This window comes from Oceanobacillus kimchii X50 (genome assembly GCF_000340475.1).
Classification (GTDB): Bacteria; Bacillota; Bacilli; order Bacillales; family Amphibacillaceae; genus Oceanobacillus; species Oceanobacillus kimchii.
In genome coordinates, this window is sequence record NZ_CM001792.1 from 1011096 (window position 1) to 1126438 (window position 115343).

Genomic DNA, 115343 nt, shown 5'->3' on the forward strand with positions numbered 1-115343 from the left:
GACAGGTTAATGAAGAGAGGGGATGGAAATAATGAATGGATTATGAATAGAACCGAAAAGAATGTAAAGCAATTATCTGGAGCGTCCTTTCAAATACATATTAATACTGAAAAACTAACTACGGAAGAAACAGCTTCGGAGGTTATAAAATTAATGACGTAAATAGTACAACGTACATTAATAACTCATAATTGTAAACCCAAGCAGGAAGAATAGCTAAAGTAGTTACCATAAGATAATGATTAATAAATTAGCTTTACCTGGAAAACTCCTATTCTGTTCAAGGGTCTTTAGGTCATGACCTTGTGGTACTAACATTCATTAGAGCTAAAGAAAACCTTCATTAAATGAAGGTTCAGTCTCTATTTCCTTCCACGTTTTTTCTCCCAAGCGAAGCTTCCACCTGTGACATCTCGTACATCGTGAATGACTACAAATGCTTTTTCATCAACGGAGTAAATAAGTCTTTTTAATTTCATTAATTGATATTTGCTAATAATAATATAAGACATGTCTGCATCTTGTTTCATATAACCACCATAACCTTTAAATACGGTTGCGCTGGTGTCTAAATTAGTTATTACCACGTCTGTGATTTCAGTGGCATGAGTGGAGATTACACTAACTGCTTTTCTGGGATCCAGCCCTTCTATAACAAGATCTGTAGCTTTCTTACCTATAAACAATAAGATGATAGTGTACATCGTATTTAATGTTCCAATAAAAAATAAACCAGCTAAAACTACGGCTGCATCTAAAACAAAATTTGTTCTTGTTAGATCCCAGCCTAAATTATGGTGGAACATTCGTGCAATAACGCTTGTACCACCCATTGAACTACCAGTACGAAAAATCAATCCTGCGCCTATTCCACTAAAGAAACCTGCAAATATAGCAGATACAAGAGGATCCGCCAGTGGTTCTATGTTATTTTCTGTAATGAACAGAAATAAAGAAATCAGTGTTGCTGTAATCGCAGTTAGAATTATATTTCTTTTTGGCAACACAGTGAATCCGACAGTTAAGATAATTGCTGCTAATATAAAGTTAACGATACCAGTAGACCATCCAAATACGTAATGGAGGAGAATAGACATACCTGTAAGTCCACCATCAGCAAAATTGTTTGGAATGATTAACATATTAACAGCTAGTGCATAAAAAAGTGCTCCAATTATAATAAAAATAAAGTCTTTCAAGAAATGTTTCATTATGTAAGCTCCTTCCTATTAGAAGCATTTCTAAACTAAATTTTTCCCTAATTATAAAAATTAAAACTGAGATAAGTGTGATATTATTAATTTTAAATTATTTATTTTCAGAAAGAAGTTGTTATTTTGAAACGTTTATCAAGAAAAAAGTCTCTCGTTCTTATCACTTTATTTATATTAGCTATTCTTGTTGATATTTATTATGAAACAAACGTGTTCAAAGTTTCTAAAGTACATTTCAAATCCAATAAAATAACTAATGATTCCAGTATTAAATTGGTTCAAATTAGCGATCTTCATGCAAAAGTATTTGGTGATAATAACCAGAAGTTAATACAAACAATAAAAAATCAGCAACCAGACATTGTTGTGATTACTGGGGATATCATAGATAGAAAGACTAATAGTTTGCAAGACGTATTTCATTTAATAGAAGAAATAATCGCTTTTCAACAGCAAGTTTATTTTGTATCTGGTAATCATGAATGGGGAAATAACTTAAGGAATGAACTGTTATTAGGACTCGAACAACGAGGAGTACAGATTTTAAATAATAATTCAGTAGAAATTATGATAAAAGAAATAAATTTGAATCTTGTTGGTATCGATGATGTATCTACAAATCACGAGGATATGAAAAAGGCATTTACAAATGTTAAAAACCTAGAATATACAGTCTTGTTGTCTCATTCTCCAGCTGTGACCGATAAATATCGTGATATAGATGCTGATTTAATTTTGAGCGGTCATACTCATGGAGGACAAGTAAGGTTTCCATTGATTGGTCCAATAATAGCTCCTGATGAAGGGGTATTTCCCAAAAAGACAAAAGGTGTATACCAACTGAAAGAGAATCAATCTTTATATATCGACAGTGGTTTAGGTACAAGTTTGGTACCAGTTCGATTTTTAAATCAAAGTCAGCTAAGTGTGATTGAAATTACAAATTAACACGTTTACTATGAGTTGAAATGAAATTTAATAATTGAAACATTGATTCTAAGATAATCGTACAATAGTTATATATTAAAAAGGGAGAGAATCAATTGAGAGAATGGTGGAAAACAAAGAATGCTAAAACGAGAAAGCAAAGAAAAAATAAAGAGGATTATACCAAAAAAGATCTTGTGTTAGATATACTGTTTTGGATTCCTGAAATTATCGTCTTGCCTATTCGCTTAATTATTTGGTTAGTAAGAGGTATTTTTAAATGGATTGATGTAATATAAGAGGTTAGGATGAAATCTATGTTTGTAGCTTTAGTGATATTAATTAGCATTGTAATTTTAAGTATTGCAATTAATAAGTTTCTTGTGAAGCAGTTTCAGATAGACATTCCTGAATCGAAAGAAAGGTATGTTAATCGGTTGCATAAAACAGTGGAAAAAGTATTTCATGCGGGTACGTTAATTGCGATACCACTTACATTTACTCAGTTCCCTCAATATACTGTATTCGTTTTTATTATTCCAGCGATGCAGCAGTTATTTCGCTTTTTAATGGAGTTTTTATTCAACTATGAAAATAAACGGTTTATTTTAAGTGTGAATACTAGTTGGCTATTATTGATAGGTGCAATTGTCTATGATTTCTACACATAAAATAATAGGAATTATTAGAGACAATAAAGTTTCAATTTATAACATGCAACAGAAGAAAAATGTTGGCCACAAAGGACTAACAATTTCTTCTGTTTTTTATTTAGTTAGATATCTTTTGTTTTTTAGAATTTATACATTGCTTACTACAGTGATAGCCTCTATAAAGGACAATACACGAACTTAAACGTGTAGAGAAGCTGGTTAACTTTATCATTTTTAGTTAATTTTAAAATTTTAAAAAACTTATTGATTATACGTACAAATTATATTAATATAATTGATAAGCGTAAATTTATACGTATAAGTTAATTTGAAAGCGTTTTATTTAAACAGATAATCAAAAAATAAGCAAAGGAGAGGATTGGTTGAATATTTATTGAAAACGCTATCAATACAATTAAAAAATTAGGGGGTTTTTGTATGAAAAAGTATGTTTATTTAAGTTTTTTAGTATTGCTTTCGTTAATGCTAGTTGGCTGTAATAATGATGAAAATGTAATTGAATTTTGGACACCGTTAACTGGAGATGATGGTGCCTATATGAATCAATTAGTTGATGATTTTAATGAACAATCAGATCAAGAAATCGAAATTAAACATGTGATTACCTCTGATATGTATACCAAATTATATACGGTAATGAATTCAGGTAGTGGGATTCCTGATCTTACTTTAATTCATGCTGATCGTGTACCAAGTTTTGTCAAGCAAGATTTACTTAAGCCAATGACAGGAGTTATGGAAGCACAATCAAACATAAATCAAGAAAATTACTTAGCAGAAGCTTGGACAGCAGGTGAGATTGATGGTACGCAATATACAATTCCGCTTGATATTCATGGAAGTGCAATGTATTACAACCAGGATTTATTAGAGAAATATGGTGTCGAAAATTGGTTAGATGATGATGTAGTGACTTTTGATGAGATGTTATCGCTTGAGGGGCAATTAGAAGAGGGAGATTATCTTGTTAATGATGCTCTAATGGGTTGGGTGATATTGGCTCAAATTCAAAATTTAGATGGAGATATTCAAGAGAATGGAGAACCAGCCGTAAATACTCCCGTTATGAAAGAAGCAATAGAGCGAGTAAAGGAAATTACAGATGCAGGATTAATGACTCCATATGGTGAAGATGGATATCTAATGTTTCAATCTGGGAATGTACTATTCTCAACAGATGGTACTTGGAGTTCCACAGGTCATGCGCAAGTAGAAGGACTGAATTTTGGTGTAACTAATATCTACGCACCATCACCAGATAATTTTCATAATAGAGCCTCTGCTCATCTTTTTTCCATGTTGAATAAAGAAGAAAGATCGGAAGAGAAAGAGGCAGTAATCGCAGACTTTTTGGAATATATTCGTAGTCATTCAATTGAGTGGGCGGAAGCAGGACAAATTGTTGCTAGTACAGAAGTAGTAGAGTCACCTGAGTATGATGAATATATGCAGTCATTCTTTACGAAAAATGAAGCAGAAGAAGAATCCTTACACATCTATACGTATGAACATTATCCTTATATTGCTGAAGCCATTGATACGTACATTGCTGATCTCGTACATGGAGAAATGGAAATAGATCAAGGATTAGAAGAAATGCAGAAGTTTGTTGACGACAAAGTGAAAGAAGGAACGTTAGATGTGGAGAATTATGAAGATACAGGAGAAGAGTCAGAAGAATAGAGGATAGGATGGAAAGCATGTGGTGAGGAGGAAAAGAGATGAAAAAGAAATTCAACCTATCACCAATATTCTTTGTCGGCCCTCATATCATTTTGTTCATTGTGTTCATACTTTTGCCGTCCATATATGGTATATATGCTTCGTTTACGAATTGGAATTTAATTGGAGATCCAGTGTGGGTGGGGTTGGATAATTATAAAACTATATTATTTGATTCGGATTCAACCTTTCATTCTCAATTTATGAATGGTATGAAGAACACGCTTATCTTTGTAGCAATCAGTGTTCCATTAATGATTGTTATCCCATTATTAATTGCTGTAGCTTTAGAGAACAAAGGTGTAAAAATGAAGAATTTCTTTCAAACGATTATTTATGTACCAGGTCTTATCTCAATTTCCGCAGCAGCATTAATTTGGTCATTAATATTTAATAAACAATTGGGTGTTGTTAATAATTTATTTGGCTCCGATGAGGTTTGGGCATCTTCTCAACCATACGCATGGATAATTATATTCGTAATTACGGTGTGGGCAGGTGTCGGAGGTAATATGATTATTTATCGAGCATCGATTAATGGGGTGCCAAAGGATTTATATGAATCAGCAGATATTGACGGAGCTGGAGCCATTAGGAAATTTTTTAGCATTACCTTACCATCCATTCGTTTTCCATTGATTTATACGATGGTTATGACAACTGCAGGTGCGTTTAATGTTTTTGCACAACCATTAATGATGACGAACGGTGGTCCCAGGCAAGGAACAACAGTACTTATGATGTATATACGAGATTTAGCCTTTAGCCATGGGGAGTCCATAGCTGGTATCGCCTCAGCAATGGCTGTACTGCTTGGTTTAGTCATCCTTGTCATTTCAGCATTCCAATACTACTTGATGAATAGAAATACAGCTTAATAACTAAAAAATGAAGGGAGTAGATGGTATGAAAAACAATATATCAAAGTATTTAGCCTATCTATTTCTGATAGTAGTTAGTGTGATTTGGCTTATTCCACTCATATTTGGTTTTGCAACTTCTTTTCGTTCACAAACTGAAGTGGTTACCGCAGGGTTTCGTATGCTTCCGGTTAATTGGGTAGTGGAAAATTATGCTGCTATCTTTTCGGATACATCATCAGCACCAATTTTACAATGGATAGGAAACTCTGTATTTATAGCAGTTACTCATACTTTATTAGTTGTAATAGTTATTTCAATTACAGGTTATGGTTACTCTAGAATGAATTTTAAAGGCAGAGATGTTTTATTTTTTACCTTATTAGCAATATCTTTCTTCCCGAATGTAGTTAATTTAATTCCTTCTTATAAAATTATTGACACATTAGGATGGGTGAATACACCTTGGGCGATGATAGTTCCAGGATTGGCAGGAATGGGGAATATATTTTTAGTTAGGCAATTTATGAAAAATGTACCGAAAGAGCTGGATGAATCAGCTCGTGTAGATGGTGCTAGTGATTTTCAAATTTACGCTAGAATTATTTTGCCAGCAATAAAGCCAATTTTAATTGTATGTGGACTGTTCTCCTTTGTTGGCTCATGGAATGACTTTTTATGGCCGGTAATTGTGTATACCGATGTTGAAAAAATGCCAGTCACAGCTGGATTACTATTACTGCAAGATATATATGGTAACTATCGAATGATAGGTCAATTGATGGGATCTGCGATATTAGCAATTATACCAACTGTCTTGTTATTCTTTTTCGCTCAAAAGTACTTTGTTCAATCACTTGATTTAAATTCAGGTATAAAAGGATAGGTTCTAGACTGTTAGGAGTTGGCGTCTCATGCGTAGAAAAGCCGAAAGAAGATTATTGTTTGTTGGTGCAACATGGAATTTAATTACATCATTATTAACGATATTTAGCTATAATACTTGGTTCCAAGCACAAGGGAAAGTGGCTTTAGAAGGTGCTGAAGCAGAGTCATTAGTTATGGGGGCGAGTATGTTAGATAACATATCTAAAGTAATTATGACATTTGGACTGTTCGTTTTTGTAGGAGCTATTATTAACTTTTTAATAGCAGTAAAGTTAAAAGATAATACAATCCAAAAAACATTCCTTATCTGGATTGGTGTATGGACAGCTATTCAATTAGCAAGTATGGACATTTTAGGTTTTGTTATATATCTATTAGTCTTTATTATTTATATAGCAAAAAATAAAGCTATAAGACTATCGGCAAATGCAGCTTAAGCTAAAAAATAATAGCAAATAATATTCGACAAAGAGGTGTATTCATGAGTAATAAACTAATCGTAAATACGGATATTACAGAAGGAAAAATAAATAAAAATATATATGGACATTTTGCTGAGCATTTAGGCAGAGGAATTTATGAAGGGCTATGGGTTGGAGAAGATTCTAGCATTCCGAATATAAAAGGGATAAGGAAAGATGTGCTAGATGCTTTGAAAAAATTAAATATTCCGGTTCTTAGGTGGCCTGGTGGATGTTTTGCGGATGAATATCACTGGAAAGACGGAGTCGGACCACGTGAACAAAGGAAAAGAATGGTTAATACGCACTGGGGTGGAGTTGTAGAAAATAATCACTTTGGAACGCATGAGTTTATGTTGTTATGTGACCTATTAGAAACAGAACCTTATATATGTGGAAATGTTGGAAGCGGAAGTGTTCAGGAAATGTCCGAGTGGGTTGAATATATGACGTTTGACGGGGAATCACCAATGGCGAATTGGAGAAAAGAAAATGGGAAGGAAGACCCGTGGAAACTGACATATTTTGGTGTTGGTAATGAAAATTGGGGCTGTGGCGGTAATATGCGTCCAGAATATTATGCTGACTTGTATCGCCGGTATCAAACTTATGTGAGAAATTATGGAGACAATCAAATCTATCGAATTGCTGGTGGAGCAAACGTAGATGATTTTCATTGGACGGAAGTTTTAATGCGTGAAGCTCATCATCTAATGGATGGATTAAGCCTACATTACTATGTGCATCCGGGTGGTTTTGAGAATAAAGGGCAGGCAGTAGATTTTTCTGAAGAAGAATGGGATATTACCATGCAAAAGACGATGTATATGGAAGAATTAATTAGAAAACATGGAACTATTATGGATAAATATGACCCTGAAAAACGTATTGGAATGATTATTGATGAATGGGGTGCCTGGTATGATGTAGAGCCAGGAACAAATCCAGGATTTCTCTATCAACAAAATACCATTCGAGATGCGGTAGTGGCAGGTGTACATTTCAATATTTTTCATGATCATTGTGATCGGGTTCAAATGGCAAATATTGCTCAAATGGTAAATGTTATTCAAGCAATGATCTTAACAGAGGGAGATAAAATGATTTTAACTCCTACTTACCATGTATTTGAACTGTATAAGGTCCATCAAAATGCTGAAAAACTTTCATTAAATGTGAGAACGGATACTATTATTGAAAATGACCAAACCTATCCTACAGTTAGCGCAACAGCATCGAAAGCACAAGATGGAACGATCAATATAAGTTTATGTAATTTAGATAAAGATGCAAGAACTCCGGTTGATATAGATCTACGTGGGATAGAAGTTAAAGAAATAAGTGGTCGCATATTAACTGCAAATGAAATGAATGCGAAAAACACATTTGAACAACCTGAAAATGTTGTTCCAGAAAAATTTACATCTTATAGTCAAGAAGGAAATACTCTACAGGTAGAGCTTCCATCGAAGTCAGTTTTAGTATTAACGATTAAATAAGTATGTTTGGCCGAGCGGATTTATACAATCTTCTTGGCCTTCATGTATTTAATTCTATTATTAAATCGTTAGGAGTGTAAACATTGGATAAAATTACAATGAAGGATTCGTTTTGGAATAATTATTTACAATTAGTAAAGGAAGAAGTTATTCCGTATCAGTGGGAAGCATTAAATGATCGAATACCTAATACAGAACCTAGTAGAGCAATTAAAAATTTCAAAATTGCAGCAGGAGAAGCAGAAGGTAAATTCTATGGGATGGTGTTTCAAGATAGTGATGTTGCAAAGTGGCTAGAAGCTGTAGCCTACAGTTTAGAACATTTTCCCGATCAAAAATTAGAAGAAACTGCTGATGAATTAATTAATCTATTGGAAAAAGCACAACTTGATGATGGATACTTGAACACCTATTATACCGTAGCAGAACCCAATAATCGCTGGACGAATGTTCGAGATAATCATGAACTTTATTGTGCCGGACATTTGATAGAAGCAGCTGTAACTTATTATCGGGTGACAGGAAAAGATAAATTCTTAAATGTAATGTGTAAATATGCGGATTATATTGTAGATACATTTGGGGAAGAAGATAGTAAAATCCATGGTTATCCGGGTCATCAAGAAATAGAACTAGCATTAGTTAAGCTATATGACGTAACAGGAATCGAGAAGTATCTGAATTTGAGTAAATATTTTATTGACGAACGTGGCAGACAACCTCATTACTTTGATATCGAAAAAGAGGCAAGAAATGATAAAAATGCCTTTTTTTATCCAAAAGAATATGAATATCATCAAGCTCATCAACCAGTACGTGGACAGGAAAAGGCAGTAGGCCATTCAGTTAGAGCAATTTATATGTATTCTGCCATGGCAGATCTCGCATTGAAAACAAATGATGAATCATTAATAGAAGCTAGTAAGAGATTATGGAATAATGTTACCAGTCAACAAATGTACATAACAGGTGGAGTTGGTTCAGAGGAGTTTGGTGAATCATTTTCATTTGATTATGACTTACCAAATGACATTTCCTATACGGAAACGTGTGCATCGATTGCATTAGTATTCTGGGCAAAACGGATGTTAGATTTACATGTTAATAGAAAGTACGCTGATGTGATGGAGAAAGCACTGTATAATGGTACAATTAGTGGAATGTCATTGGATGGCAAGAGCTTTTTCTATGTAAATCCTTTGGAAGTTTTTCCGAAAGCAACAGAACGACACAGTCATCATCATGTTAAGCCAGTTAGACAAAAATGGTTTAATTGTGCTTGTTGTCCACCGAATCTAGCAAGATTAATTTCTTCCATTCATCATTATATTTATTCAAAAAGGGAAGATCAGTTATTTATACATTTATACTGTGGGAATGAATCTTCTATAGAAGTAAATAACCAAATCGTTGATATCGAACAAAAAACGGATTATCCGTGGGACGGAAAAGTTTCGGTTTTCATAAATCCTACTTATCAAAGTGAGTTTACTATTGCATTGCGTTTACCAGGATGGTGTGATAACCCCTTTTTAAATGTGAACGGAGAAGAAATGGACATACAATCTATTGAACAGGGTGGCTACGTCTATATCAATCGAACATGGAAAAAAGGAGATAGTATTGAATTACTTTTGCCTATGTCTGTTAAACAAATGAAAGCCCATCCTCTAGTTAGACAAAATATTGGAAAGGTTGCCTTACAACGAGGACCAATTATATATTGTTTAGAAGAGATAGATAATGGGGAAAATCTTCAGCAAATATTTGTAGATACTAATAAAAATTATCTTGATGCTGAATTTGATTCGGAGTTATTAGGCGGGGTAGTAAAATTATTTGGTACGGCGTATCGCTTAGATTCTTCTTTATGGCAAGAGGATTGTTTATATGCGGAATCGAAAATGAACCTCACTCCGATCGAAGTAAAAGCTATTCCATACTATTCATGGTGTAATAGAAAACCAGGAGAAATGTTGGTTTGGATAAATGAGAAGTAATCGGATTTAGTATTAATTAGAGGTCATTGTGGTTCACTCATTACCGGAAAAAGCTTTGTTTTTTTGAAGCGACTCCAAACAGTTATAAAGAAGTGAAATAAACCGTTTTGTGATATGGATGATTTTTTTATATTCCAATTATCAATCGGTTTTTTCATTTCTTTGTTAGAGTATTGATTATGTAATTATTTGTTTTATTATCATTAGAGCAGGATATCTATTAATAATCTAGAAGTATTTAAGTTATTAGTACTTTTGTATAGGAGGAAGGGTTTAAATGGAATATTCAGCCCCAAAACATTTTATATCAGCAGCAACGATTGTCATTAATGAGAATGATGAAATCTTATTAATTAAAGGTCCAATTAGAGGTTGGGAGATGCCTGGTGGTCAAGTTGAAGAAGGGGAATCATTGAAAGCAGCCGCTGTTCGAGAAACGAAAGAAGAATCTGGCGTAGATGTTGAAATAATAAAGTTCTGTGGTGTATTTCAAAATGTTCAACATTCGATTACCAACACTTTATTTCTAGCCAAACCAATAGGAGGGAATCCATCCACTACACTAGAGAGTTTAGAAACAGGCTACTTCTCTATTAAAGAAGCATTAGATATGGTTACTTTACCTAATTTTAAAGAAAGAATTAAATATTGCTTAGATGAAAGAACACATCCTTTTTGCATAGAGTTTTGAATATAAATTATTTTGAAGTCAACCTCTTTTCTTGTGAGGTGTATACAGATATTTCATCAGTGACTTTATTTTTTACAATGATATGGTTGGAGCTTTCTACTGTAGAATAAATTTCAGATCCTTTGGCTTCAGTATTGGAACGTAAATGTCTAACGGGTACAACATCAGGGGGTGTCTGCTCCTTGATTTCACCAATTTTTACAGATTGGGTGTAGTTCTCTGCATCATCAAAATAATAATTAGTATCATGAATTCTGATAATTCCTTGATAGGAGTTACTTTCTGTTGATGTATTGCATGCTCCGAGCAATAATAAAATGAAAAGAAACATTGATCGCTTTTTCATCATCATAACCCCGTTTTTTGTTTAATTATAATTATAGGGAGAACTAAAAATGAATCAAACATTGGTTAAAAAGAAGAATGGAGCAGTAGCTGCGTTTCACTTGTAATAGGTATCATCTGTTTTTTAATCGTATTTGTGAAACCTACTAGAATTGCAAACATAGGCAGTTTAACAGGAGATTATATTACTTTGGCATTAACTGCAGCAGGTATTTATCCTTTCTATGTTTGGTAGATTGAAAAAGTCAGAGAAGAATGTAATTCCAACTATTGCGTTGATACTTTCTGGATCCTTTATTATTTATTGGATGATTTTTATTTTCTTGATTACTGGAATCATTGATTTTGCACCATAAAATGAAAGGTATGAGAATAGTTGAAAATAGCATTGATCGTTATTAATTTAATCATTTGCGGTTTTCTTGTTATTGCTATAACGTTATTTTTTGCTAGCGGAACAATTGCTGAGAATTATACAGATCAAACATTTGTGGCACCTGAATATTTCTTCATTTTGCTTATTTGGTTCCTTAGCGTTGTATTGTTAGGGGTTTATATTTATAAACGTAAGATAGAACATATTTCATATCCAGAAATTATTTTTATTCATCTTATTCCATGGATTTCTTTGTTTGTTGGTTTTTTTATTATCCATTTTGCATCCTTTTAAAAAGAAAACGCAATTATGATATGAGAGGAGTTAGTACTTGATGAATAAACTTGTATCTTATCGAAGGATAATAGTTTGCTTGTTATTAATCGTGTTAATATCCTATGTATTTATTATAAATCTTGATTCAAAACACCAAGTTGAACAGGTAGATGATGCGTATAGTTTTACAGCTCAGGGTTACGTCGTCTCGAAAAGATTAACAAACAAAATATGGATTGCAGATGAACCTACTTCTTTTATCAATAGAGTTACAGGGCATCTTTTTTCCAAACATAATGGGCTTATAATTGTTTCGGAGCATCAAGATGTCAAAGGTAACAACTTGTTTCACAATGTAAAAGTAAATCAAAAAGTGCGTATCTATAGCGATAAGTTAATGGAATCCTTACCTGCGAGAACGAATGCCTATTATGTTGAAGTAATTGAAGAGTAATTTTTACTATTATTACGAAATGTATTCATTCTAAGAAATTCTTCACCAGCGCATTAAATTTCTCGGGATATTCCCAAAACATCATATGTCCACCAAATACTTCTATTTTTGCTGTTGGAGCTAATTGTTTCATATAAGGCTCTGCAACATCGGACCAATGTTCTGCAAGCACAAATAAAGTAGGAATTTCTAAACTAAGCTGTCGTGCTTCTGTACGATAATCAGAAAATAATCCAGAGGCAAACAAGCTAGCAGCTACATATGGAGGAGTTAGTAATGATTGATCAATAATCCAATCTAATTCACTCTCGGTTAGTTTACGCTGAATCATTACATTTTCACTGTAACTTTTAATAAATTCCTTTTGGCCTTTTTCATCTCGTAAACTGGCATGATAAACATGAGCCATATCATCCAATCTTCCTTCGATCCAATCATTTTCATTTACGGATAATGATTTAGGCGGCATATCTATGAGTATGGTAGATTTAATATTATCACTTCCAAACTGTTTGACGTATTCCCATACAGTTAGACAACCAAAAGACCACCCAACTAAATGGATATTCGTTAAACGTAAGCTTTGTAAAACCTTGTGTAAATCCATTCCATGAGTAAGGTAATCATTGCCATGAGCAGTCTTAGTAGATTTTCCATGACTTCTTGGATCGATAACAATCACACGATAATTATTCGAAAAAAAACTAACTTGATGATGAAACACTTCGGATGTAAAAGTGAACCCAGGGATAAAAACAAGCACATTCTCTTTACCACCACTATCACTGACATAGAGTTTTACATTTTCTTCTACCTCTACAAAAAAATCTTCCATCTTTATCTCCTCCAACATTTTTAATTTTCTATTAGTATATTTCAATAAAAACTGAAAAAGACCTTCTGAAAATTAGTTGAATTAGAGATAAATAAGGTTAGTAATGTAAACTATAGTATATATAATTCGATACAGCGAGAAAAGAGGCATATTTATGTTTGATTTTTCATTATTAGATTGGTTTATCGTTCTTATCTGTGCATTATTTGTTGGATTTTCAAAGTCTGGATTACCCAATTTAGTTATTTTAGTTGTAACTTTAATTATGTTTGTATTTCCTGCACGGGAATCAGTAGGTATATTACTTCCTATGTTATTAATTGGAGATTTATTTGCGGTTACATATTATCGTAGAAATGTAGTTTGGAAGTATCTAACGAATTTGATACCTTGGGTGTTAATTGGAATCTTGACAGGCTTCTTTGTACTGCAGTATGTCAATGATGAACAGTTAAAACCAATCATCGGTATTATTGTTTTAATCATGATAGCATTAAATGTGGTTAGAGAGAGGCTGGGTAGTAAATTTAATGAGATGCTACCGACTTCATTGACATTTACAATTTTAATGGGAGTGCTTGGTGGCTTTACTACAATGGTTGGTAATGCAGCTGGTGCTATTATGACGATATACTTGCTTGTAAAAGGGCTTCCAAAGAAAGAATTTGTGGGGACAGGTGCTTGGTTTTTCCTTTCAGTTAATGTGATTAAATTTCCTTTTTATATGTACTTAGGATTAATTACTACCGAATCATTAATATTTAATTTAACAATGGCACCGATTATCGTACTTGGAGCTATAATCGGAGTGAAAGTGTTACCGCTTATACCGCAAAATGTATTTACTATACTTATATTAGTCTTAGCAACGATAGGTGGAATCAATTTACTTATTAATTAGTGCAGATAAAAACAACCGAACTTGCATCCAGTTAATTTAACATTAAACGGAGAAAAGTTCGGTTTTGTTTTTGTTTTAAGTTGGTACTATATTAAAATGCAGCTGTCCAACCGCCATCTGCTGTTACAACTGTTCCGTTAACGAAGCTTGCATCATCAGATGCTAAGAAAAGTGCCACTTGTGCAATCTCTTCTGGTTGTCCAACACGTGGCATAACACCTTGAACTGCTTTTGTACGTCCCATACCGAATTCATTGAATCCTTTTAACGAGGAAGTAATATTAGTAGCAACCCCCCCTGGAGCGATGGCATTACAACGAATGCCGCTGTTTGCATACATATATCCTGTATTTTTGGTTAATCCAATTACAGCATGCTTAGAAGCGCCATATGCAGCACCAGCATGCGCACCATTTAATCCCCCAGTAGAAGCGGTATTTACAATAACACCGCTTTCTTTCTCAAGGAAAATTGGTATAGCTTTACGCATTGCGCGCATAACTCCTTTTGTATTTATATCAAAAATGAGGTCCCAACGGTCATCCTCAATATCACCAACTGCTTCAAAACCATCCATAATTCCGGCATTATTTACTAAAATATCTAATGTACCGTAAGTTTCAACAGCAGTATCAATCATCTTATCAATATCTTCTTTTTGAGCAATATTAACTTTGATTGCAGTTGCAACTCCGTTATTGTTTGTAATTTCTTCAACAACACTTTGAGCGCCTTCTTCATTTAAGTCAGCGACAATTACTTTTGCACCTTCACTAGCATAAAGAGTAGCAATGGCTTTACCCATACCAGACGCTGCACCTGTAACGATAGCTACTTTGTTTTGTAGTTTCATTTCAATCTCCCCCTAAAATTTATTGTACATCTGTTCAATAAAAATTATACTGTAAAATAGAGGTGCTTTCTATTATAATAGAGTATCGTTTTTGGTTAATCGACAGTTCGTCATAAACATGTTCAATAAAAAGGTTGTGAAGAAATTGAAAAAAGATCTTCGTATCATAAAGACAGAAAAAAACATCCGGACGGCATTATTTTCTTTATTAAAATCAAAGTCATTAGAAGATATTACTGTATCTGAACTGTGTCGTAAGGCTAATGTAAATAGAGGAACATTCTATTTGCATTACGGAAATATTCAAGAAGTATTTAAACAAACTTTTGAAGAAATAGTAGAAGATTTAAAAATTTCTTATGATGAACCATATAAACAGACGAACGACAATATTAATCAACTAGATGCAAATATGATAAGAATATTTGATCATGTGAAAAGACATCAAAATTTTTATGAAATAGTATTTAATGAACGTATTCCAATGACGTATTATTATTCCGTTTTTGACCGGATTCGTTTGTTGATGTCTTATTCCATCGAAAAACCGCTGAAAACAATTACTAATATAAATAAGGATTATTTATTAAGCTATCAAACCAACGCAATTCTTGGTTTGTTAATTCAATGGCACCGAAAAAATTATGAAACACCAGTTGATGAATTGAATCAACAACTATTAAAAATTATAAATTTTCCAAGCTAGTTGAGCAGGTTGACAAGTTGAATGTATAAAGAGGGAGAGAATGTTAGATATTTCAATAGTCATTTAATCCTTTTCCTCTTTAAATTGTTAAAATAGTATAGACTTTATTATCAGATTATTGTTATTATAATGAGAATACAAATAGATTGGAGGATGTTGTTTTGAAATCTTTAGAGAAAGTGAGTTCTTTCGCAGGTAACACCTTTGCAATATGGGTGCTATTATTTGGGGTAATCAGTTTCATCTTTCCGAGTGGTTTTTCTTGGATTGCTCCACATATTTCGCTCCTTCTTGGAATCATTATGTTTGGAATGGGGTTGACACTTACGCCAAAAGATTTCAAGGGAGTAATAAAGGCTCCGAAGAGTGTATTGATTGCTGTGATTTTGCAATATACAATTATGCCATTTACAGCATATGGGTTAGCCGTACTTTTTCAACTTCCTCCAGCAATTGCGGTGGGAGTCATTCTAGTAGGATGTTGCCCTGGTGGTACTGCATCGAATGTTATGACATATTTAGCTAAAGGGAATACCGCGTTATCCGTATCCGTGACAACAATATCTACGTTAATTGCACCAATTATGACGCCTGCATTAACGTTGTTATTAGCTAGTGAATGGATGGCAGTTTCATTTACGAGTATGTTTATATCCATTATACAGGTAGTATTACTGCCGATTGTATTGGGTGTCGGGGTACGTATGTTATTCCGTAATCAAGTGGAAAAAAGCGTATCTGTTCTACCACTTGTATCTGTAATTGGAATTGTTGCTGTAGCAAGTGCGGTTGTTGCAATAAATACCGAAGCAATAGCAACATCTGGTCTATTCATTTTTGGAGTTGTTGTCCTACATAATTTGATTGGTTTATGTCTAGGTTTTCTTATTGCTAAACTGTTTAAACTCAATTTTTCCGAACAAAAAGCAATATCGATCGAAGTAGGTATGCAAAATTCTGGTCTCGCGTCAACGCTAGCATTAACAGCATTTGCGGCAACACCAGTAGCGGCGGTACCGAGCGCGATTTTTAGTGTGTGGCATAATATTTCAGGACCTTTATTAGCAACATATTGGTCAAAACGAGGCAGTAAAGATATTTCCATTGGCAATGAAAAAGTGCAAAACCTGGGATGAATAAGTTACGACTGAAAAATATATTCCTAAGGTTTTATGAAACTAATTTTTTATTATATCCTTAATTTTCTATCTCAACACAATGATATTTACAAAAAAATACTGTGTAATAATTTATTCAGTATTAGAAAATCCTAGATAATAATATATTGAAAATAAACCGTCTGAGTAGTATAGTGAAATTAATTGTAAAATATTTATTGTGCTGAGGATGATGAAATTGTCAAAACAATCACGTAAAATTACAATCCTGAATGCAGCATCAGGAATCGTAAGTGACAAAGGGATTTTTAATTTAACATTAGAGGCTGTAGCGAAAGAAGCGGGCATTAGTAAAGGCGGGTTGTTATATCACTTTCCTTCTAAAGAAGCTCTTGTAAAAGGAATGGTGGAACACTTAGCACAAAATTATCAACATAAAATAAGTGATAATGTTGAAAGAGATCCATTGGAAAGAGGAAAATGGACGAGATCTTTCTTAAATGTAACTTTTAATCAAGGATATCCAAATAAAGATATGCATGCAGGTCTATTAGCAGCAAAAGCGGTTAATCCTAAATTGATGGCTCCACTTCATGATGCTTATGAAAAATGGCAAAATAATATTGAAAATGATGGGTTAGATCCAATCGATGCAACGATCATACGACTAGCAGCAGACGGTATTTGGTTAGCTGAACTTTTGGAGCATTATAATATAGATGATGAAAAGAAGAAAGAAGTATATAAAAGGCTCCATGAGTGGATTCAAGACTTATATATAAAAGCTGAAAAGAAAGAAAAAGATAGTAATTAAACTACCTATATTTTTAGGTAGTTTTTTTAATGAAGTATTTTATAAAAATGACAAACTATGTAAAAAAATGAAAAAGGCTGTTGATATAAAACCGTCTGGATGGTATAGTATCACTTGTGATAAATAAACCGTCTGAACGGTATAGTATAAAAGATAAATTATTATAAATTTATAGGAGGTATAAGATGACTAGCAAAGTGATGTTAACCGCTGCTGTTACAGGAGCAGGAGATACTATTCAAAAAAATCATAATGTTCCGGTTACACCCAAGGATATTGCTGAATCTGCGATTGCTTCTGCTAAAGCAGGTGCTACTGTGGCGCATGTTCATGCAAGAGACCCAAAAACAGGTGGAATCAGTCATGATATAGAACATTATCGTGAAATCGTAGATCGAATTCGTGATTCTGAAACAGATGTAGTAATTAATATTACTTCTGGCGGTGGAGGAGATTTCATTCCAAGTTTAGATACACCAGCAGCAGGAGGAAATGGGACAGATATCCAGATTCCATCAGAACGACACGAACCTATTGGAGAATTATTGCCAGAGTTGTGTACGTTGGATTGTGGGTCTACAAACTTTGGTGACATGATCTACATGAGCCCAACTGAATGGCTGCGTGAACAGGCGGTACTTGTGCAAAAGAGTGGAGTAAAACCAGAACTTGAATGTTTCGATACTGGACATGTTCATTTTGCAAATCAATTAATTAAAGAAGGATTAATTGATAATGATCCGATGTTCCAATTTTGTCTCGGAATTCCATGGGGAGCAGATGCTGAATTAGATACGTTGTTGTATATGAAAGGACGTATTCCTGAAAATGCACATTGGTCTGCATTTAGTATTGGACGAAATCAATTACCAATGGTAACTCAGGCTGCCCAACTTGGAGGAAACGTAAGAGTTGGCTTAGAAGATAACATTTATTTAAAAAAAGGTGTATTAGCAACAAATGAAGCTTTAGTAGATCAAGCGGTAAATCAATTACATGCAAATAATATAGAGATAATGACCCCTCAAGAAGCAAGAGAGGCTTATAACTTGAGAGGTAAATAAAGGGGAGATCCAAAATGAAAAAAGTAGCTGTTATTGGTACAGGAGTGATTGGTAATGGATGGATTACTCGTTTTCTTGCAAACGGGTGCGAAGTTGTAGCTTATGATCCTGCCCATGGTGCAAAAGAGAGAACAATGCAAACAATCGAAAATGCTTGGGAATCAGTAGAACAACTAGGGCTAAAAGAAGGTGCATCTAGAGATTCTCTTACATTTGTAGATAGTATAGAAGAAGCTGTCAAAGATGCACATTTAATTCAAGAAAGTGTACCAGAGCGTTATGAATTAAAACACGGTGTACTCAAAGAAATTGATCGTTTTGCACATTCGAATACTATTATTGGATCCAGTACTTCTGGCATTAAGCCAACGGATTTACAAATAGACTTAAATCATCCGGAACGTTTAATAGTAGCTCATCCTTTCAATCCAGTCTACCTACTTCCACTCGTAGAAATTGTTGGCGGTGAAGCTACGACAAAAGAAATTAAGGATAAAGCATTGGCTTATTATGAATCTTTACAAATGAAACCAATGGTCATTGAAAAAGAAATTGAAGGGTTTGTAGCAGATCGTTTAATGGAGGCCCTTTGGCGTGAGGCATTGCACCTGGTGAATGATGGTATTGCGACAACAGAAGAAGTAGATAAAGCAGTTACTTATGGAGCTGGTTTACGTTGGGCGCAAATGGGACCATTTATGACGTTCCATTTAGCTGGTGGAAATGAAGGCATGAGACATATGTTAGAACAATTCGGGCCAGCATTAAAGTTACCTTGGACCAAACTAGAAGCACCAGAATTAACAGATGAATTAAAAGAACGTGTGATTCAAGGTTGTGAAACACATGCTAATGATCGCTCTGTAAAAGAGTTAGAGAGAAGAAGAAATGAATTTTTAGTAAAACTTATTGATCTTGTCGAAGATTATTGGCCATAAGAGGTGAAATGAATAAGATGAATACAACTTTTAGTTTCAAATCAGAAGTAATACAAGAATGGGTAGATTATAACGGTCATATGAATGATGCCGCATATGCTTCTGTTTTCAGTTGTGCCGTGGATTCTTTGATGGAGTTTTTTGGCCTGACTAAAGAAGTCATCGAGAATGAAAAATATACGCTCTTTACATTGGAAACGCATCTTTGCTATTTAAATGAAGCTCATTTAGGTGAAGAACTTCACGTGAATTTGCAATTGTTGGATGTAGATTCCAAACGATTACATGTATTTTTTACGATGAAAAATACAAACGAAGTTGTTATTGCAACAAGTGAGCAAATGCTAATGGGCATGGATCAGGAAATAGGGAAACCAGCACCATTTCTACCTCATGTAAATGACAATATTAATCATGTTTGGAAGAATCATCAATTGAAAGAGAAACCAAAACAAGCTGGAAGAGTAATAGGAATAAAGAAAAAATAATGATTTATTGTAAAAATTTGAAGGAGAGTATACATGAATAAGATTGAAGTAAATCAATTAACGAAGATTTTTGGCTCTCATTCAAAAAAAGGATTACAACTACTTGAAGAGGGCTACACAAAAGATGAAATTCTAAAGAAATCCGGTAATACAGTCGGTGTAAATAATGTATCTTTTGATGTGAAAAGTGGTGAATTCTTCGTGATAATGGGACTTTCCGGTAGTGGTAAATCTACCTTAATTCGGTTAATTAATCGATTAATTGAACCGACTAATGGCTCCGTTAATATTGATGGAGATGACATCACGAAGATGAACAAAGAACAGCTAATCGAGACAAGAAGAAATAAGCTTGGAATGGTATTTCAAAACTTTGGCTTATTTCCCCATCGAACAGTTATCAATAATGTATCTTATGGTCTTGAAATTCAAGGTGTGTCTAAAGAAGATAGAAAGAAGAAAGCGTACAAATCAATTGAAGATGTCGGTTTAAAAGGCTATGAAAATAGCTATCCGAACGAACTGAGTGGTGGGATGCAGCAACGAGTTGGCCTCGCAAGAGCATTAGCTAATGATACTGATATATTACTAATGGATGAGGCTTTTAGCGCACTAGATCCCCTTATTAGAAAAGAAATGCAAGACGAGTTATTAAAACTTCAAAATACATTAAATAAAACTATTCTTTTTATTACACATGATTTAGACGAAGCATTGAAATTAGGTGACCGAATTGCAATTATGAAAGATGGCGAAATTGTCCAAGTCGGCACTTCTGAAGAAATTCTTGAGAATCCTGCAAATGAATACGTGAGTAATTTTGTGAAAGATGTTGATCGTTCAAAAGTCTTGGATGCAGGAACGGTTATGCGAAAACCAGAAGTATTGACTACGTATAAAGACGGTCCACGAATGGCTGTTAGAAAAATGGAAGAAGTAGGTGCCTCCAGTATTTTCGTTGTCGATCGTCAAGATCATTATAAAGGCTTATTAACCATTGACGATGCAATTCGTTCCTATAAAGAAGACATTTCGATGGAAAATGTTTTACAAACAGAAATTTTTCAAACAACTCCAAGTACTCCTTTAAATGATTTAATTGGAATAGCTGCGGATACAAAATACCCAATTGCCGTTGTTGAAGAAGACAAATTAGTAGGAATTGTTTCACGAGTATCCATTCTATCAGGTTTAGTTCTAGGGAAGGAAAACTCGGAGGTGAATGAATAATGGATTATTTCTTTTTACCATTAGAGCAATGGATGAATGAATTCGTTAATGGATGGTTTCTTCCAACGTTTAGTGGTATATTCAACGTCATTAGTGAAGTATTTAACATATTTATTAGTGGAGTTACAGATTTATTATTAATGATACCAGCAGAACTATTTACTATCATTCTAGCATTAATAGCTTGGAAGGTATCTGGTATCGGGTTATCCGTTTTTACCATAATAGGATTTTTATTTATTGGTTCTGTGGATATGTGGGAAGGAGCTATGCAGACACTTGCGATCATTATTGTAGCTACTCTTGTTTCCCTCGTTATAGGTATACCTGTAGGAATATTAAGTGCCATGAATGATGGAGTACAACGAATCGTTCGGCCAATACTAGATTTCATGCAAACTTTACCTAGTTTTGTTTACTTAATTCCTGCAGTTCTATTATTTGGGTTAGGTGGAGTCCCGGCAGTGATGGCAACATTTATTTTTGCCGCACCCCCAGCCGTTCGTATGACTAATTTAGGTATCCGAAGTGTACCAAAAGAGATTATTGAAGCTTCCCGAGCATTTGGCTCAACAAATAAGCAACTTTTATATAAAGTCCAAATTCCATTAGCAATACCAAGTATTATGGCAGGAGTAAATCAAACAATTATGCTTTCCCTGTCAATGGCTGTAGTTGCTTCTATGATTGGGGCACCAGGGTTAGGTGCATCTGTATTAACAGCTATTTCTCAAGTGAATATTGGATTAGGTCTGGTAGCCGGTCTTGGAATCGTTGTCTTAGCAATTGTTCTCGATCGAATTACACAAGGAATTGGTAAAGGAAAATAGTCAAAGAAAGGATTGTTATAACATCATGAAGAAGTTTACTATTGTTTTATCACTATTAACATTAATATTTCTAGCAGCTTGTGGGTCTGGGGATGAAGAATCAACAAATACGAGTGAAAGTAAAGGGACAATTAATTTAGCTGTCACACCATGGACAAGTACAGTTCCACCGACAAAAATTGCACGTATTATTATTGAAGACATGGGTTATGAAGTTAAAGAAACACAGGCAGATGTGAGCTCGACCTTTGTAGGTCTTTCAAGAGGTGATTTAGATGCTTATATGGATTCATGGATGCCTGCACATGAAAATCAAATGGAAAAATATTCAGATTCTATTGAAAAAGTAACTACAAGTTATGATAATGCAAATACTGGTTTAACAATCCCTGCTAGTTTACAGGGAATAAATAAAGTAAGTGACCTAAAAGGAAAAGAAGATCAATTTGGTAATAAGATTTATGGTATCGAAGAGGGCGCAGGAGCAACAGAAATGATGCGCGACTTAATTGAAGAAGCAGATTTAGACGTAGAGTTAGTTCCATCTTCAGAAGGTGGAATGCTAGCTCAAGCACAACGAAAAATATCGAGTGATGAGCCAGTAATATTCTATGGCTGGAGACCACACTCTATGTTCAATAAGTTTGATATCAAAGTACTAGAAGATGACTATGAGGTATTTACACCATCAACTGTAAATGTACTTGCTAATAATGGTTTGAAAGATAAAGCACCAGATGTCTATGCATTTTTAAAGAATTGGAGTATTTCTATTGACGATGTGGAAGAGATGATTACAAAAATTGAAGACGGTGCAGATGAGCGTGAAGTTGCACAAGAATGGATTGATAATAATCAAGATAAAGTAAATAAAATGCTAGAAAATAAATAAAAGATAAATAATCAGACGCTGGGACAATAGGGTTTAATCAAAAGAAAAACCTAAATCAATTTCATAATAAGATATTTTATGTGAAATCCGAATGTTGGCTGTTTTGATTTTCATTACAGACGGACGCTTTCCGCAGGCACGGGTTTTTAGCTAACTTGAAAAGAAAAGCCCTTTTCAAGTGGATCGTGCTGTTCCTGCAGGAGCGCCGTCTTCATTACAATCAAAGTCAAGTTATAGCAATAACAATCCGAACGTTAAATTTAATTATTAATAAAATGCTTTTTTTTTAATTAAACTTAGCAATTATTAAATTAATTCACCTATAATTATGTCCTAGCATCTTTATTTATTTTCTAATAATTGAATATCCTTTTTTGAAAGTGGTTCTTGATTAATTTGGATATATCCTGATTTTATATGAGCCAAATTAATTTTACCATCTATGAAGAGGTTGTCTGGCAATATGGAAGGGATAGGGTAGTTTACATGTTTTCCAGCCATATCGTAAAACAAATATCCTTCATTGTCATCATGTATAACAGAATTTATTTTCATATTTGGCACAAGAAGCAACGTCATTTTTTCTCGCTCATTCCAGAGCATTTTGATAATTAACTTCTTGTTTATTTTTTGTTCTACAAAAGATTTCCATTGCTGCAAGGTTATTTCTTTATTCATATTGTTCCTCCTGATTTATTCGGCATATAACGAGCAATAATACCTCCACTTCAAGACTCTGATGCTAAACCTTTAGTGGATAAGTGGGAGATAAACTGCTTATAAATGTTCGATTCTTTCTGTCAAGGGCCTTTAGCTCATGCCCTTGTGGTATTAACCTGCAGTAAGGAAGCGAAAACCCTACTGCATGGAGTATCATTTTATGCTATAGTAACTATCATTTAAATAGCTTATTATCTCTATTTTGTTCAAACCCAATTCAGATAATCCTTTATGGAGAATGTTTCGATAAGGAATGGAAGCGGTATGTCTCTCCATTTCTGTTATTCCATTACTATTTGTAAATGTAAAGATAGGAGTGAGATCTTCTTCTCCTAAATAGATAATACGATCATACCAGCCTAAGTCTAAATCAGCAAAACCTTGTTTCCTCACTTTATTTAAATCGATATAAATATCTTTCAACTGATTTTCTTGTGCAACCACTTCTAAAAATTGTTCTTCTGTGATTCGATACATACGGCCGGTGGTTGATTGAGTTTACATAAATTTGACCCGTAACTTGAGTACCATATTTCCATCAACTCAACTTCAAATACACAAGAAATATTACTGTTATTGTAACTAAACGATGTCTATTTTTCTATTGAGCATGTGAAGAAACATTAATAATTGGTAAATATTAGCATATTTTTGATGAAGAATTCCGAAAAATCGAGCATATACGATTATTTCGTACCTTATATAAGCATTTAGGTTATTTTTTAAATGATAGAAATATATTTAATATATTTTTCTGAAATATAAGGTAAAAGAGAAATTTCGTAATATGAAAATATTTGATACCATTAAATATGTCAGTTTTGTAGAATCTATTTAGGGGGCAGAAATAATGAAAAAGAATAAGTGGAGTTTGCTGATTATGGTGTCGGCGTTTTTAATAATTCTTGTGGCTTGCGGAACTAGCGAAGAGGATTCAGCATCAGGTGAAGGAGAAGATAATGCTAACGATGAGGCTTCATATGATTTAGAAGATTCTTATACAGTAGTTAGTGATAATTCTTTTGTTCCTTTTGAGTTTGTAGAAGATGGGGAATTAACAGGATTTGATATCGAACTAATTAAAGCTATTGCAGATGAAGCAGGTTTTGAAATTGAAGGTGGAGAAATACAAACAACGAATTTTGATGGAATTATCCCTGGACTTCAAACACAACAATTTGATATTGCTATTGCTGGAATAAGTATTACTGAGGAGCGTAAACAAGTTATTGATTACAGTGAACCTTACTATGAATCTGGTCTGAAAATTGGGGTATCAGCAGATAATGAAGATATTAATAGTATAGAAGATTTAGAAGGTAAAACGGTTGCTACTCGTATGGGTTCTACAAGTGCAGATTTTCTTGAAGAAAATCTTGGAGATGCGACCATTAATCAATTCGAACAACTGGATCAGGTTTACTTAGCGGTCGAAAATGGAAGCGCCGATGCAGTGATGTACGATGCACCAAATGTAGACTATTACATTTCTACAACTGGAGATGGTTTAAAATCAGTTGGGGACTTATATCAAGCTGAAAATTATGGTATTGCCATTGCAAAAGGAAATGAAGACTTAGTTGCTGCCATTAACGATGCGCTAGCAACATTAAAAGAAAATGGTACGTATGATGAAATTTATAATAAGTGGTTTGGTTCAGCAGAATAATTTTAGTCAACATTAAGTTGAGGTATGCTATATAAAATTTAAAAGCTTATAAGGCTTATCACAAGAAGATAAGCCTTATTTTATTTAATGAGGTGAAAGAATGGATGCTATTGGAAGATTGTTAGAATTTGATTGGTTTCGTGTCTTTGAATTTATGCCTGAGCTAGGGAAAGGATTGTATTACACACTTTTAATTTCTATTATTGGTTTACTCATTGGTTTTGTTCTTGGAGCAATATTTGGACTTGGGCGAATCTCTAAAAATAAATTTATATTTGTATTGGCGTCTATCTATGTAGAGGTAGTAAGAGGTACTCCTGTACTTGTACAAGCAATATGGATATTCTTTGCATTACCAATTATTATTCAATATAATTTTGATCCCATTGTAGCTGGGATTATTGTTATCGCAATTAATTCAGGTGCGTATATAGCGGAAGTTGTTCGTGGATCAGTAGAATCAATAGATAAAGGTCAAATCGAAGCGGGGCGTTCACTGGGGCTTACTAAGAATCAAACTATGAGGTATATTATTTGGCCACAGGCTTTTAAACGTATGATTCCTCCACTAGGAAATCAATTTATCATCAGTATCAAAGATACATCACTTTTGTCTGTAATCCTAGTGCCAGAGATAATGTTCCAAGGTAGATTAATAGTTTCCAACCAATTTATTGCGGTAGAAATATATACTGCTGTAGCATTATTCTATCTTGCAATTACATTAACACTATCGTTGATCTTAAGATTAATTGAAAGAAGGTTGAATTACTAATGATAACTGTAAATGATCTACACAAACGATTTGGAAAAAATGAAGTGTTAAAAGGCATAAATTGTGAAGTTAAAGAGACAGAAGTTGTATGTGTCATAGGCCCTAGTGGATCAGGAAAAAGTACTTTTTTACGTTGCTTAAACCTCCTAGAAGATGTTTCGAGCGGTAAAGTGGTTATCGATGGTCATGATTTAACCGATAAAAAAACAGATATTAATACTGTGCGTACAGAAGTTGGAATGGTATTTCAGCAATTTAATTTATTCCCACATAAAACAGTAATACAAAATGTAATGTTAGCCCCACAAAAAGTAAGAAAAATTACAAGTGATGAAGCAAAAAAACGTGGGGAAACATTGTTGGCAAAAGTTGGTCTCTCAGATAAAGCAAATCAATATCCAGCCCAATTATCTGGTGGCCAACAACAACGTGTTGCAATTGCAAGAGCATTAGCAATGGAACCAAAGCTTATGTTATTTGATGAGCCTACTTCAGCCCTTGATCCAGAATTAGTGGGGGAAGTATTAGAAGTGATGAAGCAATTGGCAAAAGAGGGTATGACGATGGTAGTGGTAACTCACGAAATGGGCTTTGCCAAGGAAGTAGCGGATCGAGTATTGTTTATGGACGAAGGGATTATCATGGAGGAAAATATCCCAGATAAGATATTTACCAACCCTAGTTCCGAAAGAACAAAAGAATTTCTAAATAAAGTGTTATAGATAATTGTAAATCTCCACCCTTTTGTAGGTGGGGATATTTTTTTGTTTTATTAAATTTTCCTGCATGTAAAGTGAATAATATTCACTTTGAAACAATGAGGTTAGCCAAAGCATGCCGATAAAAGTTTGATCTAAAATCCAAAGGGGATGAAAATTCAATAAAGTAGTGAATAGACCAGTTCTAAAACCCAAAAAAGCTTAAAAAATTGGAAAAAGTGGTGAATAAATCAGACCGATTTTAAAAAGACTTGAGAAACATTAAGTCAATATAAATGTATAAAGAAAAGAGTCATTTTAATATCTTTCGGTTACAATGTAAACAATCCCAAAAACTCAGAAAGAAGAAACTTAAAATAACCCAATTCAGGAAAAGTAATGAACATTATACATCAGGACTGTAGCATCGGAAGAACAAGCAATTGAAATATGATTAAAAGGGGTTCGAGTAATGCAGTTGTTTAGAGTAAGTGCTAATCATCAAATATCTGCTCAATTTCTTGATAATAGGAGGTTGTCTAAACAAGTATTGGAGATATATCAGATTATTCGAGTTTGTTTAGCTGAATTGCAAATTATTGAAGGTAATACAAAATATCTTCAACATCCTATTGTAAAACATGTATTTAATAACGGTTCGCCTTACTTATCTGATACATGGAGGTATTTACAAGCATGTAATGATGAACATATATTACGTGGAGGTATACGTAATATAGAATTCCGTTCTCAATTATTCAAATTAGGTCAAACTATTGAGGAATATAAAAATTTATACTCGGTTGAACCATTACCTCCATATTTTGTTTATGGAGATAGAAAGGTTTATGGACAAAGGGCGTATGAATTATATCAAACTCTTTTATATGATAAATGGAGTAATGATAAGATAGCTCCTCGATGTGGAATACATAGGTAGGAGGGGCCGAATATAGAAAAATGGATAAACAGATTAAAGTTATGCGAGTGCAGAACAAATTACTATTTCTAAAGAATAAATAAAATGCTCTTTCCCCAATGATTTAAAAAGCGTATACTATCTATATTCGTTTTTTTTGAAAAATTTTGATGTTTGAAAGAAGGTAGTTAGCGTTGAACTATGCATTTAGATGGCTGTTTTTTATTGTTGGTATCATGGTGTTTAGTTTGGGGATTGCATTAACAATTAATATGCAACATCTTGGAATTCACCCTTGGGATGTGCTCAACGTAGCTTTTTTTGATAAATTCGGACTGACAATTGGGTCATGGAATATTATAATTTCCAGTATATTAATTATTATTTCTTTTTGTTTGGATCGAACATACATAAAAGTTGGTACGTTCTTTAACGCTGTCCTGGTAGGAGCTTTTGTAGATTTTTATCATTGGTCTGGTATTCTACCAACCGCAACTCACACTTGGATTGATATTGTATTTATATTGCTTGGAATTGTTATTATGGGCTTTGGTGGTGGAATGTACAATGCTGCAGGAGTTGGATCAGGTCCTAGAGATGGTTTTATGTTATCTTTGTCAGATAAATTAGGTGCTCCAATCGGCAGAGTAAGAATTATTACAGAATGTACTGTTTTAGTAATTGGCTTACTATTTGGAGGGCCAGTATTTATTTTTACATTTATTTTTACGTTTATACAGAGCCCGATATTTCAGTGGACCTATTTAAAGTTAGGAGCACTCGTAGTGAAAATGGATTATAAAAGAAGTAATCGTTTAAAGAGAAACAAACATATATCTTAAGAATTATTACAAAGTAATTGACACATAACAAAACAGTTTACTAAAAAGTCGAACAATAATTGGTTAACGGAATAGAATTTATGTCTCAACCTCTTTAGAATTAATTATTGCTTAACCATTTGCAAGAGTGAATAAAAATATGGCATAATAGTATTGTTGAAAAATGCAACATAAGTAGGTGTGAGAATGATTAAGACAATGTTAATCGCCCCATATTCTGGTATGGCGGAATCTGTAAAACAAATTAAACTACCTGATGATTTCCATGTTGATATTGAAGTCGCTAACTTAGAAGACGCGCTTCAATTGGCTAATAGTGTTGAAGATCAAGGGTATGATTTGATTATTAGCCGTGGTGGTACCGCAGCTATGATTCAAGAAAAAGTTTCAATACCGGTTATTCACATAGATATTAGCGGGTATGATATGCTACGTGTGTTTACTTTGATTCAAGATACTCACCATCGTGTTGCGCTTGTAGGTTTTGAGAATATATGTCGAGGTGCGAAGACCTTGAGTAGTATCTTAGAATATGAGATTGAAATGTTTACGATAAGCCACCGAAATCAAGTTCGTTCCCAATTAGAAGAACTAAAAAGACTTGGTTATAACATCGTTATTGGAGATGTTGTCACCGTAGAAGAAGCTCAAAAATTAGGGATTCGAGGTATTTTAATCACTTCTGGTAAAGAAGCTATTCTTGATGCTTTTGATGAAGGAAGAAGACAATATCAATTATTAAAACGAGCGCATGCTAGAGTATCTCGCTATCATCGGATTCTTCAATCAATTCCACCCAATATTTTCTTGGTAAATAAAGATTGTGAAATAGAATTCTCCAACCTCTCTAGTGAATACGATGAAATAACAAATGAAATTATTGAATACAAGCAGATAAATCAGTTAGTGTTAAAAGTTTTAAAAGAAAAGAAGCCTTATTGGGAATCAATTGAAACTCAGAAATATAACATTGATATGCAAATCTTTCCTATTAAACAAGATGATTCATTAATCGGAATTTATGTACAAGCGCTCAAGAGGATTGAAAATATAAGTTCCGTTGTGATGATTAGTAGAGTAATTCATATTCCTATTATAGGGGATAGTCCTTATTCGGAAACGGTAAGAGAGACGGTTAATCAATTCGCCAAAGCGAATGAGAGTATTCTTATAAGTGGAGAACAAGCAACTGGTAAAATGACTATCGCAAAAGCTATACATTTTACCAAATTTGGACAAGATAATCCGATGCTTGTTGTAGATTGCAGCTCAATCAACCAAGAATGCATACAAAATTTGGTTGAAAAAGTACAAATGATACAACAAGGTACCATTATCTTTAGAAAAATAGATCATCTCCCTCTTCAGGAACAAGAACAATTATGTAATCTTGTTCAAAACACACCAAATAGTTTTCAAATCATTTCATTATCAGAGCAGAATTTAGAATCTATGCTTCAGGATCAGCTTTTTAATTCGGACTTATACCATTTAATTTCTGCACTATCATTCTATACTAAGCCATTAAGAGAACGAAAAGAAGATATAGCTGCATTTATCTCTTATTTCTTATCGGAATTTCATACGCACAGTGGAAATGAGACGCTAGGTATAAGAAAAACGTCAATCGATATGTTAAAAGAGTTTGAATGGAACGGAAATCTAGGAGAATTGAAGAGTAGGGTAAAAGAATTAAGTATAAAAGCAACAGGGTATTATATCAATGAAGATCATATTCATGAGCTATCAGTAAGAAAAGATAAACAAAAAAAGAATGAGTTTATGAATCGAGATAATCTTATTTCAATAAAAGGTACTTTAGAAGAAATAGAACAACAAATTATTCGTAAAGTCTATGAAGAAGAAAATAGAAATCAAACCAAAACAGCAAAACGATTAGGGATTAATCGTACGACACTTTGGAGAAAACTAAATAATACTTAATAATAAAGAGAGGCTACATAGTGGGCTCTCTTTTTGTTGCATTATAAAACAATTTTTCTATATGGAAATGATATTTTAATATTATTTTAAAAAATATGTTGCAAAATAATTCTATTAGTTGTAATATATTTATTGAAAACGCTTTAGATATCAAAAAGATTTGTTTAAAAAATAAACAATCTGTATAATTGAGGGGGAATTGATATGAAAATTAAAGCTACGATTGAACGAATTCCAGGAGGTATGATGGTAGTACCGTTGTTACTTGCTGCAACAATTAATACATTAGCTCCAGATTTACTTCGTATTGGAAATTTCACACAAGCCTTGTTTGTAGATGGAGCAAGTACGTTAATAGCACTATTTCTTTTATTTACCGGTGCACAAATTAATTTACGTAATGTAGGTGTTAGTTTAGGAAAAGGGGCAACACTGCTTGTGACCAAATGGTTTGCAGGTGCAGTCATTGGATTAATTGCATTTATGATGATGGGTGATAATGGGTTATTTCTTGGATTAGCACCTATTGCAATTATTGCGGCCATGACAAATAGTAATGGTGGATTGTATGTGGCACTTGTTGGACAATATGGGGATAAAACAGACCGTGCTGCGTATTCACTTTTAGCATTAAATGATGGTCCTTTTCTAACAATGATTGCATTATCCATTTTTGGAGCAATGGGCTTTGTAGAAGGAATGTTTTCATTTACTTCCTTTATATCAGTATTATTACCTATTGTAGTTGGTATGGTACTTGGTAATTTAGATGAAGATTTAAGAAATTTCTTTAGTACAGGAAGTTCAGTATTAATTCCTTTCTTTGCATTTGCATTAGGTATGGGAATTGATTTCTCAAGTATTATTGAAGGTGGACTAGGTGGAATCATATTAGGATTACTAACCGTATTCTTTACTGGTACAGTTGGATACTTTGTATTTAAAGCAATGAAATGGAATCCAATTGTTGGTGCTGCTGAAGGTTCAACTGCTGGTAATGCAGTAGCGACTCCAGCTGCTATAGCTGCGGCAAGTCCGGCATTTGCAGCAAATGTGGAATTAGCAACGGTTCAAGTGGCGGCAGCAGTAGTAACAACAGCAATTTTACTACCAATTTATATCGGTTTTCTTGTTAAACGTTTAGAGAAAAAAGGTGTAAACGTTCCAGATGACTACGTAGTTCAAGATAATAAGAATTAAAATGGTTAAAATAAAGTGGGTGGTACAACATGGCAAAACAGATTGCAATTATAGCGGATGATTTGACCGGAGCAAATGATAGTGGAGTACAATTGACTGAAAAAGGAATGGATACTTCAGTATTATTTGAAATTCCAGAAGAAATAGAGTTCTTGAGTGAAGGATTAGTAATTGATACCAATTCACGAGCACTTAATAAAGCAGATGCGATCTCAATTACCTCACAAGCTACAAATTTTATAAATAAATTAGGTTATCAGCATGTCTATAAGAAAATGGATTCTACTTTACGTGGTCATATCGGATATGAGTTAAAAGTGATGGAGTTTGAATTAGATGCAGATTTAGTTTTAATTGCACCAGCTTTCCCAAGTATGGGACGTGTCACTAAAAATGGTTATCACTATGTCTATGATGTGTTGATTTCTGAGACTGAAATATCGAAAGATCCAAAACATCCCGTAACAGAATCACATATTCCAACTTTGATAAAAAATCAGATAGGTGAAGAAGTTGGGGTGATCACGAAAAGAGAGTATGAAGACGAAGTTATACTATTAAACAAACTTGACTCCTATCAAAGAGAAAATATAAAAATGGTAGTTTTTGATGCAGAAACAGAAGAAGACTTAAGAACAATTGCTTCTCGAATTGCATCTACTAATCAAAAAGTTGTATGGGCTGGATCTGCTGGTCTAGCAGAAGTTGTTCCAGAAGTACTACACTTGGAAAAAGAAAAACAAGTAACTACCTATACGAATTCGAATATAACAATGACGGTTTGTGGAAGTTTATCACAAATGACACAAAAACAAGTACAGTATGCAATGAAACAAAATGGAGTGATTGCTGTTGAATTAAACCCATTAAAAATGTTTCAGCATGACTGGAATGCATATAAAACAACTTATATAAAGAGATGTTTAGCTGGATTTAAAGATGATAAAGATGTAGTCTTATATGTCCCTTCTAATGAAGGGGTTCGTAAAGATGTCCAAGAAATTGGAAGGGATCTAGGATTATCTAAAAATCAAATTGGAGAAACTATATCCGAGAAAATCGCTGATATAGTATCTACTATAAAAGAAGAATTTCCTAGGATAGATCGGTTTGTTTTAACTGGTGGAGATACAGCAAAAGCAACTGCACAGTATTTAGGTGCAATCGGTATACATTTAATCAAACAACTAGAGCCAGGCATACCGTTAGGATCTTTAATAGGTACTAGTGAAAGTTTAGTTGTTACCAAAGCGGGAGCATTTGGGAAAGAAGATTCTATTTATAAAGCAATGCTCCACCTGAAAGGAGAAATTGTCAATGAGTAAGAAACCAATTATTGGAATAACTATGGGAGATGCAGCAGGGGTAGGACCAGAAATTATCATCAAAAGTTTACGTAATCGCGAGATATATGAACAAGCTCATCCAATCGTAATAGGTGATACAAAGATGCTAGAGCGAGCTGCAAAAATACTGGGTGTAGAAGTATCTTTTGACAAAAAAACTAAAGAAGAAGAACTTACGGATACTACTTTTGGGAAAATTACTTGTATTGATTTAGATATACTTCCAGAAGACTTGGCATATGGAGAAGTTTCCCCTGTATCGGGAAATGCGGCTTTTGAATATTTACGTATGGCAATAGATCTTGCGAATGAAGGAAAAATTCAAGCGATTTGTACAGCTCCTTTAAATAAAGAAGCATTACAAAAAGGGGGCCATATGTACCCTGGGCATACAGAGATTCTTGCTGAATTAACAAATACAGAAGAATTTTCTATGATGCTATCCTCGCCTAAATTAAAGGTTATTCATGTTACGACACATGTTGGTCTTCTTCAAGCGATACAGATGATTAAGCCAGAACGTGTGCATAAAGTAATTCAATTAGCGCATGAAACACTATCAAATTCAGGTATTAAAAACCCTAAAATTGGGGTTTGTGGTATCAATCCACATGCTGGAGAGAATGGATTGTTTGGTAACGGTGAAGAAGAAGAAAAAATAATTCCGGCTATTAAACAGGCAGAAAAAGAAGGAATAAATGTAGAGGGTCCTTTACCTGCGGATACTTTATTTTTCCGAGCGCAACGTGGAGATTTTGATATTGTTGTAGCGATGTATCATGATCAAGGGCATGGCCCGATTAAAGTATTGGGATTGGAAGCTGGGGTAAATATAACCGTAGGATTGCCAATTATTCGTACAAGTGTTGACCATGGAACAGCGTTTGATATTGCTGGAAAAGGGATTGTAGATGAAAGAAGTATGTTAGAAGCACTTCATCAAGCAATAGAGTTAGCGCCAACAAAATAAATAAAAAACCTTAAGGAGAACACATCTGTTTTCCTTAAGGTTTTTTATTTGCTCATATTAATTGACTATGGAAAAGATATAAGAGATTGACTCCTCATTTTGTGTAAAGTTTTGTAACCATAGCCAAGTAAATAACCCTGTTAATAATATAACGATAATGATAATAAAGACAATGTGTGAACCTTTCATCCTAGCACCTCTTCAATCATTATTGTGAAGCTATCACTTTAGATACATCATAATTTTCGAGCTCGATATCCAGTGGTTCGCCCAGTACTAGTTTCGCAAGTTGCTGACCAACAAATGGACCCATTGTTAACCCTGTTCCACCTAACCCATTAGCTAAGTATACACCTTTAATTTGATGTAGTGGACCAACAATTGGGAGGGATCCAGGAGTAAATGGCCTAAATCCAACTCTTGTTTCAATTACAGTGCTATTTTCTAATCCTGGAGCGACATTCAATGCTTTATCTAAGATTTCGTGTACTTTTCCAGCTGTTATCCGATAATCAAAACCGACATTATCTTCATAAGTCGAACCTAAGACAATCCTGTTATCCGGTAAAGAAAGCATATACTGATTTCCGGGCGGCATAATGACTGGCCATTTTGCAGTTTCGATTCCAGGTAACTTTACATGTGTTATTTGAGCTCGTTGAGGAAATACCTGTAAATCAATACCAAAAGGTTTAACAAGTTCTGACATCCAAGCCCCGTTTGCAAGTATCACTTTGTCTGCATGGATTGTATATTGATTATCTACATGCACTCCTTTTATTTGATTACCTTCGATACTTAGACTTGCATCGCCTTGTAAAATATTTACCCCTTTTAATGTTGCTCCTCTTTTCAGTGCCTGAAGTAATTCTTGACCGTTTACTCGAGCAGCTCCGCTTATATAGACAGATTGATAACCTTCTTGAAGAACAGGAACTCGATTTACAGTTTCTATTTCATTTAAAGTAGTAATTTCACCAATTTCAGGAGCCGTTTCTTTTCTTTTTGTTGCTCTTTCTACCATACCTTCTAATTTATTTGCTTCAGTATGTAGACTAATTGCTCCGACCTTTTCATAGCCCGTATTGGTCTCTCCTAAGGATTCTAATTCAGCAATTAAATTCGTATATAGTGCAGCGCCACTTTTTGCTAAATGATACCAAGCTTTATTACGGCGTTGTGAAATCCAAGGGCAAATGATACCTGCAGCAGCAGTAGTAGCCTGTCCCTGATCATTTCGATCGACAAGTGTAACGGAAGCTCCATTTTTAGCGAGATAATAAGCAGTACTTGCTCCTACAATTCCTCCACCAATAACAATTACTTTTTCACTCATTTGTTCGATGAGAAATCAGGTTGTTGATTAATTACATCTTTCAATTTAAATTGTTTATTTCTCACCCGTATCCCTCCAATAGTAATGATTATAATAGAAGTCTATAAACTTTTACAGTATTTAACCACGAAACAGGAAAATCTAAGTAAAATGTAGAATTTATAATATAAGGGAGGGGGAGAAAATGTATCAAAAGATAAATTATTTAAGTTATGCGATTATTGCAGTAGGAATAATAATTATTTTATTTGGGTTATTTACTTCTATCGAAATAGCTACTTTTGAAGATTATTATGAACCAAGTAGCGGCCTGGAAGAGGCTGAAGAAATACCATTTGAATGGTCGCAATTTTATTATTCCTTTATAGAGTCACTAGAAGCTGGTATAGTTACTATCGGTATCGGCTTTATCAGTTTAATACTTAATCAAGGAAATCGGTTACGACGTAAACAAATTAAACAACTTTCTAGTTTTTCGTTATCCGTTAGCAAAAAAGAATTAGTACCATCAGTATATCAACGGGAAGAAACTTGGGATATAAAGGGAGAAGATGAACGAAAAATTGATGAATTATATAAGGATAAAGCGATTTTAGAAATACATCCTACAATGGAAGAGGGATTTGTTGTTGTTACTTTAAAAGATTTTCACGGAGAAGGTAATTCCTACCAAAGAGTAGTATACATAAGTTCGGAGAAAGCGGAAGAGATAAAGCAACCTGCTTTAGTTGAGAAGTATATTAAACAACTGAATAATGCAGGTTAACTTTAACGGGGGATTAAAGATGGAAGATAATCAGAAAAGAAAGAAAGATAACAAGCGATTGTGGTGGATTCTTGTAAGTGTAATAATTATCACAGGGGTAGGATCAAGTATATTTTTCTTTAACTTTTTTGGGATAGGATTAGATGCTCTGAATAATAGCGATACAGCGGGTTCTGTTGAACAAAAGGATTTGTCTGTAGAAGAAGAGGAAAAAATTAATACAGTCCGTTCTACATTAGGAGAATCTCACCAAGAATTAGGAGATTTCGTGTCATCTACACACGAATTTTATAATGATACAACAGGTTACGGCGGTATAAATAACCTTGATTGGGAAGAACAAAGAATTAAATAAATGAGATAGAGAAGTTATTAGGTGATGTTACGGATGAACCTCTAAGAAAAGACTTAAATTCTATAGTAACTTTAAGCAAACAGACAATAGAAGAAGATGTTGAACTTGTACGCTTACTTCATCGATATTTTCATGATTTAGATATCGCATTGAACGACTATACGACTTATGATAGAATTTGGAATGTTACCGAGACGTTAAAATAGCTTACTATTATAGTGAAAACTTTTAACAGTAGGGATAAAGGGCTTGCTTATATTGATAAAGTGAATCTAACCATTCTTATTGTAAGGAGAGGGGTTAGAAATCGATTATTTTCGAAAATATTTGTCCGTTTCACTTCTTTTTTTGGTATGATTTTAATAGAGATTGATAACAAAATTATGGTAATCTTATAAAAGGAATAGTTGATGGAAGGAGAAGTTTTTAGATGGTAAAAACATTAATTTTTGGACATAAAAATCCAGATACAGATACAATCTGCTCAAGCATTGCTTATGCAGACTTAAAAACAAAACGAGGTTATGATGTGACACATGTACGTTTAGGCGAGGTAAACAAAGAAACGCAATTTGCTTTAGATCAATTTAATATAAAAGCGCCTGAACTTATAGAACGAGTAGAAGATGGTGCAGAGGTTATATTAGTGGATCATAATGAATTTCAACAAAGTGTAGATAATATAGAGAATGCTACTATTCGTGAAGTCATAGATCATCATCGTATTTCTAACTTTGAAACAAAGGAACCATTATATTTTCGTGCTGAACCAGTTGGCTGTACTGCAACAATCTTGAATAAAATGTACAAAGAAAATGACATTTCTGTAGATAAGAATATTGCTGGAATATTGCTTTCTGCCATTATATCAGACTCATTATTGTTGAAATCTCCAACTTGCACAGATGAAGACGTACAAGCAGCACATGAACTTGCAGAAATCGCAGGTGTAGATCTAGAAAGTTATGGTCTTGATATGCTAAAAGCCGGTGCTGATTTAAGTGATAAAACAGTAAAAGATCTAATCACAATGGATGCAAAAGAATTTGCAATGGGTAATGCTAAAGTTGAAATAGCGCAGGTAAATGCTGTAGATACAAGTGAAATTTATAAACTTCATGATGAATTAGTTGAAGTAATTACCAGTCGAACAAATGATAATGATTTAGATTTATTCTTGTTTGTTGTCACTGATATTCTCAACAATGATTCAGAAGTGTTAGCTATCGGAAATGGAAAAGATAAAGTGAATTCAGCATTTAACGTGGCGCTGGATTCAAACAATCGTGCTTTATTAAAAGGTGTTGTATCTCGTAAAAAGCAAATTGTTACTGTATTAACGGAACAATTTAAATAATAACGTAAAAAATCTCCTTTATAACAAAGGAGATTTTTTACTTTTTGACATGAAAAAAACCATCGATAAGAATCGATGGTTTTTTAAGCAAACTAATTAGTTTTTAACAACGTTAGCTGCTTGTGGTCCACGGTTACCTTCTTCGATATCGAAAGAAACTGATTGACCTTCTTCTAATGTTTTGAAACCTTCGCCTTGGATTGCTGAGAAATGTACGAATACATCGTCTCCACCTTCAACTTCGATGAAACCGAAGCCTTTTTCTGCGTTAAACCATTTTACTGAACCTGTGTTCATATTGAAAACCTCCATGTGCATAATGCACGATATATTACTATTTAGTTCAAGTTTACAATCAAGACAAAAGCTCTTTACATTGAAACATTCTATCCTGTATTTCTACCGAACTTAAATAAGTAATCTTAGTATAACACACATAATAAAAAAATATCCACCCTTTTAGAAAATTGTCTTCGAATATTTGATTGTAAATGCTAAACACTATGTATATAAGAAAAGGAAGGAGGATGCATTTATGTCAAAAAGACCAATGGGTCCAAAACAACAAAAAAGCCCAGATTTACCAAAAAGTCCGGAACAACCATATGATGAACCATTAAGCGGATCAAAAAAAGAGAAAAATGCAAATCATTCTGGTCAAAAACATAATCCACATCATGGCTTATAAAGATGGGCTTGTATAGATCCCTTATTCTTCATGTGACGAGGATGCTTAGCCAAAAAGTATCCGTAAGTGTTTGATGTTATCCATCCGGAAAAGTAGTAAATAGACTGATTCTAAAGTCAAAGTATGTTGAAGAATCTGGAAAAATAATGATAAGACTGGTTTTAAAACCCTAAAACAGTTATTAGAAAAATGTAAGGTATTTTAATCTTTGTAACGTCCGTTATCCCACAACTAGTCTTATTGTATTTTTTTCAAAGTCTAAAGTGGGATATTTCGGACAATTAGTCAACGTTATAAGAATTACATTAATCTCTCTTAATTGAGTTAGTTTCATGAATCAATTTAATAATATAAGATTCGATTCATTCGTTTTCAATGGAAGATTGAATTTAATTAATCCAATAACTCTCGTTATATTTCGTACTAATTTTTATATAACTTTTTATTTTGTGAGTACCTTGACGCGAAAAAACCTTAACTTTATTCTGTTAATATACTGAATTAGATAGAGAGGTGAATAAAGGTGTGGAAAGAATTTAAAGAGTTTGCTTTTAAAGGAAATATCATAGATTTAGCTGTAGCAGTTGTCATTGGTGGTGCATTTGGAGCGATTGTAACGTCATTTGTGGAAAATATAATTACACCATTAATGGGTATAGTTGTTGGTGGCATTGATTTCACAAGTTTGAAAGTGACAGTTGGAGAAGCAGAACTATTATATGGAAATTTTATTCAATCATTTGTTGATTTCATTATTATTGCTCTTTCTATCTTTTTAGCTATTAAATTCCTCACAAAGTTTAAACGTCAGAAAGAAGAGGAAGTTGAAGAAGTTGTAGAAGAATTAAGTAAGCAAGAAGTGTTACTTGAAGAAATTAGAGACCTGCTTAAAGAACAATCAAATAATAAGTAATTTTAAAGGTTGTCCTATTAAAAAATAGGACAACCTTTTTAAATTCAGTCTATAGTTGGAGATAATATCCATCATGAGAAACAGGAATGTAATTCTGAACTTTGTTAAGATTGTGTTATTGATGGGAGGAATCGAAATGAAAAAAATTATTGAAGTGAATAATTTAACTAAGGTTTATAAAAAACGAAAAACAAAAGAAGTGATTGAAGCGTTAAAGGGAATTGATTTTGATGTCTTCAAAGGTGAAATCCTTGGATTATTGGGTCCAAATGGTGCAGGGAAGACAACGACGATTAAATTAATCTGCGGATTATTACAACCAGATAATGGATTAGTAAAGATAAATGGAATATCAAATAAGCAACATCGACTAGAATCTTTACAACATATTAGTGCTGTTTTAGAAGGGAATCGTAACTTATATTGGCGATTAAGTGTAAGAGAAAATATGGATTATTTCGCCGGTAATCGTGGGAAATCACCTAAAAAGGTAGCGAAAGAAATTGATGATCTGTTAAATATGTTTAGGTTAAAAGATAAAGAAAATGAACTCGTAAATCGTCTATCTCGAGGTATGCAACAAAAACTAGCAATTGCTGTTGCGATGTTAGCTGATACAGAAGTGTTGTTACTTGATGAGCCAACATTAGGTTTAGATGTAGAGACCAGCCTTGAAGTAAGAGGAATTTTAAAGAAGATAATACATGATTACGGAAGAACAATTATCATTAGTTCCCATGATATGGATGTCATTCAAGATATATGTGATCGAACCGTTATTATTAATAAAGGGAAAGTGATTATCAATGACCGAATAGATCACTTAATGGACTTATTTGAGGTAAGATCATATAAAATATCCATTGGTCAACGATTAACTTTAAAACAAATAGAGTTGCTGAATGAGCAATTTCCACTGTGTGAATATAACGAAGATGGCAACCATGCATCTATTACGATTGACTTAGAAAAAAGTGAACACATGTATCAATTATTTGCGATTCTACAATTAGATCAAACTCAAATTGATTCAATTGATAGAAAAGCAATCCGATTTGATGAGGTATTTATGGAAATCATTAAGGGGGAACATGAATATGAAATGGCTTAATTTATTTCGAGTAAATTTGAAAAAAGAATATATTGAATTAAAGCGATATTTACCAAATACAATTGCAATGATTCTAACGTTTTATTTTATTTTTCTAGGATTATTTGGGGTTATTCATTTCTTTGGAAATCCCTCTACACAAGATGCAAATATTCAATTTGTAATTGTCAATTATGTCTTTTGGTATTTATCACTTATGGTCATTCAACAAATTGGATATGATATCGTCAATGAAGGAATGCGGGGAACATTAGAACAATTATCGATGTCACCGATGGGAATATTAAAAATTCTAATCACACGGTTAATTGCTAATAATATTATATATGGATTTATTATTCTCATCTTATTATATGTGTCTATGTTAACAGCTGGTCAGTGGTTAAATGTAGATATTATATCTATTCTACCATTATTTATTTTTACGGTTATTGGAATGATGGGGCTTGGATTAATTATTGGTGGAATTTCCATTATCTTAAAGCAAGTTCAGGCGATTCTACAGGTTCTGCAATTTCTGTTAGCAGCATTAGCATTTATCCCGCTCGTTGCATCACCGATTATGTATTTTTTACCTTTTGTAATTGGTATTGATCTTGTTCGAGAAATTATGATAAATGGAGCAACTTTAATGGAAATTGGATGGATTAATATTACTTTACTTATCATCAATGCATTGGTTTATTTTGGAATAGGAGTATTTGTTTTTCATAGTTGTGAGCGTTTTGCTACGAGAAGAGGGCTGCTTGGTCAATATTAGTTATGGAGATATTCCCAGGAAATCTGCACAAAATAGGTAACTGTCTCTTACCATTGTAAGCAAAATAACATAGGTTATTAGTGAACCTAAAAAAGAAAGGGGCTTATTTTATGCGCAGACATCATGGGAGACATTGTGGTTGTGAGAAAACAGTTGTACATCCTACAAAACACAACTGTGTAAACACATGTTCAGAAAGTGTTGTAAATCACATTCATCCAAGTCATACTACAGTGATGAATCATCACACAGTAAAGAACAAGCATTTTTATCCGAATTCTACTTCATATCAAAATCAAACGAACAATGTTAATGAATATGGTGGTTCTTTTAATGTACCAAACAATGGCCAAGTAGCAGGAGCCATGTCACCAGGATATGGTAATGGTCAAGTAGCTGGGGCAATGAACGGACATTGTAATGGAAATCAAGTTGGCGGAGCAATGCATCCAGGACATCATCACTGGAATAAACCAAATAAATGGTGTTAATCTAAAAGAGGTGGCGTATGCTACCTCTTTTCTTTATAAAAAACATGTTTTACTTAGAATATTAATATTATAAGTACTTATCGATCAGAGAATTTGAATGGTGAAAATCGTCTGAAATGGTTATAAGTAAATACATAGGGAAGTTGGTTAAGTATGAAAATTTTAATGGTAACAGGCTATAAACCAATGGAATTAAATATTTTTAAAGAAGATGACTCTCGAATTCAATTTATAAAAGCTTCTCTGGAAAAGCGAATACGTGAATTTTTAGAAGAGGGTTTAGAATGGGTTATTATTTCTGGGCAAATGGGAGTGGAGTTATGGGCTGCGGATGTTGTTATGGACTTAAAAGAAGAGTATCCTGTTCAACTTGGCGTGTTCCCTCCTTTTGAAAATCAAGATAGTCGCTGGCCAGAAATGTTAAAAGAAAAATTTGAAGAATTGTCGATGACAGCTGATTTTTTTAAACCGATTTATAAAGGCGATTATCAAGGTCCTTATCAATTTCGAACAAAAGATATGTGGTTAATTGATAAAAGTGATGCTTGTCTGTTATTAATGGATGAAGAGTTTCCTGGAAGTACTAAATATTTTTATGAAACATTACAAAAAACAGCTAAAGATTACCCTGTTTTTACAATAACTCCCCAAGATATTGATGATATTGTAGAAGATTTACGTATGCAGGATCCGAATTATTGGGATTAATAATGTACCTGTTATATATACCTAGCATAGGATGATATGAAGGAGGGGTGTTATGTATTATCACTATGTACCATCACAGATGCGTCAGTCATTGCCTATGAGACAAACAAATTCTACAATAACAATTACTGGTACAGGATCGGTGTTGGTTGTACCGAGTATCGCACATGTTCGGTTAGCGGTAGTAACAAGAAATGCTTCATTAGAAGAAGCGCAGCAGCAAAATAATGAATCCATGACCAATGTTATCCGTGCAATAGTTAATGAGGGCATACCTAGAGAATCTATTCAAACAACAAGTTTTTCAGCTCGTCCAATTTATGACTACGTAGATGGAAAGCAAATTTTTGAAACTTTTGAAGTTAGAAATGAAATCACCATAACTTTAGAAGATTTAGATCGATTAGGCGAAATTATTGATTTAGCAATTAATCAAGGAGCAAATGAAGTAGTTTCCGTGACGTTTTCTGTTGACGATCCAGAAAATTTTTATGAAGAAGCATTAACATTAGCTTTACAAAATGCAGAGAGCAAAGCTGAAGTTATGGCACAGGAATTAGGAGTTTCACTTAATCCAATACCCACAAAAATTACTGAAGTTGACTCAGGTGGTAATGGAGTGAAATTATTTGCAGCTTCTACACCAGTGGAACCAGGTACACAACGAATAGAAGCTTCAGTTAAAGTTGACTATCAATTGCAAGGATAGAAACCGAATCTAGTAGCAGTGCCTTCTTTATGGCGAAGTAATTATATACTGTATATAATTGAAGTATGTAGTAATAAGGGGGCAAAATTTGTGGAGTCATTTTTAATTATAATATCCTACATTATTCCATTCGCTATTTTATATTTTGTTATTGTAACAGCAGTAAAACGTGGAATTGACCAATCAGAGGCTGGACGGATAATAATTGAAAACAAGGTACGAAATAAAGAGCAAGAAAAGAAGTGAGAACACATCTATATAACTTTTCATGGTAAAGCATCCCTAACTTTAAGGATGCTTTTTTTATATGTTCACAAATATAGAAAAGTAATAGTGATATAATAAAAATATTGAAAATTCACTGCATATTAGATGATGTAACTATATAGGGAGGAGTGAAAAAAGTGGGATTTGTGATTCGACCTATGAAAAGAAAAGATATTACTAGAGTACGAGATATTGCTAAAAAAAGTTGGCATGATACATATAATGGAATAATTCCAATAGAAATACAAAATAGATTTTTAGAAGGTGCTTACAGTGAAAAAAATATGAAATATAGAATGAAGAGGTCTTATATATATATTGCAGAAAAAGAAGGGGAAGCAGTAGGATTTGCTAATTTCTCACCGATATCACAGGAAGGATATGTGGAATTAGGAGCAATATATTTATACCCATCACAGCAAGGAATAGGAATTGGTTCAGCACTTTTACATTATGGAGTTAATCAATTACATCCTCGAGAAATACAGTTGAATGTTGAGCAAAATAATCTAAAAGCATTGAATTTTTATAAGTCAAAGGGATTTGAAATAATTAAAGATTTTCATGAAAACTTTGATGGTCATCTCTTAAATACTTATCGCATGTCATGGAAACTAGATTAATTAATAGTAGAATAAATTAGAATTGGTAGACATACTGATTCTTTTTTTGTTCTACAACCTAGAAGAAATAGCGGTACTTTTTAATTGGTTAAAATGGCATAGTCAATAGGGGTGATTTTTCTTCATTCGTTTTTAACATTATATTTATATTGAGTTAAACTTCCTTCGTTATGGTTGAAATAGTTAAAAAAGAAGGAGGAATTCTGTGTTTAAAAAAATAAGTTGGATTTCAGTAATAAGTCTATTAATCTTTGCAGGAATTATGGGAGCATCTTTTGGTAATGAAAAAGATGCAACCTCAGCAAAGGGTAAAAATAAAAAAGTAGAGAATGTAATTTACATGATACCAGATGGATTTAGTTCTGATTATGCTTCTAATTACCGTGCGTATAAAGGAGAAGAGGTTGTATGGGATTCTCATTTAAAAGGTCTTTTTACAACACATTCTGCAGATTCGGATGTGACTGATTCAGCAGCTGCTGGAACAGCAATGGCTACTGGTGAGAAAACGAACAATGGTGTCATTGGTAAGGATCCGGATGGGAATAACTTAGAAACTATCTTAGAAAAAACGAAGCAACATCATAAAGCAACTGGATTAGTAGCTACATCTACGATTACACACGCCACTCCAGCTGCATTTGCAACACATGTAGAAGATAGAAATAATGAGACTGAGATTGCACGACAATTAATTGAATCTGAAGTAGATGTTTTACTTGGTGGAGGAATGAGCAATTTTATTGGAGAGGGAGAAGGAGGTAAACAAGAGAACGGTGAGCTTATGCAAAAAGCTCAAGATAAGGGCTATCTTTTAGCTGAAAATAGAGAGGAAATGCTAGAACAAAATATTGATATCAAGAATGATGAAAAATTACTAGGTTTGTTTGCAGAGGAAGCCCTATCTCCAGAACTACATAGAAAAGATACGGAAGAACCAAGCTTAGAGGACATGACTATGCATGCGATTGATCAACTGAATCAAAATAAAAAAGGATTCTTCTTAATGGTAGAAGGTAGTCAAATTGATTGGGCTGGTCATGATAATGATCCTGCCTATGCTATGAGTGAGACAGAAGCGTTTGAAAAAGCGGTTCAAGCTGCAATTGATTTTGCTGAAGAGGATGGAGAGACATTAGTTGTGGTTGCGGCGGATCATGATACAGGAGGAATGACAACTGGCGGATATGACCAGATGGATTTAAATGCAAACATTCTTAATGATGTAACAGCAACCGGAGAATACATGGCTAATCAACTAGATGAAGAGCGTTCTAATGTCCATGAAGTTGTAAATACTTTTACGGGGTTTAAATTAAAGGAAGAAGAAATAGAATTTATTAAAACAGCAGAAGACCCGAAACTTGCTATTAATCATGTCGTTAGTGAACGATCTACTATTGGTTGGACAAGTACTAGTCACACTGCTGCAGATATTCCAATTTATGCGTTTGGTCCAAAATCAGAATCATTCTCTGGAATATTGGATAATACAGATATTCCAAAATTAATAGAAGAGGCTATGAAATTAAAATAATAGTCACTTTCATAACAATGCTGTAAGCAAATCCAATACTGTTCTATTTCATGTTTATTTAAGAGGATCCCTTTCTAGTAGATTTTTGCCTTTTCTTAACTAGTACTAGAAAATCACGCAATGTCACTGTATATTACTATTATTGAATATTTATTCGATTATTTAATTAATCTATTTAGTGATATCCTGATCTATAGTCCGAAATGAGCTCGTTTCGGAAAGCATAGATCAGGATTTTTATTGTTTAATATTGTGATAAAAAACATCTAGACTTGTGGGGGTGCTTTATTCATGCGTATAATATACAACAAGTTATAAGAAGGTGAGTGGTTTGAAGGTGAAGAGTACAATAGAGCAGTTGAAAAATAGAATTGCTGTAGCGAGTAAACGTAAACCAGCTGAACTTGTAATAAAAAATGCAGAAGTTTTAAATGTATTTACTGGAGATTGGAAGAAGACGGATATAGCTATTACAGAAGGCTACATTGCTGGTATTGGTGAATATGAAGGTGAGCAAATCGTTGATGCTACAGGTAAAAAAATCGTACCTGGTCTTATAAATGGTCATGTACATATTGAAAGTACAATGTTGACACCTAGAGAATTTTCAAAAGTGATGTTAAAACATGGTATAACGACGGCAATTACAGATCCTCATGAAATTGCTAATGTCGCAGGGAAAGCTGGTTTGGAATATATGTTGAATGCTTCAGATGCTTTGCCAATGAACATTTTTGTTAATATGCCTTCAAGTGTTCCTGCGACGCAATTTGAACACAATGGTGCGCAACTCGATGCGAAAGATATAACTCCTTATTTTCAAAACTCAAATGTTCTTGGGCTGGCGGAAGTAATGGATTTTCCCTCAGTAGCGAATGCAGAAGAAAAAATGTTAGAAAAGATAGCTAGTACAATTCAACAGGGTGGTATTGTTGATGGTCATGCTGCTGGATTATCTAAAGAAGATTTAAATATTTACATGGCTGCTGGAATTCGAAATGACCATGAATCAGTTTCTGCACAGGAAGGGAAAGATAGACTAGAAGCAGGAATGTATTTGATGATACGGGAAGGAACAGTAGCTAAAGATTTGGAATCTTTATTACCAATTATTAATGAAAAAAACGCAAGACGTTGCGTATTTGTGACCGATGATATGTTACTAGATGATTTAGTAGAGAATGGAGATATCGATCATATTATACGTAAAGCAATTCAATTTGGTTTAGATCCAGTAATGGCTTATCAAATGGCTACATTAAATACATCTGAATGTTTCGGATTAAGAGAACTTGGAGCAGTTGCACCAGGATATATAGCAGACTTTTTAATTTTGAATGATGAAAATCAAGTAGACATTCATCAAGTTTATAAAAACGGTAAGTGTGTAGTAGATGAGGGAGAAATTAATCAGTCTTATTTTTCTGCTTCCCTTACTGATGCAAATACATTACCAAAACCTTGTATTCAGCAATTAAAAACAAGTGATTTTTCCATTCAAATTACACAAGATTATTGTAATACCATAGAAATTGTGCCTAATAAAATTATTACAAATCATATTTGTGAGAAAGTAGATATCAAAGAAGGGAAGTTTGTACCGTCTATAGACAAAGACCAATTGCTGATTGCGGTCGTAGAGAGACATAAGGGACTGAGTTATATTGGGAAAGGAATAGTGAAGGGTTTCCAAATGAAAGAAGGTTCCATAGCGACATCTGTGGCGCATGATTCACATAACTTTGTTGTAGTAGGTACCTCTGAAGATGAAATGCTTACAGCAATAAAAAAAGTGGAACAACTTGATGGTGGTTTAGTAGTAACGAAGCAGAATCAGGTAAAAGCTCACTTAGCACTACCAATTGGGGGATTAATGTCAGATAAAGGTTATTTGGATGTTTACGAAGATGTTTTAAAGTTAAATCATGCAGCAGAGGATATTGGTATACCAGCAACATTTAATCCATTTTTAACGTTATCCTTCTTGACTTTACCAGTAATACCAGCTCTTAAAGTAACAGATCAAGGCTTATTTGACTTTAAGACGTTCTCTCATATTGATATAGAGGTAGAAAAAAAATAGAATTCTAGGTTATAGTGTTCAGCATGTAACTTTATATGGAGGAGGATCCTTTTAGATAGCATTACTAAAAGGATCTCATTTAGAATTTCGTTCTCTTAGGAGTATGTTCTCTCATTGTATAAATATTACTATGTTCAAGTCTTTTCTAATTTTTGAGAATTCCATCGTAAGAATTTATATGTGATAATAGAAATTGAAAAGTGTGATTATTATAAAGTTTTAAGAATGGGGAAGGGAAAATGGATATTCAAATAATACGTATGAACCAAAAATATGCAGTTGAAGCACTTTGTTGGAAATATGAAAAGCCGTATGATTTTTATAATCATGTTCTTACCACAGGTGCAATTGCGGAACTTCTGGGAAATCGATATTATGCGATGATTAATGAAGAAAGGGAGCTAATTGGTTTTTTCTGTTTAGGACGTTCTGCACAGGTTCCGGCTGGAGATCGGTTTGGTGTTTATAATGATGATTGTATTGATCTTGGACTTGGAATGAAACCAGAATATACAGGAAAAGGATATGGAACGATATTTCTAAGCCATATCTTGAATCATGTCTATGATACTTGTCCATTGAAAGATATTCGTCTAACTGTGGCAACGTTTAATCACCGTGCTATTCGTTTGTATGAAAATCATGGTTTTATTAAACAACAAAAATTTTTACATAAAGATACAGATTTTATAACGATGATAAAGTACGTTTCATAATAAGGTATGTTGATGTTGTAAAACAAATCCGAATGGTGCTGTTTTGATTTTCATACTGAAAACTACTTTTTAACAGGAATCTTATTTAAAACTAACTCGAAAAGAAGGAGGCAATTTCTAAAGCGTTTTTCAAAATCAACTTATTTTAATCTACCTTTTGAGAAAATATTCTAATTAAGAAACGAGACTTAATTATATTTTATATGAGATAGTTTGACGATTTGTACGTATAAACATTACAATATAATAATGTTGAATTTAGATAGTAATATCTATCCATGTAAAAATAGAAATAAAAAGGTGAATATAATTATGATAGAAAGTGTAAAAATGCCAACCTATGTAAAAGAACTAGAACAGTATCCAAAAGTAAAACTAGATAAATTGCGACGTATTCATGCAATTCCTAATGCTAGTCAGCTTAATAAAGCAAAATTAGCGGAACGATTAGCAACAGAGATTCCAGATAGATTTGAAGTCACCATTATGTATTTTAATAAGTCTATAATCGATTTATTCAATGAATTCCAACGAAATAATGGTGTAATTTCTGTACATATAAAAACGAAAGAAATGCTATTTTTACAAGTGCTTGGATTAATATTTATTAAAGAAGTAAATGAAGAAGAAATAGCGATTATGCCGAAAGAGTTACTTCAAGTGTATGATAATATGCAATCGAATGAGTTGCAGAAGATAGCTGTCCGTAATACGAAATGGCATAAGTTAACGGAAGGTATGTTATATTATTACGGCGTAATGCAGCAGGAAACCTTGATTGCTCAAATCGAAAAAATAACAAATGAAAAAATTGATCCATTTGAATTTCTTCATGTAATGAAGATTGCTGAAACTATGTATCAATCCTTTGAAATACAAATAGATAAGAAAATATATGTAGATTTCCGTGTGGATGATCCTGATTTTATTTTAGTTGAGCAATCGAAAAGAAAAGAAATACCTTACTATCCATTTACAGAACAAGAACTTTTACAAAGTAGTGAAGATGATTTTATCCCATCGACTCAAGGGTTGAAAAAACTTCGTAAATATATACTACGTAATTTCGATATCAAAGAAATTGATGTTTTAAGTATTCTTGAAAAATTAATTATTATATGTAATATTGATCAAAAACCGACAGCGCCACTTCAATATTTAAATGAAGTATTTCAGTTTAATTCAGAACAACAATTTCATGAATTTATACAACTCGTCATGAATGCAACTAACGAAGTTCGTTTATGGATTTTAAAAGGGCATACATCTACTGAAATCTCACAAATGAATAATTCGAATTTTAAAGAGCTGTCAAAAGGTGATTTTGTACTGCAAAATGAAGATACGAGTCATCCTATAAAAAAAGCAAAAATTGGAAGAAATGATCCTTGTCCTTGTGGAAGTGGTAAGAAATACAAAAAATGTTGTATCTAACATTAATTTAACTAGAATAATGATTATTTTCCTTACTTTATTCTACGAAAATGTCCAGTTGCCTACAAATCTCAACTAATTATGATTTTAATTCAATAATTTATATAACCTGTTAAATTATGAAAAATATCATTTTTAATAAGCCGTAATAAGAAAATCTAGTTACTATCCTTAGTATAAAGGTACATTTTATATACTGTATGGTCACTAGTTTAAGACATCCTCATTTATTTTCATATAGTGAAGTATGAAATCAGAAAGGGGGATGTACAATGGGAAAATATAAGGGACATCATGGTTGTGGGTGTAATAAATGCAAAAACAACAATAATAACGACAACGTAGAAACTATTACAAGTCCAACTCGACAAGTAGTACGTACCACAACAGATCATAGAACAGTTAGAAATATTCATCCAACTAAAATCAAAAATGTTCATCGTACTATTGTTCGTAATGAAAACTATTATCCAGTAAGCGAATCAGATTTTGAAGAGACAGTAGTAGAAAACTATGACTGTGGAAGCGATGTAAATGATTCAAGTAATTGTCGTAGAGTAGGTAGCGAGAGTAATGGCAATGGAAACAGCAATGGTCATGGCCATGGGTGTCACAAGAAAAGAGACGACGATGATAACGACCGTGGTGGTAGAAGACATGATAAATGTTGTGGACGCCGTAAAAACTGGTTTATCTAATGGATGAAAAAGATGGTTAATTGTTTGAGGTGTATGACCCTCAAACAATAATCATCTTTTTACTTTTTAATATTTATATGATTGTCCACCGTCAATAGGGATGACAGCAGCATTGATAAATCCTGCGTGATCAGATAATAAGAAAGCAACCAAATACCCAACTTCTTCAGGTTTTCCAAATCGTTTCATAGGATTTACACTTACAAATTCTTTTCCTGCTTCTTCCCAATTTTCTCCACCTATTTGTTTTAGAGAACCTTCTACCATAGGCGTCAATATCGCACCAGGAGCAATTGCTTTAATACTCACACCATATTCTCCGTACTCAATACCAGAATTTCTGGTTAAACCTACGACACCATGTTTACTAGCTGCATAACCTGATTGGTTTCCTACTCCACGGATACCTCCTACAGAAGCTGTATTTACAATAGAACCACTACCTTGCTCTTTCATGACTTTTAGGACATGCTTCATACCGTAAAAAACACCATTTAAATTAATGTTGACAACTTTTTCAAATTCTTCAGTATCAAAGTCCTCGGTAAGATTTTGTTTTCCTTCTATACCAGCATTATTAAAGAAACCATCTATTTTTCCAAATTGATTAATAGTTTCTTGTACATAGTTTTTTACTTCTTCTTCGTTTGCAACATTAGCTTTTATTAAAGTAATTTTTGCATTAGGTACAATCTTAAGAATTTCTTTCTTTGTTTCTTCTAAGCCTTGTTCATTTAAATCAACTAGGGAAAGAATTGCTCCTTCCTTTGCTACTTGTAGAGCAGTTGCTTTTCCTAGACCTGAGCCACCACCAGTTATAAGTATAACTTTATCTTGAAAACGTTCCATTTTATTCACTCCTTCAATATATTCATTCTTACTATGTTACTAATTATGGAAACTATACTTATTGCAAATCCATTAATTTAGAGGCTACATCAACAGTTTTAGTGATAGTTTTGTATTGGAAAGGAATAATAATAATATATGTCATTATCTAACCAATAAAAAAGCTTTTAAAAGATTATTAGTTAGAGAAAAAGGTATTAATCAGTACATCGTCTATCATGCAAAAGATGGAACTGTTGGTTTAATTAATGATTGAATTTAAATAAATTTACAATTTACTCTGAATAAAATGACAAATAAACCAATTCGAATTTTGAATCGACTTGTAAAATTATTTGTAGTTCATACATAAATTTATTTACATAGTTGGCATATTAGAGCAATTGTTTCGCTTTAATATGTCTTTTTGAATAGAATTTTATGTATCATTATAGCCTTGTCAAACTTGACTTTAAAAATAAAACAACGTATATTATAATTAATTAAATATATTTTAATTAATTATAAATGAAGGGGATAAATTATGAAGAAAACTGCTGGAATCCATCATATTTCTGCCATTGTCGGTCACCCTCAAGAAAATGTAGATTTCTATGCAAGTGTATTAGGATTAAGATTGGTTAAGAAAACGATTAATTTTGATGATCCTGGCACCTATCATCTTTATTTTGGAAATAATATGGGAGAACCAGGAACAATTATTACCTTCTTCCCATGGACAAATGCCTACCAAGGTAGAATAGGTTCTGGTCAAGTAGGTGTTACTAGTTATGCAATTCCTACAGGAACGATGAACTTCTGGGAAGAGCGTCTTGCTAAATTTAACATAACAACAGAGAAAATAACGCGTTTTGGTGATACGTATCTTGCATTTAAAGATATTCATGGCTTGTATTTAGAATTAGTCGAAACAGAGAATGGAAAATCAAATGATTATTCATTTGGTGATATTACACCTGAAATTTCGATAAAAGGATTTGCTGGGGCAATATTACTTTCCTCTCAACCAGGAAAAACAGGAGAGACATTAGTCAATACGTTAGGTTTTGAAAAAGTTGCAGAGGAAGAAGAGTATATTCGATATCGATCTTACGGAAAGATTGGAAATACGATTGATATTAAACAAACTGCTTCTCATAAAGGTCAAATGGGGGTAGGAACAGTTCATCATATAGCTTTTAGGGCAAAAAATAATCAAGACCATTTAGACTGGCAACAGCATGTAGCTAATCACGGATTACCTGTAACAGAAGTTAAAGATCGTAATTATTTTAATGCCATTTATTTTAAAGAGCATGGAGAGATTTTATTTGAGATAGCTACAGATCCGCCTGGATTTGCTTACGATGAATCAGAAAAAACGATGGGTGATACATTAAAATTACCTAGCCAATATGAAGTCTATAGAGGAAGATTAGAGAAAAAACTAATTCCTATTGAGATAAGAGATTTAGATAAATAAATAGAGGTTAAAGTTGAAATAAACTAAGAATAGATAGATAAAATAGCAAGAGACAGAACTAGAAAGTGATAAATTCTAGTTCTGTTTTGCTTTTGTTATAAAACAATACAAAAGCACTTCTAATTGGAAGCTACATTAAAGGTCTTTCCATTACAAGAGGCATTTATTTTATGAAATAGTTATCAATATAGTTGCATGCGATATATTTAATTAGTTGTCTTATAAGCTACCCATATAGTCCAACGATCTTTTTCAGTGATTTCCATATCATTAGGAAGGCGATTTTCTAGCTTTTGAATCCATAATTTTATTTCATCGTCAGTAAGTTCATGTAAAATGGATCTACCTTTTCTTGATTGAATGTCTTTTCGTAATTCTTGAAAGGAAGCATACTGTTTTCGAACTTCCCATAAGTTCATGTATTTTATTTCAGTAAAACCTGCAGTTTTTAATTGGCCTATAGTTTCTGAAATTGTTGGTCTTCTCTGCTTTTCAATTTCTATAAGTTCTGGAAAATCATAATATAAATAACCTCGGAGATGACTCGTAGATCCAGGAATCAGACAATCTTCAATGGTGCGGTCTTGAATAAATATTATTCCTCCATTTCGCAGTATTCGAGCAGCCTCCATAAATGCTGCTTCTGGTTCTGATAAATGATGTAATACCGCACGTTGTAAGTAAAAATCAATTGAACTTGATTTTAGCCCACTGGTATAAGCAGTTCCTTTAAGAAAATGAGTCTGTTTAAGATGATGATAATTATTGGAGGCAGAAGTTAACATTGCATCAGAGAAATCAATTCCGTATATTTCTTTAAATCCTAGGTCAGCTAATACTTTTGTATATAGTCCTCCACCACAACCCATATCTACTGCCACCTTATTTTGTGGGCTTTCGATAAAGGATTGTAATTTCTCTATCCAAGTTAAATCAACGGCTCTATTGCTATAAGAATTGGTATTTTCAAACGAGTGAAAATCAATCATTTTATTACCTCCTTTCCTATATTATATCGATTCATGGTAACAATATATAATATCGTTTCATTATAAAAAGTGATTGGAAATAATTATCTAATCATGTTATAAACAGATTTCTTGAGAAGAATTTATCGATGTGTTTATATTATACTGTTGTATTTTTAAGAATAGAATATTATGGAGGGATTTTTTACAGATGAAAATAGCAGCATTGGTAGGAAGTAACAGGAAAGATTCATACAATAAAAAACTTGTAGAATATATGAAAGAAAAATATGCAGGAAAATTAGATATCGATATTTTACCAATCGATGAACTTCCGTTTTATAACCAGGACAAGGAAATGGATCCACCTGCAATTGTTGAAGACTTAAGAAGAAGAATCAAAAGTAGCGATGGAATTCTTTTTGCGACGCCGGAATACAATGCTTCTATTTCTGGAATGTTAAAAAATGCAATCGACTGGTTCTCTCGTGTTGATCTAGTAATGGTAAATAAACCGGCTATGATCGTTGGTGCATCAATGGGAGCAATGGGTACGGTAAAAGCTCAAATGCAATTGCGTCAGATTTTAAATGCACCAGGAGTTGGTACATTAACATTACCAGGGAATGAAGTATTCGTTGGTTCTGTTCAAAATAAAATGGACGAGCAAGGTAATTTAACGGATGAGCAAACAGTGCAATTTATAGATAATGTTGTTGATAATTATGTTCAATGGATTAATCGTGTAGAAGCTTAAGTATTTGATATAAAGAGGTTGGGACATAACAGAAAGTTTTTGGTCAATAGATGAATGATAGCTCGTATAAGCGTAAGAAATATACAAAGATTTCTATGGGGTGTAAGGTGAAGATTAGGCCCGATGCAAAAGCATCCGGGGCTCACCTGCCGCCGTTGGATAAACGGAGTAAATTTCTGAAGCGGGTTGTCAAAAGCCATTAATTTGGATTTATCTTTTGCTAAATACTTTTGTCCCAGTCTCTTTATATTTATCCCGTATGATTTCACTTCAAAACGATAAGACTTTGGTAAAGAAGATTGAGGATATAACGTCCGAAAATGTCTGATCTGGTTTAAGGTCATGGTATTTCATTCGGTGAAAGTTATTTTATATCTACATAACTCTAATAAATAACCATAGAATATATCTTGAATGATATATATTTACATGATATAATTATTTGTTTGCTAAAATTTTATAGGTACAAGAAAGAAGGATTAATATGAGTGAGAGCCATGTAGGTGGGTCTACAGAGAAAATGAGTCGTATACCAATACTAGTGGTGTTATTATCAGGTGCGTTTGTTGCAATCTTGAATCAGACACTACTTGGAACAGCGCTGCCTCATATAATGAGTGATTTAGAGCTAGACGCTAATACTGCACAATGGTTACAGTCTGCGTTTATGCTTGTAAATGGTATTATGATTCCAATTACTGCGTTCCTTATTGGAACATTCACTACTCGTAGTTTATTTCTAGCTGCTATGTCATTTTTCGCAATAGGTACATTAATATGTGGCGTGGCACCTAATTTTGATTTGCTATTAACGGGAAGGATCTTACAAGCTGCAGGAGCAGGTATTATCATGCCGCTAATGCAAACTATTATGATGTTAATCTATCCTAAAGAGCAAAGAGGTAGTGCAATGGGGATGTTTGGACTCGTCATTTCATTTGCACCTGCCATTGGTCCGTCACTATCTGGTTATATCGTAGAACATTTCCCTTGGAGAACATTATTTTTTATGGTTCTACCTATTGCAATCATTAATATTGCTATTGCATATTTTCTACTAAAAAATGTAACCAAACGTACATTTCCAAGATTGGATAAGTTATCCATCGTTTTATCTACGTTAGGATTTGGTGGGTTATTATATGCATTTAGTATTGCTGGTAGTGCTGGATGGTTAAGCAATCAAGTGATTATATCGATGATTGTAGGAATCATTGCCTTGGCTTGGTTCATTTTGAGACAGTTAAATTTAAAAACACCAATTTTAGAGTTTCGTGTATTTCAATACAAAATATTTACGATTACAACTGTACTAGGAATGGTCACTTTCATGACGATGATAGGTGCTGCTGTAATTCTTCCGTTATATATGCAGGATATGTTAGGGTTTTCTGCATTTGAATCAGGGCTTGCTTTACTAGCTGGTGCTATTTTGCAAGGAATAATGAACCCAATTACTGGAAGATTATTTGATAGATATGGTTCACGTTACTTAGCTATTATTGGATTAGGTTTAATCGTAGTAACGACCTTTATGTTTGGTATGTTAACAGCCGAAACAAGCTTCACATATATTGCAACGATACATGCAATACGTATGCTAGGTGTTGCCATGGCTATGATGCCAGTAACTACTGCCGGCCTTAATTCTTTACCGGATGAGTATATAGCTCATGGTACAGCGGTAAATAACACATTAAGACAAGTATCCGGGGCTATAGGAACGGCACTGCCAATTACGATCATGTCGACAGCAGCAATTCCTGGAAAGGGATTAGAAGGGTTAATACATGGAGTGAATGTTTCCTTTATTGTTACGGCAATCATTTCTATTGTAGGACTGATTCTTGCATTTTTCATTCATGACGAAAAAGAAAAGAAAATATCATCACGATAAATATAAAAAGCTTGGACTTCGTGTCCAAGCTTTTCTAAACTAAATAGAAGACATTTCTACTTTTGTACTATCGATACGGTTATAGGCACCATGCATAACTGGCCCTACGTACTCATTTAATTTCCAGCCATTTGCAATTGCAGATGTTACAAATGATTTTGCAGTTTTAACTGCTTCTAATACATTCATACCATGGGCTAAGTTCGCTGTAATTGCAGCTGCAAATGTACAACCTGCTCCATGATTATAGGTAGTGTCAATTTTCTCACTTTCCAATAACTCAAAACGATTTCCATCATAGAAAAGGTCAACTGCCTTATCATGCTCTAAGTCTTTTCCGCCTTTAATCACTACATTTTTTGCCCCTAAATCATGAATTTTTATTGCAGCATCTTTCATTTGCTCCAAAGTTTTAATTGGTGACGTCTTGGCCAATTGTGCTGCTTCAAAAAGATTTGGTGTAGTAACTAGGGAACGTGGTAATAATTCCTCACGCATTGCATCCGTATTTTCTGGTTGTAGAACTTCATCGTCACCTTTACAAACCATTACAGGATCCAGAACATATTGTTTTATATCAAATTCATCAATTTTTCTTGCACCTAAATTAATGATATCTACAGATCCAAGCATTCCGGATTTCATTGCATCTACACCTACAGATAATATTGTATCTAGTTGTTTCTCAACTACTTCAACGTCGATTGGTGTAACATGATGATTCCATCCTTTTGGATTCATGGAAACAATAGAAGTCAATGCAGTCATCCCGTATACGTTTAATTCTTGAAATGTTTTTAAATCAGCTGCTATACCTGCACCACCACTAGAATCTGATCCAGCGAGTGTTAATGTTTTTTTCATAGTCATATTCTGTTTCCTCCTTTGTTGCTCCAAATTCGTACTTTAAAGGGTTGTTCAAATAGTCCGGTGAAAATGACACATATCAGGGGGATCTTCTGCTAAGATCGCTCACGTTCTGTGGACAACGCAGAAATCATCACATCCTGTGGAAGCTCATTGGCTTGCTTTTCCGTTCCTCACGTATTAACTGCATACGTTCCGGTAATCAAAGCTACGCCGCCTCGAACTTCTTGGTCCTTTCCATCCTCCTTTTTGAACACGTACTTTAATAATTAATTGATAATTAAAGAATAATCTTTTCTACACTAGTTGTAAAGTCATAGCGGTTATATGTTAGACATTGACAAATTGTTCATCTGTATCCAAAACCCCTTTAATTTTTGTAGCATGGAATGGCTGTCCGTCTAACCATTTTTGGAAATCAAAAATGAGAGGAGGACGATTCGCGCCTAATGCGATCCAAGCTTTCAGGTCTTTTGGTAAATACGCTGCTGTGTGTAGAGTTCCAGCCCAGGCACCGTATTTTTTTGAAAAGATTCCTTTTTCCAGATTATTTAATAATTGATATGCCTCATAAGGATTTTGTACTGATGTCTGTTGGGAAGATATTTTATCTAGACGTTCCATCGATTCGTCAGTCCGGTATCGATTTTCTTCCGTTAGTTCTTCAAAATGATTGGTACACATATTTGCTTCACGAAATCTTACATTTCGAGGTGATACTTCAGCTACTACAGAATATCCATTTTTGTCGAGTAATACATAACTAAATGTATGCCTGTGCGGTAGTTCCTTTATTAAATGCTTTGCTTCCTCTACAGAAGCGCAATTTTCTAATAGTAATCTACCAATCATGTTGCATACAAAACCATCATCTGATTTTACTCTATTTACAAAGTTATAACCCATAGCAAATCCTTTTTCATTTATACCATCAGTTCGACCTGTGATTTGCATTGTTGGTCCGACAGTAGCATAACCTCCGTCAGTAGGGTTATATATCACATATCTTCCTTCGTAGGAACGAGGTGCATTATCATAGTTTCGAACCAATATATCTGCCTCTGTATATATAGAGCAGCCACTACGCCCATACTCATAATAGTAACCACCGAATTCGCGAATAGCATCTTTTATAGGCATTTTCAATGCATCAGCTAGTCCTTCTATTTCCTCCCATAGTGCTGGTGAAAAAGTTTGAAATGCATCTCTAACCTCGTCAATATCAACAAGAAAATTTCGCCAGCGACTTCCTTTTTGTAGGTTGCGATGTATTAGAATAGGTGAATTTCGAAGTAGTTCACCTTGCCTGTATCCAAATTGATAGTGATTTCCTTTAAATTGTATAATATCACTATATACATTAATCATATTCATTTCTCCATTCAATGCAGAGTAATTTGAGTGTAGTTGATTTTTGTTTAGAATGAAAAGAAATTGCTTGGAACTAATTAAGGGGAGATAAAAATGGAGAATCCAAATTATCTTGAAATTTATCATAAACTTTATAAATACTACGGTCCGCAGGCATGGTGGCCAGCAAGTTCGACATTAGAAATGCTTTTAGGATCTATTCTTGTCCAACGAACGAACTGGAGAAATGTAGAAAAAGCTCTAGAGCGACTAGAAGAAAATGTACATGATGCTAATTATTTGTATCAAATAGAAGAGAGAGAGCTTGCTGAAAAAATACGTCCTAGTGGTTTTTATCGTATTAAAGCAGCAAGAATAAAGGCTTTTATTGCTTGGTTTCGCAATTATAACTATGATGTATCATTGGTACAAGAAATCCCGTATAACAAACTGCGAGCAGAATTACTCTCAATAAAAGGCATTGGCGAAGAGACAGCTGATGTAATGCTGTTATACGCCTTTGAAAAACAGGCGTTTATCGCTGATCAGTATGCTTTTAGAATATTTAATCGAATTGGCTTAGAAATACCATCCACCTATCGTAGTCTACAAAAAATAGTGGAAAAAGATATACCAAATGATAACCAGCTTTACCAAGAGTACCACGCATTATTAGTGGAACACGCAAAAGTCCATTGTAAGGTAAAGCCGATATGTAATACTTGTCCAGTGCAATCGATTTGTGAATTTGGATGGAAAAAAGAAGAAAGTTTCAGGGGCTGAGCTAAATAGGGTTATCGCCCCTGATCCTGTTCTAACTGTTCAATTTTTCTTTGCATAAGTTGAATTTGCTGTTGCATTTCTTGAAGCTGATGTTGATTTGTTGAAGATTGTTGAGAAATTCGTTCCGATTTTTTTAGATCTTCTTCATACACTATTGAAGATCCTATAAAGGCGATAATTGCTCCTACAGTTGATACCATACCACCGTAGTAGATTAGTTTATCTCCAAATTTAATGTTCTCATTGGATGTGAAAGGAGAATTAGAGAAGGTATTTGGATTGTTAAGAAAAAATTGACTCACGGTCCTCCACCCCTGAAAAAACGTTATAAAATAGCATATGTTCATTTATAAAAAAATTGCCCCTTACGAACATAAAGGTACAAGTTAACGCTTAATTTTCATCTTGTTGAGGATATGAATTTTTCTTCAAACGCTTTTTGTCCGTATGCTGTTCTTCCGCAAATTCAGTTTGTACAGTCTGCATATTAGATCTTCTTATATTTTTATTAACCTCCCCCTCTAGTATTTTTTCTTTCATATAAATATGAAAGACGGATTCAGTAAGGCTAATTATTATTGCAATATAAATAGAGGCTGTTGTGATTGGAAAAGCTGTTCCTAAAAAGACGTATAGAAGCAACCAAACAGAAGCATAAGAAAAAAATAAGTCACCGATTGTAGCCGCAACATAACCCATCTTAGGCAGAATCCATAAATCTCCAATTACATAAGCAGCTAGTGTTAGTATGGCACTCATCACGATAATCTCGGCCACACTGACGGATTCAAATACACTTACAATAGATAAGAGAATCGTAGCCATAATGATAAATTTAATCCCAATTGCTTTAAGATGTTTCATTTTTACCCATCCTTTTAAATACTTATTTATAATTTAGTTTGTTTCATTTTATAGTTCCTATGTATTTAAAAAGGACAATCATTGAATTGACAGTAAAATCAATCAATTCTATACTTAGTTTAATTTGTAGAATATAGGAGGAATCCCGTTTTTCGAACAAGCAGTAACTTTGGAGATTTTTGTTATGCAAACAATAAAGAAAGGAAGAGTAATATTGATTGACATACGCAATATATCACTTGATTCTTCAAGGAGAGTAATAGTGATATCTGATATACATGCAAGTTTATCTTTGTTCAAGAAATTGTTGAAAAATCTCAATTATTCCGAAGAAGATTATCTGTTTATTAATGGAGACCTCTGCGAAAAAGGTTTAAACAGCCTCGAATTAGTTCATTATGTACAATGGATGGATAAGAACTTACAACGAGTATTTATAACGAAAGGCAATTGCGATGTGGTTTTTCGTCATGTGTTTCGGGGAAATGACATAGGAAGACAATACTTAAACGCAAGACAAAAATCAATAATGCATGAAATGATTGCTTCAACAGGTCAATCTTTCTCAGAGGAAATGCCGTTAAACAAAGCTTCTAGTATTTTTCAAGATAATTTTGAACAAGAAATTGAGTGGTTAGAATCATTGCCAATCGCTTATGAAACGGATGACTTCATTATTGTCCATGCTGCCATTGATGAGTTATGGCCAAATACCGACGAAGTGACTGCTTTATATACCCCTGCGTTCTATGAAAAAGGTCATTCAGTAGACAAGACTGTCATCGTAGGACATTGGCCGGTAATTAACTACCGAACCAAAGAAATATCCACGCATAATCCGATTATAGATCTCGATAACAATATCATCGCAATCGATGGTGGTAATCAGATAAAAGCTAGTGGTCAACTAAATGGACTTATCATCAATCATGGTCAATATTCCTTTACATATGTAGATGAATTGAAAGATCCTATTATAGTAAAACAGACTTATAATGATAGCTTAGGTTGGATTGGTTCTGTTAATTATCCATATTATCAAATTGAACCAATTAAAAAAGAGCAATATTTTACACTTTGTAAAAATATAAATGCAAATATTCAACAATGGGTGAAAAATGAATTTATCGCAAAGAAGAACGATGGGTATTATTGCAAAGAAGGGGTAAGTACAACAACAGTAAGTGTTGACAAGGGCGAGGAAGTCTACATATTAGATGATAATTGTGAGGGGTATATCCTTATAAAAAAACGTGATGGCATCATTGGTTGGGTTCCAAAGTATTGTTTTTGATTAATATCTTGAAAAAATAACCACAAGGAGAATGAATTATGCTACAACAACTACAGCGACAACATCAGGTACAGATCCTTTGGATGGTTATTTGTTCGACTGGGCTAGGAATAGCTATTATTTGGCAAAGTTATCTAATCGTATCCATTATAGAACAGATATTTTTACAAGGGAAAACAGTAAGTGCAATTGTAAATTTCGTCTTCTTATTATTAGCAATACTATTATTACGAATGCTATTTTCCTTTATAAATAAGCGTAACGGTACAAAAATGTCTACAAGTGTTAAGCAAAAATTAAGAGAAGATGTATTAAATCATTTCACTAATCAATCCGTGTCCAATGCTGCTAAAGGACAATCAGGAAATAAAACAAGCGTTTTTATGGATACTGTAGATGAGATTGATGCATATTACAGTCAATATTTACCACAAATGATACAGTCATTTGTGGTTCCATTGCTAATTCTTTTAGTTATTTTTTGGACCCATTGGACAACAGGTGTAATTATACTTGTTACTGCTCCATTTATCCCAATATTTATGATGATTATCGGGTTTAAGACAAAAGATAAATCTGAAGAACAACTTTCACAAATGGCAGCTTTTTCAGGAACTTTTTTAGATATATTACAAGGACTACCAACGATTCGGTTGTTTGGTAAATCTAAACAGCAGCGTGAAAAGATCTCAAATAGCAGTGTTCGATTTCGGGATGCCACAATGGAAGTATTAAGAGTAGCTTTTACAAATTCTTTAGCTCTTGAATTTATTTCCATGCTAAGTATTGGTCTCATTGCTTTAGAAGTAGCGATTCGAATGATTATTTTTCAAGATATTTCGTTTTTTACTGGATTTTTAATGCTATTGTTAGCCCCAGAATTTTTCAATCAATTAAAAGCGTTAGGTACTGCATTTCATTCTGGAAGATCCAGTATGGGAGCAGGTAACAAACTAGAAGCAATTTTTGATGAAACAAATAATGAAGTAAAATGGGGAGCAGATGTGCTATCTTCTATTAAACCACCAAGATTAGAATTAAGAGATATGAACTTTACGTATGCTGACAGTAGTTTTCAATTACAGTCAATTAATTTGATCATTAACCCAAAAGAGCAAGTAGCAATCATAGGTTCTACTGGGGCTGGAAAATCAACCATACTTCATATTATTGCTGGTTTATTGCCAATAACAGAAGGAAATTATTACATTGATAAATATAAGCAAGCAGACGTAGAGGAGCATTCGTGGTTTAAACAATTAATCTATATATCACAGAATCCTTATTTATTTTCAGGGACAATTGCTGAGAACATTGCTTTAGGTAGTACGAAAGTACATGACCATAATGAAATAAAACAAGCAGCGATGGAAGCAGGAATTTGGGAATGGATTGAGCAGCTTCCGTCTGGATTAGATACCAATATTGGTGAGGCTGGTAGAGGATTATCAGGGGGTGAAAAACAACGTGTAGTTTTAGCACGTACTTTTCTAAAAAGACCGAATATAATTCTATTTGATGAACCGACGACGGGGTTAGATGTGCACACAGAAGAAGTTTTACAACAATCAATGAATAAGTTACGAGAATATGCAACTGTAATAACTGTCGCACACCGTATTCAAACTATACGTTCAGCAGATAAAATAGTATTGATGGAACAGGGTTCTATTCGCGCGATTGGAACAGATCGAGAGTTACTTCAAGAGGACGAATTATACCAGTCTATGATGAAATTGCAACAAGGAGGAGAGGTTTAATGCAAGAATTAAAACTCATCATGAAAATGACAATGAAAGAAAAGAAAGACGTCCTCCTATCTATCTTGTTCGGTTTTTTAGCTGGAGTTACGGCTGTTTCATTATTTGCATCAAGTGGCTATTTAATATCTAAAGCTGCGCTTACCCCACCTATATATACATTGATGATAATCGTTGCGATGGTAAAAATGTTAGGGATATCTTCGGCACTCAGTCGTTATGGAGAAAGGTATTTTTCTCATCGTGGAACATTTTCGATGCTTCGCAATTTGCGAGTATACGTATATGAAAAAATTGAACCAATTTCGACTACGATATTACAAAAATATAGAAGTGGTGATATTTTAGCGCGCATTGTAGGCGATGTAGAATCTCTGCAGCATTTTTTCTTAAGAGTTTTTTATCCACCAATTGTCTTAATGACCGTTTTTATTGCGACGATTACATTTACTATGGTATTTTCCATACCTATTGCGATGGTAATTTTGATTGGGATGATATTCGTTGTTATTGTTGTCCCTAGCTTATTTTATCTCTATCAAAGAAAGATAGCTAATAACATTCGTTCGTATCGCGGGCAGCTTTCTTCGGAGGTCACAGAGTATTTATATGGTTTTACAGATTTGAAAATATACGGACAAGCAGAGTTAAAAAAAAATAACATTCTAAAAAAAGTTACTTTATATGAACAAGCAACTAAACAAGCGAATAATCAACAAGCTTTTCGTGAGTCTTTATTAACTTTTGTTTCATTTATCGTATCGGTGACTGTATTAGGGTTAGCTGGTTATTTTGTAGCAAATGGTAATTTAGAAGGAATATTATTAGCAATGTTATTTATGATTTCATTGACAGTCTTTGAAGATACATCAAATATGGCATTGTTTCCTGCCTATTTAGAGGAAACGAAACAATCTGCTCGTCGATTAGAGGAAGTGTGGAATGTTAATGAAGATAAAAATGAAGTGAAAAAGCCATTTGTATTGGAAGCCAACTTAGCGCCAACTATTACATTGGAGAACGTGACAAAGAAATATTCAAGTACTCCTCGTCCGATTGCGCAAAATATTTCTCTTCATATCGAATCAGGATCTAAAATAGCTATCGTAGGTGCGAGTGGATCTGGTAAGTCGACTCTCTTACAGCTTATCCTGGGGATGGTTCCCTCAACAGATGGTCTAATAAAGTGGAACGAGAAATCAATTGATTATTTAGAAAAGGAAACTTTATGGAATCATGCGAACGTTTCATTACAATCCAATCATTTTTTCTATGGGACAATTCGCGACAATTTACATTTAGCCAATTCTGAAGCAACAGATGACGAACTTTGTGAGGCTTTGGATAATGTAAAGTTACATCATATTCGTTTGGATGACTTATTACTGGAACAAGGTTCCAATCTTTCAGGAGGAGAAAAACAACGTCTAGCGATAGCCCGACTATTTATTCGAAAGGCCGCCGTATGGGCGTTAGATGAACCAACTTCGTCCTTAGATGTAGTAACTGAAAAACATATTTGGGATAAGATTGACCAACATTCAGAGCGAAGTACAGTAATTGTAGTAACACATCGTTTAACGAGATTACAAAAAATGGATGAAATAATTGTTATGGACCATGGGAAAGTTGTTGAACAAGGAACTTACCAAAACTTAATGCAGTATAACGGATATTTCAAACGTATGAAAGATTTGGAAAATGCAAAACTAAATCTATAGGGGTGTCGTTCCTTGAAATAAATTTAATAGACAATAAAGAACCGAACCGCATCGGATTTTAATATTCGATGCGGTTCGGTCAGTCCAGTCTCTACGTTTCTGTACGGCGCCCATCACTTTTCTTTATGATCCAGTTCTGTGCGCCAAAAACTAGGCGACTTCCCACCATGCTCTACGATAAGTCATCATCGGTTCATACCTCACCGTGATTCCTATATCTCAGTCATGTCAGTCCAGTCTCTACGTTTCTGTACGGCGCCCATCACTTTTCTCTATGATCCAGTTCTGTGCGCCAAAAACTAGGCGACTTCCCACCATGCTCTACGATAAGTCATCATCGGTTTATACCTCACCGTGATTCCTATATCTCAGTCATGTCAGTCCAGTCTCTACGTTTCTGTACGGCGCCCATCACTTTTCTCTTTATGATCCATCTTTTAGTGCTACATAAAATGAAATTCCCATTGCAGCAAACAAAATAAGGAAGGGTGCGATAAAAATTAGAAAATCATTAATCATATTTAATCACTTCTTTCCTTTTTTATAGTTTTCATCAAACAAGAATAGCTTTAACAGCAAATACAGCGATGGTATTAATAATGCCATACCTAGTATGAAGGCAATAATTAAAGATATCGCCATTGCTTGATTGGTAAAACCTTCGGATATAGTAATATAAGGGTATAAAAGATATGGGTAATGAGAAATACCATATCCGAAAAAGGCAAAAGCAAATTGACCAACTAATAACCAGAATGCTTTAATGTAGTTCTTACGTTTCCATATTAACCATACGGTACCAATCCATAATAGAAAAGATATTCCGAACATCCACCATAGATCAATAATATTGTTAAAGTGTTCTTCATTATGGAAACGCAGTTCTATAATAATCCCCGAAGCTGCAAGGATAAGTGGAACGGACCAAACTAGTGCATATTTCCGCATTAAGTTTGTTGCTCCTTCATCTCCGGTCTCATTTGCATACCAGGTTAAGAATACAGAAGAAATATAGAGCACTGCGATAATGCTCAATACTACAATTGACCATGTTAGTGGGCTTGTAAATAAATCAAGATATTCAAGTTGTGGCTCCCCATTACTAATGGTGATAAATCCGCCTTCCGATATTGTCAATACAATAGACAGAGAAGCTGGAAGTAATACTCCAGATGCTCCATACATAAATGCATAACCTTTGTGTCCTTTTTTTCCATATGATTCAAAAGCATAATAAGACCCACGGATTGCCAGTAAGATTAAGGCCAAACTTCCAGGAACAAGGAGAATGGTGCCAAAGTAAAATGCTGTTTCTGGAAAGAATCCAACGATTCCTACGAAGAAAAATACAAAAAATACATTTGTGACTTCCCATACTGGCGAAAGATAACGCTGAATTACCTTAGACACGATATGTTGTTTTCCAGTTAGAATGCTGTATGCATTAAAGAAACCTGCACCGTAATCAATTGAACCAACGATGACATATCCAAATAGGAATAACCAAAGCACAGAAATACCGATAATTTCTAATATCATGATTGGTCACCACCTTGAAAATTCTCGATGTCTTTATCTATCGGATTTCTTTGGAACATTTTTCTTAAAACAACTACAGTTCCTACTCCTAAGATAAGATAAAGTAGTACAAATAAGAAGAACATAATTCCAACATAATCACTGGTTGTTGCTGCTTCGTCAATGGTCATAATTCCTCGTAAAATCCAGGGCTGTCTACCAACTTCAGCCATCCACCAGCCAGCTTCAATAGCTAAGAACGATAATGGACCTCCGAGAACAATGAGCCTACGATACCATTTTGATTCGACAAAGTTCCAGCTTCTTCGAATACCAAGCCAATAAATAAATGATAAACCAAGCATAAATACTCCGATGGTCACCATCGTGTCAAAAAAATAATGAATGACAAGTGGAGGTTGCTCATCTTCAGGGAATTCATTTAGACCAATAACTTCTGCTGTTGGCCAGCTGTGTGCTAATATACTTAGTGCATAAGGGATTTCCAATGCGTATTGCGGTTCATTGTTGTCATCGAGAATCCCCCACATAACTAAAGGCGCTTCAGAAGAAGTCTCAAAATGCCATTCCGCAGCAGCTAGTTTTTCCGGCTGGTATTCTGCTAAGTATTTACCAGAGAGGTCTCCAATTAACGCTGTTGCTAGGGCAAAGACAAAACCTATTTTCATTAGCATGTTAAGTGATTTCTTATGATATTCACGATTTGAACCTTGTAATAGACGAAAGGCTGCAATCGCAGCAAGAACAAAAGCAATCGTCATATAACCAGTAGATAAAACATGCGCAACTTTTGTAGGCATGGAAACTGTGAACATGGCAGCAAGTGGATTAGCATTAACAAGCTCGCCATTAGCAATATCAAATCCGCCTGGAGAATTCATAAACGAGTTAACTACCGTAATAAAGTAAGCAGACATACCGCCACCTACGGCAACAGGTATTAGTAATAAGAGATGTTTTTTTTGATTATCAAAGCGATCCCAAGTATATAGGTAAATACCAAGAAAAATAGCTTCAAAAAAGAATGCAAATACTTCCATAAATAGAGGAAGTGCGATAATATTACCAGCTAGCTCCATGAAACTTGGCCAGAGCAGTGACAGCTGTAACCCAATAGCCGTACCTGTAACTACTCCGACAGCTACTGTTACAATGAATCCTTTGGCCCAACGTCTTGCCATTAGTAAGTAATGCATGTCATTTTTCTTAATTCCTATCCATTGGGCAATCATAATCATTAATGGAACGCCGACGCCAATTGTTGCATAAATAATATGAAAAGAGAGGGTGAGTAAAGTCAGCATTCGGCTGGCATATACCGGATCATCGAATATCATTTGTGGACCTCCTTATAGAACAATCATATTGTATTAATTTACCCGTTGATTAACAAAATTAATCGGATACAATCGAAAAATGGTAATTTATATCTCCTATTGCTTTGCCTTGGTGATACGTACGTTCTATAAAGGTAACATTGCTTTTTTTATCGACTAAAATAATCGTAGATGTTCTTGTTCCATAATTACCCGTATCTATGAACATAGATGATAAATTTCGTTCTAAATGGATTCCTACACCAGTGTCAGGAAGACATTGATCACTAGGCTTATCAGCATTTTTCAAGATATGAAACAACGACTCGCTAGAAATATTTTGGTTTTTTTCTAGGTACGACTGTAATAAATCTTTGGCTTTTAATACTTTTGGCCACGGAGTATTCAGTTTATCATTACTTAATGAGTGAATGCCTGAATCTAATTGTTCGCTACTATTATAAATATTGTTGTAAGTATAGAGCTTTTGGTAATTACCAAATAAAGCATTATATCCCGAATATAAGGATTTGTCTTGTTCTAAATCAGATAAAAAATGTGTTGAATCTATTTCATAATTTAAAAAATCAACAGGTATTTTTCCTCTTGAATATTTGCCTGTTTCAGGAAGTGAAGGGTTTCTGTAATTGGTAATTGCTGCAATTTTTCCTTTTTTTGTTATACCCAACCATGTACCTTTTGATTTTAAATCTCTTCCTGCTAGAATTTCTGGAGCATCATCCCAAAATGTAGCTTTTGCAGTGGGGCGATCATAGAATTCATCACGATTGGCAATCAATATAAATGGATATAGTGAATGTTTTTGGATAGCAAAAGTTATTAAACACATAATCAAACCTCCTATTCATAATTATAAATGGAAAGGATTGATTTTCCTAAAAATCAGATTGATATAAGTAAAGCTGTTGACAATTAATGAGAAACTGATAATAATAAATTACAATACAGTTGAACGTTTAACAGAGGAATAGTATGTAAATATCGAATGAAAGAGATCGGAATTTATTAGCTGAGAGATTCCGTCATTGCTGATTTATCAGAACCTACCTTTGGAGTCTCATGCAAACATGGGCGTTTATCCAGCGTTAATGGAAGAAGTGAGATGCAAGTTCGATCGCATCTAAATTGTGGTGGTACCGCGGAAGAAAACTCTTTCGTCCCTTTTTGTTAAATTGGGATGAAAGGGTTTTTTATTATATCTGAGAATAGACATCTAGAGAATAATGAGGAGGAGAAGAATATGAATAAAAAGAGGGTAGTTATAAAAATTGGAAGTAGCTCACTGACGAATGAAAAAGGCGAAATTGATCATAAAAAATTAGAAGATCATGTAAATGCGTTAGCTATGTTACATCAACATAATTTCGAAGTGATTTTAGTTTCCTCAGGAGCTGTTGCAGCTGGGTTTCGAAACCTAGGATACTCTTCTAGGCCTGTTACATTAAAAGGAAAACAAGCATCTGCGGCCATCGGTCAAGGTCTATTAATTCATACTTATATGAATAAGTTTATGGAATACAATATTCGATCTGCTCAATTATTATTAACAAGGACTGATTTTTCGATTCAAAAACGGTATAAAAATGCTACTTCTACTATGTTGGAGTTATTAGAACGAGGCGTTATTCCGATTATTAATGAAAATGACACAGTTGCAGTTGATGAATTAACGTTTGGGGATAATGATATGCTTTCTGCTTTAGTTAGTGGAGCTATTCATGCAGCTCAATTAATTATATTAACCGATATTGATGGAATTTATGATAAACACCCTGGTAAATATGTGAGTGCGAAACGCTACGACACAATTGATTTAATTACTGACGAAATGATACAGGAAACAGATGTATCGGGTTCGAAATTAGGTACTGGGGGTATGAAATCGAAACTGATGGCAGCAAAGGTTGCTACTTCTCTCGGAGTCCCTGTTTTTATTGGTAAGGGGGAAGGAATATCTAAATTACTAGAAATAGTTAATGGTAATGGAGAGGGTACTTATGTCAAAAGTGTTCGAAGTAAACAAATTTCCATTCGCAAGCAATGGATTTCTCTTCACTCGACATTAGAAGGAAAACTACTTATTGACGATGGAGCTACCCAAGCGCTTATGTATAACGGAAGTAGTTTGCTGTCAGCTGGTGTGGTAAATATTCAGGGGGATTTTGAAGATGGAGATGTTGTAGAAGTTTATAATAGAAGTAAATTATTAGGAAGAGGACAAGTGAGCTGTTCATCGGAAGAGCTCAAAGCAGCCAAAACATTAAAAAAAGCAAAACAGGTGACGCAACTTTCTGCTATTGAGGTTATTCACAGAGATTCGTGGGTTATGGTTGATCAAATAAAGGAGGAGTTACTATGAATGAAGTGATAGAGAAAGCTAAGAGTGCAAAACAAGCAAGTTATCAAATGGCCCTATCTACAACTGATGACAAAAATGAAGCATTACAATTAATATCTCAAGCAATTCTAGATAAAAAACAAGAAATAATAACAGCAAACGTCCTGGATATAGAAGAGGGAAAGAAAAAAGGTTTATCTGATTCGGTTATCGATAGAATTAAATTAAATGAGGAAAGATTACAAGATATAGCTGAAGCAATTTTACAGGTAACTATATTAACTGATCCTATTGGTGAAACCCTAGAAATAATAGAAAAAGACAATGGTTTATTTATTACGAAGAAGCGGGTCCCAATTGGAGTTATTGGAATGGTTTATGAAGCTAGACCTAATGTCACTGTTGATGCAGCTTCACTTGCAATAAAGACAGGAAACGCAGTAGTATTACGTGGTAGTTCTTCAGCTATACATTCTAACAAAGCACTTATTCATGTAATTCATGATGCATTAACTTCTAGCTCCATACCAAAAGAAGCTGTACAATTAATAGAAGATACTAGAAGAGAAGTAGCGAATCAACTATTTCAATTAAATGAATATCTGGATGTTTTAATACCAAGGGGAGGAAAACAATTAATCGAAACAGTGGTAAAACAATCTACGGTACCTGTTATTGAAACCGGTGCAGGGAACTGCCATGTTTATCTAGATGAATCTGCTAAAGTAGAGATGGCAACGGAAATTGTTTTGAATGCAAAACTACAACGACCATCAGTATGTAATGCAATCGAGTCATTAATTATTCATAAACAGTGGTTTGAAAATCATGGTTTAGAACTATTAAAAAGCATGCAATCTCATGACATAACAATTCACGGGGATGGATTCGTTATGGAGAGATTTCCAACTGCTATAAGAGCAGAGGAAAAAGATTGGGAAACGGAGTATTTAGCAAGTGAAATAAGTGTAAAAATAGTTGGTTCAGTATCAGAAGCGATCGCCCACATCAATCGATATGGTACACGTCATTCGGAAGCTATTATAACTGAAAACAAGATTAATGCTGAACAATTTCAACTTCAAGTTGACGCTGCAGCAGTTTATCACAATGCTTCAACTAGATTTACAGATGGATTTGAATTCGGATATGGTGCAGAAATAGGGATTAGTACACAAAAATTACATGCTCGAGGTCCAATGGGGCTGGAAGCATTAACTTCAATTAAATTTGTGATTTCAGGCTCAGGCCAAATTCGCAATTAATTAAAACTCCAAACTACTTTCAGCTTATATAGGAAGTCTAATAAGTAGTTTGGAGTTATTTATAGATTTTATTAAGCTTATCCCCAAATCTCTTTGGAGAGTTCAACGATATAACGTAATTTATTCCACTGATCTTCTTCTGTTAATTTATTTCCTTGATGTGTTGATGCAAATCCACATTGCGGACTAAGCGAAATTTGATCTAACGGAATATATTGTGAAGCATCTTTGATTTTCTTAATGATCTCTTCTTTGTCCTCTAGCACACCGAATTTAGAAGTGATTGCTCCAATTACGACTTGTGGTCCTCCATTAGGTATATGAGCTAAAGGTTCAAAGCTGCCTGAACGATCATCATCATATTCTAAGAAAAATCCGTCCACTTTTTCATTAGCAAATAAGGTTGGGGCAATATGAGCATAACTGCCTTCGAATGCCCAAGTAGAACGATAGTTTCCTCTACATAAGTGTGTAGTTACGATTAAATCATCTGGTTTATTCTCAAGTACACTATTTACAACATATAAAGATAAATCAATCAACTCTTGACGAGATAAATCTTCTTCAAATGTTATTAACTCATCTACGTTCAAGCCGGCAATGTATACATCATCCAATTGCAGGTATCGACATCCAGCTTCGTAAAATGCTTGGATTGCATCTCGATACGTAGTGATAATGTCTTCTGCATAAGATTGAATATCTGGATAAACTTCTGGGTTGCGTGTTCCTTTGTGAAATAATTGATTTGGACTAGGAATGGTTTGTTTTGCAACAGCACGCTCCCCTACTATCTGTTTAAATTCAATGAAATCTTTGACAAATGAATGGTCTGTTGGAAAACTAATCTTTCCGTTATTACGAATGTTATATCTCTCTGTTTCAATTCCTTTAAATAAGTAACCTTTTTCTGGAATATATCCTTCAATACCATTCAATTCTTCTAAAAAGTCCGTATGCCACCATAAACGACGGAACTCACCATCCGTAACAGCTTGTAGACCTATTTCAATTTGTTTGTCTACGATCCGCTTGATTTCTTCTGTTTGAATGTCTCTCAATTCCTTTTCTGAGATATTTCCATCCGAATAATTTTTTCTAGCCTGATGCAAACGCTCTGGTCGTAGCAAACTACCTACATGGTCTGCTCGAAATGGTGCTTTGATTATTGTTTTTGTCATTTTTCCTTCCTTCTTTCTCCATTAAATTTTGTTTAGTCTCACAGAGTAGGGTCTTGCTCTATGAAACTAACATATGACAGTTCTGTACAGAGAATAGGGGAAAAATAAATACCCCCTTCTACAAGTAAGAAGAGGGTACAGGAAACCGTACGATATACTCTTCTTATCTTCTAGCATTTACGCTACTGGAATTGGCACAGTACTTAAATAAGTCTGTTGCCGAGGCTTCCTTGGGCCAGTCCCTCCACCTCTCTGGATAAGAATTGTCATATTTAATTAATAGAAATTTTATAAGATATCGAATAGGATGTCAATAGTTTTTTAATAAATATTTATCGAGTATGTAAACGACAGTAATTTAACTACCATTCTTTCGAGGAAGAATAGATATCTCAAAATAAAAAGTATCTTTTTATGTTATTTGCTTTTGATGTATTTTTAGTTCCTTTGTCTTGCAATTCCATCTTGGAACGATAAAATAACAATATGCTCATTTATACATTGAATGGTGTTAGAAAGAGGTATTTCATGCTAAAGAAAATGACAGAAGATATATTTCAATTAGTAGTGCGGTTTAAAGGTGCAATGGGGGAAGTGAATTGCTATTTAATAAAAGGAGAAAAAGGATATACTGTCATAGATACCGGTATTTATGCCACGGAAACTAAGGAAACTTGGAAGGCGGTTTTGGATAATTATCAAATTGAAAAGCTGATATTAACGCATACTCATGAGGATCATATAGGATTAGCAAAATGGTTTCAAGAGGAATATGCCATCCCCGTCTTTGTATCTAGACGAGGATATAAAGAAATGCTTAAGGGAAAAGATCGGAAATCACATATGGAAAGAATGAAATCACTAATTAAACGTCATGGTACACCGCCATTACCGTTAAAAATAAAGGATTTTTCTTTTATCTATGATTTTGAACCAGACGGATTTTTTGATGATGGTGATCAAATCATCTTAGGTAATCAGCCTTTTCAAGCAATTTGGACACCTGGACATGCTCCTGATCACTATTGTTTTTATAATAAGCAAGAAGAAATAATGATTATAGGTGATCATGTGTTAGAGCATCTTTCACCAGTGATTGGCTTATGGATGGGAGAAGAGTTGAACCCATTAAAGGACTATTTACCATCTTTATTAGAATTACAGGAATATCCGAGTAGATTAGCATTACCTGGTCATGGAAAAGAGATGGAAAATTTATCAGAACGAATAATGGAAACTTATAATCGACATCTCTTTCGTCTTGAGGAACTCAAACAACTTTTATCGGACAAACCGATGTCTGCTTTTAAAATAACAACTAAAATTTATGGACCTATGAAAGGGACAGCTTTTGTCAGTCAGTTTATGGCGACATTAACTCGGTTAATTTATTTAGCGGAAAATCAGGACATACGAAGTATAGAAAAAAACGGCAAAGTACTTTACAAGGCGAAATAAACGATATAAGTGAATGTTTAATGTTAAGTTTGAACGGTTAAAATGATAGAACGCAAAGATAGGAGAAATAGATATGTATAAAAATTCAGAGCGCTTTATCACAGCATTTAATCGTATTGACAAAGCATTAAAATCACAATTAAACAAAAAAGAAATGGGTTTCTCTAGAGCAGTGCGAGTTCTATCAGACTCTAATGCTACGATAAAACGATACTACGAGGATTTATTGGAATTTGCTGAACTCAGAAATGCAATTATTCATAACCGTATCGATGTTTCCTATGCGATTGCAGAACCTCATGATACAATTGTGGAACGTATCGAAAAAATAGAAGAAGATTTTACAAGTCCAAAACAAGTAAAGAATGCATTCATAAAACAAGTTGTTACATTCCAATTAAACGATTCTATGCAAAAGTTACTTCAAGTAGTAAGAGATAGAGGATTAACGAAGTTACCTATTTATGAGAATCAAGATTTTAAAGGATTAATTACACACAAGGGCATTGCTCGATGGATAGCAAATTCTATGAACGATGGTCAACAAATAACGGATGCAACTGCTAAAGATATTTTAGAATACGAAAAATCAGATAATCATCTTTTTATAAGCGAGGAAATGTCCGTATATGAAGCTGCTGACGTATTTACAGAACAAGTTGGAAAAGGTAATCGACTTGCGGCTTTGCTTATTACAAAAACAGGGAAAGAAGATGAAAAGTTGGTAGGCATTATTACCAATTGGGATATCATGGAGATATAGGGGGAGTTTTGAATGGTTAAGTTTGCAGCAATTGATTTTGAAACAGCAAACGAAAAAAGAAATAGTGCTTGTTCTATAGGTGTGGTAATTATGAATGATACTGAAATTATAGATGAGTTTTACTCACTAATTAATCCATTAGCCCCATTTCGTTCACGCAATATATATGTTCATGGAATCACCGAGGAACAAGTTCAAGAAGCACCGACTTTTGCTGAACTGTGGCCCACATTATCGGCATATTTAGAAGATACGATACTTATTGCACATAATGCAAGTTTTGATATGAGTGTCTTACGTCAATCTTTGTATAAATACGATATGCCATGTCCAAATTATATGTCGCTCTGTACGGTTAAAATCTCCCAATTAATTTGGCCGCAATTAGAAAATCATAAACTACATACAGTTGCAAATTACCACGAGATACCGTTAAATCATCATCATGCGATGGATGATGCCCGAGCATCTGCAAAAATCTTTTTGGCAGCCTTAGCAGAGCAGAAAATAGGCACAACTGAAGAATTCATAGAACGATGGCTCGTATCCAAAAGAGCAAAAACAGCTAGAAAGCAAAAAGCTACAAAATCAACCAAATTATATTTCTAATTTATATAGGGCCAGGACATAACTAACAGTCTTGATTGTAAGACGGATGATAGCTAGAATAAGCTTCAGAAATATACGGAGACTCCTTGAAAATCAAAAAACGATTTTATGCTTGCTGTCGAGGTCTTCCTTGTCCTCAGGAAAGGAGGCATTGTTGAGACCCGGAGTGCAAAGTATCCGGAGGTTCGCCAGCCGCCTTAGCATAAGCGGAGTATATTTCTGAAGCGGATTTTCAATATCCAATCATTCGGATTTAAGTTTTGCGTAAACTCTTTTATTGCAATAGGTCTATGTAGATCACAAAATAAAGTGACAACCTCATATATCTGAATTATAATAATAGTTAAATAATTATACAGGGAGTGAGGTCATTGGAATTAAATCAAATCGATACAGAGTTAGATAAACTAATTAACCGAGTACGAAGAAATACATTAGGTGATTTATTAACAAGAACAAGAGAACGTTATCCAGACAAAAATGCAATCGCTTACAAAAACAAAAGACTAACCTATCAAGAGCTTGATAATCTTGTGAATCAAACCGCTAATGGGTTTCTGGATATAGGAATTAAAAAGGGTGACAAGTTTATTTTAGTTTCAAAAAATAGCTTAGACTTTGTACTTGTAACGTATGCACTTGCCAGAATTGGCGCAGTGTTAATTCCTGTTAATTACATGCTTACATCCCAAGAAATAAAATATATATTAGAAAATTCAAAGGCAGTAGGTGTAATGGCATCTGATGAATTTAGAGATCTACTATTAGCTGCTGCAGAAGACAAAAAACTTGAACATTATATAGTATTAGAAGTAGATCCAGCAGAGGAGGCAATAGAAGATTCGTGGATTGCAATAAATGAAATTCAATCTCATCAATCTTCTACAATGCCAGAGGTAGAAATTCATGATGATGATTTAGCACATATACTTTATACAAGCGGAACTGAATCAAAACCAAAAGGTGTAATGTTGACTCATAAAAGTATCGTAAGTGAATATGTCAGTACTATTATTGATTGTAAAATGGAAAGTCATGATATTGCTATACATGCATTGCCGCTTTATCATAGTGCACAACTTCATGTGTTTTTAGGTCCGAATATATACATTGGTTCAAGTGGTGTCATTCTTCCTTCTGCGAGTCCAGAATCAATCTTAGAAACAATTGAAAAAGAGCAAGTAACTCAATTATTTTGCCCACCAACGGTATGGATTGGTTTGTTGCGTCATCCTGATTTTAATAAAAGAGATTTGAGTTCCTTGAAAAAGGGTTATTATGGAGCAGCAATTATGCCAATGGAAATTATTAAAGAGTTGACGGAAAGACTTCCACAAATCGAACTCTGGAACTGTTATGGGCAGACAGAAGTAGCTCCGTTAGCAACGGTATTACAACCAAAAGACCAACTACGAAAATTAGGTTCAGCTGGATTACCAAGTTTAAATGTACAGACAAAGATTGTAGACGATGATGGAAATGAAGTTGCTCGCGGAACCGTTGGAGAAATCGTCCATCGAACACCTCACTCGATGACAGGATATTTATATGCAACAGAGAAAACGAAAGAAGCATTTAAGCACGGATGGTTTCATAGTGGAGATTTAGGATTTATGGATGAAGAAGGTTTTATAACGATTGTAGACCGTAAGAAAGATATGATAATAACTGGAGGGGTAAATGTTTCTAGTCGTGAAGTTGAAGAAATCATATATGAGATTGATGGTGTATCAGAAGTAGCTGTGATTAGTGTTCCAGATCCTTATTGGGGCGAAGCGGTTACTGCTATTATTGTATTAAAAGAAGAAAATACAGTCACAAAACAACAAGTGATCGAATATTGTAGTGGTCGATTGTCTAAATTTAAAACTCCAAAATATCTCGACTTTACGGACGTACTTCCGAAAAATCCGAGCGGGAAAGTCTTAAAAAGATCGTTACGTAATCATTATGAAAATGTTGATCTTTCTATTTTGTAAATAAAAAGAAAAGAACTTTAGTCAAGTTGGAATGTATATTAAAATGAATATCCTTGTCTAGAATACGAACAATAAGACAAGGAGGTGGTCGTATTGAATCAAAAAAATCCAAATTGGAGTAAAAAACAAGTAAATTCTAGTCTGAATCCGCAAGGGAAATCAGAAGATGAAGCAAGCCAGTCCCCACAAAGCCAATTAGAACAACGTGCCAAGAAAAAGAATACAAAGTTATAGGAAAAAATTAGTAAATATAGCTTATTGATAAATAGGACAAAAAACGTTATGATATTTCTACAAGCTACATTGTTCGTATTAATATAAGTTTTAACCTCTAATGTTGGAATAGGGAGTTTTACATCGAAATTGGAATGCCGAGCCGCCATTGAAGCGGAAGGCAGGAAGTTTTCTGCGAACACCCACTTTGCGAAGTGGTGGTTTAAAACTTTTTATGACAAGATACGGCAAATGTGGCCTGTATACATAATCTTATGATTAAGCCCGTTCTCACAAGAGAGCGGGCTTTTTAGTATTTTAATCTCCACAGTTTTTGAAAAGACAATCAATTGTAGATGCTTCAAATTCATAATTGCCAATCCTAATTTACGAAGGTGATTACGTCAGAATAGAAAAAATTGAGCTAAAAGACGATAACTGCACTTCTGAGTGAAAATCAATTTTTACAACATGATTTATTAAAGTATTGTTTCTGGCTGTTAGCAATTAGAGTGATGCCAATAGTTTTCATTGTCATTTCTTCATGCTTGGCTACATATAATTCAGCAAATGAAAATTTGATGAAAAGGGATGATACACATGTCAAATAAACCAAAATGGAAGGATCCAGGTATTGTTTTGACGATTATCATGTCGTTATATGCAATGGTTGTCTTTTTTTGGTGGCCGACAGATATTTATTGGTTAGGGGTCTCCCTTATAGGGTGGTTAATGTTTTTTGGATTGTTCATTTGGATGGTTTTAGGGTTTATTTATGTTTTTTGGGTAGAAAAATTAGACAAACAAAAATCATCATAAGGAGGGATAGACTTGAAAATAGCTGAATCATCTATATTACTTATATACTTAGTTATTATGACCGTTATAGGAATTTATTTTTACAAACGAGCACGACAATCGGAAAATGATTATTATACAGCTGGCAATAGCATCAATACATTAGTTGGAGCTTTTGCGATTTTTGCTGCGGTTACTAGCTCGAGTTCATTGATGGGAGCAGTAGGTGGAGGAGTTGTAAATGGACTTCCATACTTCTTAACATACGCTTTTGGTGTTATTGCTATTTTGCCTTTTGTGATGTTTTTAGTTGCTGGACAAATTCGCCGTGCAGGTGTAAAAACAGTTCCTGACTTTTTTAAACAACGTTTTGGTAAATCAGTGCAAATTATTGCGGCTGTTATTGTTGTTGTCTCCATGACCTTTTACATGGTACCACAGCTTACAGCTTCGGGAATAATTGGATCGTATGTGTTAGGTATTGATTATGTAACAGCTGTTATTGTATTGGGAATTGGATTTACACTGTATGCTGCACTTGGCGGTATGTGGGCTATTACTTATACAGACTTAATACAAGGAGCCATTATGTTAGTAGGAATGATTATTTTAGCAATATTTATTTTTGCTGACCTTGGTAGTTTTACAAATTTACTTAATCAAGCATTGGCAGTAGATCCAACATTTGGTGACATACAATTACCTTGGATGTCTTACTTCGGATTATTTATTGCTTTCTTATGGTTCGGAATTATTTCTCCATCCGTGGTAATGCGTAACTTTGCTTCCAGAGATGCAAAAACCGCGCGTCGCTCAGCTATGTGGGGAACGGTATTTTATTTATTATTATTTGTTGCAGGCTTTTTCGTCACGATAGCTGGAGCTCATTTAGGTGTCGTTGACTCACTTACTCAAACTGATATGATTTTTGTATCGGTTATTGAAGAATATTTGCCTCCTGTTTTTGCTGGAATAATGTTAGCTGGTGTGTTAGCGGCGATTATGTCTTCAGCGGATGCCATGTTATTAGCTATTTCTGCAGGAGTAGCCCATGACATTTACAAAGAACATATCAATAAACAAGCTACTGAACGAAGAATTACAGGATTAAGTTTAATAATTATGTTTGTAGCTATGTTAGTGGGTATATACTTTGCAATAGATCCACCAGGAATCATCGCAGTTATGGTTGGATGGGTTGGAGGGTTTTTATTATCCTCATTTGGCTTTCCGATTGTGTTAGGATTATGGTGGAAAAGAGCAACAAAAGAAGGTGCGCTGGTAGGAATGCTTAGTGGTGCGTTATTGTTTTTAATTTTAGTATTTTTTGCGGATTTACCTACAAATGCGGAACCAATTATTGCTGCACCTGTCTCCTTAATATTGATGATTATCGTAAGTTTAACCACAAAAGCTCCATCACAAGAAATTCAAGACTTAGTCGATTCCTATCATTTAGATTAAATATTGTTAATAGAGGATGATGGAAATGGTAAAAACTATATCAATTCAACGTATAGGTGAAGATCCAACTATTACTCTAGAGAGATTATATAAATATGTTTTTCGAACACTACCGTTCCGTATGCGGTTGTTCAATAGAGGAGTAGATGAACAATATTTAATAGATAATACGATAGAAAAATATCTTTTCTATCATCCTATGTGGGTAGCAAATACGTTAATTATTGCAGAAAGACCGCCTCTCGCCCCCAAAATATTAAAACAACATATTTTTGTTGATGCAATCTCTGGTTATAGAGGACTTTTATCAAAAACATTACCTTTAAATACGGTTGATGTGAATAGAGAATTATTAGAATCACATCAAATTATTGAAATGGATGAAGTTGAAAAGTTTGTTAAAGATGTACAAGTAAAGCAGATTAACCGTTCGTATTTATTAAAGAAACCGCAACATGAGATTAAAGAACTCAAATTAGTTTATCTACCATTATGGAGAATAAAAGTGAAATCTAAATTCATAGATCAAGTTTTTGTCATCAATGCAAATACAGGTGAATCAGAAAATTATATATATCAAAAAAGGTAAATAAAAAAATTTCTATAAGTAATTAATGAGTTTGGATTTTCTTTAAGAAAGATAACAAAAAGTAATCAATGTATATTCAAAAATAGAATTATTCAATTCTTCCATTTATTGCTATTCTAAGAGTAAGGAGCTAAAGGGGGGGTTAGAATGAACTTTAAAATTAAAAAGATTGATCACATCCAGTTATCAGCACCAAAAGGATCTGAAGATAAAGCGAGAAAGTTTTATATAGATATACTCGGGTTTGATGAAGAAATAAAACCACAAGCATTACAAAAAAATGGAGGTGTGTGGTTTAAAAAAGAAGGGGTTTTCTTGCACATAGGCATTGAAGAACCTTTTCATTCACTAAAAAAAGCACACCCTGCGATCGAAGTGGAAAACATTCCACTCTTCCAAGCTTATCTAGAGGAAAACGGAATATCGACACAATCAGATAATAAACTTCCAGGTGCGATACGTTTTTATGTGCGCGATCCTTTCGGCAATCGTTTAGAGTTTTTAGAGTGGAGAAAAAAGTAACCTTTTATAAGGGTCTTTAGCTCATACCTTTGTGGTACAACATTCAGCGGGGGAAAATCTCGAATGAAGTTTTGTTTTATCGCAATTGTGAGAAAGGTTTTTCTTTTTTATAATGTCTTGTTTTTTTGTATGCAAATGCTATACTGAATACATTCTTCATCTTGAAACCTTATATATAGTTTTTTCATATAATCGCGGGGATAGGGCCTGCAAGTTTCTACCGGTTTACCGTAAATGAACCGACTATGAAAAAGCGGATAATTCGATATTCTATTAATTAAACTTCAAAGACTATCGTTTTTAAATTTTCGACATTCCAAGCTCGGAAATCTGCTTTTTTATAGGCGGATTTTCGAGCTTTTTATATTTTAGGAGGAATGGGAAGCATGGAGTTACTAAAGAATAAAATCATAGAAGAAGGAAAAGTGTTATCGGACACTGTGTTAAAGGTTGATTCTTTCTTGAATCACCAAGTAGATCCTAAATTAATGAAGCAAGTTGGGGAAGAATTTGCAAACAAATTTAAAAGTGCTGGAATTACAAAAATATTAACCATTGAATCTTCGGGGATTGCTCCTGCTACAATGACTGGATTAGAGTTAGATGTACCAGTGGTTTTTGCAAGAAAAAGAAAATCTCTAACACTAACTGATCATCTCTATTCTGCTGAAGTATATTCATTCACAAAAAAGACATCGAATGAAATTTCTGTATCGAAAGACTTTCTTCATGAAGATGATATTGTCTTAGTTATGGATGATTTCTTAGCAAATGGTCAAGCAGCCTTAGGTTTATTAGAAATTGCCAAACAAGCTAAAACGACAGTAATTGGTGTCGGCATTGTAATCGAAAAAGGTTTTCAATTTGGCGGAAAGCAGCTTAGAGATAAAGGTATACGAGTAGAATCTTTAGCCATCGTTGAATCAATGTCGGATGGAAAAGTTACGTTTAAAGAGGAGGCCCGTATATAATGAAAATCGCAGCTTTGGGATTACAACATGTATTAGCGATGTATGCTGGTGCTATTTTAGTACCATTAATTGTTGGTGAAGCACTTGGATTAACTGTTGAACAATTAACATATCTTGTAGCGATTGATATCTTTATGTGTGGGGTTGCTACATTGTTTCAAGTCATGAATAATCGTTTCTTTGGTATTGGGTTGCCAGTAGTATTAGGATGTACATTTACAGCAGTTGCTCCTATGATCGCCATTGGTGGTCAGTATGGAATAACGGCTATCTATGGGGCGATTATTGTTTCAGGTATCTTTGTAGTTTTAATTAGTGGATTCTTCGGCAAGCTTGTTCGATTTTTCCCGCCTGTTGTAACAGGCTCGGTAGTAACCATTATTGGTATTACTTTAATTCCAGTTGCAATTAACAATCTTGGTGGTGGACAAGGCGCAAGTGACTTTGGTTCATTAGCAAATATTTCACTTGGATTTGGCACATTATTATTTATTATTCTTATGTATCGTTTTACAACTGGATTTTTACGTTCTATATCTATTCTAATTGGATTAGCTGGAGGTACAATTGTTGCTAGTTTTATGGGAAGAGTAGATTTTACGGCAGTTGCAGATGCTTCTTATTTCCATATGATTCAACCTTTTTATTTTGGGACTCCGACATTTGAATGGCCAGCGATTATTACAATGATTTTAGTTGCAATGGTATCGTTAGTAGAATCTACTGGAGTGTACTTTGCTTTAGGGGATATAACAGATAAAAAATTAAAGGAAAAAGACTTGACGAAAGGTTACCGTGCAGAGGGATTGGCTATTTTACTAGGCGGTATATTTAATGCATTTCAATATACGGCATTTTCTCAAAACGTGGGCTTAATTCAAATGACCGGTGTGAAAAAACTAAGAGTAATAGTCGTTGCGGGTCTAATGTTAATTGCTTTAGGTTTAATACCGAAAATAGCAGCATTAACTACGATTATTCCAACAGCAGTATTAGGCGGAGCTATGGTAGCAATGTTCGGTATGGTCATTGCTCAAGGAATCAAAATGCTTAGTGCAGTAATTAGCGATTCCCCTGAGAATTCCATGATAATTGCATGTTCTGTTGGTATGGGCTTAGGTGTTACAGTTGTTCCAGAATTATTCGCGCAAATTCCAAATAGTTTACAAATATTAACAAGTAATGGAATTGTAGCAGGCAGTGTAACGGCAATAGTATTAAACATAATATTTCATATGTTACCGAATTTTTCTAAAAAACAGCAAACCAATGATAGCAGAGAGTTAGCGGAGGACATTGTTTAAAAAAATGATTCATTTCAAGTTAGAGGGATATTGTTCATTGTATGAGCATATATCCCTCTTTTCTTATTTTTTATTGTATTATTTATTAGCTAATATAAAATAATACATATAATTACCCTTCCATAAATTTTAAACTACTATTTTTTTTGCTGTATCATAGAATAAGAGAATAGGAGCGTTGTTATGATTGATATTCCAATTTTGCTATTTGTAGTTTATCTATTAGGGATGCTTTTTGTATTATGTATTTCCATTGTAAACTGGATACGAAGAGAGTATGAAATAGTTTCTGTTTTAGGCATTGTACTTTCATTATTACTACCACTGATGACTTTTCTATTTAGTGTATACAGATTAGAAGGAACAAATGAAATTGTTTATATTTGGAATCAACTAAGAGATGCAAATGGATGGGCGATATTTATAGTCATTGGACATTTATTTTTGTTTGTTTGGATGATTATTGGAATGCAGGTGAAGGAATTATATCAATGGATGAAAGGACTTATTAGCCAAATACAAAATAAATGGAAACAACGAAATAACCATAGTCAAAAAGAGGTTAGGGAAAAATAGGTTGTTATAATTTTGGTAATATAATCAGAATTGAAGGTAGGGAAGAATATTGAAAACAGAGAAGCAAAAGATGATTGATGGCGAATTATATAAGCCTGCGGACGCTGAATTATATAAAGCGAGACAATTGGCAAGAAGAACAACTCGTTACTATAATGCGACAACAGAAGAGGATGTTGTCAAGCGTTCAGGTATGTTAAAAGAATTATTCGGAAGTACGGGAAAGAATCTTTATATTGAACCTCATTTCCGGTGCGACTATGGGTTTAATATTCATGTAGGGGAGAATTTCTACGCAAATTTTGATTGTATACTGTTGGATATTTGTGAAATAAGAATTGGTGAAAATTGCATGCTGGCACCAGGAGTTAAAATTTTTACTGCTACTCATCCACTTCATCCAACTGAAAGAAATAGCGGACTTGAGTATGGAAAACCTGTTACGATAGGAGATAATGTGTGGATTGGTGGAGGCGCAATTATTAATCCTGGAGTAACAATCGGAGATAATGCGGTAATAGCTTCTGGTGCGGTTGTTACGAAAAAAGTTCCAGCGAATTCAGTGTACGGAGGAAACCCAGCAAAATTTATAAAAGAAATATTGTTATAAAGAAAGGCTGTTATTTAAATGGATCGATTACAATCATTCACTCCAGTTATTCCGGATGTTCCCAAAGTATTAATAGTAGGATCAATGCCTGGAGTGAAGTCACTTGCAGAACAACAATATTATGGGAATCCAAGAAATCATTTTTGGAGTATAATGTTTACGTTGCTGAAAGAAAAGCGTGTAGAGAATTATCAAGATAAATTAAGTATATTGAAAAGAAATGGTATCGCCCTGTGGGATACCATCGGAACCTGTTACCGAGAAGGGAGTCTTGATGTAAATATTCAAGATGCTGAACCTAATGACATTATTGGTTTGATAAAAGAATACCCCACAATTAAATTAATTGGCTGCAATGGAACAAAAGCTTATGATACATTTAAAAGAAACTTTACTTTAGAGAGTTTTCCAAATGTTGATGTGGTTAAACTACCTTCTACTAGCCCGATACCTGGTAAATATAATAAAAATTTAGAAGAGAAGATAGAAGCTTGGGGAGTTATTTGTCAATATCTATAATAACTTCCTAAGCTTTCTAAGCTAACTATTAAGTAATGATAACATGACGTTGATAATCATCTTTGTATTTTTGATAAAAATCGATCATGGGTTGCAACTGGTCCTTAAAATCAGGGCAGCGAATTGTTGTATTTTCTAAATCTCTAGCTGCCTGTGCACTACTATATGAGCAGTTGTTTTTAAAATAGGATAATGCTTCTTTTTCCGTTTGTAACCATTTGCGAATAAAAGAAAAAGATAATGGATAACTTGCAAGCGATAAAGAAATAGTTTTATTTGGTGTTACGTTTAGGTATATTTCAGCTATCATTTGATATAACTGTCGCATCGTATACGGTATTGGGTCAGTTAAATGATAGGTTTTATCTTCTCCAATTGGATGAAGTCCTAAATAACTCGTTGCTTTTAGGACATAATCGTAAGGTACAAAATTGCCTTCTACATTTCCTTCACTTATAAAAGGAATTTGTTTCATCAATTTCATACGTTCAAACATATTCAATAAAAAGTATATTCCATCAAATTTTTCAGTGTAACCAGTTTTAGAGTGCCCTTTGACAATCCCTGGTCGTATAATTGTAGTTGGTATAATTTCTTTTAGAGTTTCCACAAGAACTTCAGCTTCGTATTTCGTAGCCTCATAATGATTTTTAAATGTTTGTTTCATATCGAGCTCAGTTTCCAAAATAGTTCCTTGCCTAGTACCAGATACGTATGCAGTACTGAAGTATATGTATCTATTTAAACTGCCTAATGTTTTAAGCCAATTATTGACGTTTTTTGTACCATAAACGTTTACTTTCCATGCAATATCAAATGGTACTGCTAAATCATAAATAGCTGCTAAATGAAATACATGTGTAACCTTCTCTTGCAATTGTCTATTGATGTTAGTTTCTATTGCAAGGTTTGTTTTGGTTATATCACCGCTTATAATGGAATATCGATCTCGTGGTATGGAATGATAAGTAGACTGGTTAAGTACTTCTCGAGCTGTTGATAATTCCGCTGGTAAGGTAAGTAGATAAAAATGTTCAATATTGTCTTGATAATCATTAAGTAATTGCTGAACTAAGTTTCTAGCTAAAAATCCTGGAAACCCAGTAATAAAAAAAGTATATTTCATTGTACTCCTCCCAAAAGTCACGTGATATTTTTAGTATAGCGTTTGTTTTTAAAGTTTTCTAACATTTCGTTGATTAAAATGAAATCGGTACGTATAATAAAAATCAATCAAAGTATCGTAAAACGAGATATAACGTATGGAGGCTTGAAAAGTTAATGAAAAACCCCTTAGTATTACAAACAGATTTTGGTTTAAGTGATGGAGCAGTAAACGCTATGTATGGTGTATCGATATCGGTAGACTCGAATTTGAGAATTTACGATTTAACTCATGATATCCCTCCATTTAATATTTGGGATGCTTCTTATCGATTGTCGCAGACCATTGACTACTGGCCAGAAGGTACGATATTTATATCCGTTGTTGACCCTGGAGTAGGAACGGACCGATTGAGTATAGTTGCAAAAACAAAGAGCAATCATTACATAGTAACGCCAAATAATGGAACGTTGACTCATGTAGCAGATCGGATTGGAATTACTGAAGTCAGAAAAATTGATGAAAGAGTAAACCGACTGCCGCGTTCTGGAGAATCTTATACGTTTCATGGGAGAGATGTATATGCGTATACTGGTGCGAGATTAGCTTCAGGAAATATTAATTATGAAGGTGTTGGACCGTCTGTTGATATTTCTGAAATCATTACTTTACCTCTTCCTGGTTCGTCGTCTCAAGATGGGATTATTTCAGGAAATATTGATATATTAGATGTCCGTTTCGGAAATTTATGGACAAATATAAATCGAGAAATGTTTATCCAAGAACGTTATTGTTATGGTGATTGGGTAGAAGTATCGATCGAAAATGAGCGGAAGAAAAAGTATCAGAATCATATTTTGTTTGGACGTTCCTTCGCAGAAACACGACTTGGAGAGCCGTTATTGTTTGTAAATTCATTGGATAAACTAGCAGTAGCTATCAATCAAGGCTCTTTTGCAAACGCATATCAAATTGAAACTGGGTCCGATTGGCGGATATATATTAAAAAATCTCAACAAAAATGATTAAAAGAGGTTACTTATGAAAGTTTTTTGGTTACGACTAGGACTATTTCTAGCTATTTGGTTATTGCTAATTACGATGGAAAGTAGTTTTGTTCCCTATCACATTTTGATTTGTACCGTAGCTTTGTTGTTGTTTTTTTTGCTCACTTTTCAACATAGAGTAATGTTATTATACGTGTTATTATTACTTGTTGTTTTTATAGGAGCAATACAATTCGTAAATGAAATCCTCTTTTCGGTCGTGTTGCTTTGGTTTTTATTGTGGGATTCTCTTCATCGTATATCCATTCGTATGTACTATGGGCTAACAGCAATTTTGTTAGCTGAAATTTTGATGATAATGTGGATCCAGCAAAGCTATCAGATTGAATTGTTGATTAGTACTATTGTAATTGTGATCAGTGGATATTTTGTATTAAAAGAAATATATCAACGAAAGTATTATCGTAAAATTTATCATGAATTACTCAACGAATATCGAAAATTAAAAAGAATGAATATAACTGCAGAAAACAATGCACGATTGGAAGAAAGAACAAAAATTGCACGTGACATGCATGATACAGTTGGACATAGGCTGACGGCATTGATTATGCGGTTGGAATTACTTTCTATTGAACATTCTTCTATTTCATTCGACACATTAAAGGAATTAGCAAAAGAGAGCCTGGAAGACACTAGGCAAGCAGTAAAAACATTGCAGCTAGATGAATCAGAAGGTATTGCTTCTGTTGTTCATCTTATACGTAAGTTAGAAGCAGAAAGTCATATAACTGTACAGTTTACAATGAAAAAAGGTGTTCTTAATGTTCCTCTTTCCAATGATAAAAGTGTAATTCTATATCGGATTATTCAGGAAGCCATAACAAATGCTATGCGACATGCGAATAGTCGTGAAGTAAATGTTATATTAAGTAAATCTGCTGATGGTGCTCTTACATTTGAAATCACAAATGCTATATTTGAGTCAAAGCAATTTGAATTAGGATTTGGGCTTAAGAATATGAAAGTTAGAGTGGCAGAGGTTAACGGCACTTTAAATGTATATCAATTAGAAAATCGTTTTATTGTATCAGGAAGAATCCCTGTTCAGAAGCCTTATTAAAAGATAGGGGGTATTATATTGTATCGAGTACTGTTAGTAGAAGATCAACAAATAGTTCGGCAAGGAATAAAAGTATTATTAGAACAAGATAAGCAGATTAAAGTAATTGGGGAAGCTACCAATGGTGTTGAAGCAATAAAGAAAATGATGGAACATACCGTAGATGTTATTTTAATGGATGTACGTATGCCGGATATGAATGGAATTGAAGCAACACGAAAAATCAAAGTACAGTGGCCAAATGTACGTATCCTTATGTTGACAACGTTTAATGATGATGAATATGCGTTGCAATCTCTAAAAGAAGGGGCTAATGGATTTCTACTAAAAACTGCTGACGGAACAAAACTAATTGATGCAATTTACAGCTGTATGAAAGGTGGACTAGTACTTCATGATGAGGTAGCGGCAAAGGTAATGCCGAAATTATTACATACATCGCAACAGGAATTATCTGTTCAGCTATCAGAACGCGAGCATGCTATTACGGCATTAATTGGGAATGGTTTGACGAATAAGGAAATCGCAGATGAATTATTTTTAACCATTGGAACGGTAAAAAATTATATCACTTCGATTTTGCAAAAAACAGAGCAAAGAGATCGAACGCAACTCGCTATTTTTGCAGTAAGACATGGAATTACTAAAGATTAAATGTCATTGAATTGTTACAACTATACGGCTTGTAAATAGACGTTATGAATTATAATTAAGATATTCTAAGGCTAAAAGTCGTGGTGATTACATGATTGAAATCTTCTTAAATGAATTTCATTTTTCAACACTTTGGAATGCAGGAATATTACTTTTTTGTTTACTGTATATAATAGGTTATTTCTTTATTTTACCTGTTTCTGATTCTGGAGGGATGAAGAAAGGTATTTTAACTATACTCGGTGTTACAACTTTATTTTTAGCAGTTGGTAGCCCGATAAATATTATTGCTCGTTTAACATTTCAAGGACATATGATACAGCTAATGCTTTTAATAGTAATATCATCTCCATTATTAGTAGCAGGTTGGAAGCCGATTAAAATCAATACAATCTCATTTGTACATACATGTGTAGATTGGTTAACGAAACCGTGGTTTTCGATGTTATTGCTTCAAATTTTTTTTTTATGGATACCATTTACCGGTTGTGTTTGATTTTGCAAGGATAGAATTATATTGGAATCATTTCTTTTTATTAGGATTATTCAGTACTAGCATATTATTTTGGATTTCGATTCTATATAAGGTAAAAGTGAGTGAGAAACGTTGGCTATATGCCGGAATCCATCACCTTCTCCTTATTCCTTATTTTTTGTTTTTATATACAGCAAATGAAGGAGTTTATCGTGTATATTCAGATATAACATTATTTATGTCGGCAATTGAAGTTTGCCTACCTGTAGAAATTAATTTTCCGGAACAATTTTATGCTTCCTTATTACCTTTTGACCCAGTTGTACATCAGCAAACTGGAGTTGTTTTATTTTGGATTAGCTCCTGTTTAATATATATAATCGTATTGTTTTGCAAGCAAAGTGTTCATGAAGGCACTGTTCTTAGTCATTCATAATGATGAGGACAGTGTTTTTTTATCTGGGATGTAACAGACTGTAACTTCCTCAGACATAGGGCTCAAGCGAAAGAATATAAACCGAAAATGTTCGATTTTGTTCAAGGATCTTTAGGTCATGCCTTTATGATTGGGGAAGAAACGAAGTCTCACTGATGAAGTTTTTTTCACTTTATGACTTGAGTCATGTTCAAAAGAGGAAACAAATGACGGTAGACAGTATGTTGGTAAGTAATTTATCAATATAGTAAAAGTAAGGAGGGATGACGATGCTCGAATTAGTAGATCTGACTAAAAAATTTAAGACTACGCAGGCAGTTAAGTCTTTAAATATGTTTATTGAACGTGGAGAAATTATTGGGTTACTTGGACCGAATGGTGCTGGTAAATCCACTGCGATTTCCATGTTATCTACACTAATTGAACCAACAAGTGGAGATGTTCGATATGTTAATAATAGTGTATTGAAACAGACATCTTCGCTAAGAAAAGATATTGGTGTGGTTCCACAAGAGATAGCGCTATACACCGATTTAACAGCGGAAGAGAATTTGAAATTCTTTGGTAAGATTTACCGGCTATCAAACAAAGTATTAAAAGAAAGAATCGAAGAAGTTCTAGTACAAATCGGATTAACGGAAAAAAGAAAAGAAATTGTAAAGAATTTTTCTGGGGGAATGAAACGAAGATTAAATATTGGTGTTGCATTGCTTCATCAGCCGAAGATCTTAGTGATGGATGAACCTACAGTAGGAATTGATCCTCAATCAAGAAGTTATATTTTAGAAACAGTGAAGCAAATGAATCAAGAAGAGGGTATGACGGTTATTTATACAAGTCACTATATGGAAGAAGTGGAGTATCTTTGTGACCGTATATATATCATGGATCAAGGTGATCTGATTGCTTCTGGAACCAAAGATGAAATCAAACAAATCTTGTCCGCCGAAAACACTATATCTTTAATTGCTTATCGATGGAACGAGGCTTTTATTGAAAGTCTAAAATCGTTACCTTCTATTAATCATCTGACAATAGAAGGAAAGGAAATTACATTAATTATTCCAAAACAGATCAATCTTTTTCCGGAACTTATCCGTTTAACAGAGGAACATGATGTGGATATTCGTTCACTACATGTTAAAACTCCGACATTAGAAGATGTTTTTCTACATTTAACGGGCAGAGCACTAAGGGATTAGGAGGTAGTGTATGATACTTCAATTAATAAAAAAACAACTGCTTCTTCTGTTGCGTAACCCTATTCAACTATTGATGTTATTGGTGCTGCCAATTATTTTAATTGTTATTCTTAGTACGGCGTTGTCAGGCTTCATGCAAGGGGATAATCCTCAATTAACTTTAAAAATTGCCTGGCTAGAGCAACAAGATGAAACATCACAAGTCGATGAGTTCTTAGAAAATATGAATGAGTTAGATGTTTCATCAGATGCATTTCCTGATAAAGATGCGTTACACATGACAACTACACTTCGTGAAGACGTTTTTTTAAGTGAAGAACTGAGTAGCATGATTGAATTGCAACAAATCGATGAATCTGAAAAAGAAAAAATTATGGAAGATGCTGATTACACAGCAATTATTGAAGTCCCAGAAGATTTTACTCTGGAATTATTACAAGCGATTGCTTTTGAAAACAATTCAGTTCCACAACTTGAATTATTTGTCAACCAAGAACATCAAATAGGTGCTGAAGTAGTTGAATCGATTATTCATAATTTTAATGAAATCTTAGTCATGAATCAATTTATGGAAGAAAGTGAATTACCAATTACATTTGAAGAATTGTATAACAATGAAGTGACAGGAGAAATAAAGCATATAGAACAACGTAAACCAATCTCTTCTCAAGCGTATTATACGATTGGAATGGCGGTTATGAATGCTTTGTATGTAGCTTCTACACTAGGCTTCTTTGCATATCGTGAGAAAGAGATACATGTATTTGATCGATTGATTGTTGCAGATATGTCAAGATGGAAATTTTTCTTCAGTGTTCTTATATCTGGGGCAATTGTATCATTCCTACAGTTACTTTTTATTTTTACATTTTCTTGGTTAGTTTTTAAAATAACATGGCCAAGTATAATGTCATTTTTAACTATATCGTTGTTTCTAGCTCTGGCAGTTGGTGGAACAACAGTGTTATTGACGGCGATTAGTTATCGAATTAATTCAGAAGAAATCATTGGTTTTTTCTCGGGAATCATTGTCTCGATTTTTGCCTTCTTAGGTGGAAGCTTTTTTCCCGTCGGTGAATTATCACCTCTTATTCAACAAATTGGAAATTTAACTCCGAACGGGGCGAGTTTAAGTGCATACATTCAATTATTGCAAGGAGCTTCATTAAGAGAGATAGCTTCTTACATCCTAGTACTGATATGTTTTACTTTCTTATCCATTTTATTAGCAGTAATAAGTTATCCAAAAAGGGGGTCTAAGTAATGAAAGGGATCCTTTATTCAAGAGTAAGAGAGTTTATTCGACAACCTTTTACGTTCCTTATATTTACAGCCATGGCTGTAATATTCGCTTTACTCGTTGGCGGATCAGGTCCGGCTGGAACTATCGTTGTGCCTGTATATGGTGATAAAGATATACAAGAAGAAATGAAATCAGAAATACAAAATCAAGAATATTTTACATTTGAGTGGGTTAGTAAAGAAGAACTAGAAACAAGGATAAATGACGGTGATGCAGATGTAGGTATACTCCTGTATGAAGATGATTTTGATTTAATTGTAGGTGTGGAGAGTACACATTTAGGGATGATTCGTCAAACTATCCAGCAAGAGTATGTTGAAAAAGAACAAGAAATGAAAATTCAGGAAGCAGCTATACAAGCAGGTTTAAATGAAGATGAAGTATTGGAAAGCTATTTGGCGAGTAAGGAAGATTCACTGATTGAAATAGAGAAAACAAGCTTTCAAGGTGAACAGGATTGGTTGTATGATGGAAATATCCATCGAATAGCAGGGTTTTCGTTGTTTTTTGCAATCTATACTATTGCCTATAATGTACTTCATATTTTAGTAGAAAAACGTAATGGAATGTGGGACCGAATGATTCTATCCCCACTAAAGAAAACAGAGATGTATATAAGTAACTTAATCTATAGTTTTTTTGAAGGTTATATACAAATCTGTCTTACTTTTGCAATCTTCTATTATGGATTTAATATCGATTTTAATGGACGATTTTTAGAAGTGTTATTATTACTGATACCATATGTTTTAGCAATCGTAGCACTTTCTATTTTAATTACTGCTATTGTAAAAAACTCGGAACAATTTAATGCAGTAATTTCTATTGTTGCTGTATCTTTAGCGATGATCGGTGGTGCTTTCTGGCCATTAGAAATTGTAGAAAATAAATTTTTACTATTTTTAGCTGATCTTAATCCATTAAAATATGGATTGGAGATTGTACAAGGGCTTTCTGTATATAACTATCCATTGGCAGAGATGGTTCAGCCAGTAAGTGTACTATTGTTTATGACTGTATTATTTACTGGGATTGGAATTCACTTAATGGAAAGGCGTCATATTTAAGTAAGGTATGTAAATTATAAAAGCGCAACAGATTTGGACTTAATAAAATTTTTAGTCAAAAGACGAATGAAAATTAAAATGAGCGTAAGAAATATACGGAGATTCCTTGGAAATCAAAAATCGATTTTCTGCATGCGATGCAATGCTGTCGAGGTCTTCCTTGTCCTGTGAGAGGAAGGCGTAGTTGAGTCCCATGATGCTAAGCATTCAGAGTCTCAACAGTCACCTTAGGATAAGTGTAGTATATTTCTGTAGCGGATTTTAAAATTATCTTTTTGAGTAACTATTTTTGTCCCAGACTCGTTGTGCTTTTTGTATTTCCAATGTTTCCATAACATGGTTCCTTCACATGTTTGTTCTTTTAGTATAATAGAATTAGTTATGGATATTGGAAAGGAGCATATAAGTGAAGAGAAAAAAGAAGTGGATTTGGATTGTATCAAGTATAGCAATCTTACTTATTATTATAAATTTTGCTGCTGCATATTTCTTTTATCAATTAGCGATTGAAAGAAATGTGAAGGATTTCTTAAGTGGAAATCAGGATTTAGAAGTTTCTGCTGAGACATTGGATGTTTTACTAGATGGTGATTGGAGAAATTGGTCTGACGAACAAAACTATGAAAATTGGAATATTACTTCCCATGATGGATTAAATCTAGAAGGCTATTTTTTAAGGTCAAAGGAACCTTCGAATAAAGTGGTTATTATGGCACATGGATATTTGGGAAAAGGTAAAGATATGGCTCTCTATGGAGAACATTATGTGGAACAACTAGGTTATCATATGTTAACGCCAGATCTTCGAGGTCACGGACAAAGTGATGGTGATTATATTGGATTTGGCTGGCATGACCGACTAGATATGATGGATTGGATAGACAAAGTTATTGAGCGTTTTGGTGATGATGTGGAGATTGTTCTTCAAGGTGTATCGATGGGGGCGTCAACGATGTTGATGACAAGTGGGGAAGAATTACCGAGCAATGTGAAAGCAATTGTAGCTGATTGTCCATATACAAGTGTGGCAGATTTATTTGATTATCAAATTGATCGTATGTATAACTTACCGTCGTTTCCATTTATTCCTTCGACGAGTTTGATAACTCAAATGTTTGCTGGTTATTCATTTAATGAAGCTTCCGCATTAGATCAAGTACAAACAACAGATATTCCTATATTTTACGTTCATGGGAAAGAAGATCAATTTGTTCCTACAGAAATGACAGAGACATTATATGAAAAGACTTCAAGTCCAAAAGAATTATTGTTAGTTGATTCTGCTGGACATGGTGAAGCTTTTGTCACGAAAGAAAATTTGTATATTGAAAAGCTTAATAGTTTTCTAAATAAATATGTAGATGAATAAACGGTAAGACTCCGGAAAGGAGCCTTACCGTTTATTCATTTTTTATACATAAATAAAGCAGTTTTATTGTATTTAAATGCATAAATATTAATTAATTTTTATAAATATACTTGCATAAACATACAATAATATTTATAATATGGATTAATTCCATTTTGAAAAAAGGAGCGGTTCCTCTTGAAAAAGGCAGCGATTATTGGTGGTACTGGTTATAGTGCTATTGAACTTATTAGATTGTTAGATTCACATCCTTACATAGAATTAGCAAAGATCATCTCTCAATCACAACACGGAGAGTTACTCGATGAAACATATCCACATCTTGCAACTTATCTAATACAACCTATGCAAGAGTTACATATTCAACAACTTATTCAAGAGATTGATATCGTTTTTCTAGCAACTCCTGCTGGTGTAGCAAAGGAGATAGCCGCTAGTTTTCTCGATACTTCTGTCCAATGTATTGATTTATCAGGTGATTTACGTTTATCTTCCGATGACTATCAAACGTGGTATCAGAATAAGCCAGCAAGTCCATCTTTACTGGAAGAAGCGGCTTATGGATTAACGGAAGTTTATAAAGAAAAGATTAAACAAACGAATATTATATCAAATCCAGGTTGTTTTCCTACTGCTGTTTTACTAGGCCTTATTCCGCTACTTGAAAATAACATTATTGATTCAAAAGGAATCATGATTGATGGGAAAACGGGTATATCTGGAGCGGGTAAAAATCCTAGTGCAAAAACCCATTTTTCTACTACAAATGAAAACGTCACACCGTATAAAATTGGAACACATCAACATACACCGGAGATTGAAAAATACTTATCTCAAAGTACAGAAGCAACCTCTGTAAAAGTGACTTTAACGACCCATTTAATTCCTATGACGAGAGGATTAATGTGTACGATGTATGCGCCATTACAACAATATATTGACACCGACGATGTGATAAATTTGTATAAGCATTATTATGAACAATCTTCATTTATCCGGATTCGAAAAACAGGAGAATTCCCTTCCACTAAAGACGTTAACGGAAGTAATTACTGTGATATTGGAGCATATGTCGACAAACGAACGAATCAACTAATCATAGCTTCTGCAATTGATAATCTAGTAAAAGGTGCTGCAGGGCAAGCAATTCAAAATATTAATGTGATGAATGGATGGGATGAAAAAACAGGATTATCATTTTTACCAATATATCCATAAGGAGGAGTATCAATGGAAACGACAGCAGTGAAAGAAATATCAATATTGAAAGATGGTCATGTGACGAGTCCAATAGGATTTTATGCTGGTGGGGTTCATTGTGGTCTACGACGAAAAAAACTTGATTTTGGCTGGATCTATTCCGATACTCCTGCAAATGCAGCAGGTGTGTATACACAAAATACATTTCAAGCAGCACCATTGCTGGTAACAAAACATACAATCGAGCATTCAAAGCAACTTCAATCTATTATTGTGAACTCTGCCAATGCAAATTCGTTTACAGGCAAACAGGGATATGAAGATGCACTACTTATGCAGAAACTAGCAGCAAACCAATTAAATATCGAACAACACCATGTTGCTGTTGCTTCTACAGGAATTATTGGTGAACGATTACCGATGGGAAAAATAAGAAATGGTATCAAGCAAATATCTCCTACTCAGGTGGATGCAAAAAGCTTTGAAAAATCAATACTAACAACGGATACAACAACGAAGCATGTAGCTGTGCAACTAGAAATAGATGGCAAGCAAGTTACCATCGGTGGAGCAGCAAAAGGCTCAGGGATGATTCATCCCAATATGGCTACGATGCTCTCTTTTATTACAACGGATGCAAATGTTAATCAAAATAGCTTACAGCAGGCGTTACGTTCTATTACGGATCAATCGTATAATCAGATTACAGTAGATGGAGATTCTAGTACGAACGATATGGTGTTAATACTTGCAAACGGAAGAGCAGAAAACAAAGAGTTAAATGAAAATCATCCGGACTGGTCAGTGTTTAAGGACGCTTGGAACATCGTTGCAATCGAATTAGCAAAAATGATTGCTCGAGATGGGGAAGGTGCAACAAAACTTATTGAAGTAGTAGCAAAAGGAGCATCTACAATACAACAAGCAAGTCAAATTGCCAAAGCGGTCATTTCTTCCAATCTAGTAAAAACAGCTATTTATGGAAATGACGCTAATTGGGGAAGAATTATCGGTGCGATTGGTTACAGTGGTGTACCTGTAGATGCTAGCAAACTTTCGATTGTCATTGGAGGAATTGAAGTAGTGAATAATGGCGAACCGATTGTTTTTGATGAGGAAGATTGCAAACATGCCTTAAATCAGGAAAGAGTAAATATAGTAATAGATTTACAAAATGGTATGCATACAGCAACAGCTTGGGGTTGTGATTTAACGTATGAATACATTAAAATCAATGCTTCTTATCGAACGTGAGGTGAAAAAATGATTACTATTGTGTTTAAAGTGGGAGGCAGTGTTTTAAATCAACTTTCTCCTAAGTTTTATCAAATGTTAGTACGGCTAAAAGAAACAGAAACTTGTAATCCAATTATTGTTCACGGAGGCGGACCTGAAATTAATGAAGCCCTAAGTAAGATGAATATAGAAACCGAGTTTGTTGATGGGTTACGGGTAACTACAGAGGAAGTTCTCAATATTGCTGAAATGGTGATGAGTGGAACAATAAATAAACGTATTGTTGCTAGTATCCAGTCCATTGGTGGAAATGCACTTGGTTTAAGCGGAGTAGATGGAAAACTATTACAAGCTAGACAGATACATAATGGAAAACTTGGTTTGGTTGGTGAAATTATTGAAGTTAATACAGAATGGTTATCGATCATTATGAATAGTGGAGGCATTCCAGTTATTTCTCCAATTGCGATTGGTGAGGATGGCAGGCGTTATAATGTGAACGGTGATATGGCTGCCGGAAAGGTTGCTGAAGCTTTTCAATCCAAGTTAATACTAGTTAGTAATATTCCTGGAGTCATAGAATCGGTTAATGGAGAAGAAATGATTCATCATCATCTAACAAAACAACAAGTAGAAAGCAAAATAGATTCAGGAGTCATTTATGGCGGTATGATCCCAAAAGTTCGTTCTGCCTTAGCAAGTCTTAAAAGTGGTGTCGCTGAATCAGTTATTTTAAATGGATTAAATCCAGATGATATAAAGAATTATTTAGAAGGAAAAGCAGTTGGAACAGTTTTAACAGAAAGAGAGGTAGAACATGTCTAGTAAAACAGAGATTTCATCAGCAGTAATGCAAACGTATAATCGTTTTCCAATAACTGCAACTAAAGGGAAAGATAGCTTTCTATGGGATGAAAGTGGAAAAAAATACTTAGATTATACATCTGGGATAGCAACATGTAATTTAGGGCATGTACCCGATAATGTTCAACAAGCGATATCAGTTCAATTAGAAGAATTATGGCATTGCTCTAATTTATATCATATTCCTAGTCAAGAAAAATTAGCTTCGATGTTGACTGAATATAGCTGCTTAGACCAAGTATTCTTTTGTAACAGTGGAGCGGAAGCGAATGAAGCTGCGATAAAAATAGCAAAGAAGTATGCTAAAGATAAAGGGTATCATGATCGTATTGAAATTGTTACTTTCGAACAGTCCTTTCATGGACGTACCGGATCAACAATGGCAGCTACCGCACAAGAAAAGATACATCAAGGATTTACTCCGTTAACAAAGGGGTTTCGTTATCTGCCATTTAATAATAAAGGGTCATTGTCTGAGATAGATAATGGAAAAACATCTGCAGTGTTATTAGAAGTTATCCAAGGTGAAGGTGGAATTCATATTGCAGATAAAGATTGGTTAAAACAATTATCTGCTATTTGTAAGGATGCTGATATTTTGCTAATCATTGATGAAATACAGACGGGGATAGGGCGTACGGGGAGTTTATTTGCATATGAACCATACGGTATAGAACCAGATGTTATTACGGTAGCGAAAGGTTTGGGATCTGGGTTTCCAATTGGTGCAATGCTAGCGAAACAACATGTAGCGGCATCATTTTCACCTGGTACACATGGAAGTACATTTGGAGGAAATCCAATAGCTGCTACAGCTGGTACTGCAACTTTAAAAGAAATTATAAAGGACGGTTTTTTAAAAAATTGTAACGAAGTTCAAGATGAATTGTTTACTCAATTAAAACTAATAAAAGAAATCTCTCCATTGATTAAAGATATTCGTGGTAAAGGTTATTTAATTGGAATAGAAGTTACGAATCAGGCTAGTACCTGGATTGAAAAACTTCGCGACAAACAAATCCTTGTGCTACCAGCTGGTGAAAAAGTAGTACGTATATTACCTCCATTAACGACAACCAAAGAGGAACTACAAATGTGTATACAAGCGTTGAAAGAAGTAGCATTAGAACTGGAGGAAGTTACAAATGGATAAAGGTTTTTTAGTATTAGAAACCGGAGATGTATTTGAAGGAATTTTAATTGGAGATAAAAAAGCAATCGAAGGTGAACTTGTCTTTAACACTGGTATGACGGGATATCAAGAAATGTTGACAGATCCTTCCTATAAAGGTCAAATTCTTACGTTCTGTTATCCAATTATTGGGAATTATGGGATTAATGATATAGATGATGAGAGTAAAGAAATCGCTGTTTCTGCTGTTATTGCTAGTGATATATGTGATGAACCTAGTCACTATCAATTAACAAAGTCGTTTTCAGATCAATTAGAGCAAGCTGGTATTCCGGGTTTGTTTGAAATTGACACACGTCAACTTGTAATGATTATTCGTGAACACGGTTCTTTGCGAGCAAAAATAGTGAAAGACGAAAGTCAAACGAAAAATGTAACATGGCAAACGCGTAGTTTACTATCATTAGTTAATAGTGTTTCTGTAAAACAATTAGAAAACTATGGTACTGGTGAAATTCATATTGCAATTCTGGATTTCGGATATAAAAAATCAATTCGAAATGCGCTACTTCAACAGGGATGCAAAGTGACGGTTGTTCCTTATCAAACTTCACTTAATCAAATAAAAGAATTAAACCCTGAAGGTATTGTTCTTAGTAATGGGCCAGGAGATCCAATGGATTTACAAGCATATTTTCCAGTCATCAAACAATTAACAAAAGACTATCCAACACTTGGGATTTGTCTAGGACACCAATTAATAGCATTGGCTTATGGGGCAATGACCAAAAAAATGCATTTTGGCCATCGAGGCGGTAATCATCCAGTGAAAGATTTATTTACTGGAAAGGTCTGGGTAACAGCTCAAAATCACGGATATGTAGTAGAAGAAAATACCATCGATTATACACAGTTCGATGTATTATTTAAGAATGTAAATGATTGTTCCGTAGAAGGTCTGAAACATTGTCACTATCCAGTTACAAGTGTTCAATTTCACCCGGAGGCACATCCGGGACCAAGTGATACCAATTATATTTTTGAAGATTTCTTAGATGAAGTGAGAGAAAAGAAAGGAGCATTGACGCATGCCAAAGCGTAAAGACATAAACAAGGTACTCGTAATCGGATCGGGTCCAATCATCATCGGGCAGGCGGCGGAGTTCGACTATGCAGGAACACAAGCATGTCTTGCTTTAAAAGAAGAAGGTATCGAAGTTGTTCTTGTTAATAATAACCCAGCTACCATCATGACAGATGAACAAATTGCAGATAACGTATATTTAGAACCTTTAAATAAAGACACGTTAGTAAAAATTATTGAAAAAGAAAAACCAGATGGGTTAATAGGCACTTTAGGAGGGCAAACCGGGCTTAATTTATCTATTGAACTATTTGAAGCAGGTATTTTAGAAAAATATGAAGTGGAATTATTAGGTACCAGTGTTGATTCCATTCAAAAAGGGGAAGATCGAGAAAAGTTTCGAGAATTGATGATTGAAATAAATGAACCAATTTCGGAATCAAAAATTGTTACGAATATTGAAGAAGGAATTCGATTTATTGACCAGATAGGATTTCCCGTCATTCTTCGTCCTGCTTATACGTTAGGTGGAGAAGGAGGAGGCTTTGCCCATAATGAAGCTGAATTTGAAGAGTTATTAAATAGAGGTTTAGGGTTAAGTCCAATTCATCAAGTGTTGGTTGAAAAAAGTATTAAAGGTTGGAAAGAAGTAGAATACGAAGTAATGCGAGATGCAAATGATACATGTATTATCGTTTGTAATATGGAAAATATGGATGCTGTTGGTATACATACAGGTGATTCCATTGTTGTCGCTCCTTCTCAAACCTTAACAGATCATCAATACCAGATGTTACGTTCAGCTTCGGTAAAGGTTATTCGTGCATTAAATGTGGTTGGAGGATGTAATATACAGTTTGCTTTAAATCCGGATTCTAATGAGTATTGTATTATCGAGGTAAACCCAAGAGTTAGTCGTTCTTCAGCTCTTGCATCTAAAGCTACGGGGTATCCAATTGCTTCTATGGCAGCAAAGTGCGCAATTGGATTAAATTTGGATGAAATGAAAAATCCGGTAACTCGTTCAACGTATGCATCATTTGAACCTGCATTGGATTATATTGTCGTTAAGCTACCACGTTTTCCTTTTGATAAATTTTCTGAAGCTGATCGTACACTAGGAACACAAATGAAAGCGACTGGTGAAGTAATGGCAATGGATCGAACATTTGAAGGTGCTCTGAACAAAGCAGTTCGATCGTTAGAATTAAACGTATCCAGTTTAGATTGGCCGAAGATGGATGAACGAGACGAGCGGGAATTGTTCAATTTAATTGAAATCCCCAACGATCTCCGTCTTTTTGCGTTAGCAGAAGCTCTGAAAAGAGGGATATCCGCTGAAACGTTGCATCAACAGACATTTATTGATCATTGGTTTTTAGTAAAAATACAACATATTCTTCACACAGAAAAAGAGTTGTCGAATTACACGTTAGCTTCACTTCCTGTTCAGTTGTTCAAAAAAGCGAAAAGATACAATATAAGTGATGTTCAAATTGCAAAATTACTACAAACCACGAGTAAAAAGGTAAGAGATTTTGCTAAAGAAACCGGAGTACATCCTGTATATAAATTGGTTGACACTTGTGCGGGAGAATTTGATGCGATAACTCCATATTATTATTCCACTTGGCATGGGGAGGATGAAGTACAGGTCAATCTTGATACCAAAAAAATATTAGTAGTTGGTTCTGGTCCTATTCGTATTGGCCAAGGAGTCGAGTTTGATTATTGTTCCGTGCACGCAGTACAGGCGCTTCAAAAAGCTGGGTATGAAACGATTATGATAAATAATAATCCGGAGACAGTTAGTACTGATTATTCCATTGCAGATAAGTTGTATTTTGAACCATTGGCATTGGAAGACGTACTTCAGGTTATCGAAAAGGAAAATGTTGATGGTGTTATGTTACAGTTTGGAGGACAAACCGCTATTAATTTGGCAAAAGAATTAGAGGAGGAAGGAATTCCATTATTAGGAACAAAACCTACAGAAATTGATCAGATGGAAGATAGAGAACAATTTTATCAATTTCTAAATCAATTAGGGATTCCACATATTAAAGGAAAAGTAGTACACAACCAAAATGAAGTTATAGCGACAGTAAAAGATTTAGGTTTCCCTGTATTGATTCGTCCTTCTTATGTAATTGGCGGACAATCCATGTACATTTGTTACAAAGAGAAAGACTTACTATCCTATGTATCTAAAATTCAAGAAGATACACATGATCGTTGTTGGCCATTATTAATAGATGCCTATTTACCAGGTATGGAATATGATGTAGATGTTATTAGTGACGGTGAAAATATTGTTATTCCAGGAATCGTGGAACATATAGAGAAAGCAGGAGTACATTCAGGAGATAGCATTGGTGTGTTTCCGCCGAGATTACTCACATCTGAACAACAAGGAAGAATGATAGAAATTGCAAAACAAATTGCAATAGAGTTACCTTTAGTAGGAATAATGAATATCCAATTTGTTATATATCATCAAACAATTTATGTGCTGGAAGTAAATCCAAGAGCTTCTAGAACAGTTCCTGTTATTAGTAAAGTAACAGGGGTTCCAATGATAGAATGGGCGGTTCATTCCCAACTAGGGTATCCATTAACGGATTTTGTCTCAGAAGTAGGATTATTACCAGTCCCTAATTATTATACTGTCAAAGCACCAGTATTTTCTTCGAGTAAGTTGAAAGGTGTCGATCAAATTCTTGGGCCAGAAATGAAGTCAACTGGTGAATTGATCGGAATGAGTACATCTTTTGAAGATGCTATCAAGAAAGCAATCATACCAGTTAACTTTAATGACAAAGGTAAGCTAGATGTATTTCTATCCGTTAGTGATCTTTGGAAAGAAGATAGCATCGCATTTATTAATAAGTATAGTCAGGTTTTCTCCCGCCTTTCAGCAACAGAAGGGACATCTAAATATTTACAGGGAAAAGGTTTTTCAATAAAAGCTATATCAAAAGATATTGGAATAATAGAAGCTTATTTTAATAGATATCAACCAGATGTTGTTATTAATATTCCAAATCAAGGAAGAGATAAGACTCGATTAGGGTATTTATTACGAGAGATTTGTAATAGATATCAAATTCCTTACTTTACTAGTTTTGAGACTGCTCAGACAGTTTTAGGAAGTATGAAGTCAACTGAACAAGAAGTGCGGTCATTACAATCATATACAGCTTCTTTAAAAGAAGTAATGACTTCAAAATAATTAAGAAGTGTCTTCTAGGGTAAGCACGGCTTAACTAACAGGGACAGACAAAAAGTATGTCAATGAAGAATAGAGTTTGTACCCTGGAAGGCAGGTGAGCTCCCGGAATACTTACTATCCGAAAGCTCGCCTGCCTTCCTCCAAATAAAGTCTACTATATTTTTAAAGTATTTCGTTGTTCGAATTTTGGGTACTACTTTTGCTATGTCCTAACCCGATTGGATATCAACTTTTTACAAGTATTGATCAAACCATCTACCAATTTGTTCTAATCTTTTTATACGCATAGATGGATCTCCACTTCTGCTTAACTCATGATTCGCTCCTGGAAAACGAATAAACTCTACTTCTTTCTTCAAGTGTTTCAACGTAATGTATAATTGTTCACCTTGCTCAATTGGACAACGAAAATCTAGCTCACCATGAAGAATAAGTAACGGTGTTTTGACATTCGCTGCATACTTAAGAGGGGATATATCCCAAAGTTTTTCCGGATCATCTAAGAGATTTAATCCATGTTCCCATTTTGTAAAGAAATATCCAATGTCACTAACTCCGTAAAAACTAAGCCAGTTTGAAATGGAACGCTGAGTAACAGCTGCTTTAAATCGATTTGTATGCCCAACAATCCAGTTTGTCATAAACCCACCATAGCTCCCGCCAGTGACTCCAAGTCGATCTTTGTCAATAAAGGAATATTTATCCAGACAATAATCTACTGCTTCCATTAAGTCTTGGAAATCCCCTTGTCCATAATTTTCTCTGACGCCATTAACGAACTGTTGACCATAGCCGTGACTACCCCGAGGATTTGTATAAACAACAACATAACCTTTTGCAGCTAATAATTGTAATTCATGGAAAAATGAATTTCCATACATAGCATGAGGTCCACCATGAACTTCTAATATAAACGGATATTTTTTCCCATCTTCAAAGCTATATGGTCGCAATAACCAACCTTGGATTGCAAGTCCATCCGATGATGTAAAGGAAATTTCCTCTGGTTTTTCTACATGAATTTCTTCTAATAATGATTTATTAACATTTGTTAGTAATGAAAGTTCACGATTACTGTTTAATTCATAAAAATTTCCTGGGTCAATTGGGGAGCTAATTCCTAAAATAAATGATTCTTCATCAGGATGATAGGTGAAACCAAATACATGATTATCTTCTCCGTAAATTTTTTCAAGATTGCCGTCAAGATCTGTCTGATAAAGAGAGGTAGAACCTTGGTCGGATCCTAGGAAATAAATTGATTTACCATCTTTTGACCAGATCGGGCCATTTTCTGACTCTCCTAATCTAGAATCTGTAACCATCGCATCACCTAATTGAATATCCCACTGATTAGTAATTTCCTTCCTTTTTTTTGAAGATAGTTCAAATAAATAGAGTTTCGTTAACGTTGCTCCGGCATAATCAAAATCATGACCAAGTGTTATAATTTGTGAACTATCGCTTGAAAAACGGGAATTATAATAATTGCTATTTCCATCTGTTAATAATGTAAATTCATGTGTATGTAGGTTTAATAAAAATAAATCGGAAATTAATTCTGAATCTGCTTCTTCATTCCAATTACTAGAAAAAACTAGTTTCTTACCATCTGCAGATATATCATGTAAGGAATGGTCAGTTGGTTTTGTGGTCCATTGTTTGAATTTTTTCGTAGGTAGGTGGTATTCAATAATTTGTATATTAGAGTCGTCATGGAACCCTTTTGCATCTGATTTGTATTTTAGACGATTAACAACAAGCGGTTTATTTTGTTTGTCTTTTTTAATTTGTTGCTTTTCTTCACAGGTATGTTCCTTTTGGGTATGGATGTCATCATCGATGTTTAATGGCGCAGAAAAGAAGATAGATGTACCATCTGGAGACCATTTTGGTGAAAATGCTCCTTTTTGAAAAAATGTAATCTGTTTCGGTTCACCGCCATCTAAATCAACTAGCCATAGTTGTGTTGTGCCTGACCTTGTGGATTGAAACACTGCCTGAGTATTATTCGGGTTACTTCGAAAATTGGTATTGGAATGCTTTCCGTATGTCCATTGTTTCGTCTGGTTAGTCGAAATATCTTTACTGTACACATGTGCTTCGTATTCACTATCTTCATTTACCTTTGTTGAAACATATGTAAAGCGGTTGTTCGAAGCAGTGTATGTAGGCCCACTCACAATTTCTAACCGTTTTAAGTCAGTCTCGTTGATTGCACGTTTTGTTAAATTCATGTATATCCTCCTAAATTTTACAAAAAATCAAAAACTTGTTATTATTTTAAACTAATTAGAGGGTCTAATCAATTGAAATATCTTTAATTTGATGAAAAAAATGTCTAAGTTGTTTCGGGTTTTTAAAAATATAAATTTGTTTTTCTTTAACAGAATCTAATTTCTCTAGAATAGTTGGAGATTGAACTTTATTAAACTTTAAAACATAATGTACAAACTCCCAATCTATTTTTTCTTTACAATCTTTTCCCATATCTGGTCGAGTTTGTCCATGATACTGAATCCTTCTCTTTATAATTCTGTATAAGCACCGAGTGGTACTATAATGGAGAAAAATAATCGTGTCAGCATATTTCAAACGTGTATTCATTGTTACGCCGTAATTTCCGTCAATTATCCAGGCAGGCTTTTTCATAATATCTTTTTGTTTTTCTATAAATTTATTTCGTTCAATCGGTTTCCACCCTGGTCCCCAAAAAAAGGAATCTAAATGATATACGGGAAGGTTTTTATGACTACCAAGTTGCGTTGCCAACGTTGACTTCCCAGAGCCAGGACAACCTATTATCATAATTTTTGTCATTTATACTTTCCTTTCTTAATGATAAGAAGATTAAGAAAATTCTACAGGTGAAAAAACGAGGTGAGGTAAAAGTGTTATCTAAAAGAAAAGTTTTAAATGAACTAGAAATAAAGATAAACGATAATCTCCAAGGATTGACGACGAGTTAATTATCAACCTCGAGAAATTGATCCTTTTAGTTAAACTTTAAATTTCCTAACCTCGTTTTTGGATGTTTATATAAGGTTACACAGATAATTTATCTTGTATAGCTGCATCTGATTCATATGCATGTTGTAATTGTTTAGTGATTGTACCTGGCTTACCATCACCAATAGCTTTATCATCCACACGTACAATCGGAGTAACCTCAGAAGTACTACTTGATAAGAATATTTCATCTGCATTAGAGATGTCCTCTAGTTGAAATGCATCTTCAATAAGTTCAATATCTGCATCCTTTAAGAATCTTTCCACTGCCATGCGTACACAACCGTAGAGTATATTGTTTGTCGTTGGGTGAGTATATACTTTCCCGTTTTTAACTAAATACACATTGGATGAGCTGCATTCAGTTACTTTCCCATCTCTGTGGAGAATAGCTTCATAACAACCTTGTTCTTTAGCTGTTTGTTTTGCTAAAACATTAGGGAGTAAGTTTAAACTTTTAATATAGCAATTTTCCCAACGAATATCAGGTTGAGTAATCGTAGACACTCCATGTTGTAAAGCTTCTTTATTTCTTGGCATATCCTGTATATAGGCATACATATTTGGTTCTACAGATTGAGGGAAGATATGATCGCGAGGAGCAGACCCTCTAGTGATTTGCATATATACTTTTCCATCTGTAGTCATTTCATTTTTTGTAATTAATTGAAGCAATAATTCTTTCATTTCTTTTTTACTTTGTGGTATTTCAATTTTAATTGCCTCAGCTGAACGATATAATCGGTCAACGTGTTCTTCGAATAGATAGTATTTTCCCTCATATACACGGATAACTTCATAAATACCATCTCCGAACTGCAAACCACGTTCCTCAAATGGGTAGTTTAAGCTATCCTTATCTCTAAATTCAGATTGAGTTAAAATAATTGGATATACAGACATTAAATAAGCTCCTCTCTTCAAGCATAATTCTAGTTTATAACTTGCTATATCATATGTAAATAACTAATTATCTTATAATTATCTTTATAAATGAATCAATTTAAAAATTGATTTAAACAGAGCAAGCTTCGGCATTTTAGACAAAAATATTATTGAAGTTTATTTATATAACGTAAATTATATATAAATTTTGTAAAAAAATGATGAAATTATGGTTGATTTGTTAAATTAACATTGCTATAATGTAACTTGTCAGCAAAAAAGTTACATTATATTTACTTAATGCGGGTGTAGTTTAATGGTAAAACCTCAGCCTTCCAAGCTGATGACGAGGGTTCGATTCCCTTCACCCGCTCCATACATATGTCATAACGCAGTGTTTCGTACATAGGGTCTACGAAGCGTTGCGTTTTTTAATGTTATAAAGTAGAATCCTTGAAATAATAATAATTTGCATAGTATTCTTGTGTAAAATAACTATGTTGGGGGCGAACTAATGGAACAACTACAAGAGAAATTAACTCAGATAGATCGAAGAGGATATAAAAGTTATAAACAAATACAGGGAATGTATACACATCCATCGTTCAAACTCTATATTGACTATGTCCAAGGAGACCCATTTGCAAGTCCATCAAAAATTAGGTTAATAGTTGATCATAATAAGCGATCGATTGAACCATCATGGTTAGAAACAGAAGAAAGAAAAACTGCAGTAGAAGATACGTTTGCAAGAGTGATCGACCAAGCAATTAGTGAAAATAAGATTTCAATAAAAGGTTCGGGAAAAAGTGGATTGATTGTTTTCGATGGACCTGGACAAGAAATATTAAAACGGTCAGCAGTTTCGCTACAAGAACATTTTATAACTATTTGTTTATCGGTTGGTTTACCTGCGCAGGGCAGGTCTATTAACGGAAGACAAGCAATCAAACTCTTTAGCGAGGTATTACCGAATCTTTTAAATGAATCCGTATTTAAAGTGAAAAATGAACAAATAGAAAAAGCAATTATTTTAGCTGATCAGCAGTCTCATATTTTGAACGTAATGAAAGAAAATAAATGGGTATCTTTTGTTGCTAACGGCTCCATACTGCCACGTAGGAGTGGAGTGAGTAATCTACCACAACAACAAGCCGTACCTTTTCAGAGTCCAAAAGAAAATGAAGTAGAAATCGACTTACCCCATGGGAAAACAATAAAAGGAATGGCAACCCGCCAGGGAGTTACATTAATAACAGGCGGCGGTTATCACGGTAAAAGTACATTGTTACAAGCGATTGAGCGAGGGGTATATCGGCATACCGCTGGAGACGGACGAGAATTTGTATTAACCGATCCCACTGCGGTGAAGATAAGAGCAGAAGATGGAAGAAGAATTTCTGCAGTAGATATATCACCGTTCATTTCAAACTTGCCACATGGTAAAGATACGAGTAATTTCTCCACAGATGATGCGAGTGGAAGTACTTCACAAGCGGCAAATGTAATGGAAGCATTGGAAGTGGGAGCAAAGACGTTATTAATTGATGAAGATACAAGTGCAACGAATTTTATGATTAGGGATATCCGTATGCAAAAGTTAGTTGCTAAAAATAAAGAACCAATAACTCCATTTATTCACCGTATTCGTCAACTAGTCGATGAATTAGGAGTATCCGTGATTTTAGTGACGGGTGGATCAGGTGATTACTTTTCTGTTGCGGACAATGTCATTTTGATGGAAGAGTATATTCCAAGACAAGTAACTCGTGAGGCCAAAAAAATCATAAGTGAAAATCCGATTGAAAATGAGAAAGTTCCCTCAACTGAATATGGAAAACATACAAAACGTAAGTTATTACAGTCTTCATTTCCTAAACAAAGTGATAAGAGATTTAAGATCCAAGCAAAAGGTCAATATCAAATTATGTTAGGGAAATCACCTATTCTATTTTCAAATACGGAACAACTTATTGATTCCTCACAAACAAGAATGATAGCAGAAATTATACAATATTTGTATCGAACGAATGTTATGGAAAGCCGCTCGTTTACAGATGTTTTGGATATTATTGAGAATGAAATGAATAAAGGTTTAGATCAACTTACATTAAATAGAGGAAAACATCCAGGTGATTTGGCAAAACCTCGCCGGTATGAAATTGCGGCTGTATTAAATCGTATGCGTACTGGCAAGTTTGTACTAAATCATATTTAGAAAGGAGGGGGCGTCTTGCAAGTAGCTCAATTAAAAGAAGATATTCAATCTTATGCGAAGGAAATTGGGATTGATAAGATCGGTTTTACGACCGCCGATGTTTTTACAGAATTAAAAGAACGGTTACGCAGACAACAGGAACTACATTACCAATCTGGTTTTGAAAAAGGCTCTATAGAAGAAAGGACCGAGCCTAAAAGGTTATTACCAGAAGCAAAATCAATTATCTCTATAGCAGTAGCGTATCCACAAAAAATGCATGATGCCCCCAGAAGTACCAAAGAAGAGAGACGTGGTATTTTCGCAAGGGCTTCATGGGGGATTGATTATCATGTAGCCTTACGTGAACGTTTAAATAAATTGTCAGAATATATCCAAGCAAAATACCCTGATGCGGTGAACAAAATTATGGTTGATACAGGAGAGCTATCTGATCGAGCAGTTGCAGAACGTGCTGGTATAGGATTTAGTGGGAAAAATACGTCGATTATTACTCCTGAGTTTGGTTCATTTGTTTACTTAGGGGAAATGATTACGAATATTCCATTTATACCTGATAGTCCAGTGGAAGAAAGCTGTGGAGATTGTACTATCTGTATGGATGCCTGTCCAACAGGAGCATTAGTTGAGGGAGGACAATTAAATGCACAAAGATGCATTGCATTTTTAACACAGACCAAAGATTTCTTACCAGATGAGTTCCGTTCAAAAATTGGTAATCGTCTATATGGTTGTGACACTTGTCAACAAGTATGTCCGTATAATAGAGGCATAGATTCTCATTTTCATCAGGAATTAGAACCTGAACCAGAGTCTGCAAAACCAAAGTTAAAACCAATGCTACATTTGTCCAATAAAGAGTTTAAAGAGAAATTTGGTTATATGTCTGGATCTTGGCGCGGTAAAAAACCTTTACAACGAAATGCGCTGATTGCAATTGGCCACTACAAAGATAAAAGTGCAATTGATGATCTGATTAAAGTGATGAATAATGACCCAAGGCCAGTTATACGAGGAACTGCAGCATGGTCATTAGGGAAAATTGGTTCTCAACAAGCATATGACGCGATTGAAACAGCTATGAAAAAAGAAACTGACAGTCAAGTTCTTTTTGAGATGGAGAAAGGTCTATCTTTTCAAAAGCAAACATAAAGTGAAACTTTATTAGCGAGGATTCGTTCTTCGCTTAAGTAAAGTACAAAAACGGGCATTTACGAAATAGGAATTCGATAAGTCTTACAGGTATGAAGTAGTAGTTTACTGCCACTTACAAACCGGTTAAATATTTTCTCGTAAAATAGATCCTCTTCACATACATTGTTATGGGAGGGGTGTTTTTTTATGGAAAGTATAAAAGAATATTGGAGTACGTTGTTCTCAGAAAGGCATTCCGATGATGAGTGGTGGCAAAAGAAACTGGATTTGCTAGAAAAAAGAAATGCAACTATTGTAAAAATAACCGGTGATGGAAAGGTGACACGAAAACTTCATTATGATGATCGCTCAAACTATGAATATGTGATGCATTTACAATTTTTAATAAAACAAAATGAACGATTTATGTTGGAAGAACAAGTATTACCTTTTTCGTATAGTCTCCTAGATAAAACAATAGTCAACCACCACAAACGTGATACTGCTGTTGAAAAAATCCCAGATGATTATTCACTATGGAATTCAAGTAATAAGTCACAAAGAATTGACACCAGTCGATTTGAATATAATCGTCTTGAGGCTGTGAAATATGCAGAACGATGGTGGAATAGTTATAATCCGGCTTACAGAACATTTGAAGTAGATTGTACAAACTATATTTCACAATGTTTATATGCTGGTGGGGCACCTACTTGGGGGGAACCTGTACGAGAGCGAGGATGGTGGTACAGCGGGAATTCTTGGAGTTTCAGTTGGTCGGTTGCACATTCAATGCGTTGGTACTTAAGTGGTTCTCAAAAAGGATTAAAAGGGAAAGAAGTCGAGAGTCCTGAAGAATTATTTCCTGGTGATGTCATTTGTTATGATTTTGAAGGTGATAATCGTTGGAATCATACAACTATTGTTGTGACAAAAGATGAATATGGGATGCCATTAGTAAATGCACATACGGATAATAGTCGTCATCGGTATTGGTCGTATGAAGACTCGACGGCATATACACCAGATATTCAGTACAAATTTTTTCGGATTGGTGAAAATTAGTGTATAATATATAAGGTTACTATAGAAGAAGGAGAAATGAGTTTTGAGTGTGCATGTTGTTTTATTTGAACCAGAAATCCCAGCTAATACGGGAAATATAGGAAGAACATGTCTTGCAACAGGGGTTACACTCCACTTGATCCACCCACTTGGCTTCTCTACAGATAGTAAAATGGTACGAAGAGCTGGATTGGATTATTGGGAGCATGTAGATGTTCAAGAATATCAATCAATAGAAGAACTTTATGAAACATATCCAGATGCAAAATTTTATTATATTGAGAACTTTGGAACCAAACATTATACTGACTTTGATTTTAGTGATTCGAACATAGATCAATTCTTTGTTTTTGGAAAAGAGTCTACAGGTATACCAAAAGAATTGCTAGTCGGGAAAGAAGATCAATGTCTGCGTATTCATATGAATAATAAAGTTCGTTCCCTTAATTTATCAAATACCTCTGCTATTATTATTTATGAAGTATTAAGACAACAAGGATTTCCAAATTTATATTAATAAAAAAAACCCTACTTCGTAATGAAGAGGGTTTTTTTGTTCGTAATGAAAGAGGTTGGAACAATAGTATTTACTCAAAAATTACTCCGAATGACCGCTTCTTCACTTATCCAGCGGTACTGGTGATCCTAAGGCTGCTTATACAGCTTGAGTCCCGCCTAGGCCACCTTTCACGGGAAGCTGCGTAAATTTATTGCACTTCTTCCAGCTGTCATCCGCCTTTTGACTAAAATTTTGTTATTTCCAACCTCGAATAGCATTAATATTGATCTTCTTTTGGTACCCCTGATTTTGCTTCGTATCCTGAAGTGAACATAGAAACAACGAATGTTACAATAACTCCCATTAATAGAGCAAGTTTCATTATTATTTCCTCCCTTGTAGACGTACTATCTAGGCATATTTCTCACTAGTATGCCCTTATTATAACGAAAAAAATCAAGATTGTGAACTGGGCACTTTGAATGAATGTCGTTATTTCAGAAAAAATAATGTCGATAAATTGTTCAAAAGATTTCCTGAATTGTTGTATCCTCCGTAAAAATCATGTATATTAGTTGATGAATAGAGAAACGAACTCTATAATGGTTTTGAACCGTTTTCATAACGGATAAGTTAACTTCTAATGGGGGTATCAGTCGTGGCAGAAAATGCAGAATCTGCAGAAAGATTTTGGGGGCAGTTTCACGGACAAAACACGGGGTATTTGGAACAACAATTTGAGTTGTATAAAGAAGATCCGGAATTAGTTGAATCTTCTATCAGAACAATATTTGATACACATGGCGCTCCATCTTGGCTTACTTCTACCGAGAATGTAAAATCTGTATCCAATACATCTGATTTTGATGTAACCAACTTAACCTCAGCAATCAGACTTGTTGAGGCTATTCGTCGTTATGGACACACAGATGCAGATATATATCCAGTTGGTGGATATAAGGGTGATCGTTCTAAGATGCTGGATTTATCAACATATAATTTAACAGAACAAGATCTAGAGAAAATTCCTGCATCTTGGATTTGGGAGAAGCAAGCTCCTGGAGTAGAGACAGCTTTGGATGTAGTAAACCAGTTAAGAAAGTATTATACTGGGACGATTACATTTGAATATGACCATGTTAATAATGATGAAGAACGTAAATGGTTATTTGATTTAATTGAAGAAGGAAATGCAAGACTAGATCCAAATGATGATGAAAGAAAAGAGATCCTTCAACGTTTAGCTGATGTGGAAGGGTTTGAAAAGTTTCTTCATAAAACCTTTGTCGGTCAAAAGCGATTTTCCATTGAGGGATTAGAATCAATGGTGCCAATGATCGATCATATCGTTCAATACGCAAATCAAGATAGCATTGAACATGTCATGATGGGAATGGCACATCGTGGAAGATTATCTGTATTAGCAAATGTTTTGGGTAAACCGTATGATAAGATTTTTTCTGAGTTTAATTACACGAAAGACAAAGAATTAATGCCATCAGAAGGCTCCAGAGCAATCAATTATGGATGGACTGGAGATGTTAAATATCATTATGGTGCAGAAAAAGCAGTTGAATATGGTAATAAAGGCCAAACAAGAATTACTTTAGCACATAATCCATCGCATCTTGAGTTTGTTAATCCCGTAGTAGAAGGATTTACTCGTGCTGCTCAAGATGATAGAAGTAAAAAAGGATATCCGAAGAAAGATTCCAATAAGGCTGTTGCTGTATTAATTCATGGAGATGCAGCATTTATTGGTGAGGGCGTCGTTGCAGAAACGCTGAACTTAAGTGGATTACCTGGATATTCTACTGGAGGAACTTTGCATATTATTGCAAATAACTTACTTGGGTATACGACAGACCGTGAAGATGGTAGATCAACAAGATATGCAAGTGATTTGGCGAAAGGATTTGAAATTCCTGTTATCCGAGTTAATGCGGATGATCCTATCTCTTGTATCTCAGCTATCAAAATAGCATATGAGTACCGTCAAAAGTTCAATAAAGATTTTCTAATAGACTTAGTTGGCTATCGTCGCTACGGACATAATGAAATGGATGAACCTCGTACAACGCAGCCAAGTCTTTATCAGCAGATTGATGACCACCCATCTGTTGCTACGTTGTTTGGAAAAGCAATGGAAGAAAAAGGTATTCTTCAAGAGGGTGGATTTGAAGAAGTAAAAAGTGCTGTTGAGAAAAAACTGACTGACATTTATAAAGGGATGACAGAAAGTGAAATTGGAGAACCAGAAGCGAAGCTAATGCCACAAGTATTAACCAATGGCCTAGACCAATTTACGACAGCTATTGATTTAGCTACTTTAAAATCGATTAATGAAGAATTACTTGAACGTCCGGAAGGCTTTAAAGGCTTCAAGAAGACAGAGCGAATCCTACAGCGCAGAAAAGATTCGTTGGAAGAAGGTAATAAAGCGGATTGGGGTACAGGTGAAGCTTTAGCTTTTGCGTCCATTTTAAAAGATGGAACACCAATTCGTTTAACAGGCCAGGATACCGAGCGTGGTACATTTGCACACCGTCATATAGTATTACATGATGTAGAAACTGGGGAGAAATACAGTCCCTTACATGGATTATCGGATGTTCATGCATCTTTTGATGTACGTAACAGTCCTTTATCTGAAGCTGGAGTCTTAGGTTTTGAATATGGGTATAGCGTACAATCACCAAACACACTTGTTATTTGGGAAGCTCAATTTGGTGATTTCGCGAATGCA

The 115343-nt window shown here is 34.2% G+C and carries 116 protein-coding genes, 1 tRNA gene, 1 other RNA gene and 2 riboswitches (2 of these 120 cut by a window edge); of the genes, 94 read left to right on the forward strand and 24 right to left on the reverse strand.

Annotated features, from left to right (window positions below; translation table 11 throughout):
• Positions 1 to 162, forward strand: partial view of an AAA family ATPase gene (locus C794_RS19730; RefSeq protein WP_017796114.1) — the 3' end only. 348 nt of this gene lie to the left of the window's left edge; only the last 162 of its 510 coding nucleotides appear in the window; its start codon lies off the left edge, out of view; it ends in the stop codon at positions 160 to 162.
• Positions 163 to 362: 200 nt separating this feature from the next.
• On the opposite strand, the gene C794_RS05450 is transcribed toward C794_RS19730, so the two are convergent.
• Positions 363 to 1211 carry a YitT family protein gene (locus C794_RS05450; RefSeq protein WP_017796115.1) on the reverse strand — a complete coding sequence of 283 codons (849 nt, stop codon included), beginning with the start codon at positions 1209 to 1211 and terminating at the stop codon, positions 363 to 365.
• 126 nt (positions 1212 to 1337) lie between these two features.
• On the opposite strand from C794_RS05450, the gene C794_RS05455 reads away from it, so the two are divergent.
• The 10 genes from C794_RS05455 (at position 1338) to C794_RS05505 (ending at position 10936) form a co-directional block, all read left to right on the forward strand.
• A complete protein-coding gene (locus tag C794_RS05455) occupies positions 1338 to 2162 on the forward strand; it encodes a metallophosphoesterase (RefSeq protein WP_017796116.1) in 825 nt (274 codons plus the stop codon).
• 95 nt (positions 2163 to 2257) lie between these two features.
• Positions 2258 to 2440: a hypothetical protein gene (locus tag C794_RS05460; protein WP_017796117.1), complete on the forward strand. Its 183-nt coding sequence runs from the start codon at positions 2258 to 2260 to the stop codon at positions 2438 to 2440.
• A gap of 18 nt (positions 2441 to 2458) precedes the next feature.
• Positions 2459 to 2812 (forward strand): DUF4181 domain-containing protein, encoded by a 354-nt coding sequence (locus tag C794_RS05465; RefSeq protein WP_039819592.1) that lies wholly within the window; start codon positions 2459 to 2461, stop codon positions 2810 to 2812.
• A 420-nt stretch (positions 2813 to 3232) separates the two neighbouring features.
• A complete protein-coding gene (locus tag C794_RS05475; RefSeq protein WP_017796120.1) occupies positions 3233 to 4498 on the forward strand; it encodes an extracellular solute-binding protein in 1266 nt (421 codons plus the stop codon).
• Between the two features lie 38 nt (positions 4499 to 4536).
• On the forward strand, positions 4537 to 5415 hold the full coding sequence (locus C794_RS05480; RefSeq protein ID WP_017796121.1) for a carbohydrate ABC transporter permease: 879 nt from the start codon (positions 4537 to 4539) through the stop codon (positions 5413 to 5415).
• 28 nt (positions 5416 to 5443) lie between these two features.
• Positions 5444 to 6283 (forward strand): carbohydrate ABC transporter permease, encoded by an 840-nt coding sequence (locus C794_RS05485; RefSeq protein ID WP_017796122.1) that lies wholly within the window; start codon positions 5444 to 5446, stop codon positions 6281 to 6283.
• Positions 6284 to 6311: 28 nt separating this feature from the next.
• Positions 6312 to 6722, forward strand: coding sequence for a DUF4064 domain-containing protein (locus C794_RS05490; RefSeq protein WP_017796123.1), 411 nt, complete (start codon positions 6312 to 6314; stop codon positions 6720 to 6722).
• Between the two features lie 44 nt (positions 6723 to 6766).
• Positions 6767 to 8245: an alpha-N-arabinofuranosidase gene (locus C794_RS05495; RefSeq protein WP_017796124.1), complete on the forward strand. Its 1479-nt coding sequence runs from the start codon at positions 6767 to 6769 to the stop codon at positions 8243 to 8245.
• 98 nt (positions 8246 to 8343) lie between these two features.
• On the forward strand, positions 8344 to 10245 hold the full coding sequence (locus C794_RS05500) for a glycoside hydrolase family 127 protein (protein WP_154648773.1): 1902 nt from the start codon (positions 8344 to 8346) through the stop codon (positions 10243 to 10245).
• A 277-nt stretch (positions 10246 to 10522) separates the two neighbouring features.
• A complete protein-coding gene (locus C794_RS05505) occupies positions 10523 to 10936 on the forward strand; it encodes an NUDIX hydrolase (RefSeq protein ID WP_017796126.1) in 414 nt (137 codons plus the stop codon).
• Positions 10937 to 10943: 7 nt separating this feature from the next.
• Here C794_RS05505 and C794_RS05510 read toward each other — a convergent pair whose 3' ends face one another.
• Positions 10944 to 11282 carry a hypothetical protein gene (locus tag C794_RS05510; RefSeq protein WP_017796127.1) on the reverse strand — a complete coding sequence of 113 codons (339 nt, stop codon included), beginning with the start codon at positions 11280 to 11282 and terminating at the stop codon, positions 10944 to 10946.
• 375 nt (positions 11283 to 11657) lie between these two features.
• On the opposite strand from C794_RS05510, the gene C794_RS05515 reads away from it, so the two are divergent.
• A complete protein-coding gene (locus C794_RS05515; RefSeq protein WP_017796128.1) occupies positions 11658 to 11951 on the forward strand; it encodes a hypothetical protein in 294 nt (97 codons plus the stop codon).
• A gap of 40 nt (positions 11952 to 11991) precedes the next feature.
• Complete coding sequence (locus C794_RS05520; RefSeq protein ID WP_017796129.1) at positions 11992 to 12387, forward strand: DUF3221 domain-containing protein; 396 nt, start codon at positions 11992 to 11994, stop codon at positions 12385 to 12387.
• Positions 12388 to 12412: 25 nt separating this feature from the next.
• Here C794_RS05520 and C794_RS05525 read toward each other — a convergent pair whose 3' ends face one another.
• Positions 12413 to 13222: an alpha/beta fold hydrolase gene (locus C794_RS05525; RefSeq protein WP_017796130.1), complete on the reverse strand. Its 810-nt coding sequence runs from the start codon at positions 13220 to 13222 to the stop codon at positions 12413 to 12415.
• Between the two features lie 154 nt (positions 13223 to 13376).
• Here C794_RS05525 and C794_RS05530 point away from each other — a divergent pair, with 154 nt between their 5' ends.
• Entirely contained in the window at positions 13377 to 14123 is a 747-nt protein-coding gene (locus C794_RS05530) for a sulfite exporter TauE/SafE family protein (protein WP_017796131.1), read from the forward strand.
• A 91-nt stretch (positions 14124 to 14214) separates the two neighbouring features.
• Here the strand turns inward: C794_RS05530 and C794_RS05535 are convergent, their stop codons facing one another.
• Positions 14215 to 14976, reverse strand: coding sequence for an SDR family oxidoreductase (locus tag C794_RS05535; protein ID WP_017796132.1), 762 nt, complete (start codon positions 14974 to 14976; stop codon positions 14215 to 14217).
• A 136-nt stretch (positions 14977 to 15112) separates the two neighbouring features.
• Between C794_RS05535 and C794_RS05540 the strand changes: the two genes are divergently transcribed.
• From C794_RS05540 to C794_RS05580, 9 genes are all read left to right on the forward strand, one after another.
• Positions 15113 to 15682: a TetR/AcrR family transcriptional regulator gene (locus C794_RS05540; RefSeq protein ID WP_230199337.1), complete on the forward strand. Its 570-nt coding sequence runs from the start codon at positions 15113 to 15115 to the stop codon at positions 15680 to 15682.
• Between the two features lie 161 nt (positions 15683 to 15843).
• A complete protein-coding gene (locus C794_RS05545; protein WP_017796134.1) occupies positions 15844 to 16818 on the forward strand; it encodes a bile acid:sodium symporter family protein in 975 nt (324 codons plus the stop codon).
• Positions 16819 to 17038: 220 nt separating this feature from the next.
• Positions 17039 to 17614, forward strand: a complete 576-nt coding sequence (locus C794_RS05550) for a TetR/AcrR family transcriptional regulator (protein WP_017796135.1) — start codon at positions 17039 to 17041, stop codon at positions 17612 to 17614.
• 185 nt (positions 17615 to 17799) lie between these two features.
• Positions 17800 to 18678: a beta-keto acid cleavage family enzyme gene (locus tag C794_RS05555; RefSeq protein ID WP_017796136.1), complete on the forward strand. Its 879-nt coding sequence runs from the start codon at positions 17800 to 17802 to the stop codon at positions 18676 to 18678.
• Positions 18679 to 18692: 14 nt separating this feature from the next.
• Complete coding sequence (locus tag C794_RS05560) at positions 18693 to 19616, forward strand: 3-hydroxyacyl-CoA dehydrogenase NAD-binding domain-containing protein (protein ID WP_017796137.1); 924 nt, start codon at positions 18693 to 18695, stop codon at positions 19614 to 19616.
• A gap of 17 nt (positions 19617 to 19633) precedes the next feature.
• Positions 19634 to 20104, forward strand: a complete 471-nt coding sequence (locus C794_RS05565) for a thioesterase family protein (protein WP_017796138.1) — start codon at positions 19634 to 19636, stop codon at positions 20102 to 20104.
• A 33-nt stretch (positions 20105 to 20137) separates the two neighbouring features.
• The gene (locus tag C794_RS05570) at positions 20138 to 21334 is read left to right on the forward strand and encodes a quaternary amine ABC transporter ATP-binding protein (protein ID WP_017796139.1); all 1197 of its coding nucleotides are present in this window, start codon (positions 20138 to 20140) and stop codon (positions 21332 to 21334) included.
• The gene (locus C794_RS05575) at positions 21334 to 22164 is read left to right on the forward strand and encodes an ABC transporter permease (protein WP_017796140.1); all 831 of its coding nucleotides are present in this window, start codon (positions 21334 to 21336) and stop codon (positions 22162 to 22164) included. The genes C794_RS05570 and C794_RS05575 overlap by 1 nt, the downstream gene beginning before the upstream one ends.
• Positions 22165 to 22189: 25 nt before the next feature.
• Positions 22190 to 23056, forward strand: a complete 867-nt coding sequence (locus C794_RS05580; protein WP_017796141.1) for a glycine betaine ABC transporter substrate-binding protein — start codon at positions 22190 to 22192, stop codon at positions 23054 to 23056.
• A 342-nt stretch (positions 23057 to 23398) separates the two neighbouring features.
• Here the strand turns inward: C794_RS05580 and C794_RS05585 are convergent, their stop codons facing one another.
• Positions 23399 to 23734 carry a hypothetical protein gene (locus C794_RS05585; RefSeq protein WP_017796142.1) on the reverse strand — a complete coding sequence of 112 codons (336 nt, stop codon included), beginning with the start codon at positions 23732 to 23734 and terminating at the stop codon, positions 23399 to 23401.
• Between the two features lie 195 nt (positions 23735 to 23929).
• Complete coding sequence (locus C794_RS19735; protein WP_017796143.1) at positions 23930 to 24253, reverse strand: hypothetical protein; 324 nt, start codon at positions 24251 to 24253, stop codon at positions 23930 to 23932.
• Positions 24254 to 24626: 373 nt separating this feature from the next.
• Here C794_RS19735 and C794_RS05595 point away from each other — a divergent pair, with 373 nt between their 5' ends.
• The 9 genes from C794_RS05595 (at position 24627) to pdxA (ending at position 34139) form a co-directional block, all read left to right on the forward strand.
• Complete coding sequence (locus C794_RS05595; protein ID WP_017796144.1) at positions 24627 to 25445, forward strand: glutamine ABC transporter substrate-binding protein; 819 nt, start codon at positions 24627 to 24629, stop codon at positions 25443 to 25445.
• A gap of 100 nt (positions 25446 to 25545) precedes the next feature.
• Positions 25546 to 26220, forward strand: a complete 675-nt coding sequence (locus tag C794_RS05600) for an amino acid ABC transporter permease (protein ID WP_017796145.1) — start codon at positions 25546 to 25548, stop codon at positions 26218 to 26220.
• Positions 26220 to 26942: an amino acid ABC transporter ATP-binding protein gene (locus tag C794_RS05605; protein ID WP_017796146.1), complete on the forward strand. Its 723-nt coding sequence runs from the start codon at positions 26220 to 26222 to the stop codon at positions 26940 to 26942. The genes C794_RS05600 and C794_RS05605 overlap by 1 nt, the downstream gene beginning before the upstream one ends.
• Before the next feature lie 448 nt (positions 26943 to 27390).
• Positions 27391 to 27858, forward strand: a complete 468-nt coding sequence (locus C794_RS05610) for a pyrimidine dimer DNA glycosylase/endonuclease V (protein WP_017796147.1) — start codon at positions 27391 to 27393, stop codon at positions 27856 to 27858.
• Positions 27859 to 28031: 173 nt separating this feature from the next.
• The gene (locus C794_RS05615; RefSeq protein WP_017796148.1) at positions 28032 to 28679 is read left to right on the forward strand and encodes a YczE/YyaS/YitT family protein; all 648 of its coding nucleotides are present in this window, start codon (positions 28032 to 28034) and stop codon (positions 28677 to 28679) included.
• A gap of 186 nt (positions 28680 to 28865) precedes the next feature.
• Complete coding sequence (locus tag C794_RS05620) at positions 28866 to 30623, forward strand: sigma-54-dependent Fis family transcriptional regulator (protein ID WP_017796149.1); 1758 nt, start codon at positions 28866 to 28868, stop codon at positions 30621 to 30623.
• Between the two features lie 204 nt (positions 30624 to 30827).
• The gene (locus C794_RS05625; protein WP_017796150.1) at positions 30828 to 31823 is read left to right on the forward strand and encodes a 2-keto-3-deoxygluconate permease; all 996 of its coding nucleotides are present in this window, start codon (positions 30828 to 30830) and stop codon (positions 31821 to 31823) included.
• 29 nt (positions 31824 to 31852) lie between these two features.
• A complete protein-coding gene (locus C794_RS05630; protein ID WP_017796151.1) occupies positions 31853 to 33148 on the forward strand; it encodes a four-carbon acid sugar kinase family protein in 1296 nt (431 codons plus the stop codon).
• Positions 33141 to 34139, forward strand: a complete 999-nt coding sequence (gene pdxA, locus C794_RS05635; protein WP_017796152.1) for a 4-hydroxythreonine-4-phosphate dehydrogenase PdxA — start codon at positions 33141 to 33143, stop codon at positions 34137 to 34139. Before C794_RS05630 ends, pdxA begins: the two co-directional genes overlap by 8 nt.
• A gap of 57 nt (positions 34140 to 34196) precedes the next feature.
• On the opposite strand, the gene C794_RS21160 is transcribed toward pdxA, so the two are convergent.
• Positions 34197 to 34328, reverse strand: a complete 132-nt coding sequence (locus C794_RS21160) for a hypothetical protein (protein ID WP_017796153.1) — start codon at positions 34326 to 34328, stop codon at positions 34197 to 34199.
• Between the two features lie 19 nt (positions 34329 to 34347).
• A complete protein-coding gene (locus C794_RS05645; protein WP_017796154.1) occupies positions 34348 to 35475 on the reverse strand; it encodes an NAD(P)/FAD-dependent oxidoreductase in 1128 nt (375 codons plus the stop codon).
• A gap of 184 nt (positions 35476 to 35659) precedes the next feature.
• Here C794_RS05645 and C794_RS05650 point away from each other — a divergent pair, with 184 nt between their 5' ends.
• The 3 genes from C794_RS05650 to C794_RS05660 all read left to right on the forward strand — a co-directional run bounded on the left by C794_RS05650 (position 35660) and on the right by C794_RS05660 (position 37953).
• Positions 35660 to 36241, forward strand: coding sequence for a hypothetical protein (locus tag C794_RS05650; RefSeq protein WP_017796155.1), 582 nt, complete (start codon positions 35660 to 35662; stop codon positions 36239 to 36241).
• A 19-nt stretch (positions 36242 to 36260) separates the two neighbouring features.
• Positions 36261 to 36596: a hypothetical protein gene (locus C794_RS20980; protein ID WP_017796156.1), complete on the forward strand. Its 336-nt coding sequence runs from the start codon at positions 36261 to 36263 to the stop codon at positions 36594 to 36596.
• Positions 36597 to 37026: 430 nt separating this feature from the next.
• A complete protein-coding gene (locus C794_RS05660) occupies positions 37027 to 37953 on the forward strand; it encodes a manganese-dependent inorganic pyrophosphatase (RefSeq protein WP_017796157.1) in 927 nt (308 codons plus the stop codon).
• Between the two features lie 96 nt (positions 37954 to 38049).
• On the opposite strand, the gene cspD is transcribed toward C794_RS05660, so the two are convergent.
• Entirely contained in the window at positions 38050 to 38250 is a 201-nt protein-coding gene (cspD, locus tag C794_RS05665) for a cold-shock protein CspD (RefSeq protein ID WP_011065421.1), read from the reverse strand.
• 238 nt (positions 38251 to 38488) lie between these two features.
• On the opposite strand from cspD, the gene C794_RS05670 reads away from it, so the two are divergent.
• The 14 genes from C794_RS05670 (at position 38489) to C794_RS05735 (ending at position 50691) form a co-directional block, all read left to right on the forward strand.
• Positions 38489 to 38641, forward strand: a complete 153-nt coding sequence (locus C794_RS05670) for a small acid-soluble spore protein P (protein ID WP_017796158.1) — start codon at positions 38489 to 38491, stop codon at positions 38639 to 38641.
• Positions 38642 to 39164: 523 nt separating this feature from the next.
• Positions 39165 to 39554, forward strand: coding sequence for a large conductance mechanosensitive channel protein MscL (gene mscL, locus C794_RS05675; RefSeq protein ID WP_017796159.1), 390 nt, complete (start codon positions 39165 to 39167; stop codon positions 39552 to 39554).
• Positions 39555 to 39690: 136 nt separating this feature from the next.
• Positions 39691 to 40665 (forward strand): ABC transporter ATP-binding protein, encoded by a 975-nt coding sequence (locus C794_RS05680; RefSeq protein ID WP_017796160.1) that lies wholly within the window; start codon positions 39691 to 39693, stop codon positions 40663 to 40665.
• A complete protein-coding gene (locus C794_RS05685) occupies positions 40652 to 41425 on the forward strand; it encodes an ABC transporter permease (RefSeq protein ID WP_017796161.1) in 774 nt (257 codons plus the stop codon). Before C794_RS05680 ends, C794_RS05685 begins: the two co-directional genes overlap by 14 nt.
• 110 nt (positions 41426 to 41535) lie before the next feature.
• The gene (locus tag C794_RS05690; protein WP_017796162.1) at positions 41536 to 41916 is read left to right on the forward strand and encodes a spore coat protein; all 381 of its coding nucleotides are present in this window, start codon (positions 41536 to 41538) and stop codon (positions 41914 to 41916) included.
• 153 nt (positions 41917 to 42069) lie between these two features.
• On the forward strand, positions 42070 to 42624 hold the full coding sequence (locus C794_RS05695; RefSeq protein ID WP_017796163.1) for an SLOG family protein: 555 nt from the start codon (positions 42070 to 42072) through the stop codon (positions 42622 to 42624).
• Between the two features lie 52 nt (positions 42625 to 42676).
• Positions 42677 to 43333 carry an SIMPL domain-containing protein gene (locus C794_RS05700; RefSeq protein ID WP_017796164.1) on the forward strand — a complete coding sequence of 219 codons (657 nt, stop codon included), beginning with the start codon at positions 42677 to 42679 and terminating at the stop codon, positions 43331 to 43333.
• 90 nt (positions 43334 to 43423) lie between these two features.
• On the forward strand, positions 43424 to 43579 hold the full coding sequence (locus C794_RS20815) for a hypothetical protein (protein WP_017796165.1): 156 nt from the start codon (positions 43424 to 43426) through the stop codon (positions 43577 to 43579).
• 179 nt (positions 43580 to 43758) lie between these two features.
• Complete coding sequence (locus C794_RS05710) at positions 43759 to 44223, forward strand: GNAT family N-acetyltransferase (protein ID WP_251046212.1); 465 nt, start codon at positions 43759 to 43761, stop codon at positions 44221 to 44223.
• Positions 44224 to 44428: 205 nt separating this feature from the next.
• Positions 44429 to 45760, forward strand: coding sequence for an alkaline phosphatase (locus tag C794_RS05715; protein ID WP_017796167.1), 1332 nt, complete (start codon positions 44429 to 44431; stop codon positions 45758 to 45760).
• Between the two features lie 337 nt (positions 45761 to 46097).
• The gene (gene ade / locus C794_RS05720; RefSeq protein ID WP_026133734.1) at positions 46098 to 47843 is read left to right on the forward strand and encodes an adenine deaminase; all 1746 of its coding nucleotides are present in this window, start codon (positions 46098 to 46100) and stop codon (positions 47841 to 47843) included.
• Between the two features lie 239 nt (positions 47844 to 48082).
• Entirely contained in the window at positions 48083 to 48559 is a 477-nt protein-coding gene (locus tag C794_RS05725; protein WP_017796169.1) for a GNAT family N-acetyltransferase, read from the forward strand.
• 312 nt (positions 48560 to 48871) lie between these two features.
• Positions 48872 to 49993, forward strand: coding sequence for an SEC-C metal-binding domain-containing protein (locus C794_RS21235; RefSeq protein ID WP_017796170.1), 1122 nt, complete (start codon positions 48872 to 48874; stop codon positions 49991 to 49993).
• A 272-nt stretch (positions 49994 to 50265) separates the two neighbouring features.
• Positions 50266 to 50691 (forward strand): spore coat protein, encoded by a 426-nt coding sequence (locus tag C794_RS05735; RefSeq protein ID WP_017796171.1) that lies wholly within the window; start codon positions 50266 to 50268, stop codon positions 50689 to 50691.
• A 66-nt stretch (positions 50692 to 50757) separates the two neighbouring features.
• Here C794_RS05735 and C794_RS05740 read toward each other — a convergent pair whose 3' ends face one another.
• A complete protein-coding gene (locus C794_RS05740; RefSeq protein WP_017796172.1) occupies positions 50758 to 51540 on the reverse strand; it encodes an SDR family oxidoreductase in 783 nt (260 codons plus the stop codon).
• A gap of 523 nt (positions 51541 to 52063) precedes the next feature.
• Between C794_RS05740 and C794_RS05745 the strand changes: the two genes are divergently transcribed.
• A complete protein-coding gene (locus tag C794_RS05745; protein ID WP_017796173.1) occupies positions 52064 to 53002 on the forward strand; it encodes a ring-cleaving dioxygenase in 939 nt (312 codons plus the stop codon).
• Between the two features lie 206 nt (positions 53003 to 53208).
• Here C794_RS05745 and C794_RS05750 read toward each other — a convergent pair whose 3' ends face one another.
• Positions 53209 to 53991, reverse strand: coding sequence for a class I SAM-dependent methyltransferase (locus tag C794_RS05750; protein WP_017796174.1), 783 nt, complete (start codon positions 53989 to 53991; stop codon positions 53209 to 53211).
• Positions 53992 to 54181: 190 nt separating this feature from the next.
• Between C794_RS05750 and C794_RS05755 the strand changes: the two genes are divergently transcribed.
• On the forward strand, positions 54182 to 54727 hold the full coding sequence (locus tag C794_RS05755) for an NADPH-dependent FMN reductase (protein ID WP_017796175.1): 546 nt from the start codon (positions 54182 to 54184) through the stop codon (positions 54725 to 54727).
• Positions 54728 to 55211: 484 nt separating this feature from the next.
• Positions 55212 to 56624: a DHA2 family efflux MFS transporter permease subunit gene (locus tag C794_RS05760; RefSeq protein ID WP_017796176.1), complete on the forward strand. Its 1413-nt coding sequence runs from the start codon at positions 55212 to 55214 to the stop codon at positions 56622 to 56624.
• Between the two features lie 39 nt (positions 56625 to 56663).
• On the opposite strand, the gene pdxK is transcribed toward C794_RS05760, so the two are convergent.
• Entirely contained in the window at positions 56664 to 57494 is an 831-nt protein-coding gene (gene pdxK, locus C794_RS05765) for a pyridoxine/pyridoxal/pyridoxamine kinase (RefSeq protein ID WP_017796177.1), read from the reverse strand.
• Positions 57495 to 57821: 327 nt separating this feature from the next.
• Positions 57822 to 58859, reverse strand: a complete 1038-nt coding sequence (locus C794_RS05770) for a C45 family autoproteolytic acyltransferase/hydrolase (RefSeq protein ID WP_017796178.1) — start codon at positions 58857 to 58859, stop codon at positions 57822 to 57824.
• A gap of 96 nt (positions 58860 to 58955) precedes the next feature.
• Here C794_RS05770 and C794_RS19745 point away from each other — a divergent pair, with 96 nt between their 5' ends.
• Positions 58956 to 59624 carry an endonuclease III domain-containing protein gene (locus C794_RS19745; protein WP_017796179.1) on the forward strand — a complete coding sequence of 223 codons (669 nt, stop codon included), beginning with the start codon at positions 58956 to 58958 and terminating at the stop codon, positions 59622 to 59624.
• Between the two features lie 11 nt (positions 59625 to 59635).
• On the opposite strand, the gene C794_RS05780 is transcribed toward C794_RS19745, so the two are convergent.
• Positions 59636 to 59926 (reverse strand): hypothetical protein, encoded by a 291-nt coding sequence (locus tag C794_RS05780; protein WP_017796180.1) that lies wholly within the window; start codon positions 59924 to 59926, stop codon positions 59636 to 59638.
• Positions 59927 to 60017: 91 nt separating this feature from the next.
• A complete protein-coding gene (locus C794_RS05785) occupies positions 60018 to 60488 on the reverse strand; it encodes a YndM family protein (protein ID WP_017796181.1) in 471 nt (156 codons plus the stop codon).
• 184 nt (positions 60489 to 60672) lie between these two features.
• Here C794_RS05785 and C794_RS05790 point away from each other — a divergent pair, with 184 nt between their 5' ends.
• Genes C794_RS05790 through cydC form a run of 3 tightly spaced genes read left to right on the forward strand, consistent with a single transcriptional unit; the run spans position 60673 to position 65263 of the window.
• Positions 60673 to 61782 (forward strand): metallophosphoesterase, encoded by a 1110-nt coding sequence (locus C794_RS05790; RefSeq protein ID WP_083900549.1) that lies wholly within the window; start codon positions 60673 to 60675, stop codon positions 61780 to 61782.
• Between the two features lie 38 nt (positions 61783 to 61820).
• A complete protein-coding gene (cydD, locus tag C794_RS05795; protein ID WP_017796183.1) occupies positions 61821 to 63542 on the forward strand; it encodes a thiol reductant ABC exporter subunit CydD in 1722 nt (573 codons plus the stop codon).
• On the forward strand, positions 63542 to 65263 hold the full coding sequence (cydC, locus tag C794_RS05800) for a thiol reductant ABC exporter subunit CydC (RefSeq protein WP_017796184.1): 1722 nt from the start codon (positions 63542 to 63544) through the stop codon (positions 65261 to 65263). Before cydD ends, cydC begins: the two co-directional genes overlap by 1 nt.
• Positions 65264 to 65686: 423 nt before the next feature.
• On the opposite strand, the gene cydS is transcribed toward cydC, so the two are convergent.
• Genes cydS through C794_RS05815 form a run of 4 tightly spaced genes read right to left on the reverse strand, consistent with a single transcriptional unit; the run spans position 65687 to position 68968 of the window.
• Positions 65687 to 65782: a cytochrome bd oxidase small subunit CydS family protein gene (gene cydS / locus C794_RS21355; RefSeq protein WP_375544880.1), complete on the reverse strand. Its 96-nt coding sequence runs from the start codon at positions 65780 to 65782 to the stop codon at positions 65687 to 65689.
• Positions 65783 to 65788: 6 nt separating this feature from the next.
• The gene (locus C794_RS05805; protein ID WP_017796185.1) at positions 65789 to 66802 is read right to left on the reverse strand and encodes a cytochrome d ubiquinol oxidase subunit II; all 1014 of its coding nucleotides are present in this window, start codon (positions 66800 to 66802) and stop codon (positions 65789 to 65791) included.
• The gene (locus tag C794_RS05810) at positions 66799 to 68139 is read right to left on the reverse strand and encodes a cytochrome ubiquinol oxidase subunit I (RefSeq protein WP_017796186.1); all 1341 of its coding nucleotides are present in this window, start codon (positions 68137 to 68139) and stop codon (positions 66799 to 66801) included. Before C794_RS05810 ends, C794_RS05805 begins: the two co-directional genes overlap by 4 nt.
• A gap of 58 nt (positions 68140 to 68197) precedes the next feature.
• Entirely contained in the window at positions 68198 to 68968 is a 771-nt protein-coding gene (locus tag C794_RS05815; protein WP_017796187.1) for an NRDE family protein, read from the reverse strand.
• Positions 68969 to 69379: 411 nt separating this feature from the next.
• On the opposite strand from C794_RS05815, the gene proB reads away from it, so the two are divergent.
• On the forward strand, positions 69380 to 70498 hold the full coding sequence (gene proB / locus C794_RS05820) for a glutamate 5-kinase (RefSeq protein WP_017796188.1): 1119 nt from the start codon (positions 69380 to 69382) through the stop codon (positions 70496 to 70498).
• On the forward strand, positions 70495 to 71742 hold the full coding sequence (locus tag C794_RS05825; protein WP_017796189.1) for a glutamate-5-semialdehyde dehydrogenase: 1248 nt from the start codon (positions 70495 to 70497) through the stop codon (positions 71740 to 71742). The genes proB and C794_RS05825 overlap by 4 nt, the downstream gene beginning before the upstream one ends.
• Positions 71743 to 71819: 77 nt before the next feature.
• Here C794_RS05825 and C794_RS05830 read toward each other — a convergent pair whose 3' ends face one another.
• On the reverse strand, positions 71820 to 72923 hold the full coding sequence (locus C794_RS05830) for a 5-methyltetrahydropteroyltriglutamate--homocysteine S-methyltransferase (RefSeq protein ID WP_017796190.1): 1104 nt from the start codon (positions 72921 to 72923) through the stop codon (positions 71820 to 71822).
• Between the two features lie 160 nt (positions 72924 to 73083).
• Positions 73084 to 73186, reverse strand: a riboswitch (SAM riboswitch).
• A gap of 265 nt (positions 73187 to 73451) precedes the next feature.
• Here C794_RS05830 and C794_RS05835 point away from each other — a divergent pair.
• The 15 genes from C794_RS05835 to C794_RS05900 all read left to right on the forward strand — a co-directional run bounded on the left by C794_RS05835 (position 73452) and on the right by C794_RS05900 (position 85298).
• On the forward strand, positions 73452 to 74381 hold the full coding sequence (locus tag C794_RS05835; RefSeq protein ID WP_017796191.1) for an MBL fold metallo-hydrolase: 930 nt from the start codon (positions 73452 to 73454) through the stop codon (positions 74379 to 74381).
• Positions 74382 to 74454: 73 nt separating this feature from the next.
• Positions 74455 to 75144: a CBS domain-containing protein gene (locus C794_RS05840; protein WP_017796192.1), complete on the forward strand. Its 690-nt coding sequence runs from the start codon at positions 74455 to 74457 to the stop codon at positions 75142 to 75144.
• Positions 75145 to 75156: 12 nt separating this feature from the next.
• Positions 75157 to 75753, forward strand: a complete 597-nt coding sequence (locus C794_RS05845) for a 3'-5' exonuclease (RefSeq protein WP_017796193.1) — start codon at positions 75157 to 75159, stop codon at positions 75751 to 75753.
• A gap of 371 nt (positions 75754 to 76124) precedes the next feature.
• Positions 76125 to 77732 carry an acyl-CoA synthetase gene (locus tag C794_RS05850; RefSeq protein WP_017796194.1) on the forward strand — a complete coding sequence of 536 codons (1608 nt, stop codon included), beginning with the start codon at positions 76125 to 76127 and terminating at the stop codon, positions 77730 to 77732.
• A gap of 93 nt (positions 77733 to 77825) precedes the next feature.
• Positions 77826 to 77966, forward strand: a complete 141-nt coding sequence (gene sspL / locus C794_RS20325; protein WP_017796195.1) for a small, acid-soluble spore protein L — start codon at positions 77826 to 77828, stop codon at positions 77964 to 77966.
• Positions 77967 to 78024: 58 nt separating this feature from the next.
• Positions 78025 to 78210: non-coding RNA, 6S RNA (gene ssrS / locus C794_RS20330), on the forward strand.
• Between the two features lie 335 nt (positions 78211 to 78545).
• A complete protein-coding gene (locus C794_RS05860; RefSeq protein ID WP_017796196.1) occupies positions 78546 to 78764 on the forward strand; it encodes a hypothetical protein in 219 nt (72 codons plus the stop codon).
• Between the two features lie 12 nt (positions 78765 to 78776).
• A complete protein-coding gene (locus tag C794_RS05865; protein ID WP_017796197.1) occupies positions 78777 to 80207 on the forward strand; it encodes a sodium:solute symporter family protein in 1431 nt (476 codons plus the stop codon).
• 25 nt (positions 80208 to 80232) lie between these two features.
• Positions 80233 to 80796: a hypothetical protein gene (locus tag C794_RS05870; RefSeq protein ID WP_017796198.1), complete on the forward strand. Its 564-nt coding sequence runs from the start codon at positions 80233 to 80235 to the stop codon at positions 80794 to 80796.
• Between the two features lie 147 nt (positions 80797 to 80943).
• Positions 80944 to 81318, forward strand: coding sequence for a VOC family protein (locus C794_RS05875; protein ID WP_017796199.1), 375 nt, complete (start codon positions 80944 to 80946; stop codon positions 81316 to 81318).
• 164 nt (positions 81319 to 81482) lie between these two features.
• Positions 81483 to 81584: riboswitch (purine riboswitch) on the forward strand.
• A gap of 120 nt (positions 81585 to 81704) precedes the next feature.
• Positions 81705 to 82289, forward strand: coding sequence for a xanthine phosphoribosyltransferase (locus tag C794_RS05880; protein WP_017796200.1), 585 nt, complete (start codon positions 81705 to 81707; stop codon positions 82287 to 82289).
• Positions 82289 to 83593, forward strand: coding sequence for a nucleobase:cation symporter-2 family protein (locus C794_RS05885; RefSeq protein ID WP_017796201.1), 1305 nt, complete (start codon positions 82289 to 82291; stop codon positions 83591 to 83593). Before C794_RS05880 ends, C794_RS05885 begins: the two co-directional genes overlap by 1 nt.
• Before the next feature lie 183 nt (positions 83594 to 83776).
• Positions 83777 to 84169 (forward strand): hypothetical protein, encoded by a 393-nt coding sequence (locus C794_RS05890; RefSeq protein WP_017796202.1) that lies wholly within the window; start codon positions 83777 to 83779, stop codon positions 84167 to 84169.
• A gap of 49 nt (positions 84170 to 84218) precedes the next feature.
• Positions 84219 to 84779 carry a maltose acetyltransferase domain-containing protein gene (locus C794_RS05895; protein ID WP_017796203.1) on the forward strand — a complete coding sequence of 187 codons (561 nt, stop codon included), beginning with the start codon at positions 84219 to 84221 and terminating at the stop codon, positions 84777 to 84779.
• 18 nt (positions 84780 to 84797) lie between these two features.
• The gene (locus C794_RS05900) at positions 84798 to 85298 is read left to right on the forward strand and encodes a DNA-deoxyinosine glycosylase (RefSeq protein WP_017796204.1); all 501 of its coding nucleotides are present in this window, start codon (positions 84798 to 84800) and stop codon (positions 85296 to 85298) included.
• Between the two features lie 28 nt (positions 85299 to 85326).
• On the opposite strand, the gene C794_RS05905 is transcribed toward C794_RS05900, so the two are convergent.
• Positions 85327 to 86424 carry an SDR family oxidoreductase gene (locus tag C794_RS05905; RefSeq protein ID WP_017796205.1) on the reverse strand — a complete coding sequence of 366 codons (1098 nt, stop codon included), beginning with the start codon at positions 86422 to 86424 and terminating at the stop codon, positions 85327 to 85329.
• 155 nt (positions 86425 to 86579) lie between these two features.
• Between C794_RS05905 and C794_RS05910 the strand changes: the two genes are divergently transcribed.
• The 15 genes from C794_RS05910 to C794_RS05980 all read left to right on the forward strand — a co-directional run bounded on the left by C794_RS05910 (position 86580) and on the right by C794_RS05980 (position 103787).
• Positions 86580 to 87428, forward strand: a complete 849-nt coding sequence (locus C794_RS05910; RefSeq protein ID WP_017796206.1) for an SAM hydrolase/SAM-dependent halogenase family protein — start codon at positions 86580 to 86582, stop codon at positions 87426 to 87428.
• Between the two features lie 16 nt (positions 87429 to 87444).
• Positions 87445 to 88533, forward strand: a complete 1089-nt coding sequence (locus tag C794_RS05915; RefSeq protein ID WP_017796207.1) for a sensor histidine kinase — start codon at positions 87445 to 87447, stop codon at positions 88531 to 88533.
• Positions 88534 to 88551: 18 nt separating this feature from the next.
• Positions 88552 to 89187, forward strand: coding sequence for a response regulator transcription factor (locus C794_RS05920; protein ID WP_017796208.1), 636 nt, complete (start codon positions 88552 to 88554; stop codon positions 89185 to 89187).
• Between the two features lie 91 nt (positions 89188 to 89278).
• Positions 89279 to 89683: a cytochrome c oxidase assembly protein gene (locus C794_RS21165; RefSeq protein ID WP_026133739.1), complete on the forward strand. Its 405-nt coding sequence runs from the start codon at positions 89279 to 89281 to the stop codon at positions 89681 to 89683.
• The gene (locus C794_RS21170) at positions 89676 to 90098 is read left to right on the forward strand and encodes a hypothetical protein (protein ID WP_017796209.1); all 423 of its coding nucleotides are present in this window, start codon (positions 89676 to 89678) and stop codon (positions 90096 to 90098) included. Before C794_RS21165 ends, C794_RS21170 begins: the two co-directional genes overlap by 8 nt.
• Before the next feature lie 269 nt (positions 90099 to 90367).
• Positions 90368 to 91300 carry an ABC transporter ATP-binding protein gene (locus C794_RS05935; RefSeq protein ID WP_017796210.1) on the forward strand — a complete coding sequence of 311 codons (933 nt, stop codon included), beginning with the start codon at positions 90368 to 90370 and terminating at the stop codon, positions 91298 to 91300.
• A gap of 10 nt (positions 91301 to 91310) precedes the next feature.
• On the forward strand, positions 91311 to 92564 hold the full coding sequence (locus tag C794_RS05940; protein WP_017796211.1) for an ABC transporter permease: 1254 nt from the start codon (positions 91311 to 91313) through the stop codon (positions 92562 to 92564).
• Positions 92564 to 93670: an ABC transporter permease gene (locus C794_RS05945; RefSeq protein WP_017796212.1), complete on the forward strand. Its 1107-nt coding sequence runs from the start codon at positions 92564 to 92566 to the stop codon at positions 93668 to 93670. The genes C794_RS05940 and C794_RS05945 overlap by 1 nt, the downstream gene beginning before the upstream one ends.
• 406 nt (positions 93671 to 94076) lie before the next feature.
• Positions 94077 to 95039: an alpha/beta hydrolase gene (locus tag C794_RS05950; RefSeq protein WP_017796213.1), complete on the forward strand. Its 963-nt coding sequence runs from the start codon at positions 94077 to 94079 to the stop codon at positions 95037 to 95039.
• Between the two features lie 177 nt (positions 95040 to 95216).
• Positions 95217 to 96257 carry an N-acetyl-gamma-glutamyl-phosphate reductase gene (argC, locus tag C794_RS05955; protein WP_017796214.1) on the forward strand — a complete coding sequence of 347 codons (1041 nt, stop codon included), beginning with the start codon at positions 95217 to 95219 and terminating at the stop codon, positions 96255 to 96257.
• A 12-nt stretch (positions 96258 to 96269) separates the two neighbouring features.
• A complete protein-coding gene (gene argJ, locus C794_RS05960) occupies positions 96270 to 97493 on the forward strand; it encodes a bifunctional ornithine acetyltransferase/N-acetylglutamate synthase (RefSeq protein WP_017796215.1) in 1224 nt (407 codons plus the stop codon).
• A 9-nt stretch (positions 97494 to 97502) separates the two neighbouring features.
• Positions 97503 to 98300: an acetylglutamate kinase gene (argB, locus tag C794_RS05965; RefSeq protein ID WP_017796216.1), complete on the forward strand. Its 798-nt coding sequence runs from the start codon at positions 97503 to 97505 to the stop codon at positions 98298 to 98300.
• Positions 98293 to 99492 carry an acetylornithine transaminase gene (locus tag C794_RS05970; protein ID WP_017796217.1) on the forward strand — a complete coding sequence of 400 codons (1200 nt, stop codon included), beginning with the start codon at positions 98293 to 98295 and terminating at the stop codon, positions 99490 to 99492. The genes argB and C794_RS05970 overlap by 8 nt, the downstream gene beginning before the upstream one ends.
• Entirely contained in the window at positions 99485 to 100573 is a 1089-nt protein-coding gene (locus C794_RS05975) for a carbamoyl phosphate synthase small subunit (protein ID WP_017796218.1), read from the forward strand. Before C794_RS05970 ends, C794_RS05975 begins: the two co-directional genes overlap by 8 nt.
• Positions 100560 to 103787 (forward strand): carbamoyl phosphate synthase large subunit, encoded by a 3228-nt coding sequence (locus C794_RS05980; protein ID WP_017796219.1) that lies wholly within the window; start codon positions 100560 to 100562, stop codon positions 103785 to 103787. Before C794_RS05975 ends, C794_RS05980 begins: the two co-directional genes overlap by 14 nt.
• 233 nt (positions 103788 to 104020) lie before the next feature.
• Here C794_RS05980 and C794_RS05985 read toward each other — a convergent pair whose 3' ends face one another.
• The 3 genes from C794_RS05985 to dat all read right to left on the reverse strand — a co-directional run bounded on the left by C794_RS05985 (position 104021) and on the right by dat (position 107699).
• Positions 104021 to 106024 (reverse strand): S9 family peptidase, encoded by a 2004-nt coding sequence (locus C794_RS05985; protein ID WP_017796220.1) that lies wholly within the window; start codon positions 106022 to 106024, stop codon positions 104021 to 104023.
• 64 nt (positions 106025 to 106088) lie between these two features.
• Positions 106089 to 106607 (reverse strand): DNA topology modulation protein, encoded by a 519-nt coding sequence (locus C794_RS05990; RefSeq protein WP_017796221.1) that lies wholly within the window; start codon positions 106605 to 106607, stop codon positions 106089 to 106091.
• A 225-nt stretch (positions 106608 to 106832) separates the two neighbouring features.
• Positions 106833 to 107699 carry a D-amino-acid transaminase gene (gene dat / locus C794_RS05995; RefSeq protein WP_017796222.1) on the reverse strand — a complete coding sequence of 289 codons (867 nt, stop codon included), beginning with the start codon at positions 107697 to 107699 and terminating at the stop codon, positions 106833 to 106835.
• A 284-nt stretch (positions 107700 to 107983) separates the two neighbouring features.
• Between dat and C794_RS06000 the strand changes: the two genes are divergently transcribed.
• The 6 genes from C794_RS06000 to C794_RS06030 all read left to right on the forward strand — a co-directional run.
• A tRNA-Gly gene (locus tag C794_RS06000) sits at positions 107984 to 108057 on the forward strand.
• A gap of 138 nt (positions 108058 to 108195) precedes the next feature.
• Positions 108196 to 109899: an ABC-ATPase domain-containing protein gene (locus C794_RS06005; RefSeq protein ID WP_017796223.1), complete on the forward strand. Its 1704-nt coding sequence runs from the start codon at positions 108196 to 108198 to the stop codon at positions 109897 to 109899.
• A gap of 15 nt (positions 109900 to 109914) precedes the next feature.
• Entirely contained in the window at positions 109915 to 111051 is a 1137-nt protein-coding gene (queG, locus tag C794_RS06010) for a tRNA epoxyqueuosine(34) reductase QueG (RefSeq protein WP_017796224.1), read from the forward strand.
• A 189-nt stretch (positions 111052 to 111240) separates the two neighbouring features.
• Positions 111241 to 112098 (forward strand): amidase domain-containing protein, encoded by an 858-nt coding sequence (locus tag C794_RS06015; protein ID WP_017796225.1) that lies wholly within the window; start codon positions 111241 to 111243, stop codon positions 112096 to 112098.
• 43 nt (positions 112099 to 112141) lie between these two features.
• Complete coding sequence (locus tag C794_RS06020; RefSeq protein WP_017796226.1) at positions 112142 to 112615, forward strand: tRNA (cytidine(34)-2'-O)-methyltransferase; 474 nt, start codon at positions 112142 to 112144, stop codon at positions 112613 to 112615.
• A gap of 640 nt (positions 112616 to 113255) precedes the next feature.
• Positions 113256 to 115343, forward strand: the 5' portion of a protein-coding gene (locus tag C794_RS06030) for a 2-oxoglutarate dehydrogenase E1 component (RefSeq protein ID WP_017796227.1). Its footprint extends 774 nt past the window's final position; 2088 of the gene's 2862 nt are visible here — the first part of the coding sequence; the start codon lies at positions 113256 to 113258; its stop codon lies beyond the right edge, outside the window.

What these genes read in the sequence shown, in the direction of transcription:
- C794_RS05450 (WP_017796115.1), bottom strand. Translation starts at nt 1,211, where the DNA reads ATGAAACATTTCTTGAAAGACTTTATTTTTATTATAATTGGAGCACTT.
- C794_RS05465 (WP_039819592.1), top strand. Translation starts at nt 2,459, where the DNA reads ATGTTTGTAGCTTTAGTGATATTAATTAGCATTGTAATTTTAAGTATT.
- C794_RS05475 (WP_017796120.1), top strand. Translation starts at nt 3,233, where the DNA reads ATGAAAAAGTATGTTTATTTAAGTTTTTTAGTATTGCTTTCGTTAATG.
- C794_RS05480 (WP_017796121.1), top strand. Translation starts at nt 4,537, where the DNA reads ATGAAAAAGAAATTCAACCTATCACCAATATTCTTTGTCGGCCCTCAT.
- C794_RS05485 (WP_017796122.1), top strand. Translation starts at nt 5,444, where the DNA reads ATGAAAAACAATATATCAAAGTATTTAGCCTATCTATTTCTGATAGTA.
- C794_RS05490 (WP_017796123.1), top strand. Translation starts at nt 6,312, where the DNA reads ATGCGTAGAAAAGCCGAAAGAAGATTATTGTTTGTTGGTGCAACATGG.
- C794_RS05495 (WP_017796124.1), top strand. Translation starts at nt 6,767, where the DNA reads ATGAGTAATAAACTAATCGTAAATACGGATATTACAGAAGGAAAAATA.
- C794_RS05500 (WP_154648773.1), top strand. Translation starts at nt 8,344, where the DNA reads ATGAAGGATTCGTTTTGGAATAATTATTTACAATTAGTAAAGGAAGAA.
- C794_RS05505 (WP_017796126.1), top strand. Translation starts at nt 10,523, where the DNA reads ATGGAATATTCAGCCCCAAAACATTTTATATCAGCAGCAACGATTGTC.
- C794_RS05510 (WP_017796127.1), bottom strand. Translation starts at nt 11,282, where the DNA reads ATGAAAAAGCGATCAATGTTTCTTTTCATTTTATTATTGCTCGGAGCA.
- C794_RS05520 (WP_017796129.1), top strand. Translation starts at nt 11,992, where the DNA reads ATGAATAAACTTGTATCTTATCGAAGGATAATAGTTTGCTTGTTATTA.
- C794_RS05525 (WP_017796130.1), bottom strand. Translation starts at nt 13,222, where the DNA reads ATGGAAGATTTTTTTGTAGAGGTAGAAGAAAATGTAAAACTCTATGTC.
- C794_RS05530 (WP_017796131.1), top strand. Translation starts at nt 13,377, where the DNA reads ATGTTTGATTTTTCATTATTAGATTGGTTTATCGTTCTTATCTGTGCA.
- C794_RS05535 (WP_017796132.1), bottom strand. Translation starts at nt 14,976, where the DNA reads ATGAAACTACAAAACAAAGTAGCTATCGTTACAGGTGCAGCGTCTGGT.
- C794_RS05555 (WP_017796136.1), top strand. Translation starts at nt 17,800, where the DNA reads ATGACTAGCAAAGTGATGTTAACCGCTGCTGTTACAGGAGCAGGAGAT.
- C794_RS05560 (WP_017796137.1), top strand. Translation starts at nt 18,693, where the DNA reads ATGAAAAAAGTAGCTGTTATTGGTACAGGAGTGATTGGTAATGGATGG.
- C794_RS05565 (WP_017796138.1), top strand. Translation starts at nt 19,634, where the DNA reads ATGAATACAACTTTTAGTTTCAAATCAGAAGTAATACAAGAATGGGTA.
- C794_RS05570 (WP_017796139.1), top strand. Translation starts at nt 20,138, where the DNA reads ATGAATAAGATTGAAGTAAATCAATTAACGAAGATTTTTGGCTCTCAT.
- C794_RS05575 (WP_017796140.1), top strand. Translation starts at nt 21,334, where the DNA reads ATGGATTATTTCTTTTTACCATTAGAGCAATGGATGAATGAATTCGTT.
- C794_RS05580 (WP_017796141.1), top strand. Translation starts at nt 22,190, where the DNA reads ATGAAGAAGTTTACTATTGTTTTATCACTATTAACATTAATATTTCTA.
- C794_RS05585 (WP_017796142.1), bottom strand. Translation starts at nt 23,734, where the DNA reads ATGAATAAAGAAATAACCTTGCAGCAATGGAAATCTTTTGTAGAACAA.
- C794_RS19735 (WP_017796143.1), bottom strand. Translation starts at nt 24,253, where the DNA reads ATGTATCGAATCACAGAAGAACAATTTTTAGAAGTGGTTGCACAAGAA.
- C794_RS05595 (WP_017796144.1), top strand. Translation starts at nt 24,627, where the DNA reads ATGAAAAAGAATAAGTGGAGTTTGCTGATTATGGTGTCGGCGTTTTTA.
- C794_RS05600 (WP_017796145.1), top strand. Translation starts at nt 25,546, where the DNA reads ATGGATGCTATTGGAAGATTGTTAGAATTTGATTGGTTTCGTGTCTTT.
- C794_RS05605 (WP_017796146.1), top strand. Translation starts at nt 26,220, where the DNA reads ATGATAACTGTAAATGATCTACACAAACGATTTGGAAAAAATGAAGTG.
- C794_RS05610 (WP_017796147.1), top strand. Translation starts at nt 27,391, where the DNA reads ATGCAGTTGTTTAGAGTAAGTGCTAATCATCAAATATCTGCTCAATTT.
- C794_RS05620 (WP_017796149.1), top strand. Translation starts at nt 28,866, where the DNA reads ATGATTAAGACAATGTTAATCGCCCCATATTCTGGTATGGCGGAATCT.
- C794_RS05625 (WP_017796150.1), top strand. Translation starts at nt 30,828, where the DNA reads ATGAAAATTAAAGCTACGATTGAACGAATTCCAGGAGGTATGATGGTA.
- C794_RS05630 (WP_017796151.1), top strand. Translation starts at nt 31,853, where the DNA reads ATGGCAAAACAGATTGCAATTATAGCGGATGATTTGACCGGAGCAAAT.
- pdxA (WP_017796152.1), top strand. Translation starts at nt 33,141, where the DNA reads ATGAGTAAGAAACCAATTATTGGAATAACTATGGGAGATGCAGCAGGG.
- C794_RS21160 (WP_017796153.1), bottom strand. Translation starts at nt 34,328, where the DNA reads ATGAAAGGTTCACACATTGTCTTTATTATCATTATCGTTATATTATTA.
- C794_RS05645 (WP_017796154.1), bottom strand. Translation starts at nt 35,475, where the DNA reads ATGAGTGAAAAAGTAATTGTTATTGGTGGAGGAATTGTAGGAGCAAGT.
- C794_RS05650 (WP_017796155.1), top strand. Translation starts at nt 35,660, where the DNA reads ATGTATCAAAAGATAAATTATTTAAGTTATGCGATTATTGCAGTAGGA.
- C794_RS20980 (WP_017796156.1), top strand. Translation starts at nt 36,261, where the DNA reads ATGGAAGATAATCAGAAAAGAAAGAAAGATAACAAGCGATTGTGGTGG.
- C794_RS05660 (WP_017796157.1), top strand. Translation starts at nt 37,027, where the DNA reads ATGGTAAAAACATTAATTTTTGGACATAAAAATCCAGATACAGATACA.
- cspD (WP_011065421.1), bottom strand. Translation starts at nt 38,250, where the DNA reads ATGAACACAGGTTCAGTAAAATGGTTTAACGCAGAAAAAGGCTTCGGT.
- C794_RS05670 (WP_017796158.1), top strand. Translation starts at nt 38,489, where the DNA reads ATGTCAAAAAGACCAATGGGTCCAAAACAACAAAAAAGCCCAGATTTA.
- C794_RS05680 (WP_017796160.1), top strand. Translation starts at nt 39,691, where the DNA reads ATGAAAAAAATTATTGAAGTGAATAATTTAACTAAGGTTTATAAAAAA.
- C794_RS05685 (WP_017796161.1), top strand. Translation starts at nt 40,652, where the DNA reads ATGAAATGGCTTAATTTATTTCGAGTAAATTTGAAAAAAGAATATATT.
- C794_RS05690 (WP_017796162.1), top strand. Translation starts at nt 41,536, where the DNA reads ATGCGCAGACATCATGGGAGACATTGTGGTTGTGAGAAAACAGTTGTA.
- C794_RS05695 (WP_017796163.1), top strand. Translation starts at nt 42,070, where the DNA reads ATGAAAATTTTAATGGTAACAGGCTATAAACCAATGGAATTAAATATT.
- C794_RS05700 (WP_017796164.1), top strand. Translation starts at nt 42,677, where the DNA reads ATGTATTATCACTATGTACCATCACAGATGCGTCAGTCATTGCCTATG.
- C794_RS05710 (WP_251046212.1), top strand. Translation starts at nt 43,759, where the DNA reads ATGAAAAGAAAAGATATTACTAGAGTACGAGATATTGCTAAAAAAAGT.
- C794_RS05725 (WP_017796169.1), top strand. Translation starts at nt 48,083, where the DNA reads ATGGATATTCAAATAATACGTATGAACCAAAAATATGCAGTTGAAGCA.
- C794_RS21235 (WP_017796170.1), top strand. Translation starts at nt 48,872, where the DNA reads ATGATAGAAAGTGTAAAAATGCCAACCTATGTAAAAGAACTAGAACAG.
- C794_RS05735 (WP_017796171.1), top strand. Translation starts at nt 50,266, where the DNA reads ATGGGAAAATATAAGGGACATCATGGTTGTGGGTGTAATAAATGCAAA.
- C794_RS05740 (WP_017796172.1), bottom strand. Translation starts at nt 51,540, where the DNA reads ATGGAACGTTTTCAAGATAAAGTTATACTTATAACTGGTGGTGGCTCA.
- C794_RS05745 (WP_017796173.1), top strand. Translation starts at nt 52,064, where the DNA reads ATGAAGAAAACTGCTGGAATCCATCATATTTCTGCCATTGTCGGTCAC.
- C794_RS05750 (WP_017796174.1), bottom strand. Translation starts at nt 53,991, where the DNA reads ATGATTGATTTTCACTCGTTTGAAAATACCAATTCTTATAGCAATAGA.
- C794_RS05755 (WP_017796175.1), top strand. Translation starts at nt 54,182, where the DNA reads ATGAAAATAGCAGCATTGGTAGGAAGTAACAGGAAAGATTCATACAAT.
- C794_RS05760 (WP_017796176.1), top strand. Translation starts at nt 55,212, where the DNA reads ATGAGTGAGAGCCATGTAGGTGGGTCTACAGAGAAAATGAGTCGTATA.
- pdxK (WP_017796177.1), bottom strand. Translation starts at nt 57,494, where the DNA reads ATGACTATGAAAAAAACATTAACACTCGCTGGATCAGATTCTAGTGGT.
- C794_RS05770 (WP_017796178.1), bottom strand. Translation starts at nt 58,859, where the DNA reads ATGATTAATGTATATAGTGATATTATACAATTTAAAGGAAATCACTAT.
- C794_RS19745 (WP_017796179.1), top strand. Translation starts at nt 58,956, where the DNA reads ATGGAGAATCCAAATTATCTTGAAATTTATCATAAACTTTATAAATAC.
- C794_RS05785 (WP_017796181.1), bottom strand. Translation starts at nt 60,488, where the DNA reads ATGAAACATCTTAAAGCAATTGGGATTAAATTTATCATTATGGCTACG.
- C794_RS05790 (WP_083900549.1), top strand. Translation starts at nt 60,673, where the DNA reads ATGCAAACAATAAAGAAAGGAAGAGTAATATTGATTGACATACGCAAT.
- cydD (WP_017796183.1), top strand. Translation starts at nt 61,821, where the DNA reads ATGCTACAACAACTACAGCGACAACATCAGGTACAGATCCTTTGGATG.
- cydC (WP_017796184.1), top strand. Translation starts at nt 63,542, where the DNA reads ATGCAAGAATTAAAACTCATCATGAAAATGACAATGAAAGAAAAGAAA.
- cydS (WP_375544880.1), bottom strand. Translation starts at nt 65,782, where the DNA reads ATGATTAATGATTTTCTAATTTTTATCGCACCCTTCCTTATTTTGTTT.
- C794_RS05805 (WP_017796185.1), bottom strand. Translation starts at nt 66,802, where the DNA reads ATGATATTAGAAATTATCGGTATTTCTGTGCTTTGGTTATTCCTATTT.
- C794_RS05810 (WP_017796186.1), bottom strand. Translation starts at nt 68,139, where the DNA reads ATGATATTCGATGATCCGGTATATGCCAGCCGAATGCTGACTTTACTC.
- C794_RS05815 (WP_017796187.1), bottom strand. Translation starts at nt 68,968, where the DNA reads ATGTGTTTAATAACTTTTGCTATCCAAAAACATTCACTATATCCATTT.
- proB (WP_017796188.1), top strand. Translation starts at nt 69,380, where the DNA reads ATGAATAAAAAGAGGGTAGTTATAAAAATTGGAAGTAGCTCACTGACG.
- C794_RS05825 (WP_017796189.1), top strand. Translation starts at nt 70,495, where the DNA reads ATGAATGAAGTGATAGAGAAAGCTAAGAGTGCAAAACAAGCAAGTTAT.
- C794_RS05830 (WP_017796190.1), bottom strand. Translation starts at nt 72,923, where the DNA reads ATGACAAAAACAATAATCAAAGCACCATTTCGAGCAGACCATGTAGGT.
- C794_RS05835 (WP_017796191.1), top strand. Translation starts at nt 73,452, where the DNA reads ATGCTAAAGAAAATGACAGAAGATATATTTCAATTAGTAGTGCGGTTT.
- C794_RS05840 (WP_017796192.1), top strand. Translation starts at nt 74,455, where the DNA reads ATGTATAAAAATTCAGAGCGCTTTATCACAGCATTTAATCGTATTGAC.
- C794_RS05845 (WP_017796193.1), top strand. Translation starts at nt 75,157, where the DNA reads ATGGTTAAGTTTGCAGCAATTGATTTTGAAACAGCAAACGAAAAAAGA.
- C794_RS05860 (WP_017796196.1), top strand. Translation starts at nt 78,546, where the DNA reads ATGTCAAATAAACCAAAATGGAAGGATCCAGGTATTGTTTTGACGATT.
- C794_RS05870 (WP_017796198.1), top strand. Translation starts at nt 80,233, where the DNA reads ATGGTAAAAACTATATCAATTCAACGTATAGGTGAAGATCCAACTATT.
- C794_RS05875 (WP_017796199.1), top strand. Translation starts at nt 80,944, where the DNA reads ATGAACTTTAAAATTAAAAAGATTGATCACATCCAGTTATCAGCACCA.
- C794_RS05880 (WP_017796200.1), top strand. Translation starts at nt 81,705, where the DNA reads ATGGAGTTACTAAAGAATAAAATCATAGAAGAAGGAAAAGTGTTATCG.
- C794_RS05885 (WP_017796201.1), top strand. Translation starts at nt 82,289, where the DNA reads ATGAAAATCGCAGCTTTGGGATTACAACATGTATTAGCGATGTATGCT.
- C794_RS05890 (WP_017796202.1), top strand. Translation starts at nt 83,777, where the DNA reads ATGATTGATATTCCAATTTTGCTATTTGTAGTTTATCTATTAGGGATG.
- C794_RS05900 (WP_017796204.1), top strand. Translation starts at nt 84,798, where the DNA reads ATGGATCGATTACAATCATTCACTCCAGTTATTCCGGATGTTCCCAAA.
- C794_RS05905 (WP_017796205.1), bottom strand. Translation starts at nt 86,424, where the DNA reads ATGAAATATACTTTTTTTATTACTGGGTTTCCAGGATTTTTAGCTAGA.
- C794_RS05910 (WP_017796206.1), top strand. Translation starts at nt 86,580, where the DNA reads ATGAAAAACCCCTTAGTATTACAAACAGATTTTGGTTTAAGTGATGGA.
- C794_RS05915 (WP_017796207.1), top strand. Translation starts at nt 87,445, where the DNA reads ATGAAAGTTTTTTGGTTACGACTAGGACTATTTCTAGCTATTTGGTTA.
- C794_RS21165 (WP_026133739.1), top strand. Translation starts at nt 89,279, where the DNA reads ATGATTGAAATCTTCTTAAATGAATTTCATTTTTCAACACTTTGGAAT.
- C794_RS05935 (WP_017796210.1), top strand. Translation starts at nt 90,368, where the DNA reads ATGCTCGAATTAGTAGATCTGACTAAAAAATTTAAGACTACGCAGGCA.
- C794_RS05940 (WP_017796211.1), top strand. Translation starts at nt 91,311, where the DNA reads ATGATACTTCAATTAATAAAAAAACAACTGCTTCTTCTGTTGCGTAAC.
- C794_RS05945 (WP_017796212.1), top strand. Translation starts at nt 92,564, where the DNA reads ATGAAAGGGATCCTTTATTCAAGAGTAAGAGAGTTTATTCGACAACCT.
- argJ (WP_017796215.1), top strand. Translation starts at nt 96,270, where the DNA reads ATGGAAACGACAGCAGTGAAAGAAATATCAATATTGAAAGATGGTCAT.
- argB (WP_017796216.1), top strand. Translation starts at nt 97,503, where the DNA reads ATGATTACTATTGTGTTTAAAGTGGGAGGCAGTGTTTTAAATCAACTT.
- C794_RS05970 (WP_017796217.1), top strand. Translation starts at nt 98,293, where the DNA reads ATGTCTAGTAAAACAGAGATTTCATCAGCAGTAATGCAAACGTATAAT.
- C794_RS05975 (WP_017796218.1), top strand. Translation starts at nt 99,485, where the DNA reads ATGGATAAAGGTTTTTTAGTATTAGAAACCGGAGATGTATTTGAAGGA.
- C794_RS05980 (WP_017796219.1), top strand. Translation starts at nt 100,560, where the DNA reads ATGCCAAAGCGTAAAGACATAAACAAGGTACTCGTAATCGGATCGGGT.
- C794_RS05985 (WP_017796220.1), bottom strand. Translation starts at nt 106,024, where the DNA reads ATGAATTTAACAAAACGTGCAATCAACGAGACTGACTTAAAACGGTTA.
- C794_RS05990 (WP_017796221.1), bottom strand. Translation starts at nt 106,607, where the DNA reads ATGACAAAAATTATGATAATAGGTTGTCCTGGCTCTGGGAAGTCAACG.
- dat (WP_017796222.1), bottom strand. Translation starts at nt 107,699, where the DNA reads ATGTCTGTATATCCAATTATTTTAACTCAATCTGAATTTAGAGATAAG.
- C794_RS06005 (WP_017796223.1), top strand. Translation starts at nt 108,196, where the DNA reads ATGGAACAACTACAAGAGAAATTAACTCAGATAGATCGAAGAGGATAT.
- C794_RS06015 (WP_017796225.1), top strand. Translation starts at nt 111,241, where the DNA reads ATGGAAAGTATAAAAGAATATTGGAGTACGTTGTTCTCAGAAAGGCAT.